The 108,409-nt window shown below is 59.7% G+C and carries 124 protein-coding genes, 2 tRNA genes and 1 pseudogene (1 of these 127 only partly in view); 61 read left to right on the top strand and 66 right to left on the bottom strand.

All coding sequences use genetic code 11. From position 1 onward, the window contains the following. The 9 genes from ACQK2Q_RS17195 to ACQK2Q_RS17235 all read right to left on the bottom strand — a co-directional run. Positions 1–369 carry the 5' end (the start) of a F0F1 ATP synthase subunit A gene (locus ACQK2Q_RS17195; RefSeq protein WP_425410974.1) on the bottom strand. It extends 435 nt beyond the left edge of the window, so the window shows 369 of its 804 coding nt (coding positions 1–369); the start codon lies at positions 367–369; its stop codon lies off the left edge, out of view. Positions 370–403: 34 nt separating this feature from the next. Beyond that, complete coding sequence (locus tag ACQK2Q_RS17200; RefSeq protein ID WP_425410975.1) at positions 404–775, bottom strand: AtpZ/AtpI family protein; 372 nt, start codon at positions 773–775, stop codon at positions 404–406. Positions 776–1,131: 356 nt separating this feature from the next. After that, positions 1,132–1,575, bottom strand: coding sequence for an SRPBCC family protein (locus tag ACQK2Q_RS17205; protein WP_425410976.1), 444 nt, complete (start codon positions 1,573–1,575; stop codon positions 1,132–1,134). A 12-nt stretch (positions 1,576–1,587) separates the two neighbouring features. Further along, the gene (locus tag ACQK2Q_RS17210; protein WP_425410977.1) at positions 1,588–1,785 is read right to left on the bottom strand and encodes a DNA-binding protein; all 198 of its coding nucleotides are present in this window, start codon (positions 1,783–1,785) and stop codon (positions 1,588–1,590) included. 3 nt (positions 1,786–1,788) lie between these two features. Then, positions 1,789–2,256: a VOC family protein gene (locus ACQK2Q_RS17215; protein ID WP_425410978.1), complete on the bottom strand. Its 468-nt coding sequence runs from the start codon at positions 2,254–2,256 to the stop codon at positions 1,789–1,791. Next, a complete protein-coding gene (locus ACQK2Q_RS17220; RefSeq protein ID WP_425410979.1) occupies positions 2,253–2,735 on the bottom strand; it encodes an SRPBCC family protein in 483 nt (160 codons plus the stop codon). The genes ACQK2Q_RS17215 and ACQK2Q_RS17220 overlap by 4 nt, the downstream gene beginning before the upstream one ends. Beyond that, positions 2,735–3,208, bottom strand: a complete 474-nt coding sequence (locus ACQK2Q_RS17225; RefSeq protein ID WP_425410980.1) for an SRPBCC domain-containing protein — start codon at positions 3,206–3,208, stop codon at positions 2,735–2,737. The genes ACQK2Q_RS17220 and ACQK2Q_RS17225 overlap by 1 nt, the downstream gene beginning before the upstream one ends. After that, the gene (locus tag ACQK2Q_RS17230; protein WP_425410981.1) at positions 3,208–3,669 is read right to left on the bottom strand and encodes an SRPBCC family protein; all 462 of its coding nucleotides are present in this window, start codon (positions 3,667–3,669) and stop codon (positions 3,208–3,210) included. Before ACQK2Q_RS17230 ends, ACQK2Q_RS17225 begins: the two co-directional genes overlap by 1 nt. Before the next feature lie 10 nt (positions 3,670–3,679). After that, complete coding sequence (locus ACQK2Q_RS17235; protein ID WP_425410982.1) at positions 3,680–4,039, bottom strand: ArsR/SmtB family transcription factor; 360 nt, start codon at positions 4,037–4,039, stop codon at positions 3,680–3,682. A 121-nt stretch (positions 4,040–4,160) separates the two neighbouring features. On the opposite strand from ACQK2Q_RS17235, the gene ACQK2Q_RS17240 reads away from it, so the two are divergent. After that, entirely contained in the window at positions 4,161–4,547 is a 387-nt protein-coding gene (locus ACQK2Q_RS17240) for a YybH family protein (RefSeq protein WP_425410983.1), read from the top strand. On the opposite strand, the gene smc is transcribed toward ACQK2Q_RS17240, so the two are convergent. From smc to ACQK2Q_RS17255, 3 genes are all read right to left on the bottom strand, one after another. After that, positions 4,548–8,027: a chromosome segregation protein SMC gene (gene smc / locus ACQK2Q_RS17245; RefSeq protein WP_425410984.1), complete on the bottom strand. Its 3,480-nt coding sequence runs from the start codon at positions 8,025–8,027 to the stop codon at positions 4,548–4,550. Positions 8,028–8,151: 124 nt separating this feature from the next. Next, positions 8,152–8,859, bottom strand: coding sequence for a DsbA family protein (locus ACQK2Q_RS17250; protein ID WP_425410985.1), 708 nt, complete (start codon positions 8,857–8,859; stop codon positions 8,152–8,154). Positions 8,860–8,941: 82 nt separating this feature from the next. Further along, the gene (locus tag ACQK2Q_RS17255) at positions 8,942–9,379 is read right to left on the bottom strand and encodes a DciA family protein (protein WP_425410986.1); all 438 of its coding nucleotides are present in this window, start codon (positions 9,377–9,379) and stop codon (positions 8,942–8,944) included. A gap of 61 nt (positions 9,380–9,440) precedes the next feature. Here ACQK2Q_RS17255 and mutY point away from each other — a divergent pair, with 61 nt between their 5' ends. Next, positions 9,441–10,544 (top strand): A/G-specific adenine glycosylase, encoded by a 1,104-nt coding sequence (mutY, locus tag ACQK2Q_RS17260; protein WP_425410987.1) that lies wholly within the window; start codon positions 9,441–9,443, stop codon positions 10,542–10,544. A gap of 128 nt (positions 10,545–10,672) precedes the next feature. On the opposite strand, the gene ACQK2Q_RS17265 is transcribed toward mutY, so the two are convergent. Beyond that, entirely contained in the window at positions 10,673–11,371 is a 699-nt protein-coding gene (locus tag ACQK2Q_RS17265) for a COG4315 family predicted lipoprotein (RefSeq protein WP_425410988.1), read from the bottom strand. Between the two features lie 126 nt (positions 11,372–11,497). On the opposite strand from ACQK2Q_RS17265, the gene ACQK2Q_RS17270 reads away from it, so the two are divergent. Then, complete coding sequence (locus ACQK2Q_RS17270) at positions 11,498–12,058, top strand: lipocalin family protein (RefSeq protein ID WP_425410989.1); 561 nt, start codon at positions 11,498–11,500, stop codon at positions 12,056–12,058. 80 nt (positions 12,059–12,138) lie between these two features. Here ACQK2Q_RS17270 and ACQK2Q_RS17275 read toward each other — a convergent pair whose 3' ends face one another. The 5 genes from ACQK2Q_RS17275 to ACQK2Q_RS17295 form a co-directional block, all read right to left on the bottom strand. Continuing rightward, entirely contained in the window at positions 12,139–12,708 is a 570-nt protein-coding gene (locus tag ACQK2Q_RS17275) for a demethoxyubiquinone hydroxylase family protein (protein ID WP_425410990.1), read from the bottom strand. A gap of 79 nt (positions 12,709–12,787) precedes the next feature. Next, on the bottom strand, positions 12,788–13,912 hold the full coding sequence (locus ACQK2Q_RS17280; RefSeq protein WP_425410991.1) for a site-specific DNA-methyltransferase: 1,125 nt from the start codon (positions 13,910–13,912) through the stop codon (positions 12,788–12,790). 144 nt (positions 13,913–14,056) lie between these two features. Next, on the bottom strand, positions 14,057–14,668 hold the full coding sequence (locus ACQK2Q_RS17285) for a ribonuclease HII (RefSeq protein WP_425410992.1): 612 nt from the start codon (positions 14,666–14,668) through the stop codon (positions 14,057–14,059). Between the two features lie 78 nt (positions 14,669–14,746). Then, positions 14,747–15,460 carry a hypothetical protein gene (locus ACQK2Q_RS17290; RefSeq protein WP_425410993.1) on the bottom strand — a complete coding sequence of 238 codons (714 nt, stop codon included), beginning with the start codon at positions 15,458–15,460 and terminating at the stop codon, positions 14,747–14,749. Positions 15,461–15,510: 50 nt separating this feature from the next. After that, entirely contained in the window at positions 15,511–16,716 is a 1,206-nt protein-coding gene (locus ACQK2Q_RS17295; RefSeq protein WP_425410994.1) for a PA0069 family radical SAM protein, read from the bottom strand. A 173-nt stretch (positions 16,717–16,889) separates the two neighbouring features. Here ACQK2Q_RS17295 and ACQK2Q_RS17300 point away from each other — a divergent pair, with 173 nt between their 5' ends. From ACQK2Q_RS17300 to ACQK2Q_RS17335, 8 genes are all read left to right on the top strand, one after another. Beyond that, positions 16,890–17,285, top strand: a complete 396-nt coding sequence (locus ACQK2Q_RS17300) for a hypothetical protein (RefSeq protein WP_425410995.1) — start codon at positions 16,890–16,892, stop codon at positions 17,283–17,285. A gap of 1 nt (position 17,286) precedes the next feature. Continuing rightward, a complete protein-coding gene (locus ACQK2Q_RS17305) occupies positions 17,287–17,496 on the top strand; it encodes a helix-turn-helix transcriptional regulator (RefSeq protein ID WP_425410996.1) in 210 nt (69 codons plus the stop codon). Further along, the gene (locus ACQK2Q_RS17310) at positions 17,493–17,648 is read left to right on the top strand and encodes a hypothetical protein (protein ID WP_425410997.1); all 156 of its coding nucleotides are present in this window, start codon (positions 17,493–17,495) and stop codon (positions 17,646–17,648) included. Before ACQK2Q_RS17305 ends, ACQK2Q_RS17310 begins: the two co-directional genes overlap by 4 nt. A 13-nt stretch (positions 17,649–17,661) precedes the next feature. Beyond that, entirely contained in the window at positions 17,662–17,859 is a 198-nt protein-coding gene (locus tag ACQK2Q_RS17315) for a hypothetical protein (RefSeq protein ID WP_425410998.1), read from the top strand. Between the two features lie 68 nt (positions 17,860–17,927). Further along, the gene (locus tag ACQK2Q_RS17320; RefSeq protein WP_425410999.1) at positions 17,928–18,671 is read left to right on the top strand and encodes a TIGR04283 family arsenosugar biosynthesis glycosyltransferase; all 744 of its coding nucleotides are present in this window, start codon (positions 17,928–17,930) and stop codon (positions 18,669–18,671) included. Positions 18,672–18,683: 12 nt separating this feature from the next. Continuing rightward, on the top strand, positions 18,684–19,283 hold the full coding sequence (locus tag ACQK2Q_RS17325; protein WP_425411000.1) for a TIGR04282 family arsenosugar biosynthesis glycosyltransferase: 600 nt from the start codon (positions 18,684–18,686) through the stop codon (positions 19,281–19,283). Between the two features lie 98 nt (positions 19,284–19,381). Next, positions 19,382–20,530 (top strand): dipeptidase, encoded by a 1,149-nt coding sequence (locus tag ACQK2Q_RS17330; protein WP_425411001.1) that lies wholly within the window; start codon positions 19,382–19,384, stop codon positions 20,528–20,530. Positions 20,531–20,610: 80 nt separating this feature from the next. Further along, positions 20,611–21,591 (top strand): DUF3667 domain-containing protein, encoded by a 981-nt coding sequence (locus tag ACQK2Q_RS17335; RefSeq protein WP_425411002.1) that lies wholly within the window; start codon positions 20,611–20,613, stop codon positions 21,589–21,591. A 30-nt stretch (positions 21,592–21,621) separates the two neighbouring features. On the opposite strand, the gene ACQK2Q_RS17340 is transcribed toward ACQK2Q_RS17335, so the two are convergent. The 3 genes from ACQK2Q_RS17340 to ACQK2Q_RS17350 all read right to left on the bottom strand — a co-directional run bounded on the left by ACQK2Q_RS17340 (position 21,622) and on the right by ACQK2Q_RS17350 (position 24,519). Then, positions 21,622–21,816, bottom strand: coding sequence for a hypothetical protein (locus ACQK2Q_RS17340; RefSeq protein ID WP_425411003.1), 195 nt, complete (start codon positions 21,814–21,816; stop codon positions 21,622–21,624). A gap of 314 nt (positions 21,817–22,130) precedes the next feature. Next, entirely contained in the window at positions 22,131–22,937 is an 807-nt protein-coding gene (yaaA, locus tag ACQK2Q_RS17345) for a peroxide stress protein YaaA (RefSeq protein WP_425411004.1), read from the bottom strand. Positions 22,938–23,097: 160 nt separating this feature from the next. Next, positions 23,098–24,519, bottom strand: a complete 1,422-nt coding sequence (locus ACQK2Q_RS17350) for an FAD-binding oxidoreductase (RefSeq protein WP_425411005.1) — start codon at positions 24,517–24,519, stop codon at positions 23,098–23,100. Between the two features lie 188 nt (positions 24,520–24,707). Here ACQK2Q_RS17350 and ACQK2Q_RS17355 point away from each other — a divergent pair, with 188 nt between their 5' ends. Then, a complete protein-coding gene (locus tag ACQK2Q_RS17355) occupies positions 24,708–25,502 on the top strand; it encodes a class I SAM-dependent methyltransferase (RefSeq protein ID WP_425411006.1) in 795 nt (264 codons plus the stop codon). Next, positions 25,499–26,629 (top strand): FAD-dependent oxidoreductase, encoded by a 1,131-nt coding sequence (locus ACQK2Q_RS17360; RefSeq protein ID WP_425411007.1) that lies wholly within the window; start codon positions 25,499–25,501, stop codon positions 26,627–26,629. The genes ACQK2Q_RS17355 and ACQK2Q_RS17360 overlap by 4 nt, the downstream gene beginning before the upstream one ends. Positions 26,630–26,655: 26 nt before the next feature. Here ACQK2Q_RS17360 and ACQK2Q_RS17365 read toward each other — a convergent pair whose 3' ends face one another. Beyond that, positions 26,656–27,636, bottom strand: a complete 981-nt coding sequence (locus tag ACQK2Q_RS17365) for an L-threonylcarbamoyladenylate synthase (RefSeq protein ID WP_425411008.1) — start codon at positions 27,634–27,636, stop codon at positions 26,656–26,658. 164 nt (positions 27,637–27,800) lie between these two features. On the opposite strand from ACQK2Q_RS17365, the gene ACQK2Q_RS17370 reads away from it, so the two are divergent. Next, on the top strand, positions 27,801–28,817 hold the full coding sequence (locus ACQK2Q_RS17370) for a sensor histidine kinase (RefSeq protein WP_425411009.1): 1,017 nt from the start codon (positions 27,801–27,803) through the stop codon (positions 28,815–28,817). A 23-nt stretch (positions 28,818–28,840) separates the two neighbouring features. Here the strand turns inward: ACQK2Q_RS17370 and ACQK2Q_RS17375 are convergent, their stop codons facing one another. After that, positions 28,841–29,233, bottom strand: a complete 393-nt coding sequence (locus ACQK2Q_RS17375) for a hypothetical protein (RefSeq protein WP_425411010.1) — start codon at positions 29,231–29,233, stop codon at positions 28,841–28,843. A 139-nt stretch (positions 29,234–29,372) separates the two neighbouring features. Here ACQK2Q_RS17375 and ACQK2Q_RS17380 point away from each other — a divergent pair, with 139 nt between their 5' ends. After that, positions 29,373–31,166 (top strand): acyl-CoA dehydrogenase, encoded by a 1,794-nt coding sequence (locus ACQK2Q_RS17380; protein WP_425411011.1) that lies wholly within the window; start codon positions 29,373–29,375, stop codon positions 31,164–31,166. 42 nt (positions 31,167–31,208) lie between these two features. Here the strand turns inward: ACQK2Q_RS17380 and ACQK2Q_RS17385 are convergent, their stop codons facing one another. Next, positions 31,209–31,733, bottom strand: a complete 525-nt coding sequence (locus tag ACQK2Q_RS17385) for a hypothetical protein (protein ID WP_425411012.1) — start codon at positions 31,731–31,733, stop codon at positions 31,209–31,211. Between the two features lie 23 nt (positions 31,734–31,756). Beyond that, positions 31,757–31,833: transfer RNA gene (locus tag ACQK2Q_RS17390), tRNA-Pro, on the bottom strand. 235 nt (positions 31,834–32,068) lie between these two features. Between ACQK2Q_RS17390 and ACQK2Q_RS17395 the strand changes: the two genes are divergently transcribed. The 8 genes from ACQK2Q_RS17395 to ACQK2Q_RS17430 all read left to right on the top strand — a co-directional run bounded on the left by ACQK2Q_RS17395 (position 32,069) and on the right by ACQK2Q_RS17430 (position 38,731). Next, positions 32,069–32,143 (top strand) — tRNA-Gln (locus ACQK2Q_RS17395). 596 nt (positions 32,144–32,739) lie between these two features. Then, a complete protein-coding gene (locus ACQK2Q_RS17400) occupies positions 32,740–33,504 on the top strand; it encodes a DUF3450 domain-containing protein (RefSeq protein WP_425411013.1) in 765 nt (254 codons plus the stop codon). Between the two features lie 32 nt (positions 33,505–33,536). Beyond that, on the top strand, positions 33,537–34,910 hold the full coding sequence (locus tag ACQK2Q_RS17405) for a MotA/TolQ/ExbB proton channel family protein (protein WP_425411014.1): 1,374 nt from the start codon (positions 33,537–33,539) through the stop codon (positions 34,908–34,910). A gap of 79 nt (positions 34,911–34,989) precedes the next feature. Beyond that, a complete protein-coding gene (locus ACQK2Q_RS17410; RefSeq protein ID WP_425411015.1) occupies positions 34,990–35,517 on the top strand; it encodes a MotA/TolQ/ExbB proton channel family protein in 528 nt (175 codons plus the stop codon). Positions 35,518–35,521: 4 nt separating this feature from the next. Then, complete coding sequence (locus ACQK2Q_RS17415) at positions 35,522–35,944, top strand: ExbD/TolR family protein (protein WP_425411016.1); 423 nt, start codon at positions 35,522–35,524, stop codon at positions 35,942–35,944. 49 nt (positions 35,945–35,993) lie between these two features. After that, the gene (locus tag ACQK2Q_RS17420) at positions 35,994–36,398 is read left to right on the top strand and encodes an ExbD/TolR family protein (RefSeq protein ID WP_425411017.1); all 405 of its coding nucleotides are present in this window, start codon (positions 35,994–35,996) and stop codon (positions 36,396–36,398) included. An 11-nt stretch (positions 36,399–36,409) separates the two neighbouring features. Further along, the gene (locus ACQK2Q_RS17425; protein WP_425411018.1) at positions 36,410–37,009 is read left to right on the top strand and encodes an energy transducer TonB; all 600 of its coding nucleotides are present in this window, start codon (positions 36,410–36,412) and stop codon (positions 37,007–37,009) included. Positions 37,010–37,108: 99 nt separating this feature from the next. After that, positions 37,109–38,731: a hypothetical protein gene (locus tag ACQK2Q_RS17430; protein WP_425411019.1), complete on the top strand. Its 1,623-nt coding sequence runs from the start codon at positions 37,109–37,111 to the stop codon at positions 38,729–38,731. Positions 38,732–38,912: 181 nt separating this feature from the next. Here the strand turns inward: ACQK2Q_RS17430 and ACQK2Q_RS17435 are convergent, their stop codons facing one another. Beyond that, positions 38,913–39,227 (bottom strand): hypothetical protein, encoded by a 315-nt coding sequence (locus tag ACQK2Q_RS17435; protein WP_425411020.1) that lies wholly within the window; start codon positions 39,225–39,227, stop codon positions 38,913–38,915. Between the two features lie 150 nt (positions 39,228–39,377). On the opposite strand from ACQK2Q_RS17435, the gene ACQK2Q_RS17440 reads away from it, so the two are divergent. From ACQK2Q_RS17440 to ACQK2Q_RS17455, 4 genes are all read left to right on the top strand, one after another. Beyond that, the gene (locus ACQK2Q_RS17440) at positions 39,378–40,631 is read left to right on the top strand and encodes a DUF2336 domain-containing protein (protein ID WP_425411021.1); all 1,254 of its coding nucleotides are present in this window, start codon (positions 39,378–39,380) and stop codon (positions 40,629–40,631) included. 291 nt (positions 40,632–40,922) lie between these two features. Further along, positions 40,923–41,627: an AAA family ATPase gene (locus tag ACQK2Q_RS17445; protein WP_425411187.1), complete on the top strand. Its 705-nt coding sequence runs from the start codon at positions 40,923–40,925 to the stop codon at positions 41,625–41,627. After that, the gene (locus ACQK2Q_RS17450) at positions 41,627–42,265 is read left to right on the top strand and encodes a hypothetical protein (protein WP_425411022.1); all 639 of its coding nucleotides are present in this window, start codon (positions 41,627–41,629) and stop codon (positions 42,263–42,265) included. Before ACQK2Q_RS17445 ends, ACQK2Q_RS17450 begins: the two co-directional genes overlap by 1 nt. 70 nt (positions 42,266–42,335) lie before the next feature. Next, positions 42,336–42,572, top strand: a complete 237-nt coding sequence (locus tag ACQK2Q_RS17455; protein ID WP_425411023.1) for a hypothetical protein — start codon at positions 42,336–42,338, stop codon at positions 42,570–42,572. A 21-nt stretch (positions 42,573–42,593) separates the two neighbouring features. Here ACQK2Q_RS17455 and ACQK2Q_RS17460 read toward each other — a convergent pair whose 3' ends face one another. After that, entirely contained in the window at positions 42,594–43,487 is an 894-nt protein-coding gene (locus ACQK2Q_RS17460; protein ID WP_425411024.1) for a helix-turn-helix domain-containing protein, read from the bottom strand. Between the two features lie 105 nt (positions 43,488–43,592). Between ACQK2Q_RS17460 and ACQK2Q_RS17465 the strand changes: the two genes are divergently transcribed. From ACQK2Q_RS17465 to ACQK2Q_RS17530, 14 genes are all read left to right on the top strand, one after another. Continuing rightward, positions 43,593–44,768: a hypothetical protein gene (locus ACQK2Q_RS17465; protein ID WP_425411025.1), complete on the top strand. Its 1,176-nt coding sequence runs from the start codon at positions 43,593–43,595 to the stop codon at positions 44,766–44,768. A gap of 260 nt (positions 44,769–45,028) precedes the next feature. After that, on the top strand, positions 45,029–45,514 hold the full coding sequence (locus ACQK2Q_RS17470) for a Na+/H+ antiporter subunit E (protein ID WP_425411026.1): 486 nt from the start codon (positions 45,029–45,031) through the stop codon (positions 45,512–45,514). Next, the gene (locus tag ACQK2Q_RS17475; protein ID WP_425411027.1) at positions 45,514–45,834 is read left to right on the top strand and encodes a monovalent cation/H+ antiporter complex subunit F; all 321 of its coding nucleotides are present in this window, start codon (positions 45,514–45,516) and stop codon (positions 45,832–45,834) included. Before ACQK2Q_RS17470 ends, ACQK2Q_RS17475 begins: the two co-directional genes overlap by 1 nt. Then, the gene (mnhG, locus tag ACQK2Q_RS17480; RefSeq protein ID WP_425411028.1) at positions 45,831–46,172 is read left to right on the top strand and encodes a monovalent cation/H(+) antiporter subunit G; all 342 of its coding nucleotides are present in this window, start codon (positions 45,831–45,833) and stop codon (positions 46,170–46,172) included. Before ACQK2Q_RS17475 ends, mnhG begins: the two co-directional genes overlap by 4 nt. Then, positions 46,169–46,777 carry a DUF4040 domain-containing protein gene (locus ACQK2Q_RS17485; RefSeq protein WP_425411029.1) on the top strand — a complete coding sequence of 203 codons (609 nt, stop codon included), beginning with the start codon at positions 46,169–46,171 and terminating at the stop codon, positions 46,775–46,777. Before mnhG ends, ACQK2Q_RS17485 begins: the two co-directional genes overlap by 4 nt. Next, the gene (locus tag ACQK2Q_RS17490; protein ID WP_425411030.1) at positions 46,777–47,217 is read left to right on the top strand and encodes a Na(+)/H(+) antiporter subunit B; all 441 of its coding nucleotides are present in this window, start codon (positions 46,777–46,779) and stop codon (positions 47,215–47,217) included. The genes ACQK2Q_RS17485 and ACQK2Q_RS17490 overlap by 1 nt, the downstream gene beginning before the upstream one ends. A 9-nt stretch (positions 47,218–47,226) precedes the next feature. Beyond that, positions 47,227–48,000: a sodium:proton antiporter gene (locus ACQK2Q_RS17495; protein WP_425411031.1), complete on the top strand. Its 774-nt coding sequence runs from the start codon at positions 47,227–47,229 to the stop codon at positions 47,998–48,000. After that, entirely contained in the window at positions 47,997–49,502 is a 1,506-nt protein-coding gene (locus ACQK2Q_RS17500) for a monovalent cation/H+ antiporter subunit D family protein (RefSeq protein WP_425411032.1), read from the top strand. Before ACQK2Q_RS17495 ends, ACQK2Q_RS17500 begins: the two co-directional genes overlap by 4 nt. Continuing rightward, complete coding sequence (locus tag ACQK2Q_RS17505) at positions 49,499–51,010, top strand: proton-conducting transporter membrane subunit (RefSeq protein WP_425411033.1); 1,512 nt, start codon at positions 49,499–49,501, stop codon at positions 51,008–51,010. The genes ACQK2Q_RS17500 and ACQK2Q_RS17505 overlap by 4 nt, the downstream gene beginning before the upstream one ends. Positions 51,011–51,254: 244 nt before the next feature. Next, on the top strand, positions 51,255–51,518 hold the full coding sequence (locus tag ACQK2Q_RS17510; RefSeq protein WP_425411034.1) for a hypothetical protein: 264 nt from the start codon (positions 51,255–51,257) through the stop codon (positions 51,516–51,518). Then, a complete protein-coding gene (locus ACQK2Q_RS17515) occupies positions 51,515–51,790 on the top strand; it encodes a hypothetical protein (protein ID WP_425411035.1) in 276 nt (91 codons plus the stop codon). The genes ACQK2Q_RS17510 and ACQK2Q_RS17515 overlap by 4 nt, the downstream gene beginning before the upstream one ends. Next, positions 51,791–53,518 (top strand): Na(+)/H(+) antiporter subunit D, encoded by a 1,728-nt coding sequence (locus ACQK2Q_RS17520; RefSeq protein ID WP_425411036.1) that lies wholly within the window; start codon positions 51,791–51,793, stop codon positions 53,516–53,518. It begins immediately after the preceding gene. 142 nt (positions 53,519–53,660) lie between these two features. Further along, positions 53,661–54,050, top strand: coding sequence for a helix-turn-helix domain-containing protein (locus ACQK2Q_RS17525; protein WP_425411037.1), 390 nt, complete (start codon positions 53,661–53,663; stop codon positions 54,048–54,050). Between the two features lie 176 nt (positions 54,051–54,226). Then, on the top strand, positions 54,227–56,371 hold the full coding sequence (locus tag ACQK2Q_RS17530; RefSeq protein WP_425411038.1) for a TonB-dependent receptor plug domain-containing protein: 2,145 nt from the start codon (positions 54,227–54,229) through the stop codon (positions 56,369–56,371). A gap of 134 nt (positions 56,372–56,505) precedes the next feature. Here the strand turns inward: ACQK2Q_RS17530 and ACQK2Q_RS17535 are convergent, their stop codons facing one another. Continuing rightward, on the bottom strand, positions 56,506–57,972 hold the full coding sequence (locus ACQK2Q_RS17535; RefSeq protein ID WP_425411039.1) for a DUF885 domain-containing protein: 1,467 nt from the start codon (positions 57,970–57,972) through the stop codon (positions 56,506–56,508). Positions 57,973–58,009: 37 nt separating this feature from the next. Then, positions 58,010–58,417 carry a SufE family protein gene (locus ACQK2Q_RS17540; RefSeq protein WP_425411040.1) on the bottom strand — a complete coding sequence of 136 codons (408 nt, stop codon included), beginning with the start codon at positions 58,415–58,417 and terminating at the stop codon, positions 58,010–58,012. A 137-nt stretch (positions 58,418–58,554) separates the two neighbouring features. Between ACQK2Q_RS17540 and ACQK2Q_RS17545 the strand changes: the two genes are divergently transcribed. Beyond that, positions 58,555–59,067, top strand: coding sequence for a hypothetical protein (locus tag ACQK2Q_RS17545; RefSeq protein WP_425411041.1), 513 nt, complete (start codon positions 58,555–58,557; stop codon positions 59,065–59,067). A gap of 122 nt (positions 59,068–59,189) precedes the next feature. Beyond that, positions 59,190–60,383, top strand: coding sequence for an alpha/beta hydrolase-fold protein (locus ACQK2Q_RS17550; RefSeq protein WP_425411042.1), 1,194 nt, complete (start codon positions 59,190–59,192; stop codon positions 60,381–60,383). A 2-nt stretch (positions 60,384–60,385) separates the two neighbouring features. Here ACQK2Q_RS17550 and ACQK2Q_RS17555 read toward each other — a convergent pair whose 3' ends face one another. The 3 genes from ACQK2Q_RS17555 to ACQK2Q_RS17565 all read right to left on the bottom strand — a co-directional run bounded on the left by ACQK2Q_RS17555 (position 60,386) and on the right by ACQK2Q_RS17565 (position 62,643). Beyond that, positions 60,386–61,027 (bottom strand): protein-L-isoaspartate(D-aspartate) O-methyltransferase, encoded by a 642-nt coding sequence (locus ACQK2Q_RS17555; protein ID WP_425411043.1) that lies wholly within the window; start codon positions 61,025–61,027, stop codon positions 60,386–60,388. 4 nt (positions 61,028–61,031) lie between these two features. Next, complete coding sequence (locus tag ACQK2Q_RS17560; RefSeq protein WP_425411044.1) at positions 61,032–61,451, bottom strand: CBS domain-containing protein; 420 nt, start codon at positions 61,449–61,451, stop codon at positions 61,032–61,034. Between the two features lie 184 nt (positions 61,452–61,635). Next, a complete protein-coding gene (locus tag ACQK2Q_RS17565) occupies positions 61,636–62,643 on the bottom strand; it encodes a hypothetical protein (RefSeq protein ID WP_425411045.1) in 1,008 nt (335 codons plus the stop codon). Between the two features lie 395 nt (positions 62,644–63,038). Here ACQK2Q_RS17565 and ACQK2Q_RS17570 point away from each other — a divergent pair, with 395 nt between their 5' ends. Beyond that, entirely contained in the window at positions 63,039–64,286 is a 1,248-nt protein-coding gene (locus tag ACQK2Q_RS17570; RefSeq protein ID WP_425411046.1) for a PAS domain-containing sensor histidine kinase, read from the top strand. 14 nt (positions 64,287–64,300) lie between these two features. On the opposite strand, the gene ACQK2Q_RS17575 is transcribed toward ACQK2Q_RS17570, so the two are convergent. Together ACQK2Q_RS17575 and ACQK2Q_RS17580 are read right to left on the bottom strand one after the other, a co-directional pair. Further along, the gene (locus tag ACQK2Q_RS17575) at positions 64,301–65,587 is read right to left on the bottom strand and encodes an MFS transporter (RefSeq protein WP_425411047.1); all 1,287 of its coding nucleotides are present in this window, start codon (positions 65,585–65,587) and stop codon (positions 64,301–64,303) included. Positions 65,588–65,686: 99 nt separating this feature from the next. Further along, the gene (locus tag ACQK2Q_RS17580; RefSeq protein ID WP_425411048.1) at positions 65,687–66,205 is read right to left on the bottom strand and encodes a PadR family transcriptional regulator; all 519 of its coding nucleotides are present in this window, start codon (positions 66,203–66,205) and stop codon (positions 65,687–65,689) included. Positions 66,206–66,315: 110 nt separating this feature from the next. Here ACQK2Q_RS17580 and ACQK2Q_RS17585 point away from each other — a divergent pair, with 110 nt between their 5' ends. Then, positions 66,316–67,227 (top strand): hypothetical protein, encoded by a 912-nt coding sequence (locus ACQK2Q_RS17585; RefSeq protein WP_425411049.1) that lies wholly within the window; start codon positions 66,316–66,318, stop codon positions 67,225–67,227. Beyond that, complete coding sequence (locus tag ACQK2Q_RS17590; RefSeq protein WP_425411050.1) at positions 67,224–67,559, top strand: DUF1491 family protein; 336 nt, start codon at positions 67,224–67,226, stop codon at positions 67,557–67,559. The genes ACQK2Q_RS17585 and ACQK2Q_RS17590 overlap by 4 nt, the downstream gene beginning before the upstream one ends. A 33-nt stretch (positions 67,560–67,592) precedes the next feature. Here the strand turns inward: ACQK2Q_RS17590 and ACQK2Q_RS17595 are convergent, their stop codons facing one another. Then, the gene (locus ACQK2Q_RS17595) at positions 67,593–68,741 is read right to left on the bottom strand and encodes a DUF2336 domain-containing protein (protein WP_425411051.1); all 1,149 of its coding nucleotides are present in this window, start codon (positions 68,739–68,741) and stop codon (positions 67,593–67,595) included. 130 nt (positions 68,742–68,871) lie between these two features. On the opposite strand from ACQK2Q_RS17595, the gene ACQK2Q_RS17600 reads away from it, so the two are divergent. Then, on the top strand, positions 68,872–69,597 hold the full coding sequence (locus ACQK2Q_RS17600; RefSeq protein ID WP_425411052.1) for an SH3 domain-containing protein: 726 nt from the start codon (positions 68,872–68,874) through the stop codon (positions 69,595–69,597). A gap of 208 nt (positions 69,598–69,805) precedes the next feature. Here the strand turns inward: ACQK2Q_RS17600 and ACQK2Q_RS17605 are convergent, their stop codons facing one another. Both ACQK2Q_RS17605 and ACQK2Q_RS17610 read right to left on the bottom strand, forming a co-directional pair. Further along, a complete protein-coding gene (locus tag ACQK2Q_RS17605; RefSeq protein WP_425411053.1) occupies positions 69,806–70,012 on the bottom strand; it encodes a hypothetical protein in 207 nt (68 codons plus the stop codon). Positions 70,013–70,197: 185 nt separating this feature from the next. Then, entirely contained in the window at positions 70,198–71,253 is a 1,056-nt protein-coding gene (locus ACQK2Q_RS17610) for a DUF6607 family protein (RefSeq protein WP_425411054.1), read from the bottom strand. Between the two features lie 203 nt (positions 71,254–71,456). Between ACQK2Q_RS17610 and ACQK2Q_RS17615 the strand changes: the two genes are divergently transcribed. The 4 genes from ACQK2Q_RS17615 (at position 71,457) to ACQK2Q_RS17630 (ending at position 76,172) form a co-directional block, all read left to right on the top strand. Further along, positions 71,457–73,643 carry a TonB-dependent receptor domain-containing protein gene (locus ACQK2Q_RS17615; RefSeq protein ID WP_425411055.1) on the top strand — a complete coding sequence of 729 codons (2,187 nt, stop codon included), beginning with the start codon at positions 71,457–71,459 and terminating at the stop codon, positions 73,641–73,643. 20 nt (positions 73,644–73,663) lie between these two features. Continuing rightward, positions 73,664–73,855 (top strand): hypothetical protein, encoded by a 192-nt coding sequence (locus tag ACQK2Q_RS17620; RefSeq protein WP_425411056.1) that lies wholly within the window; start codon positions 73,664–73,666, stop codon positions 73,853–73,855. Beyond that, positions 73,856–74,380, top strand: a complete 525-nt coding sequence (locus ACQK2Q_RS17625) for a hypothetical protein (RefSeq protein ID WP_425411057.1) — start codon at positions 73,856–73,858, stop codon at positions 74,378–74,380. It abuts the gene before it with no gap. A gap of 130 nt (positions 74,381–74,510) precedes the next feature. Beyond that, complete coding sequence (locus ACQK2Q_RS17630) at positions 74,511–76,172, top strand: tetratricopeptide repeat protein (protein WP_425411058.1); 1,662 nt, start codon at positions 74,511–74,513, stop codon at positions 76,170–76,172. 4 nt (positions 76,173–76,176) lie between these two features. Here the strand turns inward: ACQK2Q_RS17630 and ACQK2Q_RS17635 are convergent, their stop codons facing one another. Next, positions 76,177–78,300, bottom strand: coding sequence for a transglycosylase domain-containing protein (locus ACQK2Q_RS17635; RefSeq protein ID WP_425411059.1), 2,124 nt, complete (start codon positions 78,298–78,300; stop codon positions 76,177–76,179). Positions 78,301–78,589: 289 nt separating this feature from the next. Between ACQK2Q_RS17635 and ACQK2Q_RS17640 the strand changes: the two genes are divergently transcribed. Further along, the gene (locus ACQK2Q_RS17640; protein WP_425411060.1) at positions 78,590–78,916 is read left to right on the top strand and encodes a hypothetical protein; all 327 of its coding nucleotides are present in this window, start codon (positions 78,590–78,592) and stop codon (positions 78,914–78,916) included. 109 nt (positions 78,917–79,025) lie between these two features. Further along, entirely contained in the window at positions 79,026–79,724 is a 699-nt protein-coding gene (locus tag ACQK2Q_RS17645) for a hypothetical protein (RefSeq protein WP_425411061.1), read from the top strand. A gap of 31 nt (positions 79,725–79,755) precedes the next feature. Here ACQK2Q_RS17645 and ACQK2Q_RS17650 read toward each other — a convergent pair whose 3' ends face one another. From ACQK2Q_RS17650 to ACQK2Q_RS17765, 24 genes are all read right to left on the bottom strand, one after another. After that, positions 79,756–80,496: a hypothetical protein gene (locus ACQK2Q_RS17650; protein ID WP_425411062.1), complete on the bottom strand. Its 741-nt coding sequence runs from the start codon at positions 80,494–80,496 to the stop codon at positions 79,756–79,758. Next, complete coding sequence (locus ACQK2Q_RS17655) at positions 80,496–81,269, bottom strand: DUF6090 family protein (protein ID WP_425411063.1); 774 nt, start codon at positions 81,267–81,269, stop codon at positions 80,496–80,498. The genes ACQK2Q_RS17650 and ACQK2Q_RS17655 overlap by 1 nt, the downstream gene beginning before the upstream one ends. Before the next feature lie 7 nt (positions 81,270–81,276). Next, positions 81,277–81,750, bottom strand: coding sequence for a hypothetical protein (locus tag ACQK2Q_RS17660; RefSeq protein ID WP_425411064.1), 474 nt, complete (start codon positions 81,748–81,750; stop codon positions 81,277–81,279). Between the two features lie 106 nt (positions 81,751–81,856). Continuing rightward, positions 81,857–82,621 (bottom strand): hypothetical protein, encoded by a 765-nt coding sequence (locus tag ACQK2Q_RS17665; protein WP_425411065.1) that lies wholly within the window; start codon positions 82,619–82,621, stop codon positions 81,857–81,859. Beyond that, complete coding sequence (locus ACQK2Q_RS17670) at positions 82,621–83,358, bottom strand: hypothetical protein (RefSeq protein ID WP_425411066.1); 738 nt, start codon at positions 83,356–83,358, stop codon at positions 82,621–82,623. The genes ACQK2Q_RS17665 and ACQK2Q_RS17670 overlap by 1 nt, the downstream gene beginning before the upstream one ends. Before the next feature lie 2 nt (positions 83,359–83,360). After that, on the bottom strand, positions 83,361–84,116 hold the full coding sequence (locus tag ACQK2Q_RS17675) for a DUF6090 family protein (protein WP_425411067.1): 756 nt from the start codon (positions 84,114–84,116) through the stop codon (positions 83,361–83,363). Beyond that, the gene (locus ACQK2Q_RS17680) at positions 84,116–84,883 is read right to left on the bottom strand and encodes a hypothetical protein (protein WP_425411068.1); all 768 of its coding nucleotides are present in this window, start codon (positions 84,881–84,883) and stop codon (positions 84,116–84,118) included. The genes ACQK2Q_RS17675 and ACQK2Q_RS17680 overlap by 1 nt, the downstream gene beginning before the upstream one ends. Positions 84,884–84,891: 8 nt before the next feature. Then, positions 84,892–85,959, bottom strand: a complete 1,068-nt coding sequence (locus tag ACQK2Q_RS17685; protein ID WP_425411069.1) for an SMP-30/gluconolactonase/LRE family protein — start codon at positions 85,957–85,959, stop codon at positions 84,892–84,894. Between the two features lie 121 nt (positions 85,960–86,080). After that, positions 86,081–86,848, bottom strand: coding sequence for a hypothetical protein (locus tag ACQK2Q_RS17690; RefSeq protein ID WP_425411070.1), 768 nt, complete (start codon positions 86,846–86,848; stop codon positions 86,081–86,083). Between the two features lie 2 nt (positions 86,849–86,850). Beyond that, the gene (locus ACQK2Q_RS17695; RefSeq protein WP_425411071.1) at positions 86,851–87,573 is read right to left on the bottom strand and encodes a hypothetical protein; all 723 of its coding nucleotides are present in this window, start codon (positions 87,571–87,573) and stop codon (positions 86,851–86,853) included. Next, the gene (locus tag ACQK2Q_RS17700; protein ID WP_425411072.1) at positions 87,573–88,328 is read right to left on the bottom strand and encodes a hypothetical protein; all 756 of its coding nucleotides are present in this window, start codon (positions 88,326–88,328) and stop codon (positions 87,573–87,575) included. The genes ACQK2Q_RS17695 and ACQK2Q_RS17700 overlap by 1 nt, the downstream gene beginning before the upstream one ends. Continuing rightward, a complete protein-coding gene (locus ACQK2Q_RS17705) occupies positions 88,328–89,083 on the bottom strand; it encodes a hypothetical protein (RefSeq protein WP_425411073.1) in 756 nt (251 codons plus the stop codon). The genes ACQK2Q_RS17700 and ACQK2Q_RS17705 overlap by 1 nt, the downstream gene beginning before the upstream one ends. Beyond that, complete coding sequence (locus tag ACQK2Q_RS17710) at positions 89,083–89,820, bottom strand: hypothetical protein (RefSeq protein ID WP_425411074.1); 738 nt, start codon at positions 89,818–89,820, stop codon at positions 89,083–89,085. Before ACQK2Q_RS17710 ends, ACQK2Q_RS17705 begins: the two co-directional genes overlap by 1 nt. After that, positions 89,817–90,617, bottom strand: a complete 801-nt coding sequence (locus tag ACQK2Q_RS17715; RefSeq protein WP_425411075.1) for a hypothetical protein — start codon at positions 90,615–90,617, stop codon at positions 89,817–89,819. The genes ACQK2Q_RS17710 and ACQK2Q_RS17715 overlap by 4 nt, the downstream gene beginning before the upstream one ends. Beyond that, entirely contained in the window at positions 90,614–91,369 is a 756-nt protein-coding gene (locus ACQK2Q_RS17720; RefSeq protein WP_425411076.1) for a hypothetical protein, read from the bottom strand. The genes ACQK2Q_RS17715 and ACQK2Q_RS17720 overlap by 4 nt, the downstream gene beginning before the upstream one ends. Next, positions 91,366–92,145 (bottom strand): hypothetical protein, encoded by a 780-nt coding sequence (locus ACQK2Q_RS17725; protein ID WP_425411077.1) that lies wholly within the window; start codon positions 92,143–92,145, stop codon positions 91,366–91,368. The genes ACQK2Q_RS17720 and ACQK2Q_RS17725 overlap by 4 nt, the downstream gene beginning before the upstream one ends. A 7-nt stretch (positions 92,146–92,152) precedes the next feature. After that, positions 92,153–93,148, bottom strand: a complete 996-nt coding sequence (locus tag ACQK2Q_RS17730; RefSeq protein WP_425411078.1) for a methyltransferase — start codon at positions 93,146–93,148, stop codon at positions 92,153–92,155. A gap of 106 nt (positions 93,149–93,254) precedes the next feature. Beyond that, positions 93,255–93,809 carry a hypothetical protein gene (locus ACQK2Q_RS17735; protein WP_425411079.1) on the bottom strand — a complete coding sequence of 185 codons (555 nt, stop codon included), beginning with the start codon at positions 93,807–93,809 and terminating at the stop codon, positions 93,255–93,257. Then, a complete protein-coding gene (locus ACQK2Q_RS17740) occupies positions 93,806–94,276 on the bottom strand; it encodes a hypothetical protein (RefSeq protein ID WP_425411080.1) in 471 nt (156 codons plus the stop codon). Before ACQK2Q_RS17740 ends, ACQK2Q_RS17735 begins: the two co-directional genes overlap by 4 nt. Before the next feature lie 22 nt (positions 94,277–94,298). Then, complete coding sequence (locus ACQK2Q_RS17745) at positions 94,299–94,772, bottom strand: nuclear transport factor 2 family protein (RefSeq protein WP_425411081.1); 474 nt, start codon at positions 94,770–94,772, stop codon at positions 94,299–94,301. A gap of 349 nt (positions 94,773–95,121) precedes the next feature. Further along, positions 95,122–95,544, bottom strand: a complete 423-nt coding sequence (locus tag ACQK2Q_RS17750) for a hypothetical protein (RefSeq protein WP_425411082.1) — start codon at positions 95,542–95,544, stop codon at positions 95,122–95,124. Positions 95,545–95,591: 47 nt separating this feature from the next. Further along, a complete protein-coding gene (locus tag ACQK2Q_RS17755) occupies positions 95,592–96,116 on the bottom strand; it encodes a hypothetical protein (RefSeq protein ID WP_425411083.1) in 525 nt (174 codons plus the stop codon). A gap of 119 nt (positions 96,117–96,235) precedes the next feature. Further along, on the bottom strand, positions 96,236–96,775 hold the full coding sequence (locus tag ACQK2Q_RS17760) for a flavodoxin family protein (RefSeq protein WP_425411084.1): 540 nt from the start codon (positions 96,773–96,775) through the stop codon (positions 96,236–96,238). A 132-nt stretch (positions 96,776–96,907) separates the two neighbouring features. Beyond that, entirely contained in the window at positions 96,908–97,384 is a 477-nt protein-coding gene (locus ACQK2Q_RS17765) for a VOC family protein (RefSeq protein ID WP_425411085.1), read from the bottom strand. An 82-nt stretch (positions 97,385–97,466) separates the two neighbouring features. On the opposite strand from ACQK2Q_RS17765, the gene ACQK2Q_RS17770 reads away from it, so the two are divergent. Next, entirely contained in the window at positions 97,467–98,144 is a 678-nt protein-coding gene (locus ACQK2Q_RS17770; RefSeq protein WP_425411086.1) for a helix-turn-helix transcriptional regulator, read from the top strand. 61 nt (positions 98,145–98,205) lie between these two features. Here ACQK2Q_RS17770 and ACQK2Q_RS17775 read toward each other — a convergent pair whose 3' ends face one another. The 3 genes from ACQK2Q_RS17775 to ACQK2Q_RS17785 form a co-directional block, all read right to left on the bottom strand. Continuing rightward, complete coding sequence (locus ACQK2Q_RS17775) at positions 98,206–98,871, bottom strand: VPLPA-CTERM sorting domain-containing protein (RefSeq protein ID WP_425411087.1); 666 nt, start codon at positions 98,869–98,871, stop codon at positions 98,206–98,208. 141 nt (positions 98,872–99,012) lie between these two features. Then, positions 99,013–100,668 (bottom strand): M28 family metallopeptidase, encoded by a 1,656-nt coding sequence (locus tag ACQK2Q_RS17780; protein ID WP_425411088.1) that lies wholly within the window; start codon positions 100,666–100,668, stop codon positions 99,013–99,015. Between the two features lie 123 nt (positions 100,669–100,791). Continuing rightward, the gene (locus ACQK2Q_RS17785) at positions 100,792–101,913 is read right to left on the bottom strand and encodes a sensor histidine kinase (RefSeq protein ID WP_425411089.1); all 1,122 of its coding nucleotides are present in this window, start codon (positions 101,911–101,913) and stop codon (positions 100,792–100,794) included. Positions 101,914–102,105: 192 nt separating this feature from the next. Between ACQK2Q_RS17785 and ACQK2Q_RS17790 the strand changes: the two genes are divergently transcribed. Then, entirely contained in the window at positions 102,106–102,558 is a 453-nt protein-coding gene (locus tag ACQK2Q_RS17790; protein ID WP_425411090.1) for a YcgN family cysteine cluster protein, read from the top strand. Here the strand turns inward: ACQK2Q_RS17790 and ACQK2Q_RS17795 are convergent. After that, positions 102,542–103,645: a 2OG-Fe(II) oxygenase gene (locus ACQK2Q_RS17795; RefSeq protein WP_425411091.1), complete on the bottom strand. Its 1,104-nt coding sequence runs from the start codon at positions 103,643–103,645 to the stop codon at positions 102,542–102,544. The two genes, ACQK2Q_RS17790 and ACQK2Q_RS17795, sit on opposite strands and share 17 nt — an antisense overlap. Positions 103,646–104,165: 520 nt before the next feature. Between ACQK2Q_RS17795 and ACQK2Q_RS17800 the strand changes: the two genes are divergently transcribed. From ACQK2Q_RS17800 to ACQK2Q_RS17825, 6 genes and pseudogenes are all read left to right on the top strand, one after another. Beyond that, a complete protein-coding gene (locus tag ACQK2Q_RS17800) occupies positions 104,166–104,582 on the top strand; it encodes a hypothetical protein (RefSeq protein WP_425411092.1) in 417 nt (138 codons plus the stop codon). Continuing rightward, positions 104,503–105,795 (top strand): DNA-packaging protein, encoded by a 1,293-nt coding sequence (locus tag ACQK2Q_RS17805; RefSeq protein WP_425411093.1) that lies wholly within the window; start codon positions 104,503–104,505, stop codon positions 105,793–105,795. The genes ACQK2Q_RS17800 and ACQK2Q_RS17805 overlap by 80 nt, the downstream gene beginning before the upstream one ends. 149 nt (positions 105,796–105,944) lie before the next feature. Further along, a complete protein-coding gene (locus ACQK2Q_RS17810) occupies positions 105,945–107,129 on the top strand; it encodes a phage portal protein (protein ID WP_425411094.1) in 1,185 nt (394 codons plus the stop codon). Beyond that, positions 107,122–107,397, top strand: coding sequence for a hypothetical protein (locus ACQK2Q_RS17815; RefSeq protein WP_425411095.1), 276 nt, complete (start codon positions 107,122–107,124; stop codon positions 107,395–107,397). The genes ACQK2Q_RS17810 and ACQK2Q_RS17815 overlap by 8 nt, the downstream gene beginning before the upstream one ends. Positions 107,398–107,488: 91 nt before the next feature. Further along, positions 107,489–108,085: an HK97 family phage prohead protease gene (locus ACQK2Q_RS17820; RefSeq protein WP_425411096.1), complete on the top strand. Its 597-nt coding sequence runs from the start codon at positions 107,489–107,491 to the stop codon at positions 108,083–108,085. A 14-nt stretch (positions 108,086–108,099) separates the two neighbouring features. Continuing rightward, positions 108,100–108,409, top strand: a pseudogene (locus ACQK2Q_RS17825) (phage major capsid protein); the annotation flags it as partial.

The raw sequence follows: 108,409 nt of genomic DNA on the forward strand, positions 1-108,409 counted from the left end.
GTGCGCTTCGGCGGGCGTGCCGGGAAGGGACGGGATCAGACCGAAGAGGTTCATGATCAAGATCCACAAGAACAGTGTAAAAACGTAAGGAAAGAACTTGCGGCCTTCCGAACCGATCGTATCGCGCACCAGGTCGGAAACGAATTCGTAAAGCACCTCGGCGGTGGATTGAGTCCGGCCGGGGATGAGGCCTGCGCGCCGTGTCGCCATAGCAAAGAAAAGAATAATTGCGCCGGTGCCGATAATCATCCAGACGGCGGAATTGGTGAGCGAGATGTCGATGCCGCCGAGACTTAACGGCACGATGGGCAGAATTTCAAACTGCTCCATTGGCCCAGCGGCCCGCATTTTGAAGATCGCGTCGATCATATGCCGTTTCCCGGTCCGTCCTTCAAAGCATGCGTCAGGTGTCTGACGGCTGCTCGTTTTGTTCCTTCAGGGTGCGCATCATGTTGCGCAACCCGGCTGCAAATCCTAGGGCCATGCCCACAAGCAGGAACGCCGGTTGCGTTTCCAGCCAATGATCCAGACCCAGACCCAACAGGCAGCCCACAAACAGCCCGGCGAGAAGATCGGATGAGATCCGCATTGCGCGGCCCCATGCCGACGCCGACCCTTGCGGACGTGTCTCCTGACCCTGAGCGCGCATACGCTCCAGCCGCACGGAAAACGCATCCAGCGAGGGCGGTTCGTCTCGATTGGGATTTTCGCCCATGAGCTTGCCCGAAAACGGGCGCGAACGGACGCTCGCACCCTTTAAAATCGCGCGGACCATAGAGGCGCCGCAGCGCAGCGTCAAGCAAGGGAATTTTCCCTTAAATTGCTGATTTTTATGTGGAAAAAGGGGCGCGGCGTCTCGCCGCGCCGGGGGCCCTGAAAGAATCGCAAGGCGCGGCGGTGATCGGACTGAAACCACGGCGAAAACAGCGTTGATTGGCGGGCCGTTGCGCGCTTGAATTCGCTGCGGCGGCTGAACCTGCCGGCAAAAGCGCGAAGCTGTGGAAAATGATCAGGCCGCCCCGCGCCGTTCAGCGGCCGCCGAGCCAATCTGCCGCGATCACACGTATGGCGTGAATTCAGGCCACGTTCTTTTTCGCACTCATGATCTTCCGCCATCAGCTTATAGCCGGTTTATTGATTGATTTCCGGTTCCACGAGCCTGGTGAGTTTGTTCAGCGACTCCTGCCAGCCGAGATAGCACGCTGCAGAGGGAATGACGTCAGGCACGCCTTCCTGCACGACGGTGATTTCCGCGCCGACCGATACGGCGGTCAGCGTGATTGTGATTTTCATTTCGCCAGGAAGGTTGGGATCGTCGAAGCGATCAGTGTAGACCAGCTTTTCGCCGGGAATGAGTTCCAGATATTCGCCGCCGAAAGAATGGCTGTCGCCGGTCGTGAAGTTGCGGAACGACATTTTGTGCTTGCCGCCGACCTTTGCCTCAAGTTCATGAACGGTGCATAGAAATCCGTAAGGCGGCAGCCAGCTGGCGATGGCGTCGGCTTCCAAAAACGCCCGGTAGATCTTTTCCGGCGCGGCGGCGACCACGCGATGTAATTTTATCGTATTGGGCACGGGTCTCTCCTTTTATGAATTGGGTTTTGCGAATTTAAGGCCCTGCGTTTTCATGGCGGACTTGAGCAGGGTCAAAGCTTTTGGTCCCATGCCGTGCAGGGCGGCGGCATCGGCTTCACGTGTCTTCGCCAATTTCTCAAGCGATGTGAGACCGGCGCCGGCGAGCGCGCGGCGCGCCGGGGCGCTAAGTTTTTCCGGAAGAGCGGTCATCGACTAACCGTTAAAAGCGGTTTCAATCGTTGCGATGTCGATCTTGCGCATATCGTACATGGCCTGGCGCGCGCGTTCCGCCGCGACCTGATCTTTCGCCGTGACGGCGCGCACCAGCGCTTTCGGTACGATCTGCCACGACACGCCATACCGGTCGGCCAGCCAGCCGCATCGGCTCTCTTCTCCGCCATCGGCAAGAAGGGCGCTCCATAGCCGGTCGGTTTCGTTCTGATCTTCCGTCAGTACGGAAATCGACGCCGCCGGCGAGAGCTTATAGTGCGGGCCGCCGTTCAGGATCTGATAGGGCGCGCCGGCGAGCGTGAACTCGACCGTGACGGGTTCGTTCCCCGGCTCTGCGGGATATTCGCTGTCGATGCGGCTGTCAGGCAGCAGCGAGACATAAAATTTTGCAGCTTCCAGACCGCCTTTTTCAAACCACAGGCAGGTGCGGACTTTGGAATTTTCATTCATTGCTCATTCTCCATCAGGCGTTGAAGATAAGGGCCCATCGCGTCGAGGGCATTGGTCCAGCTTGCCGAAAATCCTGCAGCATTCGCAGCGTCAAGCGCATCCCCATCGGGAAATTGCGTGTAGATTTCAATGCGTGTCTTGTTATTCACGGCCTCGAACAATACTTCGACGCGCGCTTTTGGAGGGAGCCCGCACCCGCAATCGGTTGGCGCGCGCGCATCGCCTTCATAAACGATGCGTTCAGGCGCGACGATTTCAAGAAACGCGCCCGCGGCGGGAACAACTTCTCCCTCTGGCGTTTTCATCAGCACTCGGAACTCGCCGCCCACGCGAAAATCCATTTCGCATGTGGTGTGCTCCGGCCCGAACGGCCCCCACCATTGCGCAATGTGTGCGGGATCAGTCCAGACCTTCCAGACCAGCGGCCGCGGCGCATCATAAATTTTCGACATTCTCAATTCGTTGGGAATGACGAGCATCAGGAAGACCCTTCTACTTTTAACGCGTCATCCAGTCGGCCAAGGCCCCAATTCCAGCCTTCAGTGCGGCTGGTGTTTTCATCCAAGCCGGTCAGAAACGCATTGTCTTCTGTCAGGGTCAATCGTGCGCCGTTTCCGTGCGGTTTCAGTTCAATAATTGTCATTGAAACCGAGAAAGGCGCGCCGTCGAGAGTCATGTAATAGGTGAGAACGATCTTCTCATTTTCGACGATATAGTGATAGACGCCGTCATTGGAAAAGGTTCCGCCGCCGGGTTTGCGGCCATGGCATCGCTCGGCGCCGCCGGGCCGAAAATCAAGGCTGTACTCATCAAGCTCGAAACCGTCGCTTTCGGCGCCGAACCATTGCCGCTTGGCCTCGGCGCTGGACCACGCGGCGAAGACGCGCTCCGGCGGAAAGTCGTAGTCGCGTGTTATCGTCAGGCTTGCGTGAACAATGTCCGGCGTTGTCATCACAGCCCTCCCGCAATTTCTTCGAGTTGTTCAAAGACCTGGCCCCAGCCTGCATGAAAACCCATTTCCTCGTGTTTCTTTTTGTCCTCTTCGTTCTTGTGTTTGACGATTGCGGAATATTCGACGCCGCCGGGGCAATCTTTCATGGTGATGATGGCGGTCATGAAAGACGATCCCGTTGGCCGCCAGTCCTTTTCCATGCAATCCGAGATAACGATGCATTCTTTTTCTTTCACATAAACGATGCAGCCATTTTGCGGCATTTCTTCGCCTTCAGGGCCGCACATGACCATTTGCGAGGCGCCGCCGGGCCGCAGTTCCATATTGACGTCTTTCACGGTCCACGGTTTCGGACACCACCATTGTTCGAGAATTTTTGGATCGGACCAGGCTTTCCAGATCTGGTCGCGCGTGACATTCATGGTTCGGGTAATGAAGAGATCGTGGTCTTCGGGTTTCATGGGGTTCTCCTTATTCTTTATCTGTAGACTGAAGGCTTTTGAGATAGACGTCGAGCCGGTCGAGCCGGCCTTCCCAAACGGCGCGCTGATGCGCGATCCATTCCTCCGCCTCAGTGAGGCGCAAGAGCTGCGCTTCGCAGGTCCTGACACGCCCCTGCTTTTTTGATTTCACGAGGCCGCTCTCCTCCAGCACTTTCAAATGCTGGAGAAATGACGGAAGCGCCATATCGAACGGTTTCGCGAGATCGCTCACCGTGGCCGGGCCTTCTGTCAGGCGGGAGAGAACAGCGCGTCGTGTAGGGTCGGCAAGGGCCTGAAAGACGTTGTCCAGCTCACTTTTCGGGTTCTGGGGTTCTTGATAGTTAGGCATTTGCCTTACTTATTGACGGCTTACCGGCGAGTCAACAATAATTAGGCAATTACCTAAGTTTAATATTTTGCCCGTGCGTGCGGAGGCGATAAACGCTCCCCAAACCCAATGGAGGCTGCGAATGACCGAAGATGAAAAAGCGATCCGGAAACTTGTTTCCGACTGGATGGAGGCAACCAAAGCTGGCGACAAAGAAGCCGTGCTCGACCTCGTCTCGGAGGACGTACTTTTTCTGACGTCGGGCCAGGCGCCGTTCGGTAAGAAGGAATTCGCCGGCGCCGATGATAATAGCGACATGCCGAAGATCGAGGGGAGCAGCGAAATTCTCGAACTGGAGGTGATGGGCGAACGCGCATGGACCCGCAATCAGATCAATATTTCGATAACGCCGCCTGACGGCGGTCGGGTCCAGAAGATGTCCGGACAGACGCTGACGATTTTCGGCAAGGAAAAAGACGGCAAGTGGCGGCTTTTCCGCGACGCAAATTTCGTGGCGCCGGCGAAATAATTATTCAGCCGCCGCGAGCTGTTCCGCTTTTGAAAGATCCACCGACACCAGTTGCGACACGCCGCGTTCAATCATTGTTACGCCGAAGAGCCGGCTCATGCGCGACATGGTGAGCGCGTGGTGCGTGATAATGATAAAGCGGGTTTCCGTTTCCGCCGCCATTTCGTGCAGGAGGCGGCAAAAGCGCTCCACATTGGCGTCGTCTAGCGGCGCGTCGACCTCGTCCAGCACGCAAACGGGCGCCGGGTTCGCCATGAAGACCGCGAAGATGAGCGCGGTCGCGGTCAGCGCCTGTTCGCCCCCCGACATCAGCGACATTGAGGCGAGTTTCTTGCCCGGCGGCGAGGCCATGATCTCAAGGCCGGCTTCCAGCGGATCGTCGGAATCGATCAGGCGCAGTTCGGCCTGACCGCCGTTAAAGAGGCGTTTGAATAGATCGCCGAAATTGTTGTTCACGGTTTCGAAAGCGTCGAGCAGACGCTGGCGCGCTTCGCGATTCAGATTGCCGATGGCGTTGCGCAGCTTGCGTATGGCGTTGTCGCAATCCTCGCGCTCTACGGCGAGTTCTTCCAGCCGCTCGCCGACTTCTTTCATTTCTTCGTCGGCGCGCAGATTGACGCCGCCGAGGTTTTCGCGCTCGCGCTTGTAGCGCTCCAGCTTGCGTTCAACATCTTCGCGCAGCGGCAGGTCCGCGCCGTCTTTGTGTTCCGCAATGGCGAGCAGGTCTTCGGGCGCCGCCTCGCATGTCTCCCGGGCCAGATGTGTTGCTTCCTCGACGCGTTCGGCGGCCGCTTCGGCCTGCGCCTGCAACCGCGCGCGGGCTTCGCGCGCGTCGCTGGCTTCCGCATCCGCCGCCTTGGCCGACTTGTCCGCTTCAACGGCGATCCGCTGACCTTCGGCGAGCGCGTCAGCGGCGTCATTGCGGCGTTTTTCAGCAACGGCGATCTGGTCGAGAAGAGCTTTGCGTTTTTCTTCGATAGCCCCAGGCGCATTTTGCGCGATTTCATGCGCGGCGACAGTCTCCTCAAGTCGGCGTTCGATGTCTTCAAGGCGCGACTTGGCGGTCTCGCCGCGCGTCGACCAGGACGCGCGCTCGCGAGCGACTTCGGCAAGCCGGTCGGCGCGTGCTTTGGCCTCGCGTGCGATATCGGCATGGGACGCGCGCGCCTCGCTGGCGTCGATCCTGGCGGCGCCGACAGCCCCGCGAAGGTCTGCAAGTTCGTTGGCGATGCGGTCCGCATCAGGCAGGGCGCTGCGCTCTTCATCCAGCGCCGCGCGGGCGCGGGCCGTTTCTGTTTCTTCCTCGGCGAGACGGGCGAGGTTCTCATCGATGGAGGCGATGCGCGCCCCGGCGCGCTCGCTTTCGCGCTCAAGTTCATTCAGCCGTGTGCGGACAGAATCAAGCGCTCGTCTTGCGTCTATGAACAGGCCGCGCGCTTCGCGTTCATTCTGCTGTTTGCGTTTCAGCGTTTCACTGGCGCCGTCATGATCGCGTCTTGCTGTTTCTGCTGCGGCCTGCGCTGTTTCATAATTGCCGTCGAGCACCGCAAGCCGGTTGCGCTGCTCCAGCCGGATGGCGGCCGCTGTTTTCGCATCCGCAAGCGTTGTAAAACCGTCCCAGCGCCAAAGATCGCCATCGCGGGAAACTAGCCGTTGACCGGGCTTTAACTGATCGCGCAGCCGCGCCCCATCGCTCGCATCCACAACTCCAATGGCGGAAAGCCGGCGGGTCAGCGCTGCAGGCGCCCGCACGAAACGGCCGAGCGGCGCCGCGCCTTCGGGCAGCGGCGAGCCGCGTTCGGCGTCAACCGGCGCCTGTCCCAGATGCGACCAGTGGGCGGGCGCGGCCTCATCGACAGCCGCGCCAAGATCATCGCCAAGCGCGGCCGCGAGGGCGTTTTCATAGCCCGGCTCGACATCAATCAGTTCTATGAGAGGCGGGAAATCCTGCGCGTCATTGGCGGCGAGCACGCGCCGCAGCGCCTCGCGCTCTGCATCGAGCTCGGTGAGGCTCTGCTCGGCGTTGCGCAAAGGTCCGCGTAAGGACGTTTCAGCCCGCTCCGCCTCCTGGCGCTCTTCTTCAGCGCGATGAAAGGCGGTTTCAGCGGTGTTTGCGGCGTTGTCCGCCGCGTCGTATCTTGTTTTGGCGTCCTCAAGCGCGCGCGCCTGTTCTTCGGTCGGCGCAATCAGGTCGCGCTCGTCCTTATAGCTGCGCAATTGTTCGGTAATTTTCTCAAGCCGCCGTTCCGCCGCGGCGATATTGCCGTCAACGGTTTTGCGCCGCGCTTCGACGTCGGCGGCCTCTTTCGATTTTTCATCGAACGCCGCTTCGGCTTTTTCCAGTGCGGCTGCCGCTTGTGCAACCGCGTCTTGTGCTTCGTCAAGGCGCGCGCCTTCGCTGGCTTCGCGCGCGTTCAGGTCTTCGTCCTCGCGCGCAAGCGCGCCAAGGGCGTTCTCCGCGTCCGTCAGCAGTTCTTTTTCCCGCGCAATATCGGTTTTGAACCGGTCGATCTCGGCTGAAAGCCGCGCCAGTTCCGCTTCGGCGCGCTGGGCTTCCTCGTCGAGATTTTCCCGCGCCACTGTCAGGCGATGCAGCGCCGCTGCTTCTTCGGCTTCTTTCAGTCGTAACGGGTCGAGCGCTTCATGCGCCTGGGCCTGCGCCGTCGACGCCGCGGCGGCGACGCGCGTCGCCTCTTCGATCAGCGTTGCGATGTCTGACAAGCCGCTTGACGCTTTTTCCTGCGCATCGACGGCCTCGCTCCAGCGCAGATATGACAGCATCGCTTCGGTGCGCCGGATATCGCCGGAGACATTGCGATAACGCGTCGCCTGACGCGCCTGTCGCGCAAGCGCCGTTTTCTGCGTCTCAAGCTCGCCCATCACATCGTCAAGACGCTCAAGATTGGTTTCCGCCGCGCGCAGACGCAGCTCAGCCTCGTGACGGCGCGAATGCAGGCCGGTCACGCCGGCGGCCTCTTCCAGAAGGCGGCGCCGGTTCTGGGGCTTGGCGCTGATCAGTTCCGCGACCTGCCCCTGACGCACCAGCGCCGGCGAGTTGGCGCCGGTCGAGGCGTCGGCGAAAAGAAGCTGAACGTCTTTGGCGCGCACTTCCTTGGCGTTGATGCGGTAGATCGACTGCGTGCCCTCTTCCTTGCGGATGATCCGGCGCGAAATCTCAAGCGTGTTGTGTTCGTTATATTCAGCGGGGGCGGAACGGTCCGAATTGTCCAGCGTCAGGATCACTTCCGCCCAGTTGCGGGCCGGCCGCATGGACGTGCCGGAGAAAATCACCGCGTCCATACCGTCGCCGCGCAGCGCCTTGGCGGATGTGGCGCCCATGACCCAGCGCAGGGCCTCCAAAAGGTTGGACTTGCCGCAGCCGTTCGGTCCGACGATTCCCGTCAGGCCGTCGCGGATTTCAAAATCGGTCGGTTCTACAAAAGATTTGAACCCGACAAGGCGGACATTGGTAAACTTCAAGGCGTCTTTTCCCGACTAAAAATGCTGGCGCGGAGCCCACTACTCCAAGCCAAGCTTCCCAAGCGTCAATGATCGCCGATTCTGGCCCAAGGCCAAGACCGTAAAGACGATTTGGCGTTGCGGTTTATTCCCCAGCGTCGGCGAGAGCGGCGTCGATCGCTTCGGAGAAATCCTCGGCCGATGAAAAGTGACGGGTCTCACCATTAACAACAAAGCTCGGCGTGGACGAAATATTGTATTTCTGGCTGCCTTCGCTAATGTTTTCGTTAAGAAAATCAACCAATTCCTGTCTATTTACGCAAGCATCGAAGTCAGATTCAGTCATATTCGCCTGCGCCGCGATCTTTAACAGCTCCGCGCGCGGCGTGGCGCTGCCGATCCATGTGCGCTGGGTTTTGAAAAGCGCGTCCAGCACAACGAAATAGGCGTCCGTGCCGCCCTTGTCGGCGGCGCAGCGGGCCAGCATGGATGAGGCAAAGGCGAGGTTGGCGGGCGCGGTCGGGAATTCGCGGAAGACGAAGCGAACCTTGCCGGTGTCGACGTATTTTTCCTTGATTTCCGGATAAACAGTCTCGTGGAAGGTCGCGCAGTGCGGGCAAGTGGTGGATGCGTATTCTATCACCGTCACCGGCGCATCAGCGGACCCGACGGTCATGTCGGAAAGTGCGCCGTCGCCTTCTGTGATTTCGGCGTCCGCTGATCCCGCAGCCGGCGCGTCCCCGTCCGCAGGGTCGCCGGATCCGGAAGAATTGGCCCCGCCGCACGCTGCGAGGGCGAAGGCAAAACTGGCGGCGAGCGCGGCGGACCGAAACGGGGTAAGCGAAAGAGACATCGGGAAAACCTTTTCAAAACAAAAGCGGGTTGACCTGCAAAATCGCCGATGGCGCAGCGAATAGCAAGCCGTGTCGCCCCAATCAGCGGTCCGGATTGCGCCTTTTCACGGCGGAGCGGAAAGACGCGAGCGCCGCGCCTAGCGGGCTGTCGTCGTCCGCTTCTCGGGCTTCGGGCCGGGGGGGCGTTGCGCGCGCCCGGCCGGATTGGCGAATATGCAGCCGCGCGAGGCTGCGCGGGCCCAGATACGCGTTAAGACGGCGGATCAGCTCATCGGACTGCATTTGCACTTCCGAAGCGGCGGCGCCGTCGCGAACATGGATTTCAAGAGTTTTGTCACGGCCCTGGCCGGTGATCCGGCCCGGTCGCGACAGCGCCGCGATCCGCTCGCCAGCCAGCGCTGGCCAGCTTTCGGCGAGCGAGGGGTCGATAAATTTTGTTTTCTTCGCGAGCGCCGCAAAAATATTGGCGCTGGCGCGGGCGAGTTTCGGCGGCGCGCGCCGGGCTGGTCTGGTTTTCATGTGGCGCTGCATGACAATTTCTATCTTGGCGTTTTTCTGTGAGGCTATCATAACACCGCGAATGGCATCCGATACGCTTGCACACAAAAACGCTGAAAAAAAATCGCCGCGAAATCTCGTCGCCCGCCGTCTGCTGCGCTGGTATGATAAAAACGCGCGCGATCTGCCCTGGCGGGTTGGGCCGAAGGCAAGACAAAGCGGCGCCGAAAGAAACGGGCGCCCGGATCCTTACGCTGTCTGGCTTTCTGAAATCATGCTGCAACAGACAACCGTTGCGACAGTCACGCCGCGATATGCCGAATTTTTAAAACGATGGCCAACGGTGGAAGACATGGCGGCTGCGCCGCTGGACGATATTCTGGGGGCGTGGGCGGGGCTTGGTTATTACGCAAGGGCGCGCAATCTGCACAAATGCGCGGTAGAGGTCGCGACGCGCGGCGGTTTTCCGGATACTGAAGAAGAGTTGAAAAGCCTTCCCGGGGTTGGCGATTATACGGCGGCGGCGATTGCTGCAATTGCATTCGACAGGCGTGCGGTGGTTGTGGACGGCAATATTGAGCGCGTCGTCTCGCGCCTTTTCGCCATCGATACGCCGATGCCGGCGGCGAAACCGGAAATAAAAGAGCGCGCAGGCGAAATCTGGCCGGCGCAACGCTCCGGTGATTTTGCGCAAGCCATGATGGATCTCGGCGCGCAAATCTGCAGGCCGAAATCGCCGGCTTGCCTGTTGTGCCCTGTTTCATCCGTCTGCGAAGCGTTAGCGCTGGGACGTCAGCCGGAGTTTCCGCGAAAGGCGCAAAAAAAGCCGAGACCCAACCGGAAAGGCGCAGTCTTCGCACTGGTGAATACAAAAGGCGCAATGCTATTTGAACGCCGTCCCGAAAAGGGCCTCCTCGGCGGCATGCTGGGGCTGCCGGGCACGGCATGGACGCCGGATAAGGCCACGGACGTTTTCACCGCCGCCCCCGCCAGCGCGAATTGGAACTATATCGGTAAAATCACGCATGTTTTTACGCATTTTCACTTGACCCTTGATGTTTATACCGCGCCCGCGCCAAAGGGGTTTCGCCGCACTGCGCAGCAGCAGTGGATCGCGCCGGCCAAGGCTAAACTCCCTACGGTAATGAAAAAGGCGGTTGGTCTCGCTTCAGAAAAGAAGCGGTGATCAGCAATCATCGCGGCATGGGCAGTAGGTGCACATGAAATAGCGCCAGCGAATTTTGTTCGCGGGTGCAAAAACGGCGGCCTTTTATAAAAGGCCGCCGCTTTTAGAATCGTGATCGCCGCAGCTTGCTACTGCGTACTGGCGACTTTCATGCCTTGCGGCGTGACAAGCGACCATTCGCCGCCAAAGCTTTCGATCTCCTGGCCTTTCGGCTCTCCTGGCGCGGCGTCGCTGGCGAAGTAATAAAGCGGCCAGCCGTCATAGGTCACATACGTTTCGCCGTTTTTCTCCATCGTATCGATCAGCGAAAGCTGAACCGCGCCTTCGGTCGCCGGCTCGCCGTCGCTGGTCACCGCAGGCCACGCGTCAAGACACTGGCCAGAGCATGACATGCGCGCCTCGCGCGTCACATCGCCTTGCGTATCGGCGGTGAAGATATAAAGCGGCCGGCCTTCGCCGTCGGCCAGATAGCGGCCATATTCATCGCTTTGCGCCACGGTGAGGGTCAGCGTTTCGCCTTCGGCCATGGCGGCCATGCTATCGCCTTCAGCGTTCATGGCGTCAGCCGCAGTCGCGTTGTCCGTATAGCCGCGATTAGCCGCAGACGTTGTCGACGCCGTGTCGCTATATCGATTATCGGCGCGATTACTATCCGCCGCACCGTCATCGCTCATAGTGTCATCGCTCATCGTATCGTTATTTTGCGAATATTGCGTGTTCGCCGCGCCGTTGTCGTTCTCGCTGTATTCGGCGTTGTCGGAACCGCCGCAGGACGCCGCAAGAAGGGCGGCCATGGCGGCGCCGGCAAATTGCATTGTCTTTGTCATGTCAGACTCCTTTTTTGCAAACTAAGCATGGTTAACACTGGCGGCCCGGGACTTGTTCCTGCAATGATTGCGCAGTCGGCGTGTTATCAGGTGAACGATGAGTCATGTTCGATGCGAGGGGACGCGATGAAGACAGCCGCGCTGCAAATTTTGACGGTAATGATGTCCGCGGCGGCGCTCGCCGCCTGCTCCAAGCCGCCGGTGAACCGCGCGGCTGACGCCGGCCCGCTGGAGACCGCCAATGATGTAGATATCGATCGCTATCTCGGCCGCTGGTATGAAATCGCACGTTTCCCCAATAATTTCGAAAAAAACTGCGAGGGCGTCACCGCCGAATACGGCCGGCGCGAGGACGGTCTTATTTCTGTGACGAACACTTGCCGCAAGGGATCGACGGACGGCGAAAGGCAAGTCGCGGAAGGCCGCGCGCGCATCGTCGATGAAACCACTAACGCAAAACTGGAGGTCAGTTTCTTCGGACCGTTCTGGGGCGACTACTGGATTCTCGATCTGGCGGAGGATTATTCGCTATCGCTGGTCGGCGAACCGCAAGGGCGGTATTTGTGGATATTATCCCGTACGCCGACGATTTCGGTCGAGACCCGCGCGGACGCGCTGAATACGCTGGAAGAGATGGGGTATAACACGGATGCGCTTTACTGGACGGAGCAGCCGCCTGCAAACTAGAGCAGTCGACTATTGCTGACTTAACCCGCAATTCAACTTAAATCCGAATTGTCATTCTAGACACCGGATCAAATCCCGGATCACGACTTTGAGAGCTTTGCGCGTAACCTCAAAGAATCTCCGCGCGTTGAAACAAGAATGAGGGTTTCCGTAGCCAGTGAAACTACGCTGGAAAGCAGTTTCGCAAAAAAGGAATTCGAATTGTGCTGTCGTTCCGCCGCTTCAAGATGCTGATCTTCTTCACTCAGAATGCATGAAACAGTCTCTGCAAGCTGCGGGTCATTGGTTCTGAGAAAAGCAATCTGTTCGACAAGATGCCCGTGGACAGTGCGCTCTACTGCAGCGGTGCAGATCATCACGCCGGACTTGCCGAACAGGCTGGTGATCCAGCCGAGTACGGCGCCGCCGTGTTTCCAAACGTACATGGCTCTGCAAGGTTTCGCATTGCGGGCCGGCATCGCGTCAAGAAAGGCGGCTCTGTGCTGGATCTCATGACTGAGCGTTTCTTCCAGCCAGGGCAGAATTTCAGGATAGCGTTTTTTCGCTCCGGCGATTTGGGATGAATATATCGCTACAGCCCCGTGCTCGCCGGAGTGATTGACACGTAAAAGACGGCGGATGATGCGTGAGGTGTCTTCGTCCGAATGCATATTGCCAAATTACTTGGCTTGTGACGTTTGGCAATCATCCGATCTTGAGGGCGAGTAAGGGAAGATGCCTGCGGGCGACTCACCCCGCCATGCTTTTGCGGATCTTGTCGCGCAAAAAGTCGATGGGCTTCAGGCCCGTCTTTTCTTCATAGTGCCAATAGGTCCAGCCGTTGCACGCTTCGGCTTTCTGCACGGCGGCGCCGACCTTGTGGATCGAGCCCTGAATTTCCGTCTCGCCGTCCTTGACATAGAGCGAGCCGTCGGCGCGCACTTTCGCCCGGTGGTTCTTGTTGCGCGAATAAAGGCTCGCGCCCGGCTTGATCAGTTTCGTTTCAATCACCTGGCCGAAGGGCACGCGCGGCGCCGCTTTCGGCGAAGGCTGCGTGACAAGGTCGTCGCCCGCCAGCGGCTTGACGCGTGCGATGCGTTTTTTCGCCGCCGCGATATAAGTCTTGTCGCGTTCCGCCCCGATGAAGCGCCGCCCCAGATATTTCGCCGCCGCGCCAGTGGTGCCGGAGCCGAAAAACGGGTCGAGCACCACATCGCCTGGATTGGTCGAGCCGATGAGGATGCGGTAGAGCAGCGATTCCGGCTTTTGTGTCGGGTGGGTTTTTACGCCGTCCGCGCCCTTGATGCGTTCATTGCCGGTGCAGATCGGCAATTCCCAGTCGGATCGCATCTGTAAATCGTCATTGGCGGTTTTCAGCGCGCGGTAGTTAAACGTGTATTTCGATTTTTGATCGCGCGCCGCCCAGATCAGTGTTTCATGGGCGTTGGTCAGGCGCGTGCCGCGAAAATTCGGCATCGGGTTGGTCTTTCGCCAGATGACATCGTTCAAAATCCAGAAACCCGTATCCTGAATAGCCGTCCCGACACGGAATATATTGTGGTATGAGCCGATCACCCAGATCGCGCCATGCGGCTTTAAAACGCGCCGCGCTTGCGTCAGCCATTCTCTCGTGAATTCGTCATACGCCTTGAATGAATCGAACTTGTCCCAGTCGTCATCGACGCCGTCGACGCGCGAATTATCCGGGCGCGTTAAATCGCCGCCAAGCTGCAAATTATAGGGCGGGTCGGCGAAGACCAGATCGATGCAGGCATCGGGCAGCTTCTTCATCGCCGCGATGCAGTCGCCCGCAATAATCTTGTCGAGAAACGGTTCGACGGTGTTTGCCGCCGTGTTTTTCTTTTTCGCCGGCATGGTGTCGCCCCTCGCTCGCGCAGCCCGTAAAAACTGGAGCGGCACTTTGAGTCGGCGCGATTCCGCCGTCAAGCCTTAAGCGGAATGTTTCAATGGAGTCAGCGCGTTAAGAGGTTAGTAACCAAGGTTAACGCAGCCCCGCAATCAAGAGTCCGCATACAACATATTGTGGATGGGTGCGAAACTTTTGCGATGATGTGGTGTGACGCCAAAAGCCTCCAGTCCCGCCCGGTGCGCGGGCGCGCCGTAGCCCTTGTTTTTTTCCCAGGCGTAATGCGGATGGTCAATCGCAAGATCGCGCATCATCCTGTCGCGCGCCGTCTTGGCGATGATCGACGCCGCAGCGATGGAAAGCGATTTTGCGTCGCCTTTCACGACCATTTCCGTACGTGTTTTCAGTTTCGGTTTTTGCGAGCCGTCGACTATGCAGACGCCGGGTCTGCGCGCGAGCGCGGCTTCGGCGCGCGCCATGGCGAGGAAGGTCGCCTGCAAAATATTCAGCGCATCGATTTCCGCAACGCTGGCGACGCCCACGCTTACAGTCGCGCGTGCGTAGATATCGGCGGCGATCGCCTCGCGGCGCTTTTCGGCGAGCGTTTTGGAATCGCGCAAATCCGCCGGAACATTGTCGCGGTCGAGGATGACGGCGGCGGCGACAACCGGTCCCGCCCATGGTCCGCGCCCCGCCTCGTCAATGCCGGCGATGAGGCCGGAATAGGTGTTTTCGATTTCAAATGAGGGCGTGACGGCGGGCATGATCGTATCCTTAAGCGACAAGGCTTTCTGCCGCGAGTCGCGCCAAACCAAAATTCGCCGGAGGCCTACGGGTTAAAATTACCCCATGGAGAGATCGAATGCAGCCTTATAGCTGTCGCCATCCTTTTTAACGTCGAGGGTCAGGGCTTTCAGCGCGCGGCTGTCGCCTTTGATGACAATGTCGCGGTCGGGTCCGATGGGGTTCGGCCCGCGCGACGCATAAGGCGCAGTTTCAAAAACCGCGGTTTCGAGATCGCGCGGGAAATAAAGTTGCGTCGACATCGCCGTCCAGTCCAGATCGGGCATGACCGCGCGCGCATGAATATGCGGCAGACGCGGCACGTACCAGCCCGGGATGATCGTGGTGAAGCGCGCGACGCCGTTTTCATCCGTAACCTGACGGCCGCGCAGGAAGGATTCGCTGGTGTAATCCGCGCCCGGGCCCGTCATGCGCAGCGAATTCAGATCGAAATTCGCATTCACGAAACCGGCGTAGCGCCCAATGGCGTCACATTGCCAGATATCGACAACAACGCCCGGCGCCGGCGCGCAAGCAATCGGCTCCGTAACCTTGATATCGAGCTGCAGGACTGCGCCCTGCAATCCTTCGCGAATGTCGGAACGCAACGGATTGTCGGCGGTGATGTATGGCCCCGGCGTCTGCAGCACCGTCGGCCTGCAGGCGTCGCTCGGCATCACGAGCGTCTTGTCGCTTTTCGCTAATGCAAAAGTTCCGGCGGTGGTTGAAAACATCAAACCGCCGGCGCCGGCCACAAATCTTCTTCTGTCCATGTCGATCGCCCCCTTGAAAAGATGACGATTATAGCACGGCTTTTTGGATTTTACCCGAATAAATCCATCTGCCCGGAAACCTCCGCCGGCACGCGAAACAGCGACAAATCGAGGGGCGTGCGTTCGCGGTCGAAGCCAAGGCGCGCGCGGGCGCGGGCGTTGCGCTGGCCGATGAGCTTGGCGTAGGGCGTCTTGATTTCGCGCCCGCGCGACCAGTGCGGATCGTAATCGCGCCCGCCGTTCATCTCGCGAATATGGCGCATGATGCGCTTGGCGCGGGAGGGCGCAAAGGTCTCCAGCCATTCCTGAAACAGGGGCGAGACTTCAAGCGGCAGGCGCAGCACCGTGAAAGCGGAAAAACTTGCGCCGGCCTCAGCCGCCTTTTCCATGATGCTTTCCATTTCGTCGTCATTGAGGCCGGGGATCATCGGGCCGGTCATGACGCCCGTTACAACGCCGGCGCCGACAAGTTGCCGGATCGCCTCGAACCGCCCATGCGGCGCCGAGGCGCGCGGCTCCATGGAGCGGGCGAGCGCTTTATCTTCGGTAGTGATGGAAATCATCGCGCGGGTCAGGTTTTTTTCCGCCATGGGCGATAAAATATCAAGATCGCGGGTGATGTTCTGGGATTTCGTCAGTATGGTGACGGGATGATTGAAGCGCGAAAAAACCGTCAGGATGCCGCGCATGATCTGGAACTTGCGCTCGATTGGCTGGTAGGGGTCGGTGTTCGTCCCCATGGCGATCACCTGCGGGCGGTAATTTTTATCGGAAAGCTCCTTTTCCAGCAGTTTGGGAGCGGACGGTTTGGCGAACAGCTTCGATTCAAAATCGAGACCGGGCGACAGGCCCATATAGGCGTGGCTCGGCCGTGCGAAACAATAAATGCAGCCATGCTCGCAGCCGCGATAGGGATTGATCGACCGGTCAAAGCCCACATAAGGCGAGTTGTTGAAGGTGATGATCTTTTTCGGCTTTTCCAGCGTCACATCGGTGCGCAGGGGCGCCAAGTCTTCGTCGCTATCCCAGCCGTCGTCGAGATCTTCGCGCCGGTCCTTTTCATACCGGCCCGACGCGTTTGACCGCGCGCCGCGCCCCTTTCCCTTGGCGGCTCCCTTGATGCTCGCCCGTTCATCGGCTGGCCCCTGAATGGCGGCGGGGGCGGCGTCCCGGGCGGAGGAACGCTGGTCAGCCTGGTCTTCCCCCATTTTCGGGCGGCGAGGCGGGGTAAAGGAAAGGTGCGCGGCGCGGGCCATGGCCGGACGCTATCACCGGAACAGAACAAAGCAAGAACATTTTTTCCTCATCTTACAATGACAAGGACACTTGACAGCGCGGGGACGCCGCCTTATGTCAAAGCTACTTGACAATTTTCTGGCGCGAAAGCGCCGCCGGCAAAGCGGTTACAGATCAGAAAGGGGTGCGGAACATGTCCGAACGCATCAAAAAAGCCAGGCGCCGTCACATGGTTGAACTGTTTTCGGTGATGGCGGTTTACGTGGCCGCCGTATTCATCGCCGGCAGCCTTGCGCGGATTCTGGATAACGGTCCGCTGCTCGCCTTTGTGGCGCTGGTTCCGGCCATCGCTATCGCTGCTGCGTGTTATGTCATGGTGCGTTTTTACAGGCGCATGGATGAACGCCAGCAACGCATTCAGGCGAACGCGGCGGCGGCGACGCTGGTGATCGCGATTGTCGCATCGTCCGTACTCGGCTTTCTGAAGACCTATGGCGTCTTCGCCTATGAAGACGATTTCATCTGGTTCACGCCGTTTCTGATTGTCGTGTGGTCGCTCGCGCGCCGCTTCATGGGCGATGATTGCTGAAATGGAGAACCGCTTGAAAGCGCTGCGGGCGCAGATGAAATGGTCGCAGAGCGACCTGGCGGAAAGGCTGGATGTTTCGCGCCAGACAGTAAACTCCATCGAGCGCGGCAAATACGATCCGTCGCTGCCGCTGGCTTTCAAAATTGCGAAAGTGTTTGGAGAGCCGATTGAGGCGATTTTTACGCCGGATGAAAAGGAGGCTGAAGCATGAAGAAGAATATGGGATTGGCGATCGGCGTGGGCGCAGGCGTTGGCGCGGCCACGGGCGTCGCGCTCAACGACATTGCCGTAGGCGCAGGCATTGGCGCGGCGGTCTTTGTTGCGTTTCTGTTCGCCGGACGGCGAGACGGCGGTAGTGAATAAAGGAGAGAGAAAAATGCAAGAACCAGGCAAAAAAAGAACCAGCATGGCGCTGATTGCGCATGCTATTTTATGGGCCGGCGCGATGCTCGGGCTGCCGGCTATTTTCAAGGATCAGGCATGGGCGGAGAACATGTTTCTCTGGCTTGTTGCGGGTTTTATTTTTTCGAACGGTTTGTTGTTGAGCATGCTGGGCCATAACCGCCGCTGCTAGGCGGCGTTCACGATATTTCTATCGCACGGCGAGGCGACAAGCGCGCCGGGCGCCGGTAACTAGATGGCATGATCTCTGTCGTCATCCCTGCGCTCGACGCCGAAGCGCGTCTCGCCGAATGCCTGAATGCGATCGTTCCCGCTGCAATGATGGAGCTTGTGCGCGAAGTGATCGTCGTCGATGGCGGATCGCAGGACAAAACGGTTGAAATCGCGGAAGGGTTCGGCGCGCGCGTTATCGCCGCGCCGCAGGGCCGCGGCGGTCAACTGATGGCCGGGGCGCTCGCCGCGAAAGGCGAATGGTATTTGTTCCTGCACGCGGACACCGTGCTGGAGGGGGGCTGGGACGATGAAGCGCGCCGGTTTATTGATGCGCACCCTGACAAAGCGGCTGTCTTTACGATGCGGTTCGATACGCAAGGGGCTGCGCCGCGCATTGTCGCCGCCGGCGCCATGGCGCGCGCGCGCATTTTCAGGACGCCTTATGGCGATCAGGGGCTGTTGATTTCAAAAACGCTCTACAATGAAACCGGCGGTTATGCGGATTTGCCGCTGATGGAGGATGTGGACTTTATTCGCCGGCTCATCCGGGTGAAAGGGCGCGGCGCGCTGCACATCTTGCAATCAAAAGCGCTGACATCCGCTGAACGCTACGCGCGCGACGGCTATGCTCGCCGGGTGATGAAAAATGCGGCGATCTTGATGCGGTATCATTTGGGGAGCAAGCCGGAGGCGCTGGCCCGGGATTATGATGGCAAAAAAAAGAAATCTCATGAGACGAAAAAACAGCTGTCTTCACCCCAAGAAGGCTGAAATAGAAAACCGATGCGCGAAACTGTCTATATCTTTTTGAAAGCGCCGGTGGCGGGTCGGGTGAAAACCCGTCTCGGGGCGGTGGTCGGCATGGGGCGGGCCGCGGCGTTATTCCGTATCATGACGGACTGGACGATCGCCGAAGCGCAAAAAGGGTCGTGGGAAACAGTGCTCGCGGTCGATCCGCCCGCTGCGGCGCACAAGCGCGCGCGTTTCTGGCCACCGCGTTTTCGCCGCGTTGCGCAAGGGCCGGGCGATCTCGGCGCGCGCATGGCGCGGATCTTTCGCACCGCGCCGCCCGGCCCGGTCGTGATCATCGGGGCCGACGCGCCGGGTCTTCGCGCGCGGCATTTGCGCGAGGCGTTCAAACGCCTGCGCGGCGCCGACGCCGTCTTCGGGCCGGCGGCGGACGGCGGATTTTGGCTTATCGGCCTCGCACGCCGCCGCGCCGCGCCGGACCTGTTCGACAGCGTCAGATGGTCGAGTGAACATACGCTCGCCGACACGCTGAAAACGCTGCCGGAAAGTTTCGATGTGCGCATGCTGGAAACGTTGCGCGATGTGGACGAGGCGGCGGATCTTGAAACGGCGATGTTTCGAGGGCGGCGTTGATTCCCGCCAGAAACGCGCTTTTTGCAGATAGAAATCAATATCCATGTTGACGCTGTAAAAAACCCGCAGCACGCTCATAAAAAACCGGGAGGGCGTTCATGAGATGGATTGCTTTGGCGATCGCGGCGCTGATTATTGCCGGCGCGGCTGTTTTCTACGGCGTCCTGCCGCAGCGCTTTGACCGTGAAAATAATGCGGTCATCGATCATGCGCCGTATGAAATTTCAGACCGCGCTCGGACCTTGCACGATACTATTCCAATTGCTGATTTACATTCAGACCTGCTGCTCTGGCGGCGCGATCCGCTAAAGCGCCACCAGCGCGGTCATACCGATCTGCCGCGGCTGCGCGAGGGCGGCGTGGCGCTGCAGGTCTTCACCGCGGTCACCAAAACGCCGCCCGATCAGAATTACGACGAGAACACGTCGGACAAGGATGCGCTCACCTTGTTGATGGTCGCGCAAGCCTGGCCGGTGCGAACGTGGAATTCGATTTACGAGCGCGCCGCCTATCAGGCATCGCGTCTCGACCGGCTCGAAGCGCGCGCCGGCGGCGATTTCATCTTTGTAAAGACAAGCGGTGATCTGCGCCGCGCGCTTGACGCAGGCGCGCTGGCCGGCGTTTACGGCGTGGAGGGCGCGCATCCGCTGGAAGGCGAAATTAAAAATCTCGACCGGCTTTATAATGCGGGGCTGCGCGTCATGGGACTGCAGCATTTTTTCGATAACGCGCTTGGCGGCTCGCTGCACGGGACATCGGAAGCAGGGCTATCGGCGTTCGGCGCGGAAGCGGTGGACCGCGCCGTGTCCAAAGGCATGATTATCGACGTCGCCCATTCATCTGAGGCGGTCGTGCGCGATGTGCTGGCGCGCAGCGAAAAGCCGGTGATCGTCTCGCATACAGGCTTAAAGGGCCACTGCGACAGCCCGCGCAATATTTCCGATGAAACCATGACAATGATCGCCGATCATGGGGGCCTTATCGGCGTCGGGTTCTGGGACGCGGCGGTGTGCGAGCCGACGCCTGCGGGTATCGCCGACGCTATTCTTTACGCAGTGGCTTTGCTGGGCGTCGAACATGTGGCGCTGGGGTCCGATTTCGACGGCGCGGTGACAACGCCTCTCGACGCCTCAGAACTGGCGGCGATCACGCAGGCGCTTATTGATGCGGGCGCTGACGATGCAACGATCAGCGCCGTGATGGGGGAAAACGCGGTGCGCTTTTTTCTTGAACATTTGCCCGGCTAGCGCGCGCCTGATCTGTCATAAAACGTTCCTCTTGCGTGAAAAACGGCGTAAAAGCCTTCCGGGCGAAGAGGGGCGAGGGCATGGGCGCGAAGCAATTGCAAAGCGAGTGTCAGAACGATCATACAAAACTCATGGGCGCCTTTTGTCATACGTGCGGGCAGCGCGCCGACGAGCCGCGCCGCGCCGTGATCGGGCTTGTTCAGGATATTTTTGTCGATACGCTCGCCATTGACGGCAAACTCGCACGCACGATCTGGCTGCTGTTGTCGAGGCCGGGGCGGCTCGCACGGCGGTATCTCGACGGCAAGCGCGTGCGCTATTCGCCGCCTTTCCGGTTGTATCTGTTCGCAAGCGTGTTCTTTTTCATCATCGCGTTTTCATTAACGGCGCTGGAGAACGGAAAATCAGAAGAAGAGGCCTCCGGCGCTGCTAGCGCATCGCTGGAAGAGCGGCTTGCCGAAATGGAGGCGATCGACCCGGAAGGGGCCGCCGAGTTGCGCCGCGCCCTCGAAGAGGCCGATGAAGCCGACAAAACAGCAGACGGAGCGCTGAGCGAAGGCGCGTCATTCGAGGAGACGCCGTGGGAAGAGGCCGACTATAACGGTCCTGACTGGCTGGAACCTTATCTGCAGCGTATTTACGCCGCCGGCCAGTTCGCCGTCCACGACCCCCGTCTTTTTATCGCCGAAGTGCGCCAGAATTTGCCGCGCACGCTGTTGCTTGCGCCCGTTGTCTACGCGCTATTGCTCTTGCTGTTATACGCCTACCGGCGAAAATACTACGTGTACGACCATTTTGTCGTCAGCCTTTATATGCATGGCGCGCTCTACACATACTTGCTGATAGCGATGCTGATCGCGCAGATCCCGGGCGTCAGATGGCTCGCCGTGCTGCCGCTCGCCTGGGGGTGGCTGCAGCCGTTTCTTGTGTTCCGGCAGGCATATGGATCGGGCTGGATATCCGCCTTTTTGAAATGGGCGGTATCCGTCACCGTTTATCTCGTTCTGTTAACGCTGATTATTACGCTGGGGCTGACCTATAGTCTTTACAGGACCGGATGAAAGGGCGCTTGCAAGGGCAAGCGCCGCTCACTATTGCGCCGCGGCGCAGGCGGTAAAGCATTCCTCGAACATGCCAGGCTCCGCTGCGCCCGTGGCGAGCGCGGCCGGAATGGCGACCGCCATGGCGGCGAGGCCGATCACAACATAAAGCGCCGTCATCGCCGTTTTTGGACCGACTTTGACGGATGGGGCGGCGTAATCCGCCGGATGGGAAACAACAGCCATAATATACTCCTTCAAGCCTGGTTTTTTGGGCCGGAGACACATCCGGCGGGTTCTTTTGCGGCTTGTCACAAAACTGTCACTCTATTTCGCGCACAAGTTGCACATTGTCAAGCAAAAAGCGCAAAAACTGCGCCTATGACACAAAAATGTAATGTTTTGGATTGGCTGAAGCCCATATTTTATGCGGATTTTGGCGATCAGACCGTCATACAGACATCCCGTTTGTGACAAGGCCAATGTCACAAAGCGGACCGCCCGAAAGGGGGCTGGGTGTCATAAAACTCGGATATGCGCTGCGTCAGGTATGCGCCGCGTCAGGCGGTTTTTTTCTTCTTCGCAGCTACCGGCGCCGGCTGTGGACGGGTGAAGATCCATTCGCCGTCCGACGAGAGATCTTTCGAGAATTTGTAGCCGTCCGCTTTGAACTTTTTCAGGCCCTCGGCGGTCTCGATCCGGTTCTGGATCGCCCAGCGCGCCATCATGCCTCTGGCCTGTTTGGCGTAAAGCATGATCGCGCGGGTCTTGCCGTCCTTGATTTCCTTGAAGTTCATCATGATGAAGGGGCTTTTCAGCGCCTTTTTATCGACGCCCCTCGCGTATTCGTTGGACGCGAGACAGACGATAGTCGGGTCGTCATGGCCCTTCACCGCCTTGTCGAGTTCTTTTGCGATGACAGGTCCCCAGAATTCATGAAGGTTCGCCCCGCGCGGATTTTTAAGGCGCGAGCCCATCTCAAGGCGATAGGGCTGGATGCCGTCCAGCGGGCGCAACAGGCCGTAGAGTCCGGAAAGAATCCGCAAGTGGTCCTGCGCATATTCAAGGTCTTCGGATTTCATCGTTGTTGCGTCGAGGCCGCGATAAACATCGCCTGCAAAAGTCAGCGCCGCCTGTTTCGCACCGTGCGCCTTGCCGCTCGTCTTCAGCGCCTGAAAGCGTTCGTAATTGAGATCGACGAGATTGTCGGAAATCCCCATCAACTTTTTGATGTCGCTTTTTTTGAGCTGCTTCGCGACGCCGGCGATTTCCGCGAAGTCTTTTTTCAGCGCCGGCGCGGTCGCCTTCGGCGCGCCGGGGACTTCGTCGAAATTCATCGCCTTGGCGGGGGAGAGAAGCATGAGCATGTAGAAAACATCCCTTTAGTTACGCCCTTCGTCCTTCGAGACGCAAAAATATCTTCATCCTGAGGGCGAACGAAGTTCGCGTCTCGAAGGGCGAAGATATTTTTGCTCCTCAGGATGAAGGGCTAAGCATATGTTGGTGGTGAAACAAACATCCATGATTCTAAAGCATCTTCCCCGGATTCATGATGCCTTGCGGGTCGAGCGCGTTTTTAACGGCGCGCATCATGTCGAGTTCGACGGCGCTCTTGCGTTTCGCGAGCGTCAAGCGGCGGTGGCGGCCGACGCCGTGCTCGGCGGAGACCGAGCCGTTAAACGAGCCGATCACATCGTAAACGGCGCTTTCGATTTCCACGCGTTTGTCGTCGAGGGCGTGTGGGCCCGCGCCTTCCGGCCCGATCACATCGTAATGCACATTGCCGTCGCCGATATGGCCGAAGGCGACAATGCGCGCGCCGGGCGACAGGCGCTGCACGGCGGCGTCGGCTTTTTCCAGAAAGGCGGGGATGTCGCTGGTCGCCACCGAAACATCATGGCGGGCGCCGAGCCCTTCGCCGTTGATCGCTTCTGAAATCGAATGGCGGATGCGCCACAGTGCTTGCGCCTGTGCGTCGTTTTCGGCGATGACCGCGTCGGCGATAAGGCCCGCTTCCAGCGCACCCTCCAGCATCGCCTCGATTTGTGCGCGCAGGCCCGATTTCTGACCGGAGGAAAACTCCATCAGAACGTAACAGGCGTGCGGTTCGTTCATCGGATCGCGCGCGCCCGGAATATGTTTAAGCACCAGGTTCAGGCAGATGCGCCGCATCAGCTCGAAACTTGTGGCGCCGCCGCCGGTCGCGCCTTGCGCATGTGACAAAAGGCGCACGGCCTGTTCTGCATTTTCAAGACCGGCGCAAACGGTGACTTTCTCCGCAGGCAGGGGGAAAAGTTTGACCACGGCGCCGGTGACGATACCGAGCGTGCCTTCCCCGCCAATGAAAAGCTGTTTCAAATCATATCCGGTATTGTCCTTACGCAGACGTTTTAATCCGTTCCAGATCTCGCCACTCGGCAGGACAGCCTCAATGCCCAGTACGAGATCGCGCGTATTGCCGTAACGCAGGACATTGACGCCGCCGGCGTTGGTGGAAATGACGCCGCCGATCTGGCAGGTCCCCTCCGCGCCGATGGACAGCGGGAACAGGCGTCCCGCATCTTTCGCCGTTTCCTGCGCTTGCGCCAGAACCACGCCGGCGTCGAGCGTCATTGTGTTGTTCAGCGGTTCGATTTCGCGAATGCGCCGCATGCGTTTTAAAGACAGCAATATTTCATCGCCAAATGGAATCTGTCCGCCGACAAGACCGGTATTGCCGCCTTGCGGCGTTATAGCGACATTATGTTCAGCGCAGATTTTGACCACCGCGGCCGCTTCTTCCGTGGACGCCGGACAGACGATCATCGCCGCCTCGCCGGGCCAGCGCCCGCGCCATTCAGATAAAAACGGCGCGGCGTCGTCGCCAGTTACAACGCCTTTCGGTCCCACTGCATTGCGGATAGAGTCAAGCGCCGCCTGCGCCGGCGCGGCGCGCTGCTTCGATGTCATGTTTGCGCTGCCATGGATGGTCTGTCCGTATTTGCTGTTGCTGGTGTAACGAGCGATACTCAGCCGTTCAAGCGAATGCGCAGGACTATAGCAACCGCCGCGCGCTTTGCATTCAAGGAAAAGCGGTCTAACACTTCGCGTTCGGCAATCGCGAGCAGGGCGGCGCTAGCCGCGGCAGGGAGACAGGCATGGGTTCGTTCAGGTTTTTATGTTGCGTGGGCGTCCTTTCTTTGCTCACGGCTTGCAGCGGCGAGACAATCCGGGGCGACAACACCGCCGCCGGCAACGGCATGGACTACGCCGAACGCGCCGGCGCCGTGCTCGACGATCCTGCGCGTCCCGCGGACGACCATTCGGACGATGCGCTTCGAAAGCCGGCCAACGTGCTCGCCTTTATCGGCGTTGAGCCCGGCATGACCGTCTTTGAAATGGAGGCGGGGAGCGGATACTACACCGAGCTTTTATCCCGCCTTGTGGGTCCCGAAGGCGAAGTCGTCATGCAGAACCCGGAGCGCTTCGATCAGTTTCTGGGGGACGCGGTCCCCAATCGCGTCAACGGCCGTCTCGATAATGTGCGCATCTCCAAAACCGATTTCGACAATCTCGATGCGGAGGATTCCTCGGTTGATATAGTGACCTGGATGCTGGGGCCGCATGAGCTTTATTTCTCGCCAAGCGAAGGCGTGTCCTTCGGCGGTGTTGAAGACACCTATGCTGAAATCGTACGCATCCTGAAACCAGGCGGCCTCTTTGTTGCGCTCGATCATGCGGCCGCATCCGGCGCGCCGGAAACGACCGGCGGGACGACGCACCGTATCGATCCGGCGATCGTGCGCGGGCTCGCGACAGACGCCGGCCTTGTCTTCGCAGGCGAAAGCGATGTGTTGCGAAACGCCGACGATAATTACGACACAAATGTTTTCGATCCGTCCGTACGGCGGAAAACAGACCGTTTCCTCATGAAGTTCACAAAGCCGGAATGACGGCGCCTGCTGCGCCGAAAATTCTGATCGCCGGCGCCGGACCAACAGGTCTCGCTTGTGCGCTTGAACTGGCGCGCCGTGGGTTTGCGTTGCGCATTGTCGACAAAGGCGCCGGGTTTACGCCGGTAGAGCAATCGCGCGCGCTGGGCGTGAACAACCGGACATTGCAATTGTTGCAACCCTCCGGCGTGACCGACAAACTGCTCGCCAAAGGAACGCGCGCGACGCATCTGCGGATCAGAAACGAAAAGGGCCGCGATGTCATCCGCACGCCTTTTGCGTATCCCGGCGTTTTATATCCATTTATGCTGGTCCTCGCGCAGGGGCGGACAGAAAGATTGCTCGGCGAAGCGCTGAACGCCCACGGCGTTTCAATTGAATGGAATACGCAAGTTACGGACGCGAATGGGGATGCGTTGCGGCCGGAAGTTCGCCTCACTGGCCCCGGTGGCGCAGAAAGCGTCAGCGCCGACATCGTTATCGGCGCTGACGGTCCAGGGTCGCAGATCCGGAAATCGTTCGGGTTTTCTTTCGAAGGGAGCAGTCTCGCCACGGAATTCGGGCTTGCCGATGTTGATCTTGGCGACGCCATCGACACGGAAGAATTGTTCGTACACTTCAATGGCGCAGACATTCTGGCGCGCATTCCCATGGGCGGGAAAACCGTTCGGTATATTTCGCCGCGCGCCAACATTTCGAAAGCATTGCCCGATGATTTGAAAATCGAACGCATCGTCTGGCGTTCATCGTTTCACATTAATTTCCGCCATGTTGAGCAGATGGCGCGGGGCCGCGTGTTTCTCGCCGGCGATGCGGCGCATGTGCATTCCCCTGTCGGGGCGCGCGGCATGAATCTCGGCATTGAGGACGCCTGTTGGCTCGCCTGGGCGATCGAAGCAGGAAAGACCGGCGATTATTCGGGACTACGCATGCCGGTGGTGCGAAAGGTGGTTACGCAAACCAGGACGCAGACGAGGGCGCTGCTCGGATTCAATAGTTTTACGCGTTTTCTGCGCGATCATGCAGCTAATGCGCTGCTCTCGGTTCCCTTTATTCGGGCGGCGGCGTTCAAAGGCGTCACGGGTCTCGATACGATAGACCCCCCATGGCTTAAGCAGCAGTGCTGACGAGGGTGAACTTTTTTGAAGCCAGCTTATCGCGGCGCGGCGGCGCGTTGAAGGCGGTCATTGATGGCTTCCCCCAAACCTTCCATTGGGATAGGCGCGGCGGCGATTGTGTGAAGCGCATGTTCCGTGCAAAGATCGTCTAGAAGACGTAAATGCGCAAAAAGATTGCCCGCCGCTTCGCGCAAGTCGCCGCCGGGGCTGAGATTAAGCGCGTGGCGCGCGCCACTCACCGCGCCAAACCCGAGAAACGCTTCGCCCGCGTTCTGCGCGCGCGCATTCAGCCTTACGGTGACGGACGGCGCATAATGGCTGGTCATCATGCCCGGCGCTTCAATTGATCCGCCTGCAGCGTTTTCAAGCGGCGCCCCCGTCACCCGTTCAATGTCGCTGCGGGGAAGACCGCCGGGCCGCAAAAGCGTCGCGCGCTCGCCGTCAATTCTGATGATGGTCGATTCAACGCCAACCGGGCAGGGACCGCCGTCAACGATCATGTCGACGTCGCGCCCGAGAGAGCGGCGCACATGCGCCGCCGTGGTGGGGCTGACGGTTCCGGAGCGGTTGGCGCTGGGCGCGGCGAGCGGGCGCCCGGCGGTTTCGATCAACTGGCGCGCCAGTTGATGATCCGGCATGCGCAGGCCGACTGTATCCAGCCCGGCGCCGACCAGAAGCGATAACCCGCCGCCGGCGCGTCGCGGCAAGACCAGCGTCAGCGGCCCTGGCCAGAACGCCTGCGCCAGTTGCAGCGCCAGCGGCGAGAAATCGGCGTAACGCTGCGCCATCTCAACGCCCGCCACATGGACGATCAGCGGATTGAACTGCGGCCGGGCCTTGGCTTCGAAAATCCGGGCGACGGCCGTGTCATCCGTTGCATCGGCGGCGAGGCCGTAAACCGTTTCCGTCGGCATGGCGACAAGATCGCCCGCGCATATTCGTTTCGCCGCCGATTTGATCGCGCGTTTCATGTCCGCAAGGACAGCTTGCCCGTTATTGTTTTCGTTTCCGGTCATCGGCGAAAGCCATAATCCGATCGCCGGGCGGACGCCAGCGCCCAGAGTAAAGCGTCATGGAATGGCGATTTTTATCGCCGTCTACCTCATATGCGCTTGGCGAACGTTGCTTTTGTGATATTCAGGCGCGGTAACGTCGGGGGAAGAGGGACGGGTCGGCGTTAATGCGAAGAAAATTAAGGCGTCTTAGCGAAATCGACGTTGTCGATCGGTTCGCACCGGCGCCGCCTTTGATCGTGCAGGCTGTATTTGGCGCGGCCTGTTCAGCTGCGGCGGTGATCGCCAGATGGGGCGTGGATGCTATATCAACTGGCGCCGGGCCCTATTCCCTGATTTATCCGGCGATATTGATCTCCACCCTGTTCGGCCGCTGGCAGGCGGGCCTGATCACCTGGGCCACGTCATTTTTGTTCGTCTGGTATTTTGTGCTGCCCAATCCGGGCGGTTTCGGCTTTGAGCATGACGGCGATTTTCCGCGCACGGTCGTTAACGGATTTTCCGCGCTCGTCATCGTGCTGTTTGCCGAAATTTTCCGGCACGCCATGCGCTCCACGATGAACGAATGCGATCAGGAAGTTGAAACGCATGAATTACTGCTGCGCGAAATCGACCACCGCATGCGCAATAATTTCGCGATTGTCATCAGTATGCTGAATCTGCAACGGGGCCGCCATCAGAACGCCGAAGTGAAACAGGCCCTGACCGACGCGTCGGAGCGTGTTCACAGCATCGCCTCCGCTCACCAGTTCCTTTACGGTAAGCGCGGAGACAATCAGCAGGTGGATATGCGAGCCTATCTGATAAGCCTCGCCGACCATCTGAAAAAGGCTATATTCGAGCGCGATATCTACATGACCACGGATATCGAAGTCGCCGCCATGCCCCGGGACAAGGCGATCGCCATCGGGCTTATCGTCAACGAACTCGTCACCAACGCCGCCAAGCACGCATTTGACGGCAAAGAGCCCGCCGAGATCGTGATTTCGTTCACATCCTCGCCGGAGGGCTGGCGGCTTTGCGTCGCCGACAATGGACGCGGCCTGAACGGCGAGCACAAAGGCCTCGGCATGCAGCTGATCGAAGGCTTCGCTGAAAGGGCCGGCGGACGCATCGTGATCGACGATGCGCGGAAAGGCGCCAGAATTTCAGTCGTGGAAAGCGATGCGGCTGCCGAAGAGTAATTCGGCCGTTCTTTTATCCGCGGTTATTGTGCTTTCGTCATCTCAATGACAAAGGCGCAGCCGCCGTCGAATATTCCCCCGGAAAGGCGCCCGCCCGTATCGATGACGCCCTCGAAAACCACGCCGCGCCGGCCCGGGAAATAATAGTCGGCGTTGAAAAAACCATCATGGGTGACGAACCCTTTAACGGACTGGCGCCCGCCATCCCAGGCGCGCAGAATTCCATTTTCTATATCGATGCGGGTGAGCGGCAGGGCGCGGCAGGAACGATCGGACAGGCCGGGCGCGGGCGGCGCGCCGCCGCTGTACACGCCGTCATAATGATAGGCGATCAGCTGCGCCTCAGCCGGCGTCGCCGCAACGGTCATTGCGGATATTACTGCGCTGGCCAGAAACATTAAAGCGCCGGATTGCATGGCTGAACGCCCCTGTTCTTTTCGTTTCCATCATACCAGCAAAAGCGGCGCCGTTCATCTGCGCGCCGCAAACTGCGTTTGACCCTTCGATTGCGCGGCTGTTTGCGCCATAAGAGACGAAACCAACAGGAGCTTCCCAATGACGTTCGCAACGCCCACCAAAGACATGCGGTTTATTCTGGAACACGCCGCCGGTTTTGACGCATTGGAAAAGACCGGCGCCTTTTCCGATCTGTCCGACGATTTGCTTTCGGCGATCCTCGACGAGATGGGCAAATATTGCGATCAGGTCGTCGCCCCGCTGAACGAGGAAAGCGACCGCAACGGCGCGGCGCTGGAAAACGGCGTGGTGCGCACGACGCCCGGCTTCAAGGAGGCTTATGCGCAATATGTGGAAAGCGGCTGGGGCTCACTATCCTTCCCGGAGGAAAGCGGCGGACAGGGCCTGCCGCAGGCGCTCGCCGTGGCGCTGGTCGATGCGCTGAACGGGGCGTGCATGTCTTTCGCCATCGGCACGACGCTGACGACCGGCGCGGTCAAGGCGATCAAGGCGGCGGGTACTGACGAGCAGAAAAATCTCTACCTCGAAAAAATGGTGAGCGGCGCATGGACGGGCACCATGAACCTGACGGAGCCGCAGGCGGGTTCGGATCTTTCGGCCGTGCGCACGAAAGCCGAGCCGGTTGGGGACGGGCGCTATAAAATCAGCGGGCAGAAGATTTATATCACCTATGGCGATCACGATCTGACGGAGAACATCGTCCATCTCGTGCTGGCGCGCCTGCCGGACGCCCCGGCGGGCACCGGCGGCATCTCCATGTTTCTCGTGCCGAAATTTCACGTCAATGAAGACGGCTCGCTGGAAAGCCGTAATGACGCCCGCTGCATCAAGCTTGAGGAAAAGATGGGCCTGCACGGTTCGCCCACCTGCGTCATGGCCTTCGGCGATAATGGCGAATGCTACGGCACGCTGTTGGGCGAGGAGAACAAGGGTCTGAAAAACATGTTCATCATGATGAACGCCGCGCGCCTCGATGTGGGCGCGCAAGGGGTCGGCGTCGCAGAGCGCGCCTTTCAGCGCGCGCTCGCCTACGCGCTTGACCGTAAACAGGGTCGCTCGCCGGGGGTGAAATCGGGCGACATGATTTCGATTTACGCGCATCAGGACGTGCGGCGCATGCTCTATTCCATGAAAGCGCTGACCGATGCGTCGCGCGCGATCTGTTACGCCAACGCCGTCGCCTATGACCTGGCGCGCTACGGCCCGGACGAAGACCAGCGCAAACAGGCGAAAGCGCTGGAAGAATTGCTGACGCCGGTCTCCAAAGGCTGGTCCACCGACCGCGCCAATGAAGTGACCTCGCTCGGCGTGCAGGTGCATGGCGGTATGGGCTATATCGAGGAAACCGGCGCCGCCCAGCATATGCGCGATGCGCGCATCGCCGCCATTTACGAAGGCACGAACGGCATTCAGGCCATGGATCTTGTGGGCCGCAAGCTGCAGGGCGACGGCGGCGCGGCGGCCATGGCCTTCCTCGCCGAAGCGCGCGATGAAGCCGCGCGTCTGAAAGAGGCCGCGCGCGACGACCTCGTCCATATCGGCGCGACGCTTCTGGCGGGCGCGGATGCGCTTCATGCGTCTACGGAAGGATTGCTTGGCGCGGCGAAGACCGATCCCGAAACCGTGCTGGCGGGCGCGGTCCCCTATCTGAAGCAGTTCGGCAATGTGGCCGGCGGGCTTTATCTGGGACGAAGCGCGCTGGCCGCGGCGCACGCCATGGAAGGCGGCGATGGCGATAAGGATTATCTGGAATCGCGCATCGCCATCGCGAAATTCTTCGCCGACAATTATCTCACCGAAGCGGCGGGCCTCACCGACGCGGTGCTCGCCGGCGCGCTGCCAAGGTTAGACCCGGAAAAGCTGAGCGCTTGAGAAAGGTTCATATATTTTCTATCAAGAATCGCTGTAAGGTATTTAATCCGCGCGCGACTGCGGATAGATAAATTCGAATTTAAAGCGAAATAATTCTATTCCGCCCGCCGAACAAACTGTGTTCTCATTCTTTATTTTCGGACCTTGTTTTGAATAATTTATGATCGAATACTGAGGATTAAAGAATTTGCCGGAACCCGGCTGAAGTTCGATTTGATACTCGTAATTTTTGACGTCTTCATGCTCGATTTCGTTCGGGTTTCCATACGTGCCTTCGCGGCTGCTGGTTAGAGCGCACTTTATTTTTGCGTCTTCGCCAGCATTGTCGTATTCGAATTCAAAACCGTACCACGTGCACGGATGTTCCTCACGATTATAGACACACAGTCCCTGACCGGTGATCGGGATGGTCTCCGTGCTGTGACAAATCCAACCGGGAGATGATTGGTCGGCGTTTTTCTCGACGCATGCCAAACCTGATTTGAAATTTGTTATTTCAATTGCGTGCGCAGAAGGATGAAAAACGGTTGCGTAAAAAAATGAGCAACACACGGTGCGCAGGCGCATATTATACAATCCATCTGATTAAATGGTCGGAGTGGGGTGATTCGAACACCCGGCCCCTGCCTCCCGAAGACAGTGCTCTACCAGGCTGAGCTACACTCCGAAAACAAGACCCCGAAATTACCGCTTTCGGGGCCGCGCGGGAGCGTCTCTATACCGATGCGGCGCGCGCCGCGCAATGCATGATTTTTACGGCCCGAACCGGGTTTCGCGCCGCCCGCCGGACGGCGGTGATTCCGCCCCGGATTGAGCGGCGCAATTTTCGCCCAGCGCCCCATTGCAAGGCCGGGCCGAAAGCGCTATCCCGCCTGCTCCCGGCGGGGCGCGGCCCCGGCCGTTGGGGCGTCGCCAAGTGGTAAGGCATCGGTTTTTGGTATCGACATTCCCAGGTTCGAATCCTGGCGCCCCAGCCATCCGAAACTCCATGGTGCAATCCGCGCACTCATCTAAATGTGATGTGAAAAACCGGTTATTCGCGCCTGTCGTAGGGGCGGGCTATAACGCGCTGGCGGCAAGCGTCTGGTGCGCTTCGCGATCTGGTTGAAAAAATTGCGAATAGAACAGGGTTAAAATGTCCGGCGGCCGGTATTTGAGACGAATCGTCCACTGATGCGTCAAAAATTATACATCATACCCGCGCGGAGAAATATTCGTTAAAATAAAGAATTGCCAGCGCCCGCGAGTGTTGTTACAAATTAACGGGGTGTGTATGCGGCTGTCGAAATCGGTTCGGCGTCTGGCCGCGCAATTAGGGTAAAATCACTTTGTTGTCAGCAGAGAATAAAAATGCTTTTGGAACCATACGGGTTACAACAGCGTTGCAATTCTGCGTTAAATATACGAATGATTCGAATTGTCGGGGGAAAAGGGGACATTCAGGGTGACGAGTATCGGTCAACAGATTTCCAGAACGCGCGCACGCGTTTCGAATAGGCGCAGCCTTGCGTCTTTGTTCCGCGGTCGAAAGGCCGCTCAAATCAGCCGCAACATTCCGGTAGGTGAGGCATTTATGAAAAGATCAGCGATTTTGGGTTCGGCGGCGGCAGCGCTTGCTGTCTTGAGCGCGCCGGCTGAGGCGCAATTCCGCTCCGCCCTTGATGAGGCGCAGGCGACTGCGCGCGAAACCGCAACGTCACAGCAGCGCATTGACGAGCTTGACGATCAAACAGCGCGGCTGTTGAACGATTATCGGGCGAACTTGAAACAGCTCGAGGCGGCGCGCCGCTATAACGCTTCGCTCAACCGCAACATCGAAGCGCAGGAGCGCAAGATCACGCAGCTTGAAGCTGACATTGAAAATGTCGAAGGACTTCAGCGCGCGATGCAGCCCCTGATGGAAGACATGGCCACGCAATTCGGCGCGCTGGTCGAGGCTGATCTGCCGTTCCTTTTGGCCGAGCGCACCGAACGCGCCGAGCGGCTTGAGGGCGTTCTTTCCAATCCCGATATGTCGGCGGCGCAGCGCTATCGCCTGATCGTCGAGGCCTATCAGATTGAAAATGAATTCGGCCGCACCATCGGCGCGGATGAATGCACCGTGGCCGGCGACGGCGGCGAGCTTGCCGGCGAATGCCTGCGCATCGGCCGCATCGCGCTGATCTTTAAAACGCCGGACGATTCGGTGCTCCGCATCTGGGATACGGCGCAGAACGGCTGGGTCGATCTCAATCGCAGCTATTTGCAGGACGTGAAATTCGCGATCCGCATGGCGAAAGAGCAGACTGCGCCGAACATCTTCTTCGCGCCGGTGAAACCCCCGGTTCAGGCCCAGTAGCGGCGAGACAAGGCTAAAAGGAAATACAAGTCATGAAACTTTTCAAACTTGCTTCTCTTTCCCTGATCGCCGGCGTTGCCGCGGCGGGCATGGATTTTTCAGCAGGCGGATTTTCTTCCGCAAACGCGCAGGTCACGCTCGACCAGGTGCTGTCTTCGGTGCGTCAGGAGCGCCGCGAAGTCAGCTCCGAAAACCGCGAGCGCGAGCAGCGGTTTTTGCAACAGCGCAACCAGCAGCAGGCTGAGTTGACGCGCGTGCGCAATCAGGTGGCCGCGGCGGAAGCCGAATCGACCCGCCTCGAGGGCGTCATGGAGCAGAACCAGGCGCGCATCGCCGAGCTCGATCAGGAACTGGCGTCCAAGCAGGGCGAATTCCAGGAATTGTTCGGCGCGGCGCGAACAGCGGCGGCGGACCTCAATTCGCAAATTCAGAATTCCATCATCTCCGCACAGTTCCCGGGCCGCGATGAAACGCTCCGCGAACTGGCGCAGACGGAAAGTCTGCCAACGGAAGAACAGCTTCGCGATCTGTGGGAAATCATGATCCAGCAGATGGCCGAGCAGGGCAAAACGGCGACCTTCAACGCCAACATTATTCGCGCCAATGGCGAGGCGACCGAAGCGTCGGTGACGCGCATCGGCCCGTTTGTCGCCTTCTCCGACGGCAAGTATCTGACCTTCAACGACGCGGGCCAGCTTGAGTTTCTCGCCAAGCAGCCGGCGGGCGACATCACCGGCGCGGCCAGCCGCGTCGCCAACGCTTCCGGCGACGGTTTCGTGCGCGGCGCCATCGATCCGGCGCTCGGTACGCTCCTTGATCTGAACGTTGCAGCGCCGACGCTCCGCCAGCGGATCGATCAGGGCCGTTTCATCGGTAAGGTGATTATCGCCGCTGCGATCTTCGGCGTTCTCCTTGGCGTTTACAAATGGGTGACATTGACCATGACGGCCGGCGCCGTGCGCGGTCAGGTGCGCCGCAAGAAAGCCTCGAAGTCGAATCCGCTGGGCCGCGTCATGCTGGCTTACGAAAACACGGCTTCCAACGATGTTGAAACGGTGGCCCTGAAGCTTGACGACGCGATCCTGAAGGAAGTGCCCAAACTCGAGGGCGGTTTGAACCTGATCAAGGTGCTGGCCGCGGTCGCGCCGCTGCTCGGCCTTCTCGGTACGGTTATCGGCATGATCAACACCTTCCAGGCGATCACGCTTTTCGGCACCGGCGACCCGCAGATCATGGCGTCCGGTATTTCCGAAGCCCTGGTCACCACGGTGCTCGGTCTTATCGCCGCCATCCCGCTTCTTCTGCTGCACGCTTTTGCGGCGGGCGCGGCGAAGCGCGTCACGCAGATCCTCGAAGAGCAGGCTGCGGGCATTATTGCTGAACATGCGGAAGGCGGCCGGGCTTAAACAGCCCGGCTCCGCCTCCCGTGAATTGTCTGCGGTCTGACGTCAGGCCGCGCCGTTCAGGGAAAAGGGGTCTCGAGAAATGCTCGAGCTACTGGCAAACCCACTCGATGCGCTGATGGATTTTCTCGGCGCCGGCGGCAATGTGCTTGTCGTCATCATGTTCACGACCTTTTTCATGTGGGCGCTGATTATCGAGCGTCTCATGTACTGGTCCGGCGCTCATGGCGGCGTCTCCAAGCGGGCGCATCGCGCCTGGGCGGCGCGCAGCGACCATAAATCCTGGTACGCCCATGCGGTGCGCGAGCGGCTGATTTCCGAAACCACGCAGGAAGCGTCGCGTTTCAACAATGTCATCCGCGCGCTGGTGGCGGTGACGCCGCTGCTTGGTCTGCTCGGCACGGTGACCGGCATGGTCGAGGTGTTCGACGTCATGGCGACGACGGGCTCTTCCAATGCGCGCCTGATGGCCGCCGGGATTTCAAAAGCGACAATTCCGACCATGGCGGGCCTCGTGGCGTCGTTGTCGGGACTGATTTTCATCAACGCTTTCGACCGCAACGTACAGAAAGCGTCCCATCAGATTTCAGACGAACTGTTGATCGAGTAGCGATATGAGAAAAAAGGCGACCCATGCGGACGAATCGGCGGACGTCAATATCACGCCGCTCCTCGATATCGTCTTTATCCTGCTCATCTTCTTCATCGTCACGGCGACGTTCCTGCGCGAGAAGGGCATCGACGTGCAGACGCCGGAGGATAACGAGGACGAACCGAATACCGTGCCGCCGCCTGCAATCCTGCTGGCGGTGCAGGAGGACGGTTTCGTCCGCGTCAATAATGTGCGCGTGATCGATCCGGGCTCCGTGACGCCGGTGGTGCAGGAGTTCTACGCCCGCGAACCGCAGGGCGTGGTCCTCGTCAGCGCCGCGCCGGAATCGGAATCCGGCACGGTGGTTGAGGTGATGGACCAGGCGCGCGACGGCTGTAATTCGGCGTGCCCGGTGACATTGGCGTTGCAACAGGAAACCCAGTAGCGGCGGGCGAGGAGCCCTTGTTACGGATAAGTTTGTAGGCGGATAAATTATGGCGAGACGCAGTTTTTCACAAGCGGACAATGACGAAGACGTCAATGTGACGCCGCTTCTCGATATCGTCTTCATCATGCTGATCTTCTTTATCGTGACGTCGACATTCGTGAAGGAGCCGGGCGTTGAGATTACGCGGCCGGATGCAGTGACCGCGTCGGAGCGCAAGCTCGCCTCCATTATTGTCGCGATTTCCGGTGAAGACGAAATCTGGATCAATAAAGAGCGGGTCGAGCTGGAAGGCGTGAAAACCGCCGTCGAGCAATTGCGCCGCGAAAATCCGAAAGGCACGGCGGTCGTGCAGGCCGATGCTGAATCGAAAACGCGGCTTCTCGTCGAAGTCGTCAACCAGATCCGCGCTACGGGTATTACCGACGTCGCCGTCTCGACGGAAGACGTCTAGGGAGAACGATCATGGGTTCACTCATTCGGATGATTATCGGCGTGCCGGGCGCGGTCGTGGTGACCGTCGGCCTGTTTTTGTTCATGGCGGCCATGATCAGCAACGATCTTCGCCTCAATGAAGAAAGCGATGCGATCAATCTCAACATCACGGCGCAGATTGACGACACGGATATCAACCAGGCGAACAAGGAATTCAAACGGCCGACGCTGGATGCGCCGCCGCCGCCGCCGCCTGCGGTGAACGATCCGTCGAACCGCCCCTCGCTTGACGGCGTGCGCGCGGAAATTCCGACGATCAACGCCAATCTCAATATCGGCTCCGGTTTCAATCCGGACCGGGACGCTCAGCCGCTGGTGCGTATTCCGCCGCAATATCCGGAGCGCTGCATGAGCCGCGCAGAGGCGCAAGAATCCGTGGCGCTTCAGTTTGACGTGACGCCGGATGGGCAGACTGCCAATATCAACGTCATAGACAGCTCCAACAGCTGCCTTAACCGGGCGGCGATCCGTTCGGTCGAGCGCTGGAAGTATCAGCCGAAGATTGTTGAAAACCAGGCGCAGTGGCGCCGCGGCGTACAAACGACGGTTACGTTCGTACTTGAGGAATAAAGGCGCGGATGTGCAAGTCCGGCGCAGCCTGAAAGCAAGGCGGCGCAAGCAGGGCGAGACATTTGCGAAACTGGGACCCGGGACGTCAGGATGAAGAAAATGCGTGGGAAATTTCGTACTTTTGGTTTGTCGGCCGTCGCGTCGGTTTCGGCGGCGTTGCTGACAAGCGTCGCGCCGACCGCGGTGCTCGCCCAGCAGGCGCAATGCGCCACCGAAGAGGAAGGTCCGTCCAAAACCCTGTCGCCGCGCATCGGTCAAGAAATCCAGGAACTCTACGAGTTCATGCAGAACGACCAGTGGAACGAGGCGCTTGCCGGTTTCAATAATCTGGTCAGCAGCCGCGGCGATTCCATGAGCGCCTATGAGCGTTCCACCGTGCTGGAGCTTCGCGCCAACGTTAAGGTCAACACCGACGATTTTCGCGGCGCCCTGCGCGATATGGAAGGGGCGTTGCAGGCCAACGGCCTGCCGCCCGCGCGGAATAATCAGTTGCGATATTTTATTGCGCAATTGAACTTCCAGCTTGAGGATTACCAGACGGCGATCACCGGCCTGAACACTTGGATCAACCTCGCCCGCCAGTGCAATGTCTCCGTCGATCCAAATGCGTGGTATCTGCTGGCCGCCGCCTATGCGTCGGTCGAACCGCCGAATTACCGCTCGGCCGAACAGCCCATCGAAAATGCGCTTGAAGGCATGGAAGAGCCGCGCAAGAGCTACTTCGATCTGGCGAACCTTGTTTATTCCGAGTTGAACAACAATACGAAGCGTGTCGGTCTTCTCGAACGCATGGTCAATCTGTGGCCGAACGAAAGAGGTTACTGGACGCAGCTTTCCGGCGCCTATTCGACCATGGAGCGCGACCGCGACGCCTTCTCCGTTCTGGAGGTCGCCTATCGCGCCGGCCTTCTGGAAACGGAAAGCGAACTGATCACGCTCATCAACTATTATTCGTTTTTTGAAAATCCGTTTCGCGGCGCAACGATGCTCGAGCGGGAAATGAACGCCGGCAATATCGACCGCGACCAGGACAACTTGATCTTGCTTTCGCAACTCTGGAGTCAGGCGCGCGAGCACAAAAAATCAATTCCGATCCTGCGAGAAGCCGCCGGGAACTCCAGTCAGGGCGAGCTTTCCTACCGGCTCGGCCAGGTGCTGCTGGCCGATGAACAGTACGCCGCCTCCCAGCGTGCGCTTGAGGCCGCCATCAACAAGGGCGGCATGGACCAGAAGGATACGGGCGACGCCTGGCTGCTTCTCGGCACTGCGCGCTTCAGCCAGGCGGGCCCGTCCGACACCGGCCGCTGGAACACGGCGCGCCAGGCGTTTCGCAATGCGCAGCGCTATTCCGGCGCGCGCCGCCGTGCAACTGAATGGATTTCCTACATCAACGCCGTTGAAAGCACCTATTGGGACGGCCTCGATCTTCAGTATCGTCAGGACATGGAAGCGTGCGCGGCCGATATCGCCCGTTTCGAGCGTGACCGGCGTATCCGCGATCTGCAGAACCGGGCGGTCGATCCGGCTGAGGAGCAGCGCGAGGCTGAGCGGATTGAAGCGTGTAATGAACTCGAAGCGGCGGGAATTCCTTCCCAGCGGCGCGGCGGCGCCGCCCCGGCGGAATCGTCCAGCGAAGACGATGAATCCGGCGCCGGCGATGCGGAAGACGCCGAAGAGGAAAATGCGCCTGAAGAAGACGCCGAGGCGACCAACGAAGAATAGACAATTCGTTCTTTATGCGAACGCACATAAAAAGGCGGCCTGTTCACGGGCCGCCTTTTTTTCATGTTGGATAACCGGATTTGATGCCGGATAACCGGAAACGGGCTGTCATGGCGTGATCATTGCGCGCCCGGCGGCGCGGCGCGTTCAGCTTTCGTTAAGCTTTGCGCTCAATTTCCCGTCAGTATTCGTTGCGCTCGCCCAGAATGCGTCCGCCGTCCTTGGCCTCCGGCGTCTGGTGCGAACATTCCAGATAACCCTGGCGCCATCCGGCCCTGTACGCTTCGTCATTATCGAAGGAATAAGTGTCGCGCGTGCGCTTGGTGGAAAAGCTCTTGTCTTCTTCCGTTCCGGTAGTGCAGCCGTCGCCATAGCCCGCGGCGAAGCCCGGCGATTCCCGCAAGAGCGCCAGATTGCTTTGTGTTGCACAGCCGGAAGCCGCGACAGACAAGGCGATAAGCGAAAAAATTCCAAATGATGAATACGGTCGAGCCACGGAAAATCCCTTTTTTTGCGCCGGATGCTGCGGTGAGCCTAGCATCGCCAGCGCCCGAGGTCTTGGAAAACAAGCCGGAAAAGTGAAATCCCCCGTTAACGGTGTTCCGGTTACAACGGTTTTTCGTGATAAAGGCGAAATCCGCGAAAAATGACCGAATTTGACGCTGCCGACGATGCCAGACGCCTTTCGCCTGAAGGCGATGTAGGCGCGATGCTGACCCCGCTTTCCGCATCGGGCGCCGGCGTGCGCGCGTTGATGGTGCGAAAACTCGCCGACATTGTCGTCCTGCCCAGCGGGCGCATCTCATCGAATGAACGCTCTCTTGTCGCCGATATTCTGCTTCAGGTGCTGGACAAGGTGGAGCCGGATTTGCGCGCCGAAGTGGCGCGGCGCGTGGCGCGGGTTTCTGAATGTCCGCCTGCGCTCGTGCGCATGCTGATGCTGGACGAACCTGCTGTTGCGGAAAAAATTCTCGGCGGCGCCGAAAGCCTGCCCGCGGCCCTGCTGATTGAGGCCGCGCGCGAAGGCGCCATGGCGCATCGCATGGCGATCGCGCGGCGGATCGATATGACCACCGCCATCGCCGACGCCTGTCTCTCGTTTGAAGAAATGGATGTGTGCAAACAGGTGCTGCGTCAGGAAGATTGCGAACTCTCTCCGGCGGCGGTGAACAAGCTGGTGGCGCTGTCCGCCGTCAACAAGGATATCCAGTCTCTGCTGCTGCGCCGCCGGGAGCTGGAGCCGGCGCACGGTTTCATCATGTTCTGGTGGGTCGACGGCGAACGCCGCCGGCGCATCCTCACGCGGTTTTCCCTTGACCGTTCCACTGTGCAGGACGCGCTTGCTGATCTATATCCGCGCGTTTTCCGCGGCGGCGATAATGACTCCGTCGTTAAAGAGATCCTCATCCTGGCCGAGCGCCGGCATCGCCCGCGCGGCGTCAACGGCGAGCCAGTGTCCATGGATATCGTCAAGCGAACGCTGGCGGCGGCGTGCAAATATCCCTCGCAGGAAGTGATCGACGCCGTCGCCATGATCGGCGGCGTCAGCCGCGACCTCGCCGGGCGGATTGTGCGCGATGCGGGGGGCGAGCCGCTGGCCGTGCTCTGTAAAAGTCTCGGCGTCCCGCGCGATGAATTTTATGACTTTTACGCCCGCGCCGCGGACGTGGACGAGGCCGAGGCCAAAGCGGAAAAGCTGCTCGCCATTTTCGATTCCATGGCGCGTGACTTTTCGCGCGCTGTCTTGCGCTACTGGGACTGGGACACCAACCCGCGCATTGCGCATATCACGCGCCTCATGACCAAGGTGCAGGATGAAATCGGGCTTCGTCCGATCAGCGATGCGGATGCGTTCGATCCTCAGGAATTCGACGACGCCGCAGGTTTAAATCTCGATTAAGAGGTTTGTCCTATAGAGGGGGCAGCGTTGGCGGCGGCCTTGCGTATCTAGGTTGCCGCCGACGTTTTGTTTTTTCCAACAGTGTTAAGCATTGCCCGCAAGCGCTACGGCAGTGTCAATTTGAGACAGGCGCCGCCTTGATGCGCGCGCTTATGCGGCGCTTTTTTTCTTCCAATTTGAACAAAATTATCATCGCGCTTCACGCGCGGCGTTAACGCGGCTTTGCGCATAGTGCCTTTCTGTTCTGATCGCGCGCTAGGGTATTTTTTTGGAGGGCGCATGCTGTCATCGATGCGTGTTATTGTATTTGCATCGCAAAAGGGCGGCTCGGGGAAGACAACCTTGTCCGGGCACATTGCGGTGGAAGCTGAACGCCAGGGGGCCGGGCCCGTTGCGCTGATCGACACAGACCCGCAAGGGTCTCTGGCGAAATGGTGGAACGTGCGCAAGGATGCTTCGCCGGCGTTCATTCAATCGGTTTTTTCGAATCTTTTTTACGACCTCGACAGCGCGCGCGAGGAAGGTTTCCGGCTGGTGGTCATTGACACGCCCCCGGCCGTGACGCGCGCCATTTCCGAAGTGGTGAGCTTTGCGGATATTGTCGTGGCGCCGACGCGCCCCAGCCCGCATGATCTGCGCGCCGTCGGCCCCACGGTCGATATCGCCGAGGCGCGCGGCAAGCAATTGATCTTCGTCGTCAACGGGGCCACGCAGCGCGCGCGGATCACGTCCGAAGCGGCGGTTGCGCTTTCACAGCACGGCACTGTGGCGCCTGTAACGGTTCATCATCGCGTCGACTTCGCCGCATCCATGATCGATGGGCGCTCAGTGATGGAAATCGATCCATTCTGCCAGTCCTCGCAGGAAATATCCGCGCTCTGGAAGTATCTGTACGAACGGTTGCAGCGCGCCGACGGCGGCTATCGCGCGCAGGATGAGCATGGCGCAATGGCTAATCCGCATAATCGCGTCTTTGGACGCAGGGCGGCGCAATAATGAGCGCCTACGCCCAAAACGCTTCCGCAGGGGGCGGCGGCGGTTACGCATCGCTTTCGGGCAGCCTTCTGGCGCGCAAAGGCGAGGCGCTGCCGGCCGTGGACGCTGTCGCACATGAAGGCGTCGATATCGAGATGCGCCCGATGCAACCCGCCAATTCACCCGGCGCGCCGAAAAACATCAGTGAAGAAACGATTGAAACGTTACGTGAAAACGGTCAGGGGCGCGAAACCGGCCAGCCAGGCGAAACGGAAACCCAGCGCCGCAGCGCCGTGCGTCTCGTGCATTCCGCATCTTCGCCGGCCGCGACGCGCGCGCCGGAAGCCTGGACCATTACCCCGCCGGCCCGTTCCGCCGGCCGCATGGGCGCGCAGCGCCGGCTCTCGCCGCCGTCAAGGACAAAGGCGAACGGGTCCGCTGCATCGTCGCGGCGCAGCGCCATCTGCAAGCTGCGCATGCCGGCGCCGGATCTCGTGCGTTTGCGTTTTGCGGCGCGCGATATGGAGATGTCGTGCCAGGCGATCATCCTTGAAGCGCTTGAGTGCTATCTGGACGCAAACGACGTCCCCGCGACAACCGATGACGCGATCCAGGCCGAAGTCGAACGATTGCTGGCCAGGGCCGCGCGCAAGTCCTAGCCCGCTTCGCGCCGTTCAGCGGCGGCGCGGATAAAACCGGAGTTGAACCATTCTCGTCAACCTGATTGTTTTGTGGGTTCTCCTGCGGATCAACGCCCTCCTGGTGCTGGCGGGCGCCGGGGGCGCGTCTTATCTCGCCTATGCCGGCGGTCTCGATATGAATGCCACTTTGATTGCAGGCGCCGTCGGCGCGGGTCTCGCCTATGGATTAAAAACAATTATCCGTGGGCTGATTCTTCTGGCCATCCTTATTTGTCTCGGCGTGCAATTCGGCGACTTTGGCGGTTTTACCGATTTCACTGGTTGAGCGGCATGTTGCGGCGTCAGTTTATTTGTCGATCGCCGTGGGCGCGACGCCGTAAGCTGCTTTAAACGCCTTGAAAAATGCGGTCCGGTCAGAATAGCCGACCGCGGCGGCGATTTCCTTAATGGATTTTTGTGTGTGCCCGGTGAGACGCCGGGCCGCCTGCATGCGGATCGCTGAAAGCCGCCGCATGGGCGTTGCGCCGGTCACGGTTTTGAAAACGCGGATCAGGTGAAATTGCGAAAGGCACGCGGTGCGCGCAATTTCGCCCAGCGTTAACGACGGATCGTGGAACTGTTCAAGCATATATTCCTGTGCGCGATCGACCCGCCGGGCGAGTTCCGCACGCGTCGAACGTTTGCAGGCTTTCAACGCATCGCGCGCCGCTGCGCGCCGGTGCTGCGCGTCAAGCAGGCGCGCATAGAGCAAGGCGACCTGTTCCGCGTACCAGGTAGCGTCGACAACCCTCGCGGCGCACCGCGCGGCGATCGTGTCCATCAAGCTTTGCGTTTGTGCATCCGGAAAAAAGAGCGCCGTTTCGAGACGGCTCGCGCGCTCATGCGCCGGGTCCAGCGGATCGCGCGCGGCCTCGCGCACAATCCAGTGCGGAAACGAAATCATGTTCGAGCGGAATATATATTCCGGCGAGGCGGCGTAGGCGTAGCGCGCCCCGGCGGCGATGATGAGCGCGCCGGCGGAGCGCAGCGTAATGGTTTTCGTCCCTTGCAGATGATAGGCTTCCTCGCCGCCCGCCGACCAGGCGATAACAGGCGTCGCCCAGTCTTCATTATACTGTTCTGCAATATCAAAACGATGTCCGTGCATCAGGCCGGAATGCACCAGCCCCTCATTCGCCTGGCGTTCATAAAAAATATTGAAATCCGTTTCCGGACCGGGCGTGGTTGAAAGAAGATACATGCAAATGTTGCCGGTGTTGCGTTTTTAAGCCGTGTCACAGCCAAGCGGTTAGGATCCTGCGCGCCCCAAAGCTATGATCGGCGAAAGTCTATATCGGAAGGCCCCATGAAAAAACTGCTCATTTCCGCATCTCTTGTTTACGCGGCGGGGGCGTGCGCATCCATTGCCGGCGCGCAATCCGCCGACGAAGCGAGCCCTGGATGGGACGAAGCGTTCGGCGCGCAGATCAACGACGCCTGGTCGGCGCAGCAATACCGCGATTTCGACTTCTGGATCGGCGAATGGGAGGCGAACTGGCGGCCCCGGCCCGAAGGCGAATTTTACCACGCCGAAGACGGAAGCTGGACACGCCAGCGCGTCTTTCCGGTTCTCGGCGGCAAAGCGCTGGTCGAGCTTGCCTGGGCGCGGGACAATCCTGACGAGCCGGGCCAGCGCGGATTTTCAATCCGTTATTTCGACGAGGCGCGCGAACGCTGGGTGATGGCGCAGAACTGGCCGAACGGAACCAGCCAGGGCGGCGCTTTTACCGACCAGCTTATCGGCGATGAGCATCTGGGGCGGCTCAGCATGTATTCCGTATCAAGGCGGCCCGATGGCGAGGGCGGTTTTGACACGCAACACCGGCGCTATAATTTCACCGATATTCGTCCCGGCGTCAGCTTTCGCTGGGACGGCTCGAATACGCCCGACGAAGGCGCGACATGGTTTACATGGTATGTGGTTGATTTTCTGCGCCAGCGCGATCTCGATCCTTACGGCGCGGCGGGAAGCGCGTTGCCCGGCGTTCATGAAAAAACGCTGTGTACGCAAGAACCCCACGGCGCCTTTAACGCGCTTCAGGGCGTGTGGACCGGCGAGGCGACGACTGCTGACGGCGACACGGGACGCGCGCGTCTTGCGGCCGGCATGGCGCTCGACGGTTGCGGCGTTATCGGCGCGCTTGACGCTAACGACGTCAAAACCTTTTTCGCCATCGGCTATCATCCCCGTTTCGAAAAATGGGTGATTTTCACACTCGACGACCAGCCGGGTACAGCGCATTCATATTTCGTTTCGGACGGCGCCGGCGAAGGCGCAACTTTTGTCGAGGCGGCGGATCTCGCCATCAAGGATGAATTCACAACCTATAATGAACCGGAAAGCTATTCGCCGGACGCGGCGCTGCGCCGGATCGTATGGGAGGCGATGACAGCGGACGATATCGCCTGGCGCGTTGAGACGCGCGAGAGCGAAGGCGGCGCATGGCGGCCGGAGACGCAATATACGCTGACCAGACAATAATAATTCGATCCCGAAGCGCCGCGGCGAACCGGACAGGCGGCGCACCGGCGCCGATTTTGAGCCGGTTTCATGCGTCAACCCGTTGATTTCCGCGCAAATTCTGCGAAATTCGCGGCCATCTTGCCGTCGTCGCGGTGGTTTGGCGCATGTCCAATGGCGCCGCGCCGCAGTTTCGCGTATGCCGCGACGGCCAATCATGACGGGTCGGGTCCGCAATTCCAGCGGGCCTTGTGTTGAACAGGGTTCTTGAAAGAGGGCTGATGGGGCGATTGATCATCCTCGTTATTGCGCTTGCCGGCCTGTGGCTTTTGCTGTCGGGTTATTTCGACAAGGCGCTCTTGCTGATTTTCGGCGCAGGCTCGGTCCTGTTTGCTGCGTATCTGGCGCACCGGGCGAACATCATCGACAATGACAGCGTGCCTTCCAGCCTTTTTCCCGGTCTTCTCGGATACTGGATCTGGCTTGGCGGTGAGATCGGCAAAGCCAATATGGCCGTGATCCGCCAGGCGCTGGCCGTAGAGCCGAAACTGTCGCCGAAACTGTTCCTTGTGCCCAACCCGCCAAAATCAAGCGTCGGCAAAGCGACCTTCGCCAATTCCATCACGCTGACGCCGGGCACGGTGACGGTCGATCTGCGCGAAAACGAAATTCTGGTCCATGCGTTGAGCGAAGACTTCGCGGATGTCGCGGCAATCGCGGATATGGGCGCGCGCGTGGCCAAAATCGAAGGCGGAGGCGCTGCATAATGTTCGCCGCCGCTATCGCCGCCGTCATCGCCGCCATGGTTTTAGCGCTTGTACGCGCCTTTGCGGGCCCGTCGCTTTATGACCGGGTGCTCGCCGGCAATTCTTTCGGCACCAAAACCGTCCTGTTGCTGGGCCTGATGGGGTTCATCACCGGCCGGCCGGATTTTCTCGATATTGCGCTTTTATATGCGCTGATCAACTTCACAGCGACGCTGGCGATTTTGCGGTTTTTCTCCTACCGCAATCCCAAGGGCGCGCCGGCCGAACCATTCGAGCAAACGCCGCTGGAGCCTATGCGGGACAAGGAGGCGGCGTCATGATCGATCTCTATATCCTTCGCGATATCGTCTCATGGGCGCTGATGATCACCGGCGGGATCGCCATTGTGTCGGGCGCGATCGGCCTCGTGCGCTTTCCGGACTTTTTCTCGCGCATCCATGCGGCGGGCGTCACCGACACAGGCGGCGCGGAACTCATTATCATCGGCATGATGCTGCAATCGCCGACCTGGCTGCATGTGGCGAAACTCGCCTTTATCGGCGCATTCCTGTTTCTGACGTCGCCGGTGGCGACCCACGCCATCGCCCACGCCGCCTGGCGCACCGGCTTCAAGCCGATGCAGGGGCCCGATCTTCGTTATGACGGGGACGGCCGATGACGACGCCCTTTCACGTTGAACTGTCGCCGTCGACCTGGCTGGACCTGTCGCTCCTCACCATGCTGGTGCTGGTCGCTATCGCCATGCTCCGCTCACGCCACTTGTTTGCGGTGGTCATGCTGTCCGGCATCTATTCGCTCCTGTCAGCGGCGTTTTTCGTCTCGCTGGACGCCGTCGATGTCGCCTTCACCGAGGCGGCGGTGGGCGCGGGCATTTCCACCGTGCTCATGCTGGGCGGCATGCTGCTGACGGCGCGGCGCGAAAAACCGAAATCGGCGGGACGCGCGCCTGTAGCGCTGGCGGTGGTGCTCGCCGCCGGCGCGGCGCTGATCTATGCGACCATCGACATGCCGGCGTTCGGCGATCCGAATGCGCCGGCCAACGCCCATGTGGGCCAGGCCTATGTGGAAGAAACGCCCAACGACATCGCCGTGCCCAACATCGTCACGGCGGTGCTGGCGAGCTATCGCGGCTTTGACACGCTGGGCGAAGTGATGGTGATTTTCACCGCCGGCGTCGCCGTCATGCTGCTCCTCGGCGCGGGCTCGGTGCGCGGCGGGCGCGAGGTTTCCGATGTCGAAAAAGATGAGAGCGGGGCCGCCTGATGGATCATCTCATTTTGAAAGTGACGACAAAGCTGTTGTTTGCGCCGATCATTCTGTTTGCGCTTTATGTGCAGTTTCACGGGGATTACGGCCCCGGCGGCGGATTTCAGGCGGGCGTGATCTTCGCCGTGGCGTTCATTCTGCACACATTCTGTTTCGGCATTGCGGAAACGAAAAAAGTGATGCCGCAAAAGGCGCTGACCATCGCCATGGTGATGGGCCTGATGTTTTACGCCGGCACCGGGGTTGCGACCATGCTGCTGGGCGGTAATTTTCTGGGGTATACGGAGATTGATCCGGAATCGACCCATCACGCCGGTCAGCACTACGGCATCTTGCTGGTGGAGTGGGGCGTCGGCGTGACGGTCGCCTCGACCATGTTGACGATTTTCTATCATTTTACAGGCCGCGAGCCGGACATCGATCAGGAAGACTGGTAGGCGGCGTTGATGGAACCCTGGATCGAATTTATTCTTGAACGGTATAATTACTGGATCGTCATTGTGCTGATGATGACCGGGCTTTATATTGTCTATGCGCGCGGCAACCTTGTGAAAAAGGTCGTCGGGCTGAATCTCTTCCAGACGTCGGTTTTCATCTTTTACATCACCATCGGCAAAATCGCCGGCGGCACGGCGCCGATCTATATCGGCGGCGAGCTGGACCATGCGGCTGAGGGTCATGGAGACGGACATGGCGCGGCGGATGGCGGCGATCACGGCGCCGATACGGCCAGTCATGACGGTGGCGCCGCGGATGCGCTGCATGCAGCGCCCGCCGATGCCGATACGGCGTCTAAAATTCAGAACACCATCGACACCAGCGCCTTGCGCCCGCCCGCTGAAACGGGCGCGGGCGGCGAAGCGCTGCATGCGGCGCCAGCCGGCGACACGTCGAAAATCGCCAATGACATCTTAAATGACGCGCAAGGCGTAGAGCCCGCCGGCGCGCAGGGCGGCTTTGACGTGGCCGGCGCGCACGGGTCCGATGCGGGCGCCGCAGCCCCCGATGCGCATCACGCCCTCGGCGAAGTCATCTACTCCAACCCGCTGCCGCATGTTCTGATCCTCACCGCGATTGTCGTCGGCGTCGCCACGACGGCGGTGGGCCTGGCGCTCGCCGTGCGCATCCGCGAGGCCTACGGCACGATCGAGGAAGACGACCTTGAGACCATGGACAATGTGGCCGAGTTCGGCGACATCGCCGAGACGAGGGCGTCATGAGCCTGATCGCCCAGCTTCCCGTACTGCCCATCATCATTCCGCTGATAGCGGCGCCCCTGACCTTGCTGTTGCCAAAGCCGCGTCTGCCCTGGATGTGGGCCTCGCTGGTCAGCGGCGTGACATTCGCCGCCAGCGCCTGGCTGCTGGCGGTCGTCGCCAATGACGGCATGATTTCCTATCATCTCGGCGACTGGGCGCCGCCGCTCGGCATCGAATACCGCGTCGATCTCGCCAATGCGCTGGTGCTGTTTCTTGTTTCCGGCATCGCGGCGCTGGTGTTTGCATTTTCCTATCATTCCGTACGCGCCGAAGTCGACGCGGCGCAGACGCCGCTGTTTTACGGCGCGCTGCTTATCTGCATGACCGGACTGATGGGCGTGACCATCACCGGCGACGCGTTCAATGTTTTCGTATTTCTGGAGATTTCATCGCTGTCGACCTATGCGCTCATCGCCATGGGCGCCCGGCGCGACCGGCGCGCGCTCACCGCCGCGTTCAACTATCTTGTCATGGGCACCATCGGCGCGACGTTTTTCGTGATCGGCATCGGTCTTTTGTATCAGGCGACGGGCACGCTCAACATGGCGGACCTGCACCAGCGCCTGATCGGCCAGGACAATCGCATGGTGCAGGCGGGGTTCGCCTTCATCCTCGTCGGCATGGGCCTGAAGCTCGCCATGTTCCCCATGCATTTATGGCTGCCCAACGCCTATACCTATGCGCCCTCAGCCGTATCGGCGTTTCTGGCGGCGACGGCGACCAAGGTTGCGGTCTATGTGCTGATCCGGTTTTTCTTTTCGGTTTTCAATTTCGATTTTGCGTTTATCAGCGCGGCGTTCACCTATGTGCTCCTGCCGCTGGGGCTAGCGGGCATGTTCGTCGCCTCGCTCGTCGCCGTCTTTCAGGACGACGTCAAACGCATGCTCGCTTACTCGTCCGTCGGGCAGATCGGCTATATGCTGCTGGGCTTGTCGTTCGCCACGGTGGAAGGGCTGACGGCGAGCCTCGTTCACATTTTCAACCATGCGCTCATGAAGGGCGCCCTCTTCATGGCTGTCGCCTGCGTTGTGCTGCGCGCAGGCTCCAGCTCCATTCACGCCTTTGCAGGTCTCGCCAAGCGCATGCCGGTGACCACATGGGCGTTTATCCTGAGCGGACTTTCGCTGATCGGCGTGCCGCTCACCGTCGGATTCATTTCAAAGTGGTACCTGCTCGATGCGGCGTTCTCCGCCGGTCACTGGTACGCCGGTTTTCTCATCGTCGCTTCGTCGCTGATCGCGCTTTTGTATTTTGGCCGCGTCGCGGAGGCGATGCTGCTGCGCGCGCCGGCTGAAGAGGGGCGGTATGTCGTGCCGAAAAACGAGGCGCCGCTCGCCATGCTGGTTCCCATGTGGGTGCTGGTGCTGGCCAATATCTATTTCGGCATGCGCACAGGCCTGACCGGGGGTCTTGCCGCCCGCGCCGCTGAAGCGCTGATGCTGACGGCGGGAGGCGCGCCATGATCGCTCCCGAACTCGCCATTCCTTTAGCGCTCGCCGTTCCGCTTCTCGGCTGCATCGCCATATGGCTGCTCGACAAGTCGCCGAACCTGCGTGAGGGCGCGACGCTCATCACCGCCGCCATTCTCCTGACGCTGACCATTTCCGTTTTCGCGGCCGTCGCCGGGGGCGCGCGGCCCGAATTCGAACTGTTCGACGTTATCGACGGGTTGCCTATCGCATTTAAGGTTGAACCGCTCGGCGCCATGTTCGCGCTCATCGCCTCAGGTCTCTGGGCGGTGAATTCCGTTTACGCCATCGGCTATATGCGCGGCGGCAAGGAACAGCACCAAACGCGGTTTTACATGTCCTTCGCCGTGGCGATCTCCGCCGCCGTCGGCGTCGCTTTCGCGGCGAACCTGTTCACGCTGTTCATCTTCTACGAAGTGCTGACGCTGTCGACTTTCCCGCTGGTGACGCACAAGGGCAATGACGATGCGCGCCGCGGCGGGCGCATTTATCTCGGCGTCCTGATGGCGACGTCCATCGGCTTGCTGCTTCCGGCGATCGTCTGGACCTACGCCCTCACGGGCACGTCGGATTTCGTTCTCGGCGGGATCATGGCCGACCACGCCGAAGCGGTGGAGCCCATCGCCGGTATCCTGCTTGGGCTTTACGCCTTCGGCATCGGCAAGGCGGCGCTGATGCCGGCGCACCCGTGGCTGCCGAACGCCATGGTGGCGCCGACGCCGGTATCGGCGTTCCTGCACGCCGTCGCCGTGGTGAAAGCGGGCGTTTTCTCGATCCTCAAAGTCGCCGTCTATATTTTCGGCGTCGATTTCCTGCGCGATACCGGCGCCAGTATTCCGTTTATGTGGATTGCGGCGGGCTCGATCCTGCTCGCCTCCGCCATCGCCATGCACAAGGACAATTTAAAGGCGCGGCTCGCCTATTCGACAGTGTCGCAGCTTTCATACGTGACGCTCGGGGCTATGCTGGCGACGCAGATGGGCGTCATGGGCGGCGCGACGCAGATTGCGGCGCACGCGCTCGGCAAGATGACGCTCTTCATGTGCGCCGGCGCCGTGTACGTCGCCCATCATAAAACGCTTGTCTCTGAAATGCGCGGGATGGGCCGGGTGATGCCGTTCACTTTCGGCGCGTTCTTTCTGGGCGCCATGTCGATCATCGGCCTGCCGCCGCTCGCCGGGTCGTGGCCGAAATTTTTCCTGATGCTCGGCGCGGCTGACGCAGGTCAGTTGCTTATCATCATTATCCTGATGATCTCGTCGATTTTGAACGTGATCTATTTGCTCTCAATTCCCGTGCAGGCGTTTTACATGAACCCGGCGGAAGAGGGCGCCAAACCGCAAGGGGCGGGCGGTGCAGGCATCCAATGGGGGAGTTTGAAAGAAGCGCCGCTGTTGTGCGTCCTGCCGCCGCTGTTTACGGCGACCGGCGCTTTCGTGCTCTTTTTCTTCGCCGACCCGCTTTACCAGTTCCTCACGCCGCTGATCGGGGGTGCGGGATGAACATAGCACCGCTCATCCCCGAAGCCGCATTTTTCTTGTGCTTGCCGACTGCGCTCCCCTCTCCCTTAGGGAGAGGGGTCGGGGGTGAGGGGCGAGGCAATGATGAAAACTTGTCACCGCCGATCAATGTCGCCTCATCCACCCTCACCCTAACCCTCTCCCGCCAGCGGGAGAGGGAACAGGCCATCACAAGCGGCGAACGTTATAAACTGTCCATGATCCGGGACGGGGATGGGGGTTAGTGATGGAAGCAGGTAACTACCAATCGTATCTTCTTCTTGCAGCGTTCGTCGTTGCGTTCTTTTTCGTGTTGAGTTTGGCTGCCACGTCATTGTTCATCTGGTTCGGATGGCAACCGCCAAAGCTTTTAAGCGGCCTATTCAATGCGCCTAAATTGTTGATGATCATCGGTTGGGCTGGGATTGTATATATGATTGCTTCGGCTCTTTTGGATTTTCCTTTTATCGACCTGTTTCCGGCGCAAGGTGAAAGCGGGATTTCGTCATGACCGACCACAACCACTCATCCAAACCCGGCTGGGCCGACAAGAAGTCCTTCCGCAATGCGTTTCTCGGCGTGCTGATCGTCTCCTGCGTACTGGCGGCGCTTGCCGGTTTCATCCCGGCGTTCCAGAACCCGAAGCCGCATTTCGAACAGGAACACTGGGGCGTATTCTTCGCCGTATGGGGGTTTGCCGCGTTCATGTTCATCGTTCTTGCGGGCCAGCATTTGCGCAAGCTCGTCGGCCGCAAGGAAGACTATTACGAGGAGCGTGAATAGATGACGGCGCTCCTCGACGCTCTTCTCGCCAACCCCGCCGTGATTTTGACGGTCGGCGCTTTCGTGGTGCTGGCCCTGCCGCGCCATCTCGCCTGCCTGTGGCTGCTGCTTGTCACCGCTTTTTCGGCGATCAAGCTCTATGCGCTGGGGATTGGCGATTATGGCGCGCTGTCGGTTTTCGGCGAACAGTTGACGACGGTGCGCGTCGATCCGCTCTCGCGCATTTTCGCCGTGGTGTTTCACATCGCGATTGCGCTCAATATTGTTTACGCATGGGGCCAGCGCGACCGCGCGCAGAATTTCGCCATGCTCGCCTATCCGGCCGCCTGTCTCGGCGGAGTGCTCGCCGGCGATCTCATCACGCTGTTCTTCTGGTGGGAGATGGCGGCGATCACGTCCGTCTTCCTCATCTGGGCGCCGGGTACGCGCGTTACATATCTGTCGGGCATGCGCTATCTGTCGATCCAGATCCTGTCGGGCGTATTGCTGCTCGGCGGCATCGTGCTTCTTTTCCGCGAGAACAATTCGCTGGCGTTTGATTTCATCGGCCTGCGCGACGGCGAAGGCGCGATCAAATTCTCCGCGCTGGCGATCTTCCTCGCTTTCGGAATCAAATCGGCGTTCCCGCTTCTGCATAACTGGGTGCAGGACTCATATCCCAAATCCACCATCACCGGCGCGATTGTGCTTTCGATCTTCACCACCAAGCTTGCGGTCTATTCGCTGGCGCGCGCCTTTCCCGGCCAGATCGAGCTTGTCTATATCGGCGCGGTGATGACGCTGTTCCCGATTTTCTTTGCGCTCATCGAAAACGATCTTCGAAAAGTTCTGACCTACTCCATCAACAACCAGGTCGGGTTCATGGTGGTCGCCATCGGTTTCGGCGCCATCAACGGGGCGGCGGGTTACGCCTTCGGCAACATCATCTTTGAGGGGTTACTGTTCATGGCGCTTGGCGCGGCCATGTTCCGCACCGGCACGTCGAAAGCAACCGAGCTTGGCGGGCTTTACCGGACCATGCCCATCACCATGGGGCTGTGTATCGTCGGGGCGCTGTCCATTTCAGCATTTCCAGGCACGCTCGGCTTCGTGACCAAGGGGCTGATCATCAACGCCGCCGGCGAAGCGCATATGTTCTGGATCTGGCTGGTGCTGCTATTTGCCTCCGCCGGCGTTCTCGAACATGCGGGCATCAAGATTCCGTTCTTTACTTTTTTCGCCCATGACAGCGGCAAGCGCCCGAAAGAAGCGCCAATGCCGATGCTGATCGCCATGGGCGTTTCGGCGGTTCTGTGCATCGGTATCGGCGTTTATCCGGCCCCGCTTTATGCGCTGATGCCGGATCAGGCCGCCATCGCCGGTTATCATCCCTATTCGGCCTATCATATTGTCGAACAGTTGCAGCTCCTTCTCTGGGCGGTCCTCGCCTTCGCCGTTTTGCTGCTCATCCGGTGGTATCCGGCGGAAATCCCGTCCACAAATCTCGATACGGACTGGTTCTGGCGCGTGCCGGGCAGGGCTTTCCTGGGCTGGGTAACTGGTGCGTCGCGCGCAACATGGAACGCCCTATGGGGGATTTTCACCGGCCATATACAAGCGATAATGGAACGCATTTACCTTGTTCACGGGCCCGAAGGGCAGATGTCGCGCTCATGGCCTATTGGTTTTATGGCGCTGTGGACAGCGGTTTTGCTGGCTTTGGTCCTTATACTGTCTTTTCTCGCATGATCGTGCGCTGACAGCGTTAACGGTAAACTGCTTAATCGCGCATAAACCAGACCCTTAAACTTATCCTCAAGGCGTTCGCCGCTCTTATCGTTATTCCCTGAAGTCCGCGCCAGAAGGCGCCGGGCGTTGAGGGAGGGGCGGCATGCCGAAGAAATCGGATCGTGTTGCGCGCCGGAATGCGAGGCTGCTGGCGCGTATGTCAAAAGAGATAGCCTGCGAAGCATTTGGATTGGCTCACGCCGAGCTGACCAGACCCGACCGCGGCGATGTGTGCGTGGCGCGCGCACGCCAGACGGCGATGTATCTCGCCCATGTGGTCGGGCGCTTGTCGCTGAATGAAGTCTCCGAAGAGTTTGATCGCGATCGCTCCACTGTCTCGCATGCGTGCATCAATGTGGAGGACAGCCGCGACAGTCCGATCATCGAAATTCAACTGGACTACATGGAAAAACGTCTGCGCGAGCGCATCGCATCCTTAAAGGACGCGGGCGTCATGCCGGCGCGGCGGTGTGCGAGCAAAACGCGACGGTAAACGTGTTGCGCCGCATACAAAATCTACGCACCGCGCGCATTCAACTTAACCCGGAATTGGCTCGTCTTATCGGCGCTGCGGTTTTCATTTATTCCGAATAGCTTCAATAATCTGCGACACCTGTCACAATATGCAGGCATGCGGGTAAAGCGGGATTGTTCGCGTAGAGGGGTTTAATGAGTGTAGTTCGTCTTCCGTTGCCGCGGCGGTGTCTTCGCGCTGCATTCTTCGCGTCCGCCGCCGCTTTCCCGCTGCTTGCGCCGGTATTTGCGCAAGACGCAACAGACGCCGGCGCGTTCGTCGCCCAGACATGCGCTGAAGGCGAGCAGACCTGCGTGATTGCCGGACGGGTTATTTATCTGCCCGGATTTTTCGACCAGTTTAATCCGGTCACGGCGCTCGACATGGTGGAGCGGGTTCCCGGTTTTTCCATTGACGAGGGCGACGATGTGCGCGGCTTTGGCGGCGCGGCGGGCAATGTGCTGATTGACGCCCAGCGGCCAAGCACAAAGTCGGCGGATATTTTCGATACGCTCGGGCGCATCGGCGCCGCAAATGTCGATCGCATTGAGCTTATTCGCGGCGGCGCCGGCGGGCTCGATGTGGGCGGTCAGCCGGTTGTCGTCAATGTTGTGCGCAAGCAGGGGCCCGATAGCGTCAGCCCGTCGCCGTGGGAGTTTACGCTGGTGAAACGCCGGCCCAATGGCGGGCTTCGCCCGAGCGCGGAAATTTCATATCTCGGGCGGGCGGGAACCGTTGAATATACGCTGGGCGCTAGCGTTTTCGGCACGTCTTTGCGATTCAATTCCGATGAAACAATCACGCGCTTTTCCGGGCCGGATGAAACGAGACGGCGCGACGGCGCCTTTCGCGAGCAGGGCGGGAGCGCCAATCTCAAGCTTGAGAAATCCTTTCTGAACGGCGATACGGCGCGGTTCAGTTTTGAAACGCAATATTTCAAATACCGCGAATCGATTGACGAGACGCGCTTTGCGGCCATGGGCGGCCCGGATATGGCGTTTTTCGACTTTCCGCTTGAGAATTTTGAATATGAGCTGGGCGCCGATTACGAACATAAGTTTACGGATCAATTCGGCGTCAAACTCATCGCGCTTTACGGACGCGAGTTTGAAAGTTTCGAAAGCGCCTTCGCATTCGCGCCTGCGCCTTCGGCGCCCATGGGGCCGCGCCGTTCGGTGTTTTTGTCCGATGAAACATCCGGTGAAACCATCGGGCGCATTGAGTTCGACTGGGGCGGCTGGACGGGTCACGCCGTGCAGTTCGGCGGCGAAGTAGCGAGCAACTTCATCGACAGCGAAGCTGAGCTACTGGCCGCAACCGGCGCGGACCCGCTGGCGCCTGTTATGCTGAACGGCGCCAATACGCGGGTGTCGGAAATTCGCGGCGAGCCCTTTATCACCGATAGCTGGCGCGCCGCGCCTGACCTGACCGTCGATCTCGGTTTCAGGTTTGAATTCTCACGCATTTCGCAGTCAGGCGATAATGCGAATTCGCGCTTCTTTACGTATCCCAAGCCGTCGCTTGCGCTGACCTATAATGTCGCGCCGAAAACGCAATTGCGCGCGTCGGTGGAGCGGCGGGTCAACCAGCTTTCTTTCGACGAATTCGTCAGTTCCGTGAATTTCGACGACGAAGATGTGGATTTCGGCAATCCCGATCTGCAGCCGCAGCGCACCTGGGCGTTTGAGACCGCCATAGAACAGCGTTTCGGCGAAATCGGGGTGGTCGAACTGACAGGGTTTTACAACTACATTCAGGATGTTGAAGATCTCTTGCCCATCGGCGGCGTGATCGAGGTGCCGGGCAATATCGGCGACGGGACGATCTGGGGCGCAACGCTGGACCTGACGATGCCGCTGGACGCCCTGGGGCTGACCAATGCCCGCCTTGAATCAAGCTTTACGGCGCGCGAAACGTCTGTCACCGATCCGGTGACGGGATTTGACCGGGACTTTTCGTTTTTTGAACCGTATTTTTTCAATGTGGATTTCCGTCAGGATTTGCCGGCTCACAAAATTAGCTGGGGGTGGGGCGTCGGCGGCGCGGGGGATGAGTCCGGTTTCGGTCTCGATGAGGTCTCCATATTCTCAAGAGATACGGAAGTGGACGCCTTTATCGAGACGACGGCGCTCAAGGGCGTGAAAATTCATCTTGCCGTCAACGACATCGTCAATGTCACGAGCCGGCGCGACCGCACGGTCTTCGACGGCTCGCGCGCGTTCAATATGCCGCTCTTTCGCGAAGTGCGCGATACGCAAAATGGCGGCGGCATAGAACTGACTTTCAGCGGAACGTTTTAAGCTTATCCGAACATCGCAAACACAACCCTCAACGCCGTTCAACCATTGATTCTTCGCATTGACCGAAGGCCGTCTCCGGATGAGAGGGTTTTTTGCCGCAAAAGAAGCTGAAGCTTTTTCAGCCGGGTATGGTTCTAGCCCGCCTGTTTCTCCGTCCACGCACGGATATCCTCTCGCAATTGCGGCAAGGGGCGTACGCCGGGCAGCAGTACGGCGTCGTGAAACGCCTTGATGTCGAACGCTTCGCCAAGCGCGGCGCGCGCTGTTTCCCGTTCCGACATGATGAAGTCGGCGCCGAGCATGTAGCTGAGCGATTGTCCCGGCATGGCGATATAGCGATCGACTTCGATCTCGGCTTCGGCGCGCGACATCAGCGTATTGTCCAGCATGAATGCAACAGCCTCTTCACGCGACCAGCCTTCCAGATGCAGGCCCGGCTCGATGATCAGCCGGCTCGCCGCCCAGAGATGTTTGGCCATCATGCCCTGCCGGTCGAGCGTCGATGAATAAAGCCCGATCTCATCGGCGACATATTCTGAATAAAGCGCCCAGCCCTCCAGCAATCCCGCATTAAAGCCTTCGCTTTCAACCTCGCGGGGATAATCGAAAAACAGATGATGGCCCGGCACGCCCTCGTGAAAGGCGATGACCTCCGCCATCAGCCGGCGCTCGCCGGGGCGGGCCGGATTGATGATATAGGCGGCTGTACCGTTTTCACCGGGCGGATTGTAATATCCGGCCGGCGCGGAGTCCTGCAGATGCGCCGCCATGGTTTCCACCACAACCCGGTGCGGCGCCGATTTGGAGAACGCCTTTGTGACGTGTTCATGCGCCCGGTCCAGCGCGGCCTGAGAAAGCGCGATTAATTCAGCAGACGTGGTTTTATCATTTTCCTGTCCGGTCCGGAGCCGCGTCATGATCTTGTCAAAGGTCTCGCCGTCTTCACCGGTGGAGACGAGATCGCGCCGCGTATCCTCCAGAAGCCGCGCGCCGATAGTTTTAATCTCCGCCGGTTCGGTGGAAAGCGTCGTCCAGAATTCGATGGTGTTTTGAAAACAGGCTTCGCCATTTTCGATGGCTGAGAGGCCGGGTGTTTGCGCAGCATACGGAAGATAATCGTTTTCCAGAAAATCGCTCGCCGCGCGCACGGCGGGCGTAATGGCGTTTTCCAGAAGTTCGTTCCAGACATCCGCGCCGTCCGCGTCGGAAAAATATCGCGCGTCGCGGTCTCCCAGCGCCTGCGCAAGATCGCGCGTTTGCTGCAGCACCCGCAATACAACCGCGTGCGGCGCTGTCTGTTCGTTTTCGATACCCTGGGTAAGGTTATCGATAAATGTATCGATTGCTTCGGGGGCGTCTTCCCATCGCGCAGCGGCGTCCTCAAAACCGGCGCCGGCGCGCACAAGACCGGACCATTGACCCGGCCATGAGGTCTGCCAGCCCGAAACCTGATTGAGGTAATGCAGGTCGGTTTTACATTCGGTAATGCCGCGCCGGGCGAAACCGGCGTCAGCGGTCACCGGCTGCGCCTGCGCGAACGCCGCAGCCGTTGAAAATACGAATGCAATGGGCGCCAGCGCGGCGGATGTCTTCAATACCATGACGTTCCGGTCCTCATACTATGGCGGCGCCAAAGAATTAGGCCGCCTGTGTTTTTGCGATCTCGCGAATGCGCCCGATCATGGAATGCAAACCGTTAGACCGCTGCGGAGTCAAGTGATCGGTCAGATCGAACGCCGCCAGTTCCGCTTCCGGGTCTGTATTGAGAATATCGTTTGCCGATTTGCCCGAATACAGCGCCATGAGGAGCGCAACGAGACCTTTCACGATATGCGCGTCTGAATCGCCCTGCAGAACGATAGCGCCGCCGTCCGCTTCAGCGTGCAGCCAGACCTGACTGGCGCAGCCGCGCACCTTGTGAGCGTCGTCGCGATACGCTTCCGGATAGGGTTCGAGGTTGCGTCCGAGATCAATGAGATATTTGTAGCGATCATCCCATTCGTCGAGGAATTCAAAATCATTGCGGATGTCTTCAAAACTGGCCATGGGCCGGAGATAAGGGGTGGGGGCGGCAAGAGCAATGCGTCAGTTTTCGTCACGTCCAGAAAGGCGGCGGCAGCTGGCGTTGCCGGGCGGCGCAGGCTAGTTTATCAGCTTTATCGAACACGAGGGGAGCAAACATCATGAGAAAAGTTTTATCTTTCGCAGCGCTCGGCGCGGGTGCGGTTCTGCTCGCGGCCTGCGGCGGCGGTGAGGAAGCGCGCGAGAAACAGATGGAAGATATGGCCAAGCGCCACGGCGTCGACGCCGATGTGGAGCTCGACGACAAGGGCGAGGTCAAAAGCGTCAAGATCAATAACGGTCTCGGCGGCGCGGTGGTCGGCCAGAATATAGATCTGCCGGATGGGTTTCCCGCCGATGTGCCCGTGTCCGATGAATGGTCGATCATGGCGACAACGCCGACGCCCGGCGGATACATGATCCAGGCGATGTCCGGCGACAGCGCCGATGCGATTATCGAAGACGTGCGCAAGGCCCTGAACGCCGAAGGCTGGACCGAAGAAACTGTGGACAATCCCGTGCCGCAAATGCACCGCATCGGTTTCACCAAGGACGACAGGATGACCACGCTCAATCTGATCGCCAATGGCGAACAGATGTCGGTGCAGCTCCTGACCATGAAAAAGCCTGGCTGAACCAACCTGATGCAGCGGCGCGGTGATTCCGCAAGCCGTTGCTTTTTCGCGATGAAAGGAATCCGCGCCGGGCCGGATGGCGCTAGGCTGGCGCGGGTTTCTTTTGTTTCGCGCGGGGCGTCATGCGATTTTTCAAATTCATCACCGGTTATTGTTTTTTGATCGTGATCGCCGCGGCGCCGGCCGCCGCCGACACCTATAATTCAGCCGAGCGCACCAGCGCTTTTGACATACAATCAGATATTCTCGGCGAGACGCGTGAAATCTTCGTGCGCACGCCGCCGGTTTTCGATGAAAACGAGACCTATCCGGTCGTCTATGTGCCGGACGGCGAATGGAATTTCGAACTCGTCGCCAGCTATCTCGATTACATGATGGATAACGAGATTTATCCGAACGTGATCGTCACGGGCGCGCGCAATATCAATCGTAATCGCGATTTCATTCCCCGGCCCGATCCGAATTTCGAGGACACCGGCGGCGCGGACGCATTTCTCGAATTTGTAGAAGCGGAATGGATTGCCGCAGTGGAAGACGCCTATCCGGCGAGCGGCGAGCGCATTTTCATCGGCCATTCATTTGGCGGCGTCATCGCCCTGCATGCGCTTTTTTCAAAGCCGGATCTGTTTGACGCCTATATTGCGCTCAGCGCCAGCGCATGGATGTCGGACCGGGTCCTGTTCGAGGAGGCGGAAGCGTTTTTTGACGGCGACAAGGCCGCCGGCCAGTTCGTCTATATGGCGCCGGGAGAGGGCGACGGCGGTCCGACGACGCCGTCCGGCGCGGCGCTGGCGGAGATTTTCGCGGAAAGAGCGCCGGAAACGCTTGAATGGACATTCGATATTACACCGAAGACGGATCATTTTAAAAACTTCGTATCGGGCATGCACGATGCGTTCATGGCGCTGTTTCCCGCCTGGGGCTTTGTGGAAGAGATGACGGCGCGCGCCGAGCAAGACAGCGCCGCGGGCGTTGATGCATGGTTTGAAGAAAAAGAGGCGGCGCTTGGCTATCGCTTTCACCCGTCCTGGTTCGATTTCGGCGTCGCCGCCATCCGGCTTTCAGCCGCAGAGCACAACGCAGCCGCCGAAACGCTGATTGAGCGGCTGATCATGATTTACCCTGACAGTCCGCATATCGCCGCGTTCGCCGCACAGACTTTTGAAAACAACGGCGCATTTGATCGCGCTGTCAGCGAATATGCGCGCGCCATCGAAATTGCGGAAGACCGCGATCTCCATCCAAACGTTATTCATCTGGAGCGTCTCGGCAAAGGACTCGCTCGCGTGGAGGAAAAAGCGCGGGCGCAAGACTAGCTTCATGCACCGGGCGGGCGGTCCGCCACCAGCGGCACGAACATCACGCGCTCATATGTCTCGCGCGCGAAATCATCATCGCTATTGCGCTTGAGGCGCGTCAGAATCTGCGTTTCGCCGGCGCTTACGGGCATGACAAGCCTTCCGCCGATGGCGAGCTGGCGTCGCAAAGCGCCGGGAATGTCCTGTCCGCCCGCAGAAACAATGATAACGTTGAACGGTCCCGCGTCTTCCAGTCCGCGCGTCCCGTCGCCATGAACCACGCTGACATTGTCAACGCCAAGACGCGACAACGTTTGCTGTGCTGTGTGTGCGAGCCGCGCATTGCGTTCAATCGCAAATACGCGCGCGCATAAACGCGCAAGCACTGCCGCCGCATAACCTGAGCCTGCGCCCACCTCCAGGGCAATATCATCAGCACAAGGATCAGCGAGCGCAATCATGCGCGCGACAACAAATGGCTGCGATATTGTCTGATCCTCGCCGATTGGCAAAGCGGCGTCTTCATAGGCGCAGGCGCGCAGATCATCCGGCAGGAATTCCTCACGCGGCGTCGCCGCCATCGCCTCGACCACCCGGGGGTGATCAAGACGTTCGCCGATAAAGTCCGCCATCCGGCGGCGTTCGGCATATCCGGCGGTCATCGTTTTAATGCGCCGGTTCGGAAATTTCTCTCAGTGCTTCACCGGCGTGGCGCTGTTTTGCTTCCGTGGACAAATCGCCCAACGACACGATGCCAACCAGCCTTTTGTCGCGATTGACGACAGGCAAGCGGCGCACTTGCAATTCGCCCATATTGTCGGCGACAGCTTTCGTGTCTTCGTCGTCATAGCAATAATACATATTATCGCTCATCAGCTCGCCGGCCTTGACGCGGGTGACGTCGCGCCCTTTCGCAACGCCGCGGATGACGATATCGCGATCCGTGAGCATGCCCACAAGATGATCGTTTTTTGCAATCGGCACAGCGCCGAAATCTTCGCTGGCCATTAATTGCGCCGCTTGCGTCACCGCGTCGTCAGGTCCGCAATATTTACAGTCCTTGCTCATGACTTCGCTGATTTTCATGGTTTTCCTCCGTGTTTGTTGCGCGCCGGGCGACTTGCCTGGGCGCTTGATGAATATTTGAGGACATCAAAACAACACGGACCGCCCCGGCGTCGTTCCAAATTTCATAATTCGCGACGGCGTTAAAAAAGCCGCCTTTGCGGCGGCTTTTTTGGAAGACATGTTTGCGGGGGCGTGCCCGGCGCTAACTCGCGCCTGCATCGGCGATCCAGCCATTGCAGGTCGCGACGTCTTTCAGGCCGTGCTCGCCGAGGCAAAACGCTTCTTCATAAGGCGTGCGCGTTGCGGCGATGCACTGGTCCAGCGTCAGCTTCGCCATGGACAGACACCGCTCCGATTTCGTGTTCTGCGAATAGACTTCCACAAGGCGGGGGTTCAGCGCGTCGGTGGAATAGCGCGCCGCGAGATTCAGAATCCGGTCGATCACCGCTTCGGCGGTTTTCTCGGTGATGCGTCCCTGGCCGCCTTCGGCGCCCCAGTCGGCGGCCCATTCCGCCTTGGCGCTGGCGAGCGCCGGCGGCGCGACGCCTTCATCCACGGCGCGTTCGAAAATCGGCGTCGCCGGTTTGGCGCGGCTGCGGAAATAGGTCGCCGCTTCATCGAGACGCGATTGCGGCGGGGAAATCCGTTTTTTACCCCAGCTGGTTTTCTGCATGGCGTAGGCCTGCGTCTTGAACGCCTCGCCCAGTTCAGTGATGCGCGCGCCGTCCTGCACGGTCATGGCCACAATGGAATTCACCGCTTCCTGCGCGCCCGGCAAATTGCGCAGGAATGTCGGGTCGGCGGCGACATTCGCCATCAGCCCGTCGACCCCGCCGATGACGCCTTTGCGCCGGTTCGATTTTATCTTGATCTGTTCCTGAATGGCTTCTGCGAACGCCGGCGAATCAGCGGCGACAAGCGCCGCATAGGCGACCCAGCCATCCGACAGCGACTTGGTGTCGTGCGAGGAAAGGCGGCGATGCGCTTCGCGGGTGACTTCCTCATTGGTGAAAGGGATCGCTTCAAGCGCGGCGACGTCTTCGCGGAAACGGATATAGTTCGCCGCCGCCCGCTCAAGCGTGTTGTCTTTGGGCTGAGCCAGCGTATCAGCCGAAACGGCGGAGGCGGCGAGACCGGCGACAAGCGCGGTGATCGCCGCCGCAGGACGCAAACGGCGCCGGCTTTTCTTTGATTTCAGTGATTTGGACAATTGACGCGGCCCCTTTATCAAACGCGACTGAGACATTTTTACTCCCGGAAATGACGGCGCTAACAGCGTCCGCCACGATATCGCCTTACCCATTAACACAGCGCTCATCACCTTAACCAAATTATTATCAAATTCGACCGGTCCGGGCGCACTAAAGGCTGATTTTTTAACGCGGCGGACTTAAAAAACTTCAATCTTGAACCGCCGGAACCGCAGGGCCGCGGCGTATTCGGGCGCTTTTGACCTGAGAGGGGCGCGCCAACCGGCGGTTTATCTTTTATTAACGGGAATTAGCCCATGGTGAACGGGCGTTAACGAATTGATTCCCCGCGCCCCGATCCCGCGCCCCGATACCGCGCTCCGGGCGGCTCGCGGCGCAACATGTCAGGTTCGCCATGGTGAACGGCCTTTTTTCCTCTTTGAACCGCGCGGCCCGCGCAAGCAGCGCCGAATGGCGGTCCGGCGCCGGCGATCCGGTCCTGCGGCTTGCCTTTGACGGAGAAATTCTGGCCGCCAGCCCCGGCGCGAAGCAATTGATCGGCGGCGATGACCGGCTGATCGCCCGCTCGATTTTCGATTTCGCAGGCCGGGAAGATCGCGCGCTGTTAAAAGAAACTATGGCCAGAGCCGTGGCGGCCCCTGGCGGCGCGCCGGCGCAGCGGCTGAAATTCCGGCTGTTGCGGCCCGGCGCGGGACCGGTATTTGCTGAAATCGCCTTCGTCACCGACGGCAATGCGCTCAGCGCCCTGTTGCGCGACCGCGGTCCGGAGCTTGCGGCGCTGCGGGCGTCTCGCGCACGCTCCAACGCATCCGATACGCAGGACGCATCGCGCCCACAGCCCGCCGCCCCCGACGCGGACATGCTCGCCGATCTTGCGCATGAGCTGAAAACTCCGCTGAACGCCATCGTGCAATTCGCCGAGGCCATGCGCGCGGAAAGCTTCGGCCCCATCGGCCATGATAAATATAAAGAATACGCCGATCTCATCCACGCCACCGGCGGGCATGCGTCCGAGTTGATCGCGGCGATTCTCGACCGCGCAAAGCTTGACGCCGGCCGGTACGAATTGCGCCCGGCGCTTGCCGCGCCGGCGCCGCTCGCCCGGACCGCGGCGGAGATGGTGCGCGGCGATGCGGAGCGCGCCGGTCTCGATCTGCGCATCGAGATTGACGACGATTTGCCCGAAACCATGCTCGACGAAGGCGCGGTGCGGCGCATCCTCGTCAATCTGTTGAACAATGCGGTCAAATTCACTGCGAGCGGGGCTGTCGTTCTGCGGGTGGGCGAAAAGGACGGCCTGATTGAATTCGCCGTCGCCGACACCGGCGTCGGCATGAGCCAGACGGCGCTCGCCCGTCTCGGCGAGCGTTTCACGGATTTGCACAAGAACGGCGTACGCGGAACAAAGGGAACGGGCCTTGGTCTTTCCATGGCGCACACCCTGGCGCGGCTGCATGGCGGCGCATTAAAGCTTACTTCGTCGCCGGGCGAGGGAACGACGGCGCGCTTTGTCCTGCCGGTGCGGAAATCCCTGAAAGACATGACCAACGCCCGAATCGCCGAAAACCCCGGCGATATTCAAAGCCAGCTCGACCGGGTCGCGCAATTCCGCCGCGAACGGCTAGGGCGCCACGCGGCCTAGGCGCAAGGGGCGGCTTAACGCTCCGCCGGGGCGTTTGTCACGGCTTCCGGCTCGCTTGTCGCAGTCGCTTCGGTATTTTCCTCCGCATTCGGATTCATTTCAAAAACGCCCGGCGAAGTGCGCGGTACGGAGACAAAACTTTCCCGGTCTTCCTCGCTGACGGCGTCGCGCTGCGCCAGGCGGATCAGGCCGTAAATTGCAAACGCACAGTAAATGACCGATGTATAATAAAACAGCGCCTGCGGTCCCGCCGCCTGCATGATTGCGGGGCCGATGACGGGACCGATCACGGCGCCCGCCCCGTAGAGCAGTAACAGACCGGCGTTCAGCGAAACATATTCATCCGGTTCCGCCCGGTCATTGGCGTGCGCGATGGAAAGCCCGAATTGCGGCATGGCGAAAAAGCCGAATGCAGCGCCGCCGGCGATCAGCATAAAGACGGAAAGTCCGCCAGTCAGCGCCAGTATGGCGCTCGACACGGCGCAGGCCGCCGCAACGGCGATAATGATAACGCGCCGGTCCACCTGATCAGACAATAGGCCCAGCGGCCATTGCGAAACGGCGCCGGCGATAACCGCCGAACTCATGAACAGGGCGACGGTCGTGATGTCATAGCCGAGCCGCTGCACATAGACGGCGCCGATCGCCCAGAACGCGCCGTTCGCCGCGCCGACCGCGATACAGCCAACCGCCGCCAGCGGCGAGATGCGGAAAATTTTGCCGATATTCAGCGTGGCGTTGGAGATCGGGCGCGGCGCGGCGGCGCTGGTGGTCGCCACCGGCACCAGCGCCAGCGAAATCAGAATCGAAACCACCGCGAACAGCGCAAAGCCCGACGGATCGCCCACCGCCAGCAGCATCTGGCCGATGGTGGCGGCGCTGAGATCCGTCATCCGGTAGACGGACAACACCCGGCCGCGGTTTTCATTGGTCGCCGTCTCGTTGATCCAGCTTTCCAGGATCATGTAAAGACCGGCGACGCAAAAGCCGGTGATGGCGCGCAGGATCACCCAGAAGACAGCGTCGATGGCGAGAATATGCGTCAGCGCCGACGCCGATGCGATGGACGCGAGCGCGGTAAAGGCGCGGATATGCCCGACGCGCTTAACCATTTGCGGCGCGTAGCGGCACCCGGCGATGAAGCCTGCAAAATAACCGGACATCAAAAGTCCGATCAGCGTCAGCGAAAAGCCTTCAATATCGCCCCGTACGGATAAAAGCGTCCCTTGCAGGCCGTTCCCGGCGATCAGGATAAAGGCCGCGACAAGCAGCGCCGACAGGGTGCGGATTGTTTTCGCCATTGAGGACCGTCTTGAAAAAAATATGCGCGCGGCCTGTCTAGGCGTATTCAGGGCGCCGCGAAAGCGCTGCAGCGTTGTTGTATGCGCTAATGCTGAAGATTACTTTTTTAATGCGGCGGCGAAGCTTTTCAGCGCTTTGATCCGCAGTCCAGTCCACGTCTGGTGCAGCATTTCACCATATTCGAGATCCGCCGCCGGCGGGGCGGGATCCGCCGCCTCCATTTTTTCCCGGGTTTCCTCAATGAAGCGGCGCCGCGCAGCGTCCGGCATGAGATCGGAAAAGAAAAGCCTCGTGCGCAATGGATCGAAACCGAGCCCCGCGGCGCGGGTCGAATCGGTGAGCCAGGCCCTCAGCGCCTCGCGCCCGGCGCGGGTGGTGGAAAATTCTCGCCGCGCCCGCCCGTCTGACTCATCGGCGCGCGATTCCACAAGCTTGCGCGCCTCGAGTCGTTTCATGAGGGGATAGACGGCGCCGGCGCTGCCGGACCAGAACTCCGACGGCGAGGTGCGAAACGCCTCTTTCACCGCATAGGACGTGCACGGCCCCCGCCGCGTGATGAAGGCGAGCGCGGCGCCTTCAAGTTCCGTCAGCGTTTTGCGGTCCGGATTTTTCGCCATGGGTAATGCGCCCGATTGTGCAGATATTACGAATTACACTATTTCGCTTTTTTCTCAATGGTGCAAGAAAAGTAGTGAGAAAAAACCTGTCGCCAGGTTGGAGTTCCACCATGCCCCTGCAATTCGACACTTCAGAACAGCTGCTTGACTTTGTGAGTGAAGAAGGCGTTGGACGAACGCATGCCCAGGGCTTTGATTGGTATTGGGATCAGTTTCAGCCTGCCCTTCAATATCGCTTGGTTGTATCGGAAGATGAAAAAAATTTGTTAGCCGACTGTTATTATGTGGCGGGGGATGTTCACGATTTTAATAATGCACCGCTTGCCGCCATTGAAGAGTACACAAAGTGTTTAAAGCTGGACCCCGAAAACGCTGCTGCTTTTCGTGAAATTGCGAGTATGCAATTAAATTTCGGCGATCTCGAAAGTGCAATCAAAAATTCAGATAGGGCTCTGGTAATAGACCCGAAGGATCGGCACGCTGCTGGAGACAATGAGTGGATTCGACAACTTATAACAGAAGCCGACTATGTCCCGTTGTATGAAAAAAATGACATCGAATGGGAAGTGTTTGAAGCTTTGGCCCGCAATGAAACAAACAAGGCAATTGTAATAGCGCAACGGCTGCGGGCTGATACGGAAAAACGAGCGCTCGCTTGTGCTCTAGGCGCGCAATCGCAGACTGACGACTATCTTAAAGCCTGGAAAGCAATCGTTAAAAACGCTGAAGTGATTTCATTTGAATATGCCGACTGGTTTTTTATGCCGCAGAAAATTTACGACTCTCCGGAAATCTGGCGAATGTTCCTCGAAAGCAATATTAGGTACGATGGGGTTTTCACATTCTATGAAAGCTGGAAGAAAAGCCAAGCGCTATCAGCGCTCACCACGTATGAAAGCATAAAGCTGAAAATAGAATATTATTTATATGAGACGGAAAATGACATTTCGGCGTTAAAAAAATTATCCGCTCGGTTTCCGGAGTGGTCGGAATTATCCGAAGCTATCGCCGAAATATCATGACCGAACCGCGCCTGAAAACCGAAATCCGCGTCTCGGCGCATCTGCGCCGTGCGCAAGGCGCTGGCGCCTTTGCAACCATCGTGCGCCGGGGCGATCCTGACGCCGGCGCCGTGGCGGTGAAGGTCTATATCGCGCGCGGCGACGCGCGGCTTTACACCCAGAGCCGCGACATGGACGGCAATGCGGTCTGGCGCGAGCCGTTTGAAAGCGATCAGCAGACGGAAGATATGGAAGAGAAGATCGACGCATGGCTGGCAAGGGAAACCGCGATCGATCCCGATCTGTGGATCGTCGAAATTGAGGATCGCGAGGGCCGGGCGTTTCTGGATTAGGGCCTGAGGCGGCGCGTGATTGGCGCCGCGCGCTTAACCGGCTTGCGCGGATACGCCTTCAACGCCGTGCAGGAGCGACGCGATTTTCGCCGCGTCCGCGGCGGCGCGCGCGCGCAACCGCCAGAACCGCATCAGTTTTTCCGCGATTTCAGGAGAAATTTTCTCATACATATCGAGCATGACCGGCGCGCGGGCGTTTCCGTTGTGCGGCGCGCTGGAAAGCGACGCCGCCAGTGCGGCGAAGGTCTCGCGCGACAGGGCGCTGGCGCGGCAGGCGACGGCCAGCGCTTCCAGGGTTGCGTCTTTAAACATGGTTTTGACAGCGCGCGTGTCGACGCCGGTGATATAGGCGAGCGCGAACAGGATGGAGGCGTTCTCGCGCGCCTCGATCAACGCCATGAGAAACGTCTGGTCGATCTGCGCCTGTGCGGCGCGTTCCTCGACAACGCGGCGCGCATCGCTGACTTCCGCGCTGTCTTCGTCGCCGGGCGTCAACAGGGCGTCGCGGATGGCGTCCATGGCGTCGCGGACAAGCGAGGGGTCGATGGCCTCGGCGCGCGCCAGAATTTCGCGGCGCAGCGGCGCTGCAATAAAAAAGAACATGCGGATCAGCAGATGCGGCGGCAGGTCGAATCGCTCGGTCAGCGGTTTTTGCAGCTCGGTCTTGCGCCGGGCGGCGGCGACGAGGCGGCTCATGGCGCCGGGCGTGATGGCGGCGGCCTGGTTCCTGACCAGCATGACCAGCGCGGGCGTCTCGCCATGAACGGCGAGCGCCTCGGCCACGTCCTCGGAAATCTGTTTGCGCTGGGCGATGGCGCAGCGGCGCTCTTCGCCGCCGGTCTTGATCACCTCGATGAGCGCCCGGTCGGTGAAGGCGGCGCCTGCGCGCAGGCTCGGCGCGGCGATGTGCAGGCCGCTTGCGGCGAGGGCCGCCAACAAGGCGCCCGGCGCCGCAGGCGAGGGGATCAACCTTTCCGCAATTTCACGTTGCGTCGCATCGTCGGCTTGCGCGTATAATGCGGCGAGAATGGCGCCGAATTCCTCGCGCGTTTTCGGCGTCAGCGCCTGCGGTTGCGCAAGATAAATATCCAGAAGATCGCGCAACAGCGACGCGCGCGCCGCCGCCGAGCCGCTGCGAACATTTTCTATTAACTGAACCAACCCGGACAGTTTCGCCGTCATGCAACGCCCTCCACAATTTGGTCAGACTGTGCAACAAAGGTAAAAAATCTGTCGCCGCATTGGCGCCAATCAAGCCTATCGCAAGAATAGCGGTGTATTTTTCGGCGATCATGCACAGGGAATAATTTTCATGAAATTTGCAGCAAAGTTGATTTTAATTGTCGCGGGTTTCACGGCGGTCAGCGCGTGTTCGACATTGTCCGATATGGACCCCTTTGACGGCGGCGCTCCCGATTACGCCGCCGGCGCGCCGGTCAATCTTGCGCTTTCCGGCGCGGACCGCGACGCCCTTGCGGCGGCGTTCACAGCGGCCATGGGATCGGGAGAAAGCCGGGCGTGGCGCGGCTCGCGGGCGACGGGCGTTGTCGAGCCCATGGGCTACGCGCTTGGAAATCTGAAAGGCGATCCCGCGGCGCGCATCGATGCTGCGCGCGGCGATTTCGATCTGGCGCACACGGTGGAAACCGAAATGGGCCTTTACGTGCTGACGCGCAATTCAAACATTCGGCTCGGGCCGGGCACGGATGCGCGCGCCGCCGAAGTCCTCTCGTCCGGCACCGGCGTCGATGTGGTCGGCCGCGTCAGCGACAAGAACTGGATGCTGGTGGCGGCGGATAATGTTATTCGCGGGTATGTTTTCGGCGATTTGCTGATCAAGGCGCCGGGCTCGGAACTGGAGCTTGCGGGCGGGCCCATGCGGCGGCCCGTTCTGTGCCGGAAATTCCGTCAGCGGATCAATATCTACTCGGAAAGAGCCGAATGGGAAGGCGCGGCGTGCAATGACGGCGACGGGTGGCGGATTGCCGCGCCGCCGGCGCCCGATGAAAATGCGCCCGAAGATCTGCTGGAGTTCTAGGTAATTGCGCGCGAGGATGAAGAAAACGGTCTGGATATTGTTTGCCTCCTGTTCGCGGCGGCATACGTCTATTCAGCGTCTATTCAGGCAATCCGGTCATTGAAAATATCGCGGATTACGGCTCCGCCGGGCTTGGCTCCACTGATCCGTGCAACGATCGCTTGATCTATTGCAGCTGCATGGGCATACCCTGAAACGTCTCGGACGCTTACACCAGCGCGATGCGGCCTTCGTTTAAATGCTGTATGAATGAATCCAGCGACAGGGTGAAGGCGCTGGCGCCTGAGCGCTTGCAAAAGCCGATGCAGTCGCTGCGGCGCTCAAGCCTGTATCGACCGGCTGGCGCCCGCTCGCAGGAATCGCCGCATTTGTAAAAAACGGTTTCTTTGACGATGACTTTTGCGTTGGGCGGCACGACAGAACGCCTTTCTGTTTTTGCTGTGTTGTTAACATAGCCAACAGATATGACCGCCAATGGTTCAAATAACGTCGAATTTCAGGCGAATTGCCGCGCGCCCATTAACTCGGCGTTAGAAACGGGAAAAGCGGCGGCGATTGCAACCGCCGCCGCTTTTTCAATTTTGTCGCCATATGCCGGCGTTACTGCGCACCCAGCGCCGGGGTCGATGCGACGCGCGTCGCCAGCGCGTCGGGCGTTGTTGTCGTGTATTGCGCGATCACCGCGCGCGCTTCTCCCGCCGCTTCGCTGCTTGTTTTTTCACCGTCTTTCACCGCGCCGGCGAGATCCAGCACTTTCATATAAAGATCTTCCGGTTCGCCCTGTATGGTCAGCCCGAATTCAGCGTTCTGGTTTTCAATACGGGTCCATTCATCGCGCACCGCGGCCCAGAAGTCTTGTGTCTCTGTCCAGTAATCATCACCGACCGCCACATCGAAATCGTCAAAATGCGTGTAGGTGTTGACGCCGATTTCGCGCGCCAGCGCGCGCGGAACGCCGTCCGTCAATACGAGTTTGGTGTTATCCTGTTCGTGCACCCACCCGTCCGGCGTGATGGTGTGGCGGTTGACGGCGTCCACGGCGTGATAGTCGTCGCGCGTTGTGGCGTCGCGGCGCGGCAGGGGGCGCCATTCCGCAGGCGGCGTCCATTCGGAAACGCCGTCCTGATGCGTCCAGCGCCCGAGCGCGCCATAGCGCGGCGCATCATCCACCTGGTAGACGACCTGGCTCCACTGGCCCCTGGCGTCTTCAGCGGCGACGGGGCGCTTCTCCCAGGTATTGCCGCCCACAAAGACGAGAACGCTTTCCGGCTCATAGGCCCAGTCCTGGCGCCAGTGCTTGACGGGAAACTTGTCTTCGCCGCCGACAACCAGAATATGCTGCAGACTGATGAAATCGCCCTCGTCGGCGATCACGCGGACAATTTCATGCCCGCCGGAAAGTTTCCTGTCCTTCAGCGCATAATCTTCATCGAATGACACGGTCTCGATGAAATCGAACGTGACCTTGTAATCGCCGGCCATGGCGAGGATTGCCTTGCGGTCGGATTCGAATTGCGCCGCCGTCTGGCGCGCGGCGTTTGCGGGCGCCGTTTGCGCCGCCGGCGCGGCGGCGCTCGTCTGGTTTGTCGGCGCTGTCGCGCACCCCGCCATGGCGAGGGCCGCAAGCGCGGTGAAAATCGTTGTTGTCTTCAGCATGGATATACCCCGTTGGTTGGTCGGTCTTGTCGCCGCCATGAAAGCCGGCGCCGGAAAGCGGCCCGGCCGCTTTCCTGATGTTCAAGGCGATGTCATTTTTTCAATACTGCGAATGATTCTAAGTTGCAATCGCGTATTTACGATGATAGGTAACAGCAATTGAGAATGATTTGCAATTACAAACAGGATCCAAGAGGGGCGCAGTGAAACAGTTTTTTTTGATGGGCGCAGGCGCGGCGGCGCTGTTGAACGCGGCGGCGGCGCAGCAACCCGGCGAGAATGATGGCGCGCCGGCCGGCGGCGAGCCTTACGACATCGCATTTGCGGACGAGGCGCAGCTCGACGGGATTACGGTTTACGCCACGCGCAATCCAATTCCCGCTTTCGATTATCCGGGGCAGGTCACCGTCATCGAGAAAGACGTGATCGATGATTTCAATCCGTCGACCATCTCCGACATCTTTGACGCTGTACCGGGCGCCAACTTTTCCAGTGGGCCGCGCCGCACCGGCGACACGCCAGACATTCGCGGCCTGTCGGGCGAGGGCGTTCTGGTGTTGTTTGACGGCGCGCGTCAGAGTTTCCTTTCCGGCCACGACGGCCGGTTTTTCATCGACCCTGACCTTGTGCGCGCGGTGGAAGTTGTGCGCGGACCGACATCGGCGCTTTACGGCTCCGGCGCGCTCGGCGGCGTCATCGCCTTGCGCACAATTACGGCGGACGACCTGCTCGAAGAGGGCGAGACTGCCGGCGTCAAGGCGTCCAGCGGATTTCAGAGCGTCAATGACGAGCTCCGGATTTCCGGAACCGGCGTCTGGCGCAGCAGCGATGAAAAACTCGATCTCGTTACGAACTTCACCTTGCGCGATTCCGGCGATATCGATCTTGGCAGCGGGCTCTCTCTCCCGGCGGATGATCAGATCCTTTCCACGCTGATCAAGGCGACGGCGCGCCCCAGCGACGATGTCACGTTTTCCGCGCAGTGGATGCGCTATGGCGGCGATTCCATCGATCCGAATAATCCGCAAGGGAATAATATTGGCGGGCCCGGCAATGGCGAAGTTCAGCGCGACATCGATTCTAACACGTTCCAGGGGACGTTGAACTTCAACCCCGCCTCCAGCACGCTGATCGACGCCAATCTCGTGGGCTATTTCACCCGCAATGTTGTTACTGAAGACGAACTGGACACGACCCGCATCGTCTCGCGCGAAGTGGAGACGCTCGGCGTCGCGCTCGATAACCGCTCCACATTTGCGCTTGGTCCCGCGTCGCTCACATTGACTTATGGCGGCGAGTATTACCGCGACGACCAGATCGGCCGCGATAACATGACGGCGGACGGCACGCGCGGCGGCGTTCCCGACGCCACAAGCCGGTTCTACGGCGCCTTCGCGCAAGGGGAGCTTGCGCTTGAAGGATCGTTCGGCGTCTTCACCCTTATCCCCGGCGTGCGCTGGGACCGGTTCGAAAATGACGCGCCGGGCGATCCCTCAACAAAAGACGACGCCGTTTCGCCGAAAATCGGCGCTTCGTGGAAGCCGGTTCCGGAACTGATCGTCTTCGGCAACTGGGCCGAAGCGTTTCGCGCGCCGTCCTTCAACGAGATCTACGCCGACAATGTGCATTTCCAGATTCCGAACCTTTCCGTACCGGGACCGTTCGGCCCCTTTGGGCCGCCGGCCTTTGTCACGAATTTCTTCGTACCGAACCCGGACCTCGTGCCGGAGCAATCCGAAACATGGGAAGTCGGCGCCGGCGTTGATTTCGAGAATATCTTTTTCAACGGCGACAGTTTCACCGCCAAGGGCTCCTATTACGAGTCCGACGTAACCAACCTCATCGACCTGGAAGTGAACATTCCCTTCACCTGTTTTTTGACGCCGGACATGCTGTTTCCGGGCGCGCCGCCTTGCGGCTCCGGCCAGGCGTTCGGCAATTTCTCGCGCAACGTCAATGTCACCAATGCGGCGCTCGACGGCGTGGAGCTTGAGGCGCAGTATGATTCGACATACTTCTATCTGCGCGGCAATTTCTCCACCATTGACGGCCGCGATACGGATATGGGCGATTTTGTCGGCGTGCTGACGCCGGACACTTATTTTGTCGACGGCGGGGTAAAATGGCCGGAGGCCGATCTGCGCCTCGGCGCGCGCGTGCTCGTCGCCGACGATTTCACCAAAGTCAACGATCCGGTCAACGCCCGAGAGGGCTATGCGGTGGGCGATATTTACGCCGTATGGGAGCCGTCAATTGCTGGGCTGAAAGGGCTGCGCGTCGATCTCGGCGTCGATAATGTGACGGACGCAGACTACGAGGTCGTCGCCGCGGGCGTCAGTCAGCCGGGCCGCAATTACAAGATCGCCGTGAGCTGGCGGCAGGGATTTTAAACCGCAAACTGGAGAAAAGCATGAACCGAACCCGCGGCGAAGACCGATCGCTTTATTCCTGGTTGACCCTGCAGGAAAAAATCATCCGTATGTGGATTGAAGAAACGCTCGCCGCCGCGCCGCGCGAAACCGATTTCATCGCAAAACTGGAAGCGCATCATCGCTGGCTCGCCGAGCAGATAGACGCGCTTTCCACCAGGAAAGCCGCCTGAATGACAAGCAGCAATAAAAACCCGGCGTCCTTGCTGGCCGCCGCCTCGGGCGCAGCCCTCACCATCTGGCTCTATCTGAACGGCGAAGCGATCGGCGCCGCGATTGCGGGCGAGGCGGGGCGCGAAGCGATCATCGCCGCCATCTGGTCTCACGTGGGCTGGGGCGTTGTGACGGCGCCGCTCATCATGGGGTATCTCGTCCTGCGATGGCGCGCGGCGCGCGCGGCGTATGCGCAACGCGGCGCACTCGAACGCTTCGGTAAATTCGTCCTTTGGGCGCTCGCCGCCGTCATTATCTTTCTGATCGTCACGGGTCCCATTGTCGTGTGGACATACGGCTCGGACCTTAAGGTTTTCGACCTGTTCGTCATCCCGACGCCCACGGGAAAAGTCCCGGTCATTCACGATCCCTTAGAGCTTGCGCATGTCTGGGCGGCGAAGGCCGCGCCCTGGCTGGCGGGGCTGGACGCGGCGCTCTGCGGCGCGGCGTTGTTGCGCGCGCGGCGTGAGGCCGCTGCAGACTGAGAAACTGACATACGCCTCTGCAAACAAACCCCGGCCCTCAGCGCGGTGAAACGAAGGATATACGCGACGAATTGTTTGGACCCGCCTGCGCCGCACGATAAGGTTTCGCCACGGTCGACGGGAGCGTTACATGTTTCGGTTTATTTCTTTGCGTATTGTTATTGCAATCGCTGTCCTGTCCGCGGGGCCGGCTGGAGCAGCGCCTGAATTCTCCGCCGAAGATTACCGCGCCGATATTCAGTTCCTCCGCGAAAATTTAAAACAGCGTCACGTGGCGCCGTTTGATAATCTGAGCGAAGCCGAATTCGATACTGAGCTCGATGCGCTCGCTGCGCGCGCCGGCGACATTACATTCAATGAATTCATCGTCGCGCTGGCGCGCATCGGCGCCGGTCTGAAAGAGGGCCACACCGGGCACATGCCGGCTTTTGACGGCCAGCTCGATTTGCCGATCCTGCCCGTCGAACTTTTTCCGGTCAGTGACGGCATGGCCTTGATCGCTGCGCATCCGGATTATGAAGTTATTCTCGGCGCCGAAGTCATGGAGATCGGCGGCGTCGCCATGGAGGAAATCGCCGCCGCCATGGCGCCGCTTTATTCGCGCGATACGGACGCCGCCTTGCCCAAGGGCGTCGCGGCGCTGGCCCGCGCGCCCGCGCTGTTGGAAGGGGCCGGCGTTGTCGACAGCGCGCAGGACGCGCATGTCATCACTATACGGAAAAATGGCCGACGCACGCGCGTGCAGCTTCAGCCAATGTCAAAATTCGAGACTATGGGCCGCGTCGCAGACACCAGATTTGTCGTGGCCGGCGGTGATCCGGCGCCGCGCTGGCTGCGCGATCGCAACAATCCGTGGCTGCGCGACCGTCTCGACAATGGGCGCGCGATGTATTTTCAGTTTAACAGCGCTGACACGGGCAGGGATGACGAGCGCAATGCTGAAGATTTCCGCAATTTCATCGATGAGATGGTTACGGAAATCGAAAACGATCCGTCGATCGAGCGCATGATTGTCGATATGCGCTGGAACGCAGGCGGCAGTTACAACAACACGAAGCAGGTCTTGCCCGCCCTGATTGCAACGGGCCGGTTCGGCGAACGCGGGGATCTTTATATTCTGACCAGCCCCATGACCTTCTCTGCGGCATCACTGCATACGGAAGCTTTCGAAAACTGGATGGCGCCGATAATCGTCGGGATGGCCGGCGCGGGACGGCCCGCTCATTTTGCAGAGCTCGGCCGGTTTCGCCTGCCGCGCACGCAGCTTGAGTTTCGCTTTTCTATCGCCGCCACGACGGACTCGCGCGAGCACCGTCCCGCCTTCGCCCCGCATCTGGCGGTGTGGCCGAGCGCGGCGGATATCCGCGCCGGGCGCGACCCGGTGCTGGACGCCGCCATACAATATGATCCGGAAACGGATGATTTACGCGCTGTCTTGAAAGGCGCCCTTCGCGAGGGCGGGGCGGCGGCGCTGCGTGAGACCTATCTTGATATCAAGTCAAACGAAGCCGGCCGGTATATTTTCGAAGAGGCGATCCTGAGCGATATCGGCGAGGATTTGTTTTTGAATGACAAGAATTACGAACAGGCGCTCGCCGTATTTCAGCTGAATGCGGAACACTATCCGTGGTCGCCCGAAGTCTACAATAATCTGGCGCACGCCTATCGCGCGCTTGAGGAGAAACAGGCGGCGATAGAGAATTTCGAAAAAGCGATGGCGATCGACGTGCGCTACGGCTACGCCCTGCCGATGGTGCGCACAATGCGCGAAGAAATCGCCGAAGGGGATTAAAAACCTACCGCCTGATGCGCCGGCCCCGGCGTTCGTCGCCGTCGCGGCGCACGCGCGAAAAGCCGCGCGCCACCTGGTCGTAAAAATTGAGCAGCACCGGTTCGGACGCATAAGTCGCCGCCGGATAAGCGCCGTCCATTTCCGCGATCTGCAGGCCCTGATGCGCCGACAGCATGAATTCTTTCCAGATCGCCGCGGGAATGGAGCCGCCGGTCACCTTTTCCATGGGCGTGTAGGCGTCGTTGCCGACCCAGACCCCGGCCACAAGCTGCGGCGTGTAACCGACAAACCACGCATCGCGCCAGTCATTGGTGGTGCCGGTCTTGCCGGCGGACTGACGCCGGCCGAGATAGGCGCGCCGGCCCGTGCCGGACAGCATCACCTGATAGAGAAGGTGGTTCATTTTCTTGGCCACGTCCTCGCTCATCACCCGGCCCGGCGCGCGGTCTTCATGCTGAAATAAAATCTCGCCGTCGCGGGTTTCGATCTTTTCGATGGCGTAAGGTTCGGGCGCGAGACCTTCATTGGCGAACGGAATATAGGCGCCGGTCAACTCTTCCAGCGTGACGTCCACGGCGCCGAGCGCGATCGAGCGGTGCGGCTGGATGTCCGAATGAATGCCAAGCCGTTGCGCCGCTTCGGCCACCTTGCCGCGCCCGACGCGTTCGGTCACCTGCACGGCGACCGTGTTGATGGATTTCGCCAGCGCTTCTGAAAGCCGCACCGGGCCGGCGAACCCTTCGGTGTAATTGGTCGGCTTCCACCCGGCGATGTCGATGGGCTGATCCACAAATCGCGAATTCGGCGTAAAGCCCGCTTCCATGGCGGCGACGTATACGAACGGTTTGAAGGCGGAGCCCGGCTGGCGTTTTGATTGCGCGGCGCGGTTGAACTGGCTTTCCTTATAGCTTCTGCCGCCCACCATGGCGCGCATGGCGCCGTTGGCGTCATAGGCGACGAGCGCCGCCTGATCCGCGCCCTTGATGCGCGCATCGACGTCGAGCGCGGCCTTCACCGCGGCTTCCGCGTCGCGCTGCAGCTTCTGGTCCACCGTCGTCGTGACAATAAGATCGCCGGGTACGTTCGGCGCCATGGCTTTGGCTTTCGCCGCCGCATAGTCGAAGAAGTAACCGAGGTCGCTGTCCACATTCTGGTTCATGATAACCGGCGGCTGCAGCCGCGCCTCGCGCGCCTCGAACGGTTCGACGGCGCCGATCTCCAGCAGATTGTCGAGAACGGCGTTGGCCCGGCGCTGCGCGCCTTGCGGGTTTTGCGTCGGCGCATAGGTGGAGGGCGCTTTCGGCAGCCCCGCCAGCATCGCCGCTTCGGCGAGCGTCACGTCGCGCGCCGATTTGCCGAAATAGGTCTGCGCCGCTGATTCAACGCCGTAGGCGCCGGCGCCGAAATAAATCCGGTTGAGATAAAGCGACAGAATTTCGTCTTTCGTGTAATGGCCTTCCAGCCAAAGGGCGAGCAGCGCCTCGCGCGCCTTGCGCTCATAGGTCTGCTCCGGCGACAGGAAAAGGTTCTTCGCCAGCTGCTGAGTGATGGTCGAGCCGCCCTCGGAGATGCCGCCAAGCTTGGCGTTGGTCATGACGGCGCGCAGCGTGCCGCGCAGATCGACGCCGAAATGATCGAAGAACCGCCGGTCCTCCGTAGACAGAATGGCCTTGATGAGATGGTCTGGCAATTCGCCGGGATCCACATGCTCGCCATATTTGGCGCCGCGCGCGGCGATTTCCGCGCCATTGCGGTCAAGCACGATGATCGCAGCCTGCCGGTTGACGTTCCACAGATCGGCGTCCGCCGGAACGCGCGGGGCCATATAAATAAATGCAAAGCCGAGCGCGGCGGCGCCGCCGACAAGCCCGGCGGAGACGAGAGCCAGCGCGATCGAGCCGTATAGTCTGCGCCATGCGAAACCATCGCCGGGCCGTTTCGGGTATTTCGTTTCCTCGGCGTAGGGGTCGCGTGCTTTCTTTTTGCGTTTTTTGATAAAGCCGCTGATATCATCGCGCACCGCGCCCGCGCCGCGCTTTAAATCTTTCCAGACGCCGAGCGCCACAGCGCGCAGCCCGCTTGGGTCGAAGGCCGGTTTGTCATCCCTGTTCTTGTTTTCGTCGCCCATAGTCACTCAACTTGCAGATACTGCGCAGATATTGCGCCGCCTTATAGGCCGCACCGGCCCGGCGCGCCATAGTGCCCCTCGTCGCCCGCAAAAATGGCGTCAACGCGGCGAGAGGGCGGGGCTTCAATGACAATAGGGTAAGGTGAAAAACCGGACGCCCGCGTAAATTTCAGCGCCCCTTGTTGCCTCATGACGCTATTCGGGCCAACAATAGCATGGTTAACGGGGTGCGGTGAGCAGCGCCGGGGGACGGCGCCGGGCCCGCAAGACATACGAGGGGTCGGGGGAGATGGAGCAACTATCTGCGTTTTTTGCCGAATTGCTGGACTGGGCGCGCGAGGGGTACGAGCAAATCAACGCTCTGCAGGGGCTCATCATCGCCTTATACGCCACATCGAAAATGGCTTACTGGAGCCGCGTTTTCGTGGTCGCTGTCAGCGCCAGCATCGTGCACGCCATCGCCGATTTTCTCCTGCCGGCGATCGTCAACGATACGGCGCCGAACCTGCCGCCGATCCTCGAGGGCGATTACTGGAAATATCTCGCCGTGCTTTATCTCGGCTATGTGGTGCTGATCACGCTGTTTTATACGGTCAGGCGCACACTGATGAAATAGGCGCGGAGGGCGCGCGATGGGCGCGTGGGTGGCGCGCCGCAAAGCAGACGTAAAAAAGCGCGTTGCGCACAATGCGCGCATGGTAAAAAGTTCAAGCGTGGGGTGTTGAATGCTGGAAATTGTAAAAATTATTCGCCGGACGATAGAGGGCTCGCTCCTCGCCATGGCGATTATCGCCGTGGCGGCGTTTTTGGGAACGTCGGAAACCATAAACATCCTGCTCGCCGAGCGTAGCATCCCCTCCATCCTGTTTTTGCTGATGATCGCCATCGTACTGGCGGACATCATCGCCAAGATCATCACCATCCTGAATACGACATTCCCGGACCTCGTACCCGACGTGAATGAAGCTGACCGGAAAAAGGCCCGGCTGATCGGCCGCCTGCGCCCGGGGCAGACCATGGCGCTCATGTCCGGCGCCTATACCGCGCGCGTGTTTTTGTTCATCGCGATTTTCGCGGCGCTGGGGGCGAGCTATGCGGCGGCGCCGCAAGCCGCCCAGGAAAATCTGTTCGGCGATTTCACCGCCATTGAAGCGATAGAAGCCTTTATCCGTCAGGGCGTCGCCGGGTCTATCGGGTATTTTCTGTTTTTTCTGGGGCCGGACAATCTGAAACCGATCACCGGCGCCATCATGACCGAAGACCTCGTCTCAGCGTCAACGGACGGCGATGTTTTCCTCGCAGGCGTCAGGCTTTACGGCTTCGCGTTTGTGCTGGCAGTTCTGCGCACGCTCTTCACGCCGGTGACTTATTTGCGCGCCCGCCTGCGCTCGCGCAAGATTTCCGATGAAGCTGCGGCGGCGTAAAGACCGTTAAACTGGTCAGGACCGGGAAGAATCATTCGTTCTCGCCCAATGTTTCCAGCCTCGATCTTGTTTGCACTGCGGACGCCGCATAGGCCTCGCGCAACGTTTCCGCATGAGCGCGCTGTTCATCGAGTATGTCGTAAAGAAACGCGGACAGATTCCGTATGCGCTTCTCGTCCATGAGCGCCGGATAATCTGTCGCATCGTCACGGCGCGGCTTTGCGCCCGCCGCTTCAAAGTCGACCATATTGGCGATATGATAATCAGTGAGCAGAAATTCATCGACCCAGCGATGCTGAAACCGCGCCATGTCCGCTTCATATTCGCGGATCGCCGCAATCTGAACGCTCTGATCCACCAGGGATTGCTGCAGCGTCAAATCCTGCAGGACGCCGATGCGCCCGGCGTTCTCCAGCGCCTGATAGGTGTTGCGCTGAACATTGAGAAATTGAAGTTCATAAAGGCCGACGCGCACCAGATCGTCAAAGGCGCGGCGCGCAATTGCGTCTTTGCCGGCGTTGGCGAGGATGGCGAGCGCCTGCTGGCGATCGCCGATATGCGCGACGTGCTCATTGAGCAGCCTGGTCGATACCGCGATATCTGTTTGCAGCGACTTCAGATAGGTCGCTTCGCTTGCGCGCTCGCGCCGCGCGTCGTTCCAGTTCGCCACCTGAATACCGATGAACACGCCGACGACGACGATGATAAAATCGAGCGCGACCGCCGTCCAGTTCTGCGCTTTGACGTGTTCGGTAATGCGGCGGAGGAGCATTATTCGGTTTCCTTTGCGCTGAACGCGCCAAGCACCCGTTCAAGCAAGACAATGTTGCCCCTGTTGTTGATCTGCACAGAGGCGACCATGGAATATTGATGCCTGAGGCTTTCGCGGATCATCGTTGAAGACCGCAGCGACTGCGCCGCGTTATTGATCATAGACGCGTCGATATTGAGCACGCATTCAGACATAAAATCTCTCGCGACGTTAAGGTCGTCCAGAACGTCGCTGCATCCCTCTCTGATGGCGAGCTGGAGGGGCAGGGGAATAAGCGACCGCACAGCCAGCCTGTAGGGCGAGTCGATCAGTCGTGTGTTCACGTCATCATTCGAATCCTGAAACTTGTAATATTCTGAAAGCCCGCTTTCGATGGCGACGCCGGGCAGGAGGCCGATATGTCCTGATGAGACAATTTCGTCCCATGTGGCGCTGTTTGGCGGATTATTGTTGAACTCGCTCGCGCGATAGGCCGCGACGACGAGCATCTTCGCGTCAGCTTCGGGACTGGACAGAAAGCGATCCGTTTCAACCACGCTGTCGAGTACATGAGCATAGTACCCGAAAAGTGACCGCGCGTCTGCGAGATCTTGTTCAAGGTCAACGATAAGACGGGTAGTGTAAACGTTGCCAAGCCGTTGCTCCGCACGCTCATCATTCCAGTTTGCGACCTGAATACCGATAAAAACGCCGACAACGACAATGACGAAATCGAGCGCGACCGCGGTCCAGTTCTGGGCCTTGACGTGCTCGGTGATGCGGCGGAGGAGCATCGTCGCGCTAGTTCTTGATCTCGACCCGGATCAACCTGATCGGGACGTCATCGCTGAGGTTGACGACAGAGTGCGGCGCTTCGGGTTCTTTCCACATGGTAAGGGGGAAAGTCAGCGGCGTATCCAGTTCGCGCGTGTCGAAAATCGTATTGCCGTCAGCATCGTTATCGGTGAAGTGACCGGCCTCCTGAATGTAAAGAACGCTGGGCCAGCGATGCGAATGCAAGGGCTCGACTTCTTCCGGCGTTACGGTGACTTCCAGCACCCGGACGGCGTCGTTTTCCAGCAGAATTTTATGATTGTCCGGCGCGGCGGCGACCGCATCGAGTTCGGCGGGCCAGTCAGCGGGATTACCGGTTGCGTAGCCGAGGACATTTTCGTCTTCCGCCGGCGCAGCCTGTTCCTCAGCATTGGAGCAGGAAACAACAGAGAAGGCGGCCAGAATGCACAAAGCGGATTTGAGATCGATCAGGCGATTCATAATTGTTTCTCTTTCAAAGTTATTTGTATGGATGAGTGTAACGGCGCCCGCGAGTGCGGTTCGGTTCCAGGATGTGTCCGTGTTCGGCGAATGCGGCGCAGGAGCATCAGCGTTTCTCCAGGGCTTGATCGATTGCGTTCATCGCCGTTTCCGCGTGCCCGAGCATGTCGGGATAGAATTGAAGCGCATATTCATTCTGTCCTGCCCAGAAACGCAGCATGCCGGCGATCTCCGCATCGTCGCGCATGCGGCGTAAGGTCGGCGAAATGTCCAGCGCTTGGAGGTCTTCTGCGCAGTCGGTTGTGAGTTCCTCAAACGTGCCGCTCGTGATGCGATAACATCGTTTCCACAATATCGCTGATTCCTGGGGGGAAAAGGCGCTGCGCACGCGCTCGCGATATTCCGGCGGCGTAGCGTTGACCACATCCCAGCCGTCGATGAAGTTGTAAAAAGCATCAACCTTGGATCGCACATCTTCATCTGACGGCAGCCCGAGCCGGCTCATTTCCTGATATTTCGATGTGGCGTATCCTGTGCCCCACACTTGCGACGCATGGAAGGCGTTAATCAGCGCTAACGCGCAGGCGTCGGTGCAATCCTGCTCGCGCTCGATAAAGGACAGGGTTTTCAAACTGCTTTCGACCACGCGTTTCACAAACCGCGCCTGATAGTCGATCATCGCGGTGTTGGACCTGATTTCATCGCGCAGTTGTGCGAGATACGCGTTTTCCTGCGCCCTGAAGGCTCTTGCCTCATTCCAGTTGGCGACTTGAATACCGATGAAGACGCCGACGACGACGATGACAAAGTCGAGCGCGACCGCCGTCCAGTTCTGCGCTTTGACGTGCTCTGAGATGCGGCGGAGGAGCATCAGCGTTTCTCCAGTTCTGCGTTGATCAGGTCAAGGACGTCCTGCGCCTGTGGTTCGACCTCGTCATACAACTCGATAGACCTGTCCTTTAACCAGTAGTGAAACGAAGCATGCCGGCGGAGAAGCTCCCGGTTATCGCGGATATCTTCGGCGAGGCTTTCCTGCGTTCTATCTTCGAACAATTTCTGCGTTCGCACATCGTAACGAAAGGCATCGAAACCATAATAAATTCGGTCTTCGCCCTGTTGCACCCACGATATGTTGCTTTCGATGATGTATAGCGCCGAGTCATAGCGCGCGTGCAGCTTTATGAGGCCAGTGCGGATCGCTTCATCTGCGATGATGTCGAAGTTTCCGGTAGTGATGAGGTCATCAAAGGTTGTTCGATTGGGCCTGAAATTCGCAAAGAACGCGCCCGTTGTGAGATAGCCATTCGTCGCCGCGACGAGGTCTTCGCCCGACACCCCGCTGCTATATAACTGGGTCGTAAAATCCTCGATCGCCTGGATAGAACTTTTAGCGAATGCGCGTTCTTCGCGAATATGTGCGATCGTCAATTCAATCTCATCTGCGAAGCGATCAAGATATTGCGTTTCACTGAGCCGTCCCTGGCGCACATCGTTCCAGTTCGAGACCTGTATGCCGATGAAGACGCCGACGACGACAATGACGAAGTCGAGCGCGACGGCGGTCCAGTTCTGCGCTTTGACGTGTTGGGTGATGCGGCGTAGGAGCATTGTTATTCGATCTCCGCTTTTACCAGCGCCGCAAGCGCTTCGGCCCGGGCGGCCATGTCGCGTGAGTCGTCTCGCAAGCGCTGCTGCACGGCGCCCATGGAGCGCAGGGAATCGACGATTTCGGGACGGCTGCGCGCTTCTTCCAGGAATGCGGCGCGGTCGAACGCCGGCGGCGGCGGCAACGCTTCGGGCGCCAGCGCCGCATGCGCGCGCGCCCAGGCGAATTGTTCGCGCGTCAGCAATCCGCGGATCGCCGCGCGATAGGCGAACTGTTCCTCGCGCATAAGGCTGTCCCATTGGCGCCCGGCGGAAAGCCGTCCGTAATATTCGCCAAACGCCCGCTTCAGCTCGACTCTTTCTAGAAGGCCGAGGGCGCCGGTGCTGATCATTTCATTATAGGTCGTCGGGTTGCCTTGCGGCAGATAGGCGTAGCCTGCAGACGGCACAATTCTCATCAGTTCGCCGTCGCTGATTTTCTCAGCGCCGACGGCGCCTTCAAGAACCGCGAGCAAATCTTCCGCCGCTTCGTCGATCATATTGGCTGACGCGACGCCGCGCGCGCCCGTTGCGCGGTCGCTTTCAAGGTCGATCAGCAGTTGTTCGAGATAGACTTGTTCCCGTTCGCGCAGGGCGCGCGCGTCGTTCCAGTTCGAGACCTGAATACCGATGAACACGCCAACGACGACAATGACGAAGTCGAGGAAAACCGCGAACCAGTTCTGCGCCTTTACGTGCTCTGTGATACGGCGCAGGAGCATCACTCTTCTCCTTCTTCGCCGGCGTCATGCGTCATCCCAAGAGCTTGGTCAATCGAACGGTGAAGCGCATCATAAGAGGGAGTGAGCTCAATAAAACTGGCGAGATAATAGACATTGTAATTGTCGACATTGGCGCCGAACCCGTTGAGAAACTTTTGATTGGCGCGCATCGCCTCGCCGTCGCAGGACGCGACGGGGACAAAACCGTCGATGTCGTCGGGAGCATCAGTTGGCTCGATGCCGACGCGCATCAAATCCGGGAATTCGAAAGGCAGATCGAGGGCGCTGTTCGAAATGACGTCAACGACGCTCCTTATTTCATCGCGCAGGCGCATCAAAGCGCCCGCAGACTGGCGGACGTCCGGATCGGAGATCCGCCCAAATCTTCCCGTGGCGATCAATTCATCAAGCACGGGGATGGCGCCCGTCGCGAAGGGCAGGTAATTCGAATGGGCGAGAGCGGTGCATTCTACTTGCGTCACCGGACGCGGCGGGACGACGCCCAGCAACATCTTGCGCAATTCATACATTCTGTACATCTGAGTCTCGGTCGCCGCCTCGTGCAGCTTACGGTCTTCGATCGCCGCGACCGTCTCGTCATGAAAGCGTTCCAGGATAGCGGCTTCATCCTGCCGCTCGGCGCGCGCGTCGTTCCAGTTGGCGACCTGAATACCGATGAAGACGCCGACGACGACAATGACAAAGTCGAGCGCGACGGCGGTCCAGTTCTGGGCTTTGACGTGTTCGGTGATGCGGCGGAGGAGCATGTCAGCGTTCACTCTCTGTCAATCTTGACGAGCGCGTCGCCGAGCCCGCTGATATAGACCGGCCCGCCCTCCGGCGAGAGGATGACGCCGGTCAACAGGCCGGGCATGGGACCAAATGCGCCGGGGCCCACAAGATCGAGAACGCCTTCGCCTTTTTCTCGCCGCCGCTCCATTTCCGCCACGAGTTTGCGGCTCGCTGCCGGCGTCGGCTCGAAGAAGGTGCGCATGGCGGTCGTTTCCGGATTGACGATGAAGACGGCGTTGGCCAGCGGGGATGCGATCCAGAGATCGCCGTTTTCGTCGAGTTCGATATTGTCGGGCGTCGTCACGTCAATCAGCGTACGGCGATTGCTGAGGGCGCCGGTTTGAGCGTCCACATCGAAGCTGAGGACGCGGTTCGCCATAAGCTCCGCCACATAAAGGCGGTTGCGATCGGCGTCGAACGCAATCCCGTTGGCGAAAGCGAGATCGCCGACAACGCGTTCGGCCGCCGGCTCGCCCCCGTGCATGTCATCCGGCGCGATGCGATAGACGGCGCCGTCCGTTAACGGACGGTCGGCGGCGGCGAACATGCGCGCTTCGGACCCTTCGCCCGCGGCGTTTTCGGTCGATTGCGTAAACCAGACGGCGCCGGAGGGATCACGGACGAGGTTATTGACGCCGAAGGGATGATCGTAAATGCGTGTAACGGTTTCCGTCGAAACGTCCGCCCGGTAAATGTGCCCGGAGGTGATGTCCGCGATGAGCACGTGGCGCCCGTCCGGTTCCCAGGAAACGCCGTTAGGGCTGTTCCAGTCAGGCGCAGGCTTCGTTTTGAAGCCGGCGGCGGCGAAATCGCCGAAGGCGCGCTTCGTTCCGTCCGGCGCCAGCACCACGAGCCCATGATCCCAGTCGCCCACAAGCACGCGCCCGCCGGAAAGGACGACGCCGTCCTCGGCGTGAGTCAGCGACCGGTCAGCGGGAAAAAGCGCGCCGTCCTCAAATGCGTAAGGAGAATTGCGCGCCGACGCGCCGTCTTCATTGGCGCAACTAGCGACAACGCAGCCCATGAGTGCGGCGCAGACGATTTTGAACATCACGTTCTCCCGAATCTAAAGCTGTGCGGAACTTTCCGATAGCGCAAACGACAGTAAGGAAACCGAAACGCCACCGCTGTCCAGTTCTGCGCTTTGACGTGTTCGGTGATGCGGCGCGGGATCATGGCGCGAGTCCGATTTCCTCGGCGATGGCCGTGTTTGCGGCTTCAGCGTAGCGGATCATGTCCGGATAGCCGGTCAGAGCGAAGATGTTCTGGCCCAGCCAGAATTGTAGCTCCCGCGCCAATGCCGGATCGGCGCGAATGTCCTGCAACATGGCTTTTACGTCCAGCGCCTTAAGGTCGTCGATACAGTCGCGGGTCAGTTCTTCAATGACAGAGCCGGGCAAACGCATGCAGCCGGTCCATAAATGTTCGGCGGCCTCCGGCGTGAAATAGCTCCGTATGCGCTCTCTGTAGGGCGGCGCCGCGCCGTTCACAGTGTCCCATCCGTTTAAATAGGAATAAAACTCCTGCACTTTCGTCGAAACGACTGGACTCGACGGAAAGCCAATGCGCTTAGCTTCCTGATATTTGGTATAATCGTAAGGCGTGCCCCAGACCTGTGAGGCATGAAAGAAATCAACGAGAAGCGCCTCACACTGGCTGACGCAATCATCGCCGCCATTTAGAAAAGCGAGACCGCGCCGCCCGCTGGCGACGACCTCGTTTACATAGCGCGATTGAAACTCAAGAACGCGAACGCTCTCGGCGATTTCATTGCGAAGCTGAACAAGAAACTCTCGTTCAGTATGGCGCTGCAAGCGCGCATCATTCCAGTTCGCCACCTGAATACCGATGAAAACGCCGACGACGACAATGACGAAGTCGAGGAAGACGGCGAACCAGTTCTGCGCCTTGACGTGTTCGGTGACGCGGCGGAGAAGCATCGCTAATCTCTTTCTTCTAGATGGTCGCGGACCTGGCGGGCCAGTTCCAGTTGGCGGCGCAAGAGCTGATTTTCATTGACGGAAATCCCCGCAATGATTCCGATTGCCGGCGGAATGCGCGGGTCCGACAGAAAGCCCGCCTCATCGAAACCGACGACCTGCATCGATATTTCTTCAGTGTCGGTATTAAATTCGCCTTCGAAATAGCTGAAGACCGTGCGCTGCTCGTCAACGACATTCTGGCGCAGGACGCGCCAGCTTTCGCGATTGCTGGAAACGGCGAGGTCATATTCGAACAGCGCATCGCGCAGCGCTTCAGCGCGGATGATGCTGAGATTGCCGGTCGACACCATTTCCACAAAGGTCGCGGACGGCCCGGCGGGCGCGGCGCTCGCGCCAATCCGGCCAATGGCGGCGGCGGCGTCCTGTTTCATCGGTTCGCTGACGCCCGCCCCGGAAGCTTCGATATAATCCAGCAAAACCTGTCCCGCCTCGACGCTGGCGCGTGACGCCGTCAGCCCAGTCTCAAGATTCTCCGTAATAAGAGCGAAATCCTGCGCCAGCCGTTGCAGATACACCGCCTCCTGCGTGCGCTGTTCACGCGCCGCATTCCAGTTCGCCACCTGAATACCGATGAAGACGCCCACAACGACAATGACGAAATCGAGCGCCACCGCTGTCCAGTTCTGCGTTTTGACGTGCTCTGTGATGCGGCGGAGGAGCATCAGTCAGACTCCGTTATGTCGTGTTGCAGATCCAATTGTTCGTCGACGGCCGCATGAAGGTTGGCAAGGCCGGCCGAGACGGGCTCGACTGCGCCCAGGACATAAGCCTGGTACCTGTCCTGATTATCCGCTGCGTCGTTCAAAAAAGCGACGCTCGCCCTCATGGCCGTCGTCCGGCAATCATAGACTGTTTTCGTCCGTCCGGGGTTATCCGTACGCGGCTCGACCGATACGACGATGAGATCCGGATATTTTCTCGGTATCGGCAGCACACCGCTATTGGTCGCGCTGATCAGGTCTTCAGCGCGTTCTGCGCTTTGCGCGAACCGAAGCGCCGCCTCACGGACGGCCGCCGACGACAGCGTATCCAGTCGCCCGGTGGAAAACAGTTCGGTCAGCGTCGGCAATTCCGCGGTGGCGTTGGAATAGATATGCGACTCGGCCACCGCGACGCATTCGCCGATCGTCAACGCGCGCGTTTCGCCTTTTTCGAAGAACGTCGCCATGGCGCTGTAAAGCGCGGCGTTGTTGGCGCGGCGCTGCTCGAGGTAACGTCTTCGGTCTTGCGTCAACTGAACGATTTCGCCGTGCAGACGCTCAAGATAGCGCTGTTCGCCAATGCGGCGGTTGTTTTCGTCGACCCAGTTTTGACCTTGCAGGCCGATGAAGACGCCGACGACGACAATGACGAAATCGAGCGCGACGGCGGTCCAGTTCTGCGTCTTTACGTGTTCGGTGATACGGCGCAGGAGCATTATCGGGCCTCCGCAAGGTTGCTGTCGATCATCGCCTGGATCTGCCGGACTTTGCTCTGCGCCACCTTTGCATTGAAGTATCTTCCCACCTGCAACCGCAGATATTGCTCCGAAGCGGTGCGAAAGTCGGGATCAGACAAAAGCGCTGCGTAATCGGCGTCGACAACCGCGGGAAGCTCGGCGTCAATAAAGTTGAAGTCATCGTCGTCCGGCAGTTGGTAGCGGGTCGAAAGACGGGAATGACGCCGAAACGCCGGCACGAAAGGCGTCATCATATCGGTGATTGCGGCGTTCGACAGGTTGATCGTCTCCAGACTCTGGTCGTATTCAAGCAGACGAAGACGCAGCGCCTTGTCGGTAATGAGGCGTAGTTCGCCGGCGCTTTGCAGGTCGCGGAATGTGCCGGAGGGCGGCGGCGGATCGCCAAAGACGTCCCCATAACTGAGCGCCCTCATCACCGCCCCTCTCGCTTCGTCATTGAATTCGCCGGAATGGAGAGATGAGACCACAATCTGCAGATCGCCGATAACGCCCTCATAAAATCCGACAAGCTCGTTTGTGACCACCGAAATATCTTCATAATCGGAGCGCAGCTCTTCAAGAGACTGAAGGGATCGGCGGTTTTCAGCCTGCGCATCATTCCAGTTCGCCACCTGAATACCGATGAACACGCCGACGACGACAATGACGAAATCGAGCGCGACGGCGGTCCAGTTCTGGGTTTTCACGTGCTCAATGACGCGGCGGAGGATCATTAGTTTTCTTTTCTCCCATCAACAAGCCGAATGATCGTTTCTGTCACATCGATCAGGCCGGTTACGTTGTTTATGTCCTGTTTTGCGGTGAGCTGACGGGCGACAAGAATATTTTCAAGTACTGGATCGTTCGCTAACACCTCACGCGAGTTGCCAAATCTTGGCGGCGCGATAAGGGAAAGTGTTTCATCGCTTTGCCGGAAAATCGCCGCGGATGACAATTGCGTCGAAAAGTAAGGGTTTTGAAATCCATCCCGGAAATTCAACTCGTCGCTTTGCTCCCGGCGGAGTTCAGCAAGCGTTCCATCCCATTGTTCGAACGCGTCGGCAATTTCCTTATGCTTCGGCAGGGAAAGATAGTCCGACGCAAGCACCACATCGAGCGCATTGCGTTTTGGATAAATACCCATCACGCGAACCGATTGCCATAACAGGTTATCTATCCTTGAGGTTTCCGCATCGATTGATTGATCAGCGAGAATTTCACGCAGTTGCGCGATATCCTCGAATTGCTGTTCAGCGCGAGCGCGAGAATTGGTGAAGCGATCCAAATTATCATTCATCTCCACGCGAACTGCGATCAGTTGCCGGTCAAAAACCTCTTGATCCGCACGGGCCGCATTCCAGTTACTCACCTGAATACCGATAAAAACGCCGACGACGACGATGACAAAATCGAGCGCCACCGCCGTCCAGTTCTGTGTCTTTACGTGTTCGATGACGCGGCGCAGGATCATTGCGTTTCTTCCGTCACATCGCCGGTCGCCTTTACTGGGCGCCCAAACGCTTCAAGGTTTTCGCGGATGCGTTCTATCGCCAACGCCGCCATCACCGAATGATAATAGGCTTCGTCTTCCCAAGCGTAGAATCTATTGCGCAACGCCTCGTCTTCACAGACTTGCGCCAGCGGCGCCATTAGCGTGCTTTTCCGAACCATTTCCGGGCTTCCGATAACGCCTTGTCGCAGCGCGTCAACAATCTGATCCGGGCCTTCCATCACCAGCGGACCAGGCTGTACGATGTGAGAGACATCTTTCGCCGTCATGGCGGTGCGTTCATTCATGCTCATGGACTTTTGTTGCAACGTATTGAGCCTTGTCGACAACGCCATCAGGCGTTTTCGGGTGTCCGGCGTCTGGAAGGGCAGAAAATTGTCATTATTGATCAATTGGTCGAGGGCTTTTGTGTCCAGAGCAAAGCTGACCAATACGCCTGTCGGGGCAAAGGCGGCCTGCACATTGGCGTGGGCTTCGTCACCCGCGCGACAAGCGCGCAGATCCTCGATCGCCTGCTGAACGAGGGGAAGACTTGTTTCAACTGTTTCTCGAGTCGACTCCAGCGATTCGAGATTGGTTTGCAGCTCGACAATTGTCCGGTCGAACGCTTCCTCATAGATTTGATGTTGTTGACGCGAGGCGTTCCAGTTGCCGATCTGCACCCCGATAAACACGCCGACCACGACGATTAAAAAATCGAGCGCAACCGCCGTCCAGTTCTGCGCCTTGACGTGTTCAGTGATGCGTCGGAGGATCATTGCTCGTCCTCATGGGTCACATTGAGGCTTGCATCGACGGCGTCGTGAAGGTCCGCGAATACCTGTCGTGAGCGTAGATATCCGCTCCCGAATGAATCGACGAAAGTGGTTATGTTTTCACCGACGGCATTGAGAAATGCGCTGTCTTCCTTCATGCCCGCAACATCGCAAGTGTAGACAACGTCAAATCCATCTTCATCCAAAGGGTCGTCGATGGGTACGATGGCGTAAGTAATGAGTGCAGGGAACTCCGTTGATAATTCATGCCGGAGCGGTCTTAAGTCGTCGAGCAGGCTGTCCGTGATCGACTGGCGCTCTAAAAGCGCGCTTATAGCAGTTAAAATATCGTCATTGGTGATGAGATTGAGGCGGCCCGTCGCCAATAATTCTTCAATAATGGGAACGCTGATTCTCTGCACAAAAGGCCAATCGGAATTGCCCAATGACGTGCATTCCGCGGAAGTCAGGGTTTGCCGGTCAATCTTTTCGAAAAGCACTTTTCGGGCCGTGTAAAGGCGTCGCAAATTTTCGTGTTCCGCGTCGGTTATCCGGCTGCGTGTCGCCTGAACTGATATCAGCTCTTCATGCAGCCGCTCAAGAATGCGACGCTCTTCGCTGCGGGCCTGGCGTTCCTCGTTCCAGTTATTGACCTGCAAGGCGATAAGCACCCCGAGAATAACGAGTACAAACTCAATAAGGACGGTGGCCCAGTCCTGGCGCTTCAAGGCGGATGCAATGCGGCGGAGGATCATTTCTCGCGCTCCGCAAGCAAGGCCTCAAGAATACTTTCCGTCGACTTTTGGTAGATCTGCAACGAGATAATTTTGATATCGATATTACTCAAATGGCGCCCAAGCTCACGTTCCATTGCGTCATAATCCTGCAGCGCCAATAATGATTTTTGCAACAACGCCGGGTCCGCATTCAAGCTACACTCATCCGTCAGATCGACAACCAGGGAGCCATCTTCCTGCAAAATGAATTTCTCCTTGCATTTTTCACGTATGAGCGCCTGCAACCGGTACGGCATATAAATCCGAAGATTCGAACGATAGGGCGTCGTCTCTTCATGAAGGCGCTCTGCGTTTCCTAACGTGAGGTAATACGTCGCCAACAGGCTGCGCAGCTCGGCGTCAGGAATGGCGCTCGCAATTCCGGCGCCAAGCAGTTCGTTATACGTTGCTCTTTGTGCTGTGTAATAACGAATTTGAGACGCTTGGTAGGCGTCAATAAAGAACGTCTCGCTGGCCTGTAGCTCCCCCGCTTCCAGTCTCGCCAATGTCGCGACGCCGTGACGTTTGACCTGATCATAATACCCGGCGAGTTCGGCCTGCATTTTCTGTTCAGCGCGCAGATCGTCAATTAGGCGATCGTAATAGGTCTGTGTAGTCTGGTTAAGGCGACGCGCCTCATTCCAATTCGCCACCTGAATACCGATGAAGACGCCGACGACGACGATGACGAAGTCGATCGCCACTGCCGTCCAGTTCTGGGCCTTTACGTGTTCGGTGATGCGGCGCAGGAGCATGGCGGCCTTACCCTCGCTTCCGGCCGGCGACGATGCTGAGCGGCGAGGGCGTGGCGACAATCTCTTCCAGTTCGAACCCGGCGGCCTCGAACAGCGCGCCAAACTCGGCGGCTGTGCGCTCGCGCCCGCCGGCCATGACGAGCATGTTCACATCCATCCATTTGCCCATGTCGAATTCCGGCGTTTCGGAAATCACCGATTCCACCACAGCGATGACGGCCCCCGGTTTGGCTGTCTTCGCAATGTTTTTCAGGATGGCGAGTGACTTTTCATCGTCCCAATCATGCAGGATCCAGCGCAGGACATACGCGTCCGCCTCCGGCGTTTCGGTAAAGAAGTCGCCGCCGCGCGCTTCCATCCGGTCATGCGCGGGGGCTTGCGCGACCGCCTGCGGCTGGTCGAACAAAATACCGTTCACGGAAGGATTTGCGTCGAGGATATCAATGAGCTGAGAGCCGACGCCGCCGCCGATATCCGCGATCACGGGGAACCGGCTCCAGTCGTAGGCGCCGGTGACCGCCGGGGTGATCGCAGCGGCGAGCGCGCGCATGGCCTCGTTGAAGATGGCGCCCTGTTCCGGGTTGTCCTGCATATAGACCCAGCTGTCCCGCCCATGTTTTTGGTCAAAGCCGGGCTCGCCGTTGTCGAGCGCGCGCATCAGGGCGCTCCACCCGTCGCGCACCATGCCGTCGGAACTCAAGGTGAGGCGGATCCACGCCCATTGCGAACCCGGCGCCTGCCGGCGCAGGCATTCGCTCGCGGGCGTGTTGGCGAAAGTCTGCGGCGAGACTTGTGTGAAAATCCCGGTGCTTTCGAGCGCGCGCAGCAACCGGTAAAGGCTGGGGGCGTGCGCGCCGGCGCGCGTGGCCATGTCGTCCACGTGCAAGGGACCGTCCGCCAGCATGTCGGCGAGCTCAAGCTGGGCGGCGGCGCCCACGGCGCAGCCCTGCCAGTAATTGGTGACGATCTGTAATATCTGTTCCTGCGGCGACGGCGTTGTCATGGTTCACGTTCCCTTCATGAGAAATCTGTTGACCTGCGCGCTGACATTGCCTGCGCGGCGGGGCGGTCTTTCGCTTTGTGCGTGTCGTTGATGCAGCGCTGGCGCATTATTCGGACACCTCCGGCGCCGAGAGGCCGCGCGCTACGGCGTGAAGTTTGTTGTAGTGTTTCGCCAAAAAGTCGTCATCGGTGGACTGGATGATCGGATCGGCGATCTCATAAAGCCGCGTGCCTTCCCACCCGACCGTGTTGGCGTTCCACCAGGCCTTGGCGTAACGGCTGCCGAAATAGAACCGGGCGTTGTTCAGAATGTGTGTCTCGACCCGTTGGCGCGAGGCAAGGCCGGCGTGTTCAAGATCGAGAAGATAGTCGAACTGGAATTGTATATTGACGAACATGGCGTCAAGCCGGCGGATATCCTCAAGCGTTAATGTCTCCGGCGCGTAAATTGATTTCAGTTGAATCTCGGCCAAGTCCGATGTCGTCAATTTGAATTCGGAATCCGCCTGCCACGAGGAAAGCTGCCCCTCCATCCCGATGCGCGTGAGCGCCGCGTTCTGGCGGACCTCGATGATCAAAATGATCAGCCCCAGGACGACGCCGATATTGGCGCCCAGCATCAGCCATTTGTTCACGCTGTCAAAGTTTATATTTCTCGTCATTCACTGGCCTCGTTTAAAATCACCTGCACAAAGAAGAAGATCGAAACGCCGATGGTCCACAAAAGGCCGAGGTGATAGATATTCGATGCGTAGGCGGGAAAAAGGCCGAAACCGAGCGCCAGTTTGGCGCCGATCACCGGGATCGACGCGATGCAGACCGTGATCTGGATAGGCGGCATCTTCTTGAAATCGCCATAACCGCTGAGGAAAAAGACGTAAATAAAAAGATGATAGGCGCCGAAAAGACCGCCGAGAATGCGCCAGCCAAGCTCGCTCGCAATCGGCAGTCCGAAAACAAGGTCCGGTAAAAGCGCAAAGGCGAGGGTGCCGATGCTCGATTGCAAAAACCCGAGCATCTGCCGTCGGGGCAGGCGCGCCAGCCGGTCCTGCATGACAAGAAGAATGCCCACAAAACCGGCGAGCCCCGCCGCAATCTGCGCAATCACGCGAAAGGCTTCAAATTCCATGGCGCCGCTCCCGGTCCGAAGCCTAGTCGCTCATAACCGCGGCATGCTCCGCCGTGTCGGTATATTGCTGGAAGGCGACGATCTTGCCGTCCTCCACCGTCCAGGCATGCGCGAACGGCGCGTCCATTGACTTGCCGGTGGCTTTATAGGTTCCGCTGTACCGCCCGAAGACAATCACGCGGCCGCCTTGCGTCACATATTCCTGCGGCATGGCGGCAAAGCCGTCCCATTCTCCGCCGAGGCGCGCAAAAAGACCCGTCAACACCGTTTCCGGGCCCACATAAGGGTTATTGTCCGCATAAGGATTGCCTTCTGCTTCATTCCAGACAATGTCCGTCGCCATGGCGCCGGTGACCGCGTCCATATCGCCGGCCGCAAAACCCGCATAAACCTGTTCAACAAGCGCTCTCGCTTCGCTCCCGGCGGTTTGATCGCTCGACGGCGACGAGCACGCCGCAAGGCCGACCAGCCCGATCATCATCAATATAATTCGCACGCACATTCCCCTTCGTTGTGTTCGCCCCTCGCGGGCGCGATTCCCTTTTAAAGCTGTACGCAACAAAAAGCGGTCAACGCCGGCGGCATGTTTCAGCCGTGCGGATACAGCGCAAGCCCGCGCCTGTTCGCGCATATTGTCTGAAAAGCCTGTGCATTCTCGCCCCGTCGCCCGATTACGGGCTATAGCACGGTTTTTCGCAAGTGGCGACCGGCAAGACGCGGGGGCCAGCGACCCGCCCCAAAAAAACGCCGCCCGTCATGAACGGGCGGCGCTGTGCGGATCGGTGGAAGGGTGTGGCGATCCGCGGTTTCTCAATGCGCCGCCCGCGTCGCGGGGGCGCCAGGTCTTAGAGATTGCTTCCCACATTCGGCGGTACGTAGAAGGACTGGTTGGAAAAGCCGATCCGCGTGCAGGCCTGGGTTTTCTCATTCCAGCTGAAAGAAACATAGCCGTAATCGGCGCTGGCTTCGATGGCGTCGAGCAGATCTTCGTTGTCGGTATTGCAGAATGCGCGGTTGCCCTTGGCGTCTTCGGCCTGACAGAAACCGAAGGCGATGGCGCCGCCGGCGCCGTCGTCATATTTACGCACGCCACAGCCGATAAATTCATTCTTGTTCGGCGCATAGCGCGCGCTCAGCATGTCGCCTTGCGCATAAAGACTGGCGAGATTGACTTCGACCGGCAGGGGCTGCACCATCCCGGCGATAGCGGCTCCGGAAAAGGCGGCGAAAACGGCCGCGCAGCTCAGCATTTTCTTTGAAAGTTTCATTTTAGCGTCTCCCTCTTGTTAAAAAACGAATGGTTTAGGCGTCGTCGTTAGAGTCGGGCGTCGGCGTCGCCGCTGGCGATGGTTCTGGCGAGTTCGGACAAGGCTTCGCGGCGCTCTGCCGGCGGTAATTGTGCAATGACGGATTCAACTTGCGAGATTGCCGCATCGCCGCCGCCGGATGCGCGCAAGTATGACAGTTCCTGTGCGAATTGCGTTTGCAGGCGCTGGACTTGCGACGGCGAGACGGCCTGCGCAGCGGCGCCCGTGCGGACGGGCGTTGTCCCTTGCGGCAGCGCCGCCAGTTCGTCGCGAAAGATGGCGCGAATATCTTCTGCATTAAGGCCGGGTTGCGCCTCGCCCGAGAGCGCCGGCTTCGCATTTGCAGCGCGGGCCTGCGCCGTCCATTGCGTGTTGCGATGAGCCATACGCCGCTCTGCGGCTTCCTGTTCTGCAGCGGCGGCGAGCGCTATTTGCGCAACTTCATCGGTGCGCGCGTCCACAGCCATCATCCGCAGACACAAAAACGCCAGTAAAACGGTTTGAAACACGCTAAGGCTCGCCAGAAATTTCATGGTTCTCTCCCTGATGACGCCTTGAATTTAGCGCAAGGCCGCGGCCGCGCGGTGTGACGCAGAACACATGCCGGGAGATGATTTTACACTTCGCGGCCGCCTAGTAAGGAGCCGTCAGGTCACGTTCCGGCGGGCCCGGGCAGGGCGGCGACAATATTGCGCGCAAAGGCTTGCGCCGCACGGCGCGTTTCCGGCGCGCTTACTGCCTGACCGGGCGCATACAAAAAGCCGCCCCAGCGCATGTTGAAATACCCGGCCGTATCTGCGAAGGGCCGCGTAAAGCTTTCCGGCGGCGCGGGCGCGCCGCCCGTCGCCACAACGAACATCGCCTTGCTCGCGAGCGATTTGCCGATGGGTTTGTAAACGCCGGTGAGATCGGTCAGGCGGTCGAACACAGTTTTCATCTGCGCGCTCATGCAATACCAGTAGACCGGGCTGGCGAAAATTATAGCGCCGGCGGCGCCCATGCGTAGGGCCAGCGCGTGAAAATCATCATCCCTGAAAGCGTGTGTGTAGGAATAAGGACCGATCGTCAGTGTCGAGAGGTCGATCAGCGCAGCATTGTCAAAATGGCTGAAGACAGCTCGCGCCAGCGTTGCGGTCGCGCCGCCGGGCCGGGAAGTCCCCAGGACGCCGAGAATTTGCGCGTGGCCGGTCATACACCGGCGCCCCTTTTGCCCGGCGCAGTCATCGTTGCGTCCGTGCGGACTTCGCTCTTTCGAAAATCCGCCGGAGATATTCGGCGAGTTCGCCGCCGTCGTTACAGGTTCGGTGCGTATGCATGGCGCGCCCTATTGATAAAGGTTTTTTTCTTCGGGTTTACCGGAAAAATATTCCACGAACTCAAACTCAAGGCCTTCTTCGTTGACGTAATAGATGTTGCGCCGGTGGGGGTGATCCTCACCCTGATGATCCGGCGCATAACCGGCCTTTTCAAGCCGCGCCATGACCGCGTCGAGGTCGGCGACCTCGAATCCGAAATGCGCAAGACCCGGTTCTGTCCCTTGCAGGTCGCGATGGCGCCCCCGCGCGGCGGCGGGAAGCCTGAACTCGTTGAGGGTCAAGTAATTGGCGTCGTCGCCCACATGCGCCCAGCGGCGCGGCGCGCCCGCCCATTCGCCGCCGCCTTGCCCCCGGATGCGCCAGTCCGGAAACGCCGTCATGAGAAAATGCGCGGTGCGGTCAAGATCGGTGACGATGACATTGACATGCTCCAGCCGCTGGGCGGCGGGGCTTTCGGTGGTGGTACGAGATGTTTCGCCGGTCATGGATTTCACTCCCTATTTAAGAAAGAATAATCTTTCAATAATACCCCTTGTTTTTGAAAGCAATAACTTTTAAAAAGATCACATGAGCAAAATATCGAATGCGACAATCGGAAAATCCGATACCGGCGGGCGCGCGGGCGGAAGGGCGACGCGCGAACAGATCCTGGAGCTGTTGAAACGGCGCGGGGCCCAATCGGCCGGCGCGCTTGGGCAGGCGCTGAAAGTGACGGCCATGGCCGCGCGCCTGCATCTGTTCGAACTGGAAGAAGAAGGGCTGGTTGAATCCTTCGCCGAGGCGAAGGGGCGCGGGCGGCCGACAAAGTTCTGGAAACTGACGCAAGCCTCAGCGCGGATATTTCCCGACGCGCACCAGTCGCTGGCGGTAGAGATGATAAAATCCGTGGAGGAACTGTTCGGCGTCGAGGGGCTGGCGAAAGTCGTGAAAAAACACGGTAACATGCAGCGGCGCGTCTATGGCGAAAAGCTGTCAGGCGCAACAACGCTCGGCGAGCGCGTCAAACGTCTCGCCAAAGCGCGCACCGGCGAAGGCTATATGGCCGAAGCGAAGCGGGACGGGCGCGACTGGCTGCTGATTGAAAATCATTGCCCGATCTGTTCGGCGGCAAAATCATGCACCGGGCTTTGCGCGGGCGAGTTGAAAGTCTTTTCCGATGTGCTGGGCAAAGATGTGCGCGTCGAGCGCGAGGAACATATTCTTTCAGGCGCGCGCCGCTGCGCCTATCGGGTGCGGGCGAAATAAAAAACGCCGGCGCGCGATGTTCAGCGGCGCCGGCGAATGGTCATTGTTTGTCTGTCGCCTGTCAGGCTTTCGCCGCTGCGGCTTTTTTCTTGCGCCTGCCGGCGAAGCCAAGCGCGCCGAGCCCGGTAAGCAACAGGGGCAGGGCGGCGGGAACAGGCACTTCGGCGTTAACGCCGCCCGCCAGCGTCAGATTGTCGAGACTGAAGGTCTCGCCGCCAAAGGGCGCCGCGCCCGGCGTCAGGACGGTTCCGGCTAGCGTCGTGAAAAACACCGAGGAAAAATCCGCCTCGCCGATAATGCCGAAAAACCCGGCGTCCGAGCCGACAATATCGCTGATGGAAAATTGTGTCTCGCCCGTTCCGTCAAAATCGCCATTGATGAACAGGGAGCTCAATTCGGAAAAATCCGCACCAAAAGCGGAAACGCTTTGCGGAAAATCGAACGTAATGTTTCGAAAATCGTCGCGCTGGACAAACCCGTCATAATCGCCGTTGCTGACGCGGTTCAGCGTCGGGGGGACGCCCGAACTGGATTTCGTCGCGACAACGCCGGAATCGAACGTAATGCTGTCCGCCGTCGCAATGTCGTTGTCGAAATCGTCAGTGACGACCGAGCCGCTCAAGGCGGCTTCGAATGCGCTGCGGTCCGTATAGACGACCGCCGCTTGCGCGGGGAGCGCCGTTGCGGCGAGAACGGCGATGCTTATGCCGCCGATTATTATTTTCAATGATAACTCCTGATACTGCTACATGAACAGTAACGGGAGCCCGGCGCGAATAGTTTCAAAAACAAGGGAAAAACTTTTCACCCGCGTCCTAACGACGCCCATGGGTCAAGCAAGCTTTCCTGTTTTGTTATTCCGCCGGCTTTATTCCTCCATGGGGCCGCCAAACGTCTCGGCGAAGAAGTCGCCTTTTTTCCAGAGCGGTCGTTCATTCATATTGGCGACGCCGCGCGCGATCTCGTAATTCACCTGCGCGAAGCGCCGCAGCGCGTCCCAGTTCACCAGTGAAATTTCATCGGAGGGCTGGTGATAATGCTCCTCCAGAAATGTCTCTTGCGCTTCCTGGCCGCCATTGGCCCAGCCCAGATCGATATTGAGCGCCGGCACGCCTTCCTGCACGAAGGAATATTGATCGGAGCGGGTGAAAAAGCCCTGTTCCGGCTGCGGGTCGGGGCTGAGGGTCAGCCCGGCGCGCGCCGCCGCCGCCTCGACGACGGGAAACATCGTCGAGCGTTCGCCGCCAAAGGCGACAATATCCGTAAACGGATAAGTCAGGATCGCCATGTCGAGATTGATGTTGGCGACAATGCTTTGCGCCGGCACGGTGGGATTGCGCGCGAAATATTCAGAACCGACGAGGCCTTTTTCCTCGGCCGTGAGCGCGATGAAAATGACCGAGCGGCGCGGCGGATCAAGCGCGAGCAGCCGCGCGACCTCAAGCATTGAGGCCACGCCCGATCCGTTATCGAGCGCGCCATTGTAAAGCTCGTCGTCGCCTTCTTCGTCTGTGGGGCGAACGCCCATATGATCGAGATGCGCGGTCAGGACCACATATTCGTCCTTCAGCGCAGGGTCCGAACCCGGCAGGACGCCGACGACATTCGGGCTCTCCAGCCGCTCGTGAACGGATTGCGTTCTGATGCGCGCCGTAACGTCCAGCGGAAAACTTGGCGGGTTCCCGGCCTCGCTTTCGGCGGCGGCGAGGATCTCATCGAACGGAACCGGTCCGTTCGAGAGCAGCTTGCGCGCCCCTTCGAGGCTGATATTGCCGCTGACGATAATGTTTTCGGCGCGGCTGAACGGCTCGCCGCGCGCGTCGATCCAGGTCATGGAGGAGCCGGTACCGGCCCGCGCCGCGGCGCGCGAGAAGGCGTAGCGCTCTTCCAGCGCCGGCGTCCAGACGCGCAGGACGCCGATTGCGCCGCGCTCCGAGGCGCGTTCCGCGCGCGTCGAGCTGTAATGGGCGCGCTCCTCGCTGTTCAGAAATTTCGGCGCGCCGGAAAAAACCGCAACGATCTTGCCGTCCACATCAAGGCCTTCATAGTCATCGCGTCCATGCGCCTCGGAAACGAACCCGAAACCGGCGAATACGACCGGCGCCTCGATATCGACGTCGGCGTCCTTGTAGGACGGATTGACAAGATAATCTTCGCCCCGCTTGAAACGGCGCGGCGCATCCCGCCCGGAAAGGCGCATGCTGGCCTTGTCCGCATCGGCGGAGAAAACTTCCAGCAGCGGCGTTTGCTGATAATACGTCCCGTCGCCGCCGCCCGGTGAAAAACCGAGCGCGCGATAGCGTTCCGCCACATAAGCTGCGGCGAGATCGTAGCCGCGCGTTCCCGTCGCGCGCCCTTCCAAGAGATCATCGGATAAAAAGCGCATATCCGCTTCCAGCCGGCCGGCGTTTGCGCCCGTCTGCGCCGCTGCGCCCGCCCCCTCGTCCGTCTGCGCCGCCGCGCCCGTCGCCTGGGAAAAAACCATCGCCAGAACGCAAAATCCGGCCAGTCTGCGAAAATGCATAGGAGCGCCCCTCATGTCAGTGAACCTGCAACGTTATGATGAGTTTTCCGGTGCGGCAAGCACGCTTCACCCCGGCAAAGCCTCACTTTATCGTGCGCCGGCTCAAGCAGCGAGAATAAGGGATCACGCCAGCGGCATCGCCAGCGTCACGACAGTTCCATTTTCATCTGTCTGCTGATCGATCTCGCCGCCGAGCAGTGCGGCGTAATGCCTGACCAGCTCCATGCCGATCCCCGTGGATGAAGGCTTGACCCTCGCCGCGTCGAAACCGGCGCCGTTGTCGGCGATTTTCAGGATCATCTTGTCCGGGAATGTGTTCAGCGTGACATCTATGGCGCCTGTTGTCCGGCCTTCAAAAGCATGTTCGCGGGCGTTTGTGATTAATTCCACTGCGATCGCCCCTAGCGCGATGGCGTTGTCCGCTGGCACTTCATGCCTGTCCAAAGCCGTGTTGCAAGTAATATCGGCCTCGGCGGAACCCGCGCTCAACTCGTCTATGGCGTCACAGAGTTTTTGCAGATAGGCGCCGGCGTCAATGACGCCGCTGTCGGCGCTGCGCAGCATCATCTCGTAAAGCTTCGCAAAGCTTTCCAGCCGCGCGCGAACGCGCTGCAGCGGCCGGCGCAACGCCTCGTCCTTGATCCGGCGCTCTTCGAGGCGCACCATGGCGATGATTGTCGCGATATTGTTTTTTACGCGATGATGCGTCTCTCGCAGCACCGCGTGTGCGTCCTCGACCTTGGTTTCCAGCCGTTTTCCCAGTTCCACCGTCTTCGTGGTTTCATGGCAGATGACGAGCACGCCGCCGACGCGGTTTGCCGCCTCCGGCGCATGGATGGGGCTGTAGCTGTAGGTCCAGTAGATTTCGGGCCGCTCGCCGTGCCGCCAGGTGGAGACAAGGTGGTTTTCGTGCCAAGTGGCGCCTTCGCCGGCCATCACCTGATCGATCTGCGGGCCGATGATATCCCAGATTTCCGGAAAGACATCGCGCGCCCGCGCGCCCAGCGCCGACGGGTGCTTCTCAGGCCCGAAAGAGCGCGAATAGGCGTCGTTGTAAAAACAGAAAAGCTCCGGCCCCCAGAATATGAATATCGGGTGTTCCGTCGTCAGCATCAGGCGCACGGTGATTTTCAGGGCTTGCGGCCAGTGGCCGGCCGCGCCGAGCGGGTGGGCGGTCCAGTCAGTCTCCCGCATCCGGCGCCCCATCTCGCCGCCGTCATCCAGAAAATCTGTTTTGTCTGTCATTCTTCCGCAATGCGGTTGTCCGCAAAGCCCCTAGAGCCGCGAATTTAAGTCCGCGGATATCCCCCTTTTCGATATTTTTCCCTATAAATTTCGCGATTGCAATCGCAAAACGACTGGTAATACGTACGTCTGTTAGCACTTGCGCCGCATATCTGCTATTGCCCCGTTCTAAAGTAGCCATTTCGAGCAAACATGCCGAACACGCCAGCAGAAAAACCGTTCTGGGAGCGAAAGCGATTATCCGAGATGACCGGCGCGGAGTGGGAGTCGCTGTGCGACGGCTGCGGGCGCTGCTGCCTTTATATTCTGCATAATGAGGAAACCGGCGACGTCTTCGAAACCGACGTCGCCTGCAAGCTGTTCGACGCGAAGCGCCGCCGCTGCACCGATTACGAAAACCGCGCGTCGCGCGTGCCCGACTGCGTGCGGCTGACGCCGGAAAACGCCGGAGACTTGCATTGGATGCCGGAAACCTGTGCTTATCGCCGCCTCGCCAACGGCAAGCCCATCCCCGACTGGCATCCCCTGATCACCGGCGATCCGAAATCGGTCGAACGTGCGCGCATCGCTGTCTCGCCGGACCTGATCCCCGAAGACGAAATCGACGACAGCCTTCTTGAAAGCCGGATCACAAAGGCGCGATAGCCTTCTCCGCCGGCGCGTCTTGAGACAGAAACCCGCGATTCTCATCGCGGATTTTTGCGGCGGCGTCATCATAGAGGAACGGCAAAAAGGCGTAGCGCGACCCGCGCGTCATTTTCGACACCTGATGCAAAAGCGAGCAGGAAAAAATCACCGCGCCGCCGGCCGGCGGTTTAAAACTGCGGGGCCCGTATTCGGGAAAGCAGATTTCTCCGCCCTCGAAATCGTCATTGAGATTGATCGACACGGCGAAGCGGCGGTGCGCCGTGCCGCGCGTGGTGTTGTCGCGATGCGCGCGGAAGTGCCCGCCTTCCGCCGCCGAATAACGGGCGATAATATTGCGCTCCATGCGCGTGACCTTGAACTGGTGAATCTTTTCGATCTCCGGCACGATGCGCCGGATGACGCGCGCCTGCACCAGCCGGATCAGTTCGTCATCCTTGATGTAATAATCCTTGCGGCTTTTATGCCTGTGGTCATGCACGCCGACGGTCTTGTCCCCGACATCGCGCATGAACCCGGATTCCTCGCCGCCATTGGCCTCGTAAAGATCGATCAGCTTACGGCATAATGGCTGTTCGAAAATGTCGCGCAGGAAAATGATCGGCGCCTGCAGGACCGGGCCGGCGAACGCTTCCGGCGGCGGCAGCGCATCGAGCAGCGCGTTCAGTTCGGCGATGTCGGCGCCGTCTTTGCGAAAAGGGATATTGCGGATGACGCGCATGGAAGGATCGATCACGATCCAGCGCGGCGCGTAAGTTTCATTCTCGCCGAGCGCGCCGTAAAGCCGGGAGACGCGCTGATCGAAATCCCAGAAATAACGATAGCCCGGATAGGAATCGGCGAAGCGTTTTTCCGTTTCATCGGTCGGATCGATGCTGACGCCGAAAAACGAGCCCCTGTCGTCATTGAAAAAGTCCGCCCGCGCGCGCGCCGCCTTTATCGCCGCCGCCGAAGACGCGTTCCCGGCCGAGCCGAACAGGCACAGAACCAGATAACGGCCGGCCGCCGTGTCGAAAACATAACGCGGATTGGCGAAGGAGCGCTGCTGAAACCACGGCGCCGGATCGCCCGGAAAAACTTGTCCCATAACCGCCCCTGCCGGCCCTCCAGAAAATGTTGAAACCGGGGACCGTTTTATCGCCAATCGTTCCCAATGGGTATTGTTTTTTACCCAGCGCGGACACGCGTTTCGCCCGACTCATCCGGGAACCTCATCCTGAGGTGCGCGCCCGAAGGGCGGGCCTCGAAGGATGTGATGCGAAATCGGCGTTCGCCGCACATCCTTCGAGGCTTTTGCTGCGCAAAAGCGCCTCAGGATGAGGAATTCATTTCAGGAAAATGAGGTGAAACCGGATGATCGCCAGGATTTGTTTAGCAGGCAAAACTGATGACGCCAGCAACAACTATGATCAACACGAATAAAAAGCTCGCAAATGCGCCTTCATTCGGAAGCCCTCTGAAACAGCAGCCGTGACGGGTGTTTTTTATACCCCAATAACGCGAATCGCATCTTCGAAAATACAACATATCTGTTGAATTCTTCAATATTTCCCAGTGATGGTGGATAGATATCCACCCCCTGCCGGGGCGCCCCCATAATGCGCCCCATGATGACAAACGAACTGAAAAACCAAACGCCGCTAAACGCGCCGTCTACGGATGAAAAAAGCTGGAACCGGCTTTTCGACAACATTCGCGAGCTGGCGCTGCATCGCTCCGAAACGCTGCTCGAGGAAAAAGGCGACGAGAAAGCATTCGATCGCGGCGCAAGGGTGCTGCGCACGCTGATGAGTTCGGCGGAAGTCGCGCAGCGGATGCTCCGCAATGAAGAAAAGGAACCCGATGACAACGAAACCGGAGAGCCCGTCGTCAGCGACGAACGCGCCGCCGCGATCTACCGAAAGATCGAACGGCAAGTCACAGACATCGCTGAAAAAGAAAGCGGTGGAACTGTCGGTCGCGGAAATCCTCAAACGGGATTTTCCGGCGGTGGCGGCGACGCTGTGGAGACTCAACGCTCATGACCACCAGACAGAACCCGAAGGCGACTGGACCACATGGCTGCTGCTCGGCGGGCGCGGCGCGGGCAAGACCCGCGCCGGGGCCGAATGGGTGCGCGCCATGGCCGGCCGGCCTGCGGGCGCGGCGAACGACAACGCCGTCAGGCCCTGTATCGCGCTGGTCGCTGAAACATACGCCGACGCGAGGGAAGTCATGATCGAGGGGCCCTCCGGCATACGCAGTATCACACCCGAACCGGCGCGCCCGGTCTATGAAGCCTCGCGCCGCCGGCTCGTCTGGCGCAACGGCGCGGTCGCCTATGCTTTTTCCGCCGAGGATCCTGACGGTATTCGCGGCTATCAGTTCACGGCCGCATGGTCTGATGAGCTGTGCAAATGGCGGTATGCGGAGGAAACCTGGTCGAACCTGCAGCTCGCGCTGCGGCTCGGGGAGCGCCCCCGCCAGATCGCCACCACAACGCCGCGCCCGTCCGCGCTGATCAAGCGGTTGATAAACGCGGCGACAACCAGGCTTGTGCGCGCCTCGACCTATCAGAACCGCGCGCATTTATCGGACGCTTTTTTCACTGAGATCGCCGCTCTTTACGAGGGCACGGCGCTTGGCCGCCAGGAGCTGATGGGCGAGGTGGTGGACGACGTCGCCGGCGCGCTCTGGACCTGGAACATGATCGAGGCCGCGCGGATTACCGCCGCGCCGCCGCTCTCCCGTGTCGTTGTCGCCGTCGATCCCCCCGCGACGAGCGGCGCGGGCGCGGACGAATGCGGCATTGTCGTCGCCGGCGTTGCATATTGCGGCGGCGCGATGACCGCATTCGTTCTCGCCGACTGGTCGGCGGGCGGTTTGTCGCCCCGTCAGTGGGCGGAGAAAACCGTCGCCGCCTACCACGAATTTTCCGCCGACCGCATTGTCGTCGAGGTTAATCAGGGCGGCGATATGGCGAAGGCCGTGATCGCACAGATCGATGCGGCGGCGCCCATCCGAGGCGTACACGCGACGCGCGGCAAGCGCTTGCGCGCCGAGCCCGTGGCCGCGCTCTACGAACAGGGCCGCGTGCGCCATGTGGGCGCCTTTCCCGGGCTCGAAGACCAGATGGTTTCCTACACCGGGGCGGCGTCGTCGAAGAGTCCCGACCGCCTCGACGCCCTCGTCTGGGCGCTCACCGAATTGATGTTGAAAAGCCCCGCGCCAAAGCCCGGCGTGAAGCGGGTGAATTAGGAGTTGTTGATGTTGCGTAACACCCCCACCGTCTGCTGCGCAGACACCTCCCCCGTGAACGGGGGAGGAAAGTCCTCCCGTTTGCAGAATGCATCTTCTTCCCCCGTTTACGGGGGAAGTACCGGCGAAGCCGGGGAAGGGGGTAACATATGCCTTTAATTCCCAACCTTTTCCGCAAGGCTTCCGGACAAAAAGCCCCCGAAGCCAAAGCCTCCGCGGCAAAAGCGCTGATCGCCATGCACAGGCTCGGCGCCCCGGCCTGGACGCCGCGCGACTATGCCAGTCTCGCCCGCGAGGGATACGTGAAAAACGTCATCGCCTATCGCTGCGTGCGGCTGGTGGCGGAAGCGGCGAGCGCCGCGCCCTTGCACATTCTCGAAGACGGCGCGGCCATGGCGGATCATCCGCTGGCGGACCTGCTCGCCCGCCCCAACCCGGAACAGTCCGGCGCGGAGCTTTTTGAAAGTTTTTACGGCTTTCTCCAGACGGCGGGCAACGCCTATCTGGAAGCCGTCGCACTCGACGAAACGCCGCGTGAATTATACGTCCTGCGTCCGGACCGGATGAAGGCGCGGCCGGGCAAGTCCGGCTGGGCGGAAAGCTATGACTATTCCGTCGGCGGACGCACGGTGACGTTCACGAAACCGGATGACGGTTCCCTGTCGCCGATCCTGCATCTGAAACTTTTTCATCCGGTCAATGATTATTACGGCGCGTCGCCGCTGGAGGCGGCCGCCGCGAGCGTCGACCTGCACAACGCCGCATCGGCCTGGAACAAATCGCTCCTCGATAACGCCGCGCGGCCCTCCGGCGCGCTCGTTTACAAGGGGCCGGAGGGGGCTGAAAACCTCACCGGCGAACAGTTCGACCGGTTAAAGTCAGAGCTGGAAGACGCCTATCAGGGCTCCGCCAATGCGGGACGCCCGCTGGTGCTCGACGGCGGGCTGGAATGGCGTTCGATGTCGCTCACCCCCGCCGACATGGATTTCATCGAGGCGAAAAACGCCGCCGCGCGCGAGATTGCGCTGGCGTTCGGCGTGCCGCCCATGCTGCTCGGCATTCCCGGCGATAATACGTATTCGAATTATAAAGAGGCCAATCTCGCCTTTTACAAGCAGACCGTCCTGCCGCTGGTGAAGAAAACCGCAGCGGCGCTGACGAACTGGCTTGCGCCCGTCTGGCCCGGCGCCGCCATTGTCTGTCACGCCGCCGATATCGACGCGCTGTCGGCGGAGCGCGACGCCATGTGGGCCCGCGTCTCCCGCGCGGACTTCCTCACCGATGATGAAAAACGCGAAGCCCTCGGCCTGCCTGCGGGAGAGCGCCATGCATAGCGTCACCTTCCCGAAACCGCCGGGCGACAAGCCGCAGGAACTGCGCATCACCGTCGCCATCGGCGCTGCGGTCATCGTGCAGACGGGGCTCGGTCTTGTCTGGGCGGGCGCGGCCACCGAACGGCTTGCGCAGCTTGAACGGCGCGCCGGCGACAATGCGCAGATCATCGAGCGCACCGCGCGGCTCGAGGAACAGGCCCGCTTCATGACCGCCTCGCTGGAACGCATCGAAGGCAAGCTCGACCGCATCAACGGGGAGGGCGAATGATGGCGAAGCAGCTCGCACCCCCTCCGTCCCTTCGGGACACCTCCCCCGCAGGCGGGGGAGGAGGGGCCGGCGAACAAGCGGGGTTCGCATCATGACCGCCGCGCTCATCGCCGACATCGAAGGCTACGCCGCGGTGTTTCATGCGCCGGACCTCAATGGCGACGTGATTGCGCCGGAGGCTTTTGCAATGTCCATGCGGCCGGCCGCCGTGCGCATGCTCTATCAGCACGCGGTGGAGGCGCCGATTGGCCGCTGGACCGGCTTTCGCCAGGACGCACACGGATTATTTATCCGGGGCGAAATGCTCCTGGCCTCGCCGCGCGCGCGTGAAGTCCATGCGCTGTTGCAAGGCGGCGCCATTGACGGGCTCTCCATCGGCTACCAGACGCGCCGCGCGCAGAAAATCAAGGGCGGCCGGCGCATCGTGGAGGCCGATTTGTGGGAAGTCTCGGTCGTGACATTTCCCATGGCGCCGAAGGCGCGCATTACCCGCATTGGCGATCCGCGTCCGGAATATGACGCGCGCGATTACGCCGATGCCTTCACGAGATCGGTTCGCACGGGCGTCCCCCAGCCTCTCGAAGACGTGCGGGCCGTAACAAGGGCGTCCGGTTCTCCTCCCCCGGAACCGGACGCCTGTCTTTTCGCCAAAACCCTAACAACCGCAAAAACCATTCTATCAGTTTAAGGAGTACATCAGGTATGAGTATCGAAACCAACGCCGGCGCGCCGAATGCGGAAATTCGCGGCGCCATGCGCGACTTTCTGAATGCGTTCGAAGAGTTCAAGAACGCCAATGACGAACGCCTCGGCGCGCTTGAGAAGAAACACAAGGAAGATGTCGTCCTCGCCGAAAAGGTTGAGCGCATCAACGACGTGGTGAGCGAGCAAAAGGCCGCTGTCGAGCGTATCGCGCTGAAAAGCCAGCGGCCGCATCTGGGCCCGCAACAGGCAGGGGGGCCGGGCGCGCCAGGCGCTGTCCCCGATGAACGCAAGGCCGCCTTCATGCGTT

Source organism: Hyphococcus sp. (genome assembly GCF_965228385.1).
In the GTDB taxonomy this organism is placed as follows: domain Bacteria; phylum Pseudomonadota; class Alphaproteobacteria; order Caulobacterales; family Parvularculaceae; genus Hyphococcus.

Excerpts from the sequence above, each read along its gene's own strand:
- ACQK2Q_RS17575 (WP_425411047.1), bottom strand. The coding sequence starts at position 65,587 with ATGGCGAAAACAATCCGCACCCTGTCGGCGCTGCTTGTCGCGGCCTTT.
- ACQK2Q_RS17220 (WP_425410979.1), bottom strand. The coding sequence starts at position 2,735 with ATGCTCGTCATTCCCAACGAATTGAGAATGTCGAAAATTTATGATGCG.
- ACQK2Q_RS17450 (WP_425411022.1), top strand. The coding sequence starts at position 41,627 with ATGAGCGCCTACGCCCAAAACGCTTCCGCAGGGGGCGGCGGCGGTTAC.
- ACQK2Q_RS17275 (WP_425410990.1), bottom strand. The coding sequence starts at position 12,708 with ATGCATTCGGACGAAGACACCTCACGCATCATCCGCCGTCTTTTACGT.
- ACQK2Q_RS17240 (WP_425410983.1), top strand. The coding sequence starts at position 4,161 with ATGACCGAAGATGAAAAAGCGATCCGGAAACTTGTTTCCGACTGGATG.
- ACQK2Q_RS17470 (WP_425411026.1), top strand. The coding sequence starts at position 45,029 with ATGGGGCGATTGATCATCCTCGTTATTGCGCTTGCCGGCCTGTGGCTT.
- ACQK2Q_RS17795 (WP_425411091.1), bottom strand. The coding sequence starts at position 103,645 with ATGGGACAAGTTTTTCCGGGCGATCCGGCGCCGTGGTTTCAGCAGCGC.
- ACQK2Q_RS17465 (WP_425411025.1), top strand. The coding sequence starts at position 43,593 with ATGAAAAAACTGCTCATTTCCGCATCTCTTGTTTACGCGGCGGGGGCG.
- ACQK2Q_RS17720 (WP_425411076.1), bottom strand. The coding sequence starts at position 91,369 with ATGATCCTCCGCCGCATTGCATCCGCCTTGAAGCGCCAGGACTGGGCC.
- ACQK2Q_RS17425 (WP_425411018.1), top strand. The coding sequence starts at position 36,410 with ATGGGTTCACTCATTCGGATGATTATCGGCGTGCCGGGCGCGGTCGTG.
- ACQK2Q_RS17655 (WP_425411063.1), bottom strand. The coding sequence starts at position 81,269 with ATGCTCCTCCGCCGCATCACCGAGCACGTCAAGGCCCAGAACTGGACC.
- ACQK2Q_RS17285 (WP_425410992.1), bottom strand. The coding sequence starts at position 14,668 with ATGCCCGCCGTCACGCCCTCATTTGAAATCGAAAACACCTATTCCGGC.
- ACQK2Q_RS17215 (WP_425410978.1), bottom strand. The coding sequence starts at position 2,256 with ATGAATGAAAATTCCAAAGTCCGCACCTGCCTGTGGTTTGAAAAAGGC.
- ACQK2Q_RS17590 (WP_425411050.1), top strand. The coding sequence starts at position 67,224 with ATGACCGAACCGCGCCTGAAAACCGAAATCCGCGTCTCGGCGCATCTG.
- ACQK2Q_RS17610 (WP_425411054.1), bottom strand. The coding sequence starts at position 71,253 with ATGCTGAAGACAACAACGATTTTCACCGCGCTTGCGGCCCTCGCCATG.
- ACQK2Q_RS17325 (WP_425411000.1), top strand. The coding sequence starts at position 18,684 with ATGCGCGAAACTGTCTATATCTTTTTGAAAGCGCCGGTGGCGGGTCGG.
- ACQK2Q_RS17440 (WP_425411021.1), top strand. The coding sequence starts at position 39,378 with ATGACCGAATTTGACGCTGCCGACGATGCCAGACGCCTTTCGCCTGAA.
- ACQK2Q_RS17365 (WP_425411008.1), bottom strand. The coding sequence starts at position 27,636 with ATGACCGGAAACGAAAACAATAACGGGCAAGCTGTCCTTGCGGACATG.
- yaaA (WP_425411004.1), bottom strand. The coding sequence starts at position 22,937 with ATGCTCATGCTTCTCTCCCCCGCCAAGGCGATGAATTTCGACGAAGTC.
- ACQK2Q_RS17385 (WP_425411012.1), bottom strand. The coding sequence starts at position 31,733 with ATGCGCCTGCGCACCGTGTGTTGCTCATTTTTTTACGCAACCGTTTTT.
- ACQK2Q_RS17265 (WP_425410988.1), bottom strand. The coding sequence starts at position 11,371 with ATGACAAAGACAATGCAATTTGCCGGCGCCGCCATGGCCGCCCTTCTT.
- ACQK2Q_RS17585 (WP_425411049.1), top strand. The coding sequence starts at position 66,316 with ATGCCCCTGCAATTCGACACTTCAGAACAGCTGCTTGACTTTGTGAGT.
- ACQK2Q_RS17665 (WP_425411065.1), bottom strand. The coding sequence starts at position 82,621 with ATGCTCCTCCGCCGCATCTCAGAGCACGTCAAAGCGCAGAACTGGACG.
- ACQK2Q_RS17370 (WP_425411009.1), top strand. The coding sequence starts at position 27,801 with ATGCGAAGAAAATTAAGGCGTCTTAGCGAAATCGACGTTGTCGATCGG.
- ACQK2Q_RS17380 (WP_425411011.1), top strand. The coding sequence starts at position 29,373 with ATGACGTTCGCAACGCCCACCAAAGACATGCGGTTTATTCTGGAACAC.
- ACQK2Q_RS17300 (WP_425410995.1), top strand. The coding sequence starts at position 16,890 with ATGTCCGAACGCATCAAAAAAGCCAGGCGCCGTCACATGGTTGAACTG.
- ACQK2Q_RS17625 (WP_425411057.1), top strand. The coding sequence starts at position 73,856 with ATGACAAGCAGCAATAAAAACCCGGCGTCCTTGCTGGCCGCCGCCTCG.
- mutY (WP_425410987.1), top strand. The coding sequence starts at position 9,441 with ATGGCATCCGATACGCTTGCACACAAAAACGCTGAAAAAAAATCGCCG.
- ACQK2Q_RS17540 (WP_425411040.1), bottom strand. The coding sequence starts at position 58,417 with ATGGCCAGTTTTGAAGACATCCGCAATGATTTTGAATTCCTCGACGAA.
- ACQK2Q_RS17555 (WP_425411043.1), bottom strand. The coding sequence starts at position 61,027 with ATGACCGCCGGATATGCCGAACGCCGCCGGATGGCGGACTTTATCGGC.
- ACQK2Q_RS17290 (WP_425410993.1), bottom strand. The coding sequence starts at position 15,460 with ATGGACAGAAGAAGATTTGTGGCCGGCGCCGGCGGTTTGATGTTTTCA.
- ACQK2Q_RS17600 (WP_425411052.1), top strand. The coding sequence starts at position 68,872 with ATGAAATTTGCAGCAAAGTTGATTTTAATTGTCGCGGGTTTCACGGCG.
- ACQK2Q_RS17200 (WP_425410975.1), bottom strand. The coding sequence starts at position 775 with ATGGTCCGCGCGATTTTAAAGGGTGCGAGCGTCCGTTCGCGCCCGTTT.
- ACQK2Q_RS17595 (WP_425411051.1), bottom strand. The coding sequence starts at position 68,741 with ATGACGGCGAAACTGTCCGGGTTGGTTCAGTTAATAGAAAATGTTCGC.
- ACQK2Q_RS17410 (WP_425411015.1), top strand. The coding sequence starts at position 34,990 with ATGCTCGAGCTACTGGCAAACCCACTCGATGCGCTGATGGATTTTCTC.
- mnhG (WP_425411028.1), top strand. The coding sequence starts at position 45,831 with ATGATCGATCTCTATATCCTTCGCGATATCGTCTCATGGGCGCTGATG.
- ACQK2Q_RS17695 (WP_425411071.1), bottom strand. The coding sequence starts at position 87,573 with ATGCTCCTCCGCCGCATCACAGAGCACGTCAAAACGCAGAACTGGACA.
- ACQK2Q_RS17780 (WP_425411088.1), bottom strand. The coding sequence starts at position 100,668 with ATGCATTTTCGCAGACTGGCCGGATTTTGCGTTCTGGCGATGGTTTTT.
- ACQK2Q_RS17490 (WP_425411030.1), top strand. The coding sequence starts at position 46,777 with ATGGATCATCTCATTTTGAAAGTGACGACAAAGCTGTTGTTTGCGCCG.
- ACQK2Q_RS17820 (WP_425411096.1), top strand. The coding sequence starts at position 107,489 with ATGACCGCCGCGCTCATCGCCGACATCGAAGGCTACGCCGCGGTGTTT.
- ACQK2Q_RS17770 (WP_425411086.1), top strand. The coding sequence starts at position 97,467 with ATGAGCAAAATATCGAATGCGACAATCGGAAAATCCGATACCGGCGGG.
- ACQK2Q_RS17500 (WP_425411032.1), top strand. The coding sequence starts at position 47,997 with ATGAGCCTGATCGCCCAGCTTCCCGTACTGCCCATCATCATTCCGCTG.
- ACQK2Q_RS17550 (WP_425411042.1), top strand. The coding sequence starts at position 59,190 with ATGCGATTTTTCAAATTCATCACCGGTTATTGTTTTTTGATCGTGATC.
- ACQK2Q_RS17420 (WP_425411017.1), top strand. The coding sequence starts at position 35,994 with ATGGCGAGACGCAGTTTTTCACAAGCGGACAATGACGAAGACGTCAAT.
- ACQK2Q_RS17210 (WP_425410977.1), bottom strand. The coding sequence starts at position 1,785 with ATGACCGCTCTTCCGGAAAAACTTAGCGCCCCGGCGCGCCGCGCGCTC.
- ACQK2Q_RS17330 (WP_425411001.1), top strand. The coding sequence starts at position 19,382 with ATGAGATGGATTGCTTTGGCGATCGCGGCGCTGATTATTGCCGGCGCG.
- ACQK2Q_RS17800 (WP_425411092.1), top strand. The coding sequence starts at position 104,166 with ATGATGACAAACGAACTGAAAAACCAAACGCCGCTAAACGCGCCGTCT.
- ACQK2Q_RS17335 (WP_425411002.1), top strand. The coding sequence starts at position 20,611 with ATGGGCGCGAAGCAATTGCAAAGCGAGTGTCAGAACGATCATACAAAA.
- ACQK2Q_RS17495 (WP_425411031.1), top strand. The coding sequence starts at position 47,227 with ATGGAACCCTGGATCGAATTTATTCTTGAACGGTATAATTACTGGATC.
- ACQK2Q_RS17680 (WP_425411068.1), bottom strand. The coding sequence starts at position 84,883 with ATGCTCCTCCGCCGCATCACCGAACACGTCAAAGCCCAGAACTGGACC.
- ACQK2Q_RS17785 (WP_425411089.1), bottom strand. The coding sequence starts at position 101,913 with ATGACAGACAAAACAGATTTTCTGGATGACGGCGGCGAGATGGGGCGC.
- ACQK2Q_RS17510 (WP_425411034.1), top strand. The coding sequence starts at position 51,255 with ATGGAAGCAGGTAACTACCAATCGTATCTTCTTCTTGCAGCGTTCGTC.
- ACQK2Q_RS17755 (WP_425411083.1), bottom strand. The coding sequence starts at position 96,116 with ATGAAATTTCTGGCGAGCCTTAGCGTGTTTCAAACCGTTTTACTGGCG.
- ACQK2Q_RS17675 (WP_425411067.1), bottom strand. The coding sequence starts at position 84,116 with ATGCTCCTGCGCCGTATCACAGAGCACGTAAAGGCGCAGAACTGGTTC.
- ACQK2Q_RS17690 (WP_425411070.1), bottom strand. The coding sequence starts at position 86,848 with ATGCTTCTCCGCCGCGTCACCGAACACGTCAAGGCGCAGAACTGGTTC.
- ACQK2Q_RS17670 (WP_425411066.1), bottom strand. The coding sequence starts at position 83,358 with ATGCTCCTACGCCGCATCACCCAACACGTCAAAGCGCAGAACTGGACC.
- ACQK2Q_RS17705 (WP_425411073.1), bottom strand. The coding sequence starts at position 89,083 with ATGATCCTCCGCCGCGTCATTGAGCACGTGAAAACCCAGAACTGGACC.
- ACQK2Q_RS17355 (WP_425411006.1), top strand. The coding sequence starts at position 24,708 with ATGGGTTCGTTCAGGTTTTTATGTTGCGTGGGCGTCCTTTCTTTGCTC.
- ACQK2Q_RS17280 (WP_425410991.1), bottom strand. The coding sequence starts at position 13,912 with ATGCCGGCGAAAAAGAAAAACACGGCGGCAAACACCGTCGAACCGTTT.
- ACQK2Q_RS17650 (WP_425411062.1), bottom strand. The coding sequence starts at position 80,496 with ATGCTCCTCCGCCGCATTACCGAACACGTCAAAGCGCAGAACTGGACG.
- ACQK2Q_RS17350 (WP_425411005.1), bottom strand. The coding sequence starts at position 24,519 with ATGACATCGAAGCAGCGCGCCGCGCCGGCGCAGGCGGCGCTTGACTCT.
- ACQK2Q_RS17400 (WP_425411013.1), top strand. The coding sequence starts at position 32,740 with ATGAAAAGATCAGCGATTTTGGGTTCGGCGGCGGCAGCGCTTGCTGTC.
- ACQK2Q_RS17315 (WP_425410998.1), top strand. The coding sequence starts at position 17,662 with ATGCAAGAACCAGGCAAAAAAAGAACCAGCATGGCGCTGATTGCGCAT.
- ACQK2Q_RS17570 (WP_425411046.1), top strand. The coding sequence starts at position 63,039 with ATGGTGAACGGCCTTTTTTCCTCTTTGAACCGCGCGGCCCGCGCAAGC.
- ACQK2Q_RS17760 (WP_425411084.1), bottom strand. The coding sequence starts at position 96,775 with ATGACCGGCCACGCGCAAATTCTCGGCGTCCTGGGGACTTCCCGGCCC.
- ACQK2Q_RS17635 (WP_425411059.1), bottom strand. The coding sequence starts at position 78,300 with ATGGGCGACGAAAACAAGAACAGGGATGACAAACCGGCCTTCGACCCA.
- ACQK2Q_RS17515 (WP_425411035.1), top strand. The coding sequence starts at position 51,515 with ATGACCGACCACAACCACTCATCCAAACCCGGCTGGGCCGACAAGAAG.
- ACQK2Q_RS17310 (WP_425410997.1), top strand. The coding sequence starts at position 17,493 with ATGAAGAAGAATATGGGATTGGCGATCGGCGTGGGCGCAGGCGTTGGC.
- ACQK2Q_RS17270 (WP_425410989.1), top strand. The coding sequence starts at position 11,498 with ATGAAGACAGCCGCGCTGCAAATTTTGACGGTAATGATGTCCGCGGCG.
- ACQK2Q_RS17560 (WP_425411044.1), bottom strand. The coding sequence starts at position 61,451 with ATGAAAATCAGCGAAGTCATGAGCAAGGACTGTAAATATTGCGGACCT.
- ACQK2Q_RS17700 (WP_425411072.1), bottom strand. The coding sequence starts at position 88,328 with ATGCTCCTGCGCCGTATCACCGAACACGTAAAGACGCAGAACTGGACC.
- ACQK2Q_RS17735 (WP_425411079.1), bottom strand. The coding sequence starts at position 93,809 with ATGACGAGAAATATAAACTTTGACAGCGTGAACAAATGGCTGATGCTG.
- ACQK2Q_RS17810 (WP_425411094.1), top strand. The coding sequence starts at position 105,945 with ATGCCTTTAATTCCCAACCTTTTCCGCAAGGCTTCCGGACAAAAAGCC.
- ACQK2Q_RS17505 (WP_425411033.1), top strand. The coding sequence starts at position 49,499 with ATGATCGCTCCCGAACTCGCCATTCCTTTAGCGCTCGCCGTTCCGCTT.
- ACQK2Q_RS17225 (WP_425410980.1), bottom strand. The coding sequence starts at position 3,208 with ATGACAACGCCGGACATTGTTCACGCAAGCCTGACGATAACACGCGAC.
- ACQK2Q_RS17580 (WP_425411048.1), bottom strand. The coding sequence starts at position 66,205 with ATGGCGAAAAATCCGGACCGCAAAACGCTGACGGAACTTGAAGGCGCC.
- ACQK2Q_RS17445 (WP_425411187.1), top strand. The coding sequence starts at position 40,923 with ATGCGTGTTATTGTATTTGCATCGCAAAAGGGCGGCTCGGGGAAGACA.
- ACQK2Q_RS17815 (WP_425411095.1), top strand. The coding sequence starts at position 107,122 with ATGCATAGCGTCACCTTCCCGAAACCGCCGGGCGACAAGCCGCAGGAA.
- ACQK2Q_RS17640 (WP_425411060.1), top strand. The coding sequence starts at position 78,590 with ATGGAGCAACTATCTGCGTTTTTTGCCGAATTGCTGGACTGGGCGCGC.
- ACQK2Q_RS17715 (WP_425411075.1), bottom strand. The coding sequence starts at position 90,617 with ATGATCCTCCGACGCATCACTGAACACGTCAAGGCGCAGAACTGGACG.
- ACQK2Q_RS17645 (WP_425411061.1), top strand. The coding sequence starts at position 79,026 with ATGCTGGAAATTGTAAAAATTATTCGCCGGACGATAGAGGGCTCGCTC.
- ACQK2Q_RS17685 (WP_425411069.1), bottom strand. The coding sequence starts at position 85,959 with ATGTTCAAAATCGTCTGCGCCGCACTCATGGGCTGCGTTGTCGCTAGT.
- ACQK2Q_RS17430 (WP_425411019.1), top strand. The coding sequence starts at position 37,109 with ATGCGTGGGAAATTTCGTACTTTTGGTTTGTCGGCCGTCGCGTCGGTT.
- ACQK2Q_RS17415 (WP_425411016.1), top strand. The coding sequence starts at position 35,522 with ATGAGAAAAAAGGCGACCCATGCGGACGAATCGGCGGACGTCAATATC.
- ACQK2Q_RS17725 (WP_425411077.1), bottom strand. The coding sequence starts at position 92,145 with ATGCTCCTGCGCCGCATCACCGAACACGTAAAGGCCCAGAACTGGACG.
- ACQK2Q_RS17320 (WP_425410999.1), top strand. The coding sequence starts at position 17,928 with ATGATCTCTGTCGTCATCCCTGCGCTCGACGCCGAAGCGCGTCTCGCC.
- ACQK2Q_RS17340 (WP_425411003.1), bottom strand. The coding sequence starts at position 21,816 with ATGGCTGTTGTTTCCCATCCGGCGGATTACGCCGCCCCATCCGTCAAA.
- ACQK2Q_RS17375 (WP_425411010.1), bottom strand. The coding sequence starts at position 29,233 with ATGCAATCCGGCGCTTTAATGTTTCTGGCCAGCGCAGTAATATCCGCA.
- ACQK2Q_RS17660 (WP_425411064.1), bottom strand. The coding sequence starts at position 81,750 with ATGAATCGCCTGATCGATCTCAAATCCGCTTTGTGCATTCTGGCCGCC.
- ACQK2Q_RS17730 (WP_425411078.1), bottom strand. The coding sequence starts at position 93,148 with ATGACAACGCCGTCGCCGCAGGAACAGATATTACAGATCGTCACCAAT.
- ACQK2Q_RS17405 (WP_425411014.1), top strand. The coding sequence starts at position 33,537 with ATGAAACTTTTCAAACTTGCTTCTCTTTCCCTGATCGCCGGCGTTGCC.
- ACQK2Q_RS17740 (WP_425411080.1), bottom strand. The coding sequence starts at position 94,276 with ATGGAATTTGAAGCCTTTCGCGTGATTGCGCAGATTGCGGCGGGGCTC.
- ACQK2Q_RS17520 (WP_425411036.1), top strand. The coding sequence starts at position 51,791 with ATGACGGCGCTCCTCGACGCTCTTCTCGCCAACCCCGCCGTGATTTTG.
- ACQK2Q_RS17255 (WP_425410986.1), bottom strand. The coding sequence starts at position 9,379 with ATGAAAACCAGACCAGCCCGGCGCGCGCCGCCGAAACTCGCCCGCGCC.
- ACQK2Q_RS17485 (WP_425411029.1), top strand. The coding sequence starts at position 46,169 with ATGACGACGCCCTTTCACGTTGAACTGTCGCCGTCGACCTGGCTGGAC.
- ACQK2Q_RS17460 (WP_425411024.1), bottom strand. The coding sequence starts at position 43,487 with ATGTATCTTCTTTCAACCACGCCCGGTCCGGAAACGGATTTCAATATT.
- ACQK2Q_RS17230 (WP_425410981.1), bottom strand. The coding sequence starts at position 3,669 with ATGAAACCCGAAGACCACGATCTCTTCATTACCCGAACCATGAATGTC.
- ACQK2Q_RS17525 (WP_425411037.1), top strand. The coding sequence starts at position 53,661 with ATGCCGAAGAAATCGGATCGTGTTGCGCGCCGGAATGCGAGGCTGCTG.
- ACQK2Q_RS17765 (WP_425411085.1), bottom strand. The coding sequence starts at position 97,384 with ATGACCGGCGAAACATCTCGTACCACCACCGAAAGCCCCGCCGCCCAG.
- ACQK2Q_RS17475 (WP_425411027.1), top strand. The coding sequence starts at position 45,514 with ATGTTCGCCGCCGCTATCGCCGCCGTCATCGCCGCCATGGTTTTAGCG.
- ACQK2Q_RS17535 (WP_425411039.1), bottom strand. The coding sequence starts at position 57,972 with ATGGTATTGAAGACATCCGCCGCGCTGGCGCCCATTGCATTCGTATTT.
- ACQK2Q_RS17305 (WP_425410996.1), top strand. The coding sequence starts at position 17,287 with ATGGAGAACCGCTTGAAAGCGCTGCGGGCGCAGATGAAATGGTCGCAG.
- ACQK2Q_RS17710 (WP_425411074.1), bottom strand. The coding sequence starts at position 89,820 with ATGATCCTGCGCCGCGTCATCGAACACGTAAAGACACAGAACTGGACG.
- ACQK2Q_RS17250 (WP_425410985.1), bottom strand. The coding sequence starts at position 8,859 with ATGTCTCTTTCGCTTACCCCGTTTCGGTCCGCCGCGCTCGCCGCCAGT.
- ACQK2Q_RS17790 (WP_425411090.1), top strand. The coding sequence starts at position 102,106 with ATGCCGAACACGCCAGCAGAAAAACCGTTCTGGGAGCGAAAGCGATTA.
- ACQK2Q_RS17360 (WP_425411007.1), top strand. The coding sequence starts at position 25,499 with ATGACGGCGCCTGCTGCGCCGAAAATTCTGATCGCCGGCGCCGGACCA.
- ACQK2Q_RS17630 (WP_425411058.1), top strand. The coding sequence starts at position 74,511 with ATGTTTCGGTTTATTTCTTTGCGTATTGTTATTGCAATCGCTGTCCTG.
- ACQK2Q_RS17750 (WP_425411082.1), bottom strand. The coding sequence starts at position 95,544 with ATGAAACTTTCAAAGAAAATGCTGAGCTGCGCGGCCGTTTTCGCCGCC.
- ACQK2Q_RS17620 (WP_425411056.1), top strand. The coding sequence starts at position 73,664 with ATGAACCGAACCCGCGGCGAAGACCGATCGCTTTATTCCTGGTTGACC.
- ACQK2Q_RS17545 (WP_425411041.1), top strand. The coding sequence starts at position 58,555 with ATGAGAAAAGTTTTATCTTTCGCAGCGCTCGGCGCGGGTGCGGTTCTG.
- ACQK2Q_RS17295 (WP_425410994.1), bottom strand. The coding sequence starts at position 16,716 with ATGGCCCGCGCCGCGCACCTTTCCTTTACCCCGCCTCGCCGCCCGAAA.
- ACQK2Q_RS17530 (WP_425411038.1), top strand. The coding sequence starts at position 54,227 with ATGAGTGTAGTTCGTCTTCCGTTGCCGCGGCGGTGTCTTCGCGCTGCA.
- ACQK2Q_RS17235 (WP_425410982.1), bottom strand. The coding sequence starts at position 4,039 with ATGCCTAACTATCAAGAACCCCAGAACCCGAAAAGTGAGCTGGACAAC.